We start from the raw sequence: 115,343 nt of genomic DNA, 5'->3' as shown, positions 1-115,343 counted from the left end.
TGTCTCATAGCCCTTGTAGCCCGGCACGACATGCGTCTTCGGCACCTTGACGTCCTTGAGGATCACCGTGCCGGAGAGCGTCGTCTTCTGCCCGAAGCTCGACCAGTCGTCATAGACCGTCAGACCCGGCGCATCGCGGTCGGCAATGGCGTACCATGCGCGGCCCTGGTCATCGAGCGCCACGATCGGAACCTTGTGAGCCAGCAATGCGCCGGACGAATAGAACTTCTGGCCGTTGACGATGACATGATCACCATGATCGGTAAACTTCGTCTCGAAGTCGGCGGCGCGCTTGGAACCGAATTCCGAGAAGGCATTGCCGAAGCGTGTGCCGGCAAGCACTTCGTCAAAGAGCAGCTTCTGCTGCGCCTCATCCGACACTGTGCGGATGGCGGCTACGACGCCGAGATGGTTCTGTGACACCTGGCCGATGGAGGAGTCTGCTTCCGAGATAATTTCGACCACCCTGGCCAGGGTAGCATAGGAGACTTCCGGCCCGCCGAATTTCTTCGGCACGTTGATCGACCAGAGGCCGCTTTGCGAGAAGGCATCGAGTTCGACGGCCGGCCAGATGCGGTTGCGGTCGCGGTCGGCCGCGCCCTTGGCGAATTCGGCGGCGAGCCGCGTCGCCACCTCGATGGCTTCCGCATCCGATCTGATGACATGCGCCGGCGCGGAAGGCTTCGTCACGGCGGGAACAGGTGTGCGGTTTTCCTGAACCGGTTTCACTGCAATATTCATGGACGTTTCCTTTCTCTGGTCAGTTGAGGGTGGATGCGGCAGCCGGCTGGGTCGAACCGCCCAGATAGAAGGCTGCTAGTGCGTCATTCCGGCTGAGTTCGCCGGCAGACGCCGTCAGAACCGTGGCGCCGTTTTCGAGAACGGCGGCGCGGTCTGCATAGTTGAGGGCAATCCTTGAATTCTGCTCGGCGAGCAGAATGGTCAGGCCCTCTTCACGGTTGAGGCGCGCCAGCGCCTCGAAAATGTCGCGCACGACAAGCGGCGCGAGCCCCATCGAAGGCTCGTCCAGCACGAGCAATTTCGGTCGCGACAGAAGCGCCCGGCCGATGGCCGTCATCTGCTGCTCGCCGCCGGAGATCAGTCCGGCCAGCGAATGACGGCGCTCCTTCAGCCGCGGGAAAAGGTGGTAGACAAGGTCGATGCCCGCCGCCACGTCATGCCGGCGCAGCGAACGACCAAGCCCGCCCGTCACCAGATTCTCCTCGACCGTCAGACTGCGGAAGCAATGCCGCCCTTCCAGAACCTGCGCCAACCCATCCCGCACCAGGTCGGCGGGGTTGCGCTCGAAGACGCTGCGGCCGGCAAAACGGATGGCGCCGCCGGTCAGACGTCCGCGCTCGGCGGAAAGCAGATTGGACACGGCTTTCAGCAGCGTCGTCTTGCCCGCTCCATTCGCCCCGACAAGCGCGAAGATTTCGCCGGCGCGAACCTGGAAGCTGACTCCGTTCAGTGCGCGGATCGAATGGTTGTAGACGGCCGCCACATCGGACACGTCAAGCAGGATATCGTGCTCGCTCATGCAAAGAGCCTCCGATCAGGTTTGGAAAAGGCCGGGCGGCGCGAACCGCCCGGCGCAGCGGTTCAGTTCGACAGTTTCTCAGCGTCGCCGGAGGTGCGGATTGTGATGCCCTTTTCCTTGGCATAGGCCTCGGAGGACTTCTCGATGATCGGGCGCAGCAGCTTCCAGTCCGGCGCGATCCAGTCGGAGACGACATTCCACTTCTTGCCGTCCCATTGCTGGAAGGTCACATAGCCATCACCTTCGTGGTTGTCCCAGGTGACGTTGATGGAGTGGAAGAGCCCCTTGGCGCCCAGTTTTTCAACCTTGGCTTCATCGAGTTTCAGATGTTCGAAGCCCCAGCGAACCTCGTCGCCGGTCAGGGTGCGATGACCGAACTTCTCCTGGGCGATGCGGATCGCCTCGACATTCAGGATGCCGTTGACGATGCCGAGATTGTGGTAGACGGACCCGATGCGGTTCTTGTCTTCCAGATTGCCCTTGCCCTTGTCATAGAGCGCCTTGATGATCTCCTGCACGACCGGATAGCTGTTACCGGAGGCCTGCGTGGTGATCGCGGTGTAGCCGACAGCGGCCTCACCGGCGGGGATCACGTCCTCTTCCGAGTTCGACCAGACATTGCCGATGATCTTCGAGGCCGGGAAACCAACCTTCGCCGCCGTCTTGAGCGCCACCGGGTTCATGACGCCCCAGCCGCGCAGTACGACAAAATCGGGTTTGGCGCGACGGATCGTCAGCCATTGCGCCTGCTGTTCGTTGCCCGGATGCGGCACTTCGATCTGCTGCACGGTGAAGCCGTATTTCTGAGCCAGAAGATCATAGATCGGAATGGTTTCGCGGCCATAGGGCGAGCCGTGATAGAGCACGACGATCTTCTTGCCCTTCAGCTTGTCCAGCCCGCCCTCCTTGGAGGCGATGTAGTTCACGATGCCGGACGTCTCGCTATAGGGGTTGAGCAGCAGCGGGAAGACGTAAGGGAAAACGCGACCATCGGTGGAGTCGGTGCGGCCGTGGTTGATGGTGATGAGCGGGGTCTTGTCCGCCGTGATGCGATCGATCATGGCATAGGCGATGCCGACCGAAAGCGGGTTCCAAGCCGCCAAATTCGGATGGCTCTTCTGGCGCTCGTAGCACTCGACGCCGCGCTCGACCTCATATTGCGTCTCGCATTCGTCCCAGGTGAGCTTGACGCCGTTGACGCCGCCATCGCGGGTGTTGATGAGGTTGAGATAGTCGATAAAGCCGCCGAAGAAGCCCGTGCCGCCGGCGGCATAGGGACCGACCCGGTAGCTTTGCAGCGGGAAATACTGTTCGTCGGCGCGCGCCGCGTGCGGTGCGACGGCAAAGGTGATGGCAAGCGCTGCAGCGGTGGCTCCGAGCAGGTTCTTCCAGGCTTTCATAAGACACTCTCCTAGCGTTGACCGGCGCGATGGCGCTCCGGCCCTGTTTGTTTCAGGTTTCGGTTTTGGTTGCGGTTCTTGTTTTATGGCGCGCCGGCAAATCCCAGCCGGACTCGGATTTTGCTCCAGATCCGCGCCGTCAGCGCCGCGAGGCCATCCGGCTCCAGGATGAGGAAGGCGATGATCAGGGCGCCGAGCAGTACGCGCTGGCTCATTTCAAGGACGCCGGAGTCAAAGACATCGCCCAACAGCCACCCGCCGAGGCGGGACAGGATGACAGGCGCCGTGACGATGAGCGCGGCCCCCAGGAATGCCCCGCGGATTGTGGCAAGCCCGCCGATGATCACGATGAAGAGGATCTGGAAGGACCGGTCCAGATTGAACCCGGCCGGCTCAACGGTGCGCAGATAGGCAAAGGCCCAGAGAACGCCGGCAGCCCCGATCAGGAAGGATGACAGGCCGAAGGCGATCAGCTTCGTCGTGAAGACGGGAATGCCGATGACCCGCGCCGCCGTTTCATTATCGCGAACGGCGATAAAATTGCGACCCGTCTGCGAAGTCGCGACGCGCCAGGCCAGCAGTGTCAGAACCGCCACCACCGTCAGCGTGAAATAGTAGCGCCCGACCGGGGTGATGAAATCGAGCCCGAAGGCATGCAGTTTCGGCGCGTCGATGACACCTGAGGAATTGTAGTTGGAGAACCAGCCGAAATTGGTCAGCGCCCATTGGGTGAAAAACTGCGTGGCAAGCGTCGACACCGCCAGATAGAAGCCCTTCAGCCGCAGGCTCGGCAGGCCGAAGACGATGCCGACGGCCGCGGCGATCAGCCCCGACAGGACGATATTGAGCGCGATCGGCAGGCCGCCGATCCGGAGATTGAGGTTGAAGGCCGCAAAGGCACCGATCGCCAGAAATGCCGCGCTGCCGAGAGACACCTGCCCGGCATAGCCGGCCAACAGGTTGAGACCGACGCCGGCAAGGCTCAGCGCCAGAAAGGGCAGCATCAGCGCTTCGAGGAAGTAGGTGCTGCCGAAGAGCGGGATCGCCACGAAAGCCACCACAAGGGTCACCACCAGCCAGCCATGCCGCTCGAACGATATCCTGGCTTCACGGGGAACGGGCGTGGAAACGATATCAGCCACCATGGATCAAACCCTTTCCACCAGCTTCTGACCAAAAAATCCGGACGGACGGACAAGCAGGAAAACCAGCGCGAGCACATAGGCGAACCAGCTTTCGATGCCGCCGCCGAGATATTCGCCGAAATAGACTTCCGCCAGCTTCTCCCCGGCCCCGACCACAAGTCCGCCGACAATGGCGCCGGCAATGGAATCGAAGCCGCCAAGCACAAGAACCGGGAAGGCCTTGAGCACCACGAGCGAGAGCGAGAACTGCACACCGCTGCGCGCACCCCAGAGAAGCCCCGCGACCAGCGCGATCAGACCCGAGGCCGCCCAGACAGTCGCCCATATGCGCGGCAGACGCAGCCCCACGGCAAGGGCCGCGAACTGATCATCCGCAACCGCCCGGAAGGCGAGACCGGTGCGGGTATAGCGGAAGAAGAGCGCCAGCGCGGCGACAAGCAGGCCAGCCACGGCGGCGGCGAAGAGATCGAAGCGCGAGATGAGAACACCGCTTAGCTCCAGAGGCACATCCTGAATCCCGAGATCGAGTTCATGCACCTGTGTGCCCCAGAGAAGCTGCGCCAGCCCCTCGATGATATAGGACAGACCGAGCGTCGCCATGAAGAGCGTGATCGGCGGCTTGTTCACCAGCGGGCGAAGCACGGTGCGTTCCACCGTCACGCCGATCAGGAACATCAGCGCCAGAGTTGCCGCGAAAGCTGCCGGATAGGACCAGCCGCGCTCGACGAGGCTCACGAAGGTCAGCGCCGCGAAGAGCAGCATCGCGCCTTGCGCAAAATTGAGAACGCCTGACGTCTTGTAGATCAGCACAAAGCCGATTGCGACGAGCGAATACATCACGCCCGAGAGCAGCCCGCCTGTCAGCACTTCCAGAAAGAAGAGATAATCGAAGCCCTGCATCACGCAACCTCCGCCGGTTCGTCATGCACCGCGCCGATATAGGCGTCGATGACCGCGGGATCGTTGCGCACCTGGTCCGGGGTCCCGTCGGCGATCTTCACGCCGTGATCGAGAACGGCGATACGGTCGGAGAGGTCCATGACAACGGCCACGTCATGCTCAATGAGGACGATGGTCGTGCCGAAGGTGTCGTTGACGGCACGCACGAAGGCGGCCATGGCCTGCTTTTCCGCCACCGTCATGCCCGCCATTGGCTCATCAAGCAGCAGCAGCTCAGGTTCGGCGACGATGGCGCGCCCGAGTTCGATCCGCTTCTGGATGCCGTAGGGTAGCGAACCGGCAAGACGATCGGCATAGGCTTCGATGTCCAGAAACCGTAGCACCTCAAGCGCCCGTTCGCGGCTTTCCCTCTCCTCGCGCCGCGCCCAGGGCAGGCCGAGCGCCTGTGTGACGAAGGCGGCGCGACGCTTGAAGGCAAGACCGCTGACAATATTTTCCGTCACCGTCAGCCCCTTGAAGAGCGCAAGGTTCTGGAAGGTGCGGGCAACCCGCAATTGCGCAAGGCGCGTGGCAGCAATGGCCCGATAGGCCCGACCTTGCAGGCGAACCGTGCCGTTCGTGGGCTCATAGACGCCGCTGACGATATTGATCAACGAACTCTTTCCTGCCCCGTTCGGGCCGATGATGGAGCGGATTTCGCCGCGACGCACGGAAAGATCGACATTGCGCAAGGCGCTGATGCCACCAAAGGACAACGAAACGTCGTTCAGTTCGAGGATCGCGCCGTTTGCTCCAGATGCCTGTGCCTCCTGCCGCCCGAGGACGGAGGTCAGGGCCGCGCCGATATCGAGATTTTCGCGAAGATCGAGCCCCATCGTGTCATAGGCGAATTTGCGGTCCATGATCATATCCCCGGGTGAAAGAACGTGCTGCGGCAAGCCGCTCCCGTTCCGGCTCCCCCGTCAAAAGGGAGCCAGTCAGGTCGTGGAGAGTTGCGTGACGGGATTACTCGGCGGCGACGCGCGCGCCGGCTTCCTGTGCTTCCAGCTCGCGCACGAGCGGGATGACATGCTTCCCGAAATATTCGACTTCCTCCTGGAAATGCAGGAAGCCGAGAAGGATCAGATCCGCGCCCGAGCGCTTGAGCTCAATGATGCGTTCCGCGACCTGCCGCGGCGTGCCGATCAGGTTCGATCGGAAGCCGTCATTATACTGGACCAGGTCCTCGAAGGTCGATTTCGCCCAGTTCCCCTCGCGCTCCGGCGAGGAGTTGCCGGCGTTTTGGACCTCATGATGGAAGCCCTTGACTGCATCGGGGATCGCGTTGTCGATAATGTCCTTCAGGACCGCCTTGGCCTCCTCTTCCGTTTCGCGAACGATGGCGAAGGCGTTGATGCCGATCTTGGTTTTCCAGCCCTTGCCGAACTGCAACTCCTTGGCGCGGATGTCGTCAACCTGCTTCTGCAGGCCTTCCGGCGTGTTGCCATTGGTGAAATACCAGTCGGACACGCGGGCCGCCATGTCGCGCGCGGCGCGCGACGATCCGCCCTGGAAAACCTGTGGTGTCCCGCCGATCGGCTTCGGCTTCATGGAATATTCGTTGAAGCGATAGAAGTCGCCACGCAGCGTGTAGCTGTCCTCGGTCCAGATGCCGCGAATGGCGCGAATGAACTCCTCGGAGCGGCGGTAGCGTTCGTCGTGGTCGAGCCAGAGTTCGCCGATGGCCGCGAATTCGCCCCGGAACCAGCCGGAGACGATGTTGACGTCGATGCGGCCATTGGTGATGTGGCTGATGGTCGAGACCTGCTTGGCCAGCAGCGCCGGGTTCCACGGACCGGGCAAGACCGCCGCAATCACGCGCAGCTTCTCGGTTGCCGCCAGAAGGGCATGCGAGAAGGCAACCGATTCATGCTGGTTGTCGGCGCCGTAGCCGGCCGTGAAGCGGATCTGGCTCAGCGCGTAGTCGAAGCCGGAGCGCTCGGCGATCTGCGCGAGCTTGCGGTTATACTCCACGTCCCAGCCGGTACGCTGCTCGACAGAGCTGATCACGAGCCCACCGGAGACATTGGGGACCCAATAGGCGAAAGAGAGCGGTTCATTGTTGAGATGCGACATGATCAGTTCCTCCTGGTGAATGGGAATGTTCAACGGCTTGCGGCGGCAGCTTCGGCGGCCGGCCACACCTGCTTGAGCGTGCTGACGGCGGCCCTGACGTCACCATCCCGTGCGGCACCGATCAGCGGGCCGAAATGGCCAACGGCCCGTTCGATACGATCGAGGACAAGCGGGTTCCTTAAAACGCCGTCTTCAAAATCGCGGTCGCTGGCATAGACGCCGGTGGCCAGCGTCTGTGCCTCGAAGAAGGCGAAGAGCGGCCGCAGCTGATGCTCGATGACCAGCGCATGCTTTTCGCCGCCACCGGTGGCAGCCAGCAGGATCGGCTTGCCCGTGAGCGCAGAGGGATCGAGAAGATCGATCAGGTGCTTGAAGAGCCCCGGATAGCTTCCCTTGTAAACCGGAGTCGCGATGACCAGAGCCCTGGCGTTCAAGATGGCATCCAGCGCCACCCGCGCCTTGACGTCGAGATCGTCAATCTTGCGGGCCGTGCCGAGCGAAGCCGCAAAATCGAGAATGTCATAGACCTCCGAGGTCTCGTCGAAACGATCCGCAGCGCTGGAAACGATCTTCTCGACCAGAAGCCTGGTCTTGGACGGGATGCTGGCGCTGCCTGCAAAACCCACGATAGCGGGACCGGACATCAAACTCTCCTGAATTCTTATTTCGTCTATAAACAAGCTAGATAATAGGGGCCGTGTCTGTCCATTCCAAATTCCCCCGCGTCCGGAGGAGGATTTTATCGGCGCAGACGTGCCAGGGAGAGAGAAATTCGGCAGCACGCGTGGCACCAGCCGGGCCGCAAGCCGGCCAGAAAACCGGACGCCCCGAAAAGGCTTTTCTTTTCAAAGGCGCAAAAAGAAAAACCGGCCTGCTTTCGCAGGCCGGCCAAGGATTCGGATTTTCGGGACGCTTACTTCATCAGGGCGTCGAGCGGGATCGGCTCGGAGATTGTCCAGCTATCGACAATGTGCGGCTTGCCCTTGGTGGTTTCGGCGATCAGGTACTTCGCCGTATTCTGGTGGTGCAGTTCGCTGGTGAAGGTTCGCGGCCCGAAGAGGGTCGGCTCGCCCTTCATCTTTTCAAGTTCGGCAACGACCTTGTCTGCATCCGTAGACTTGGCGCGCTCGACAGCCTTGGCCCAGACGTCGATCATGACATAGCCCGGATAGACATATTGCGAGGACGGGTCCTGGCCGGTCTTGGCCTTGTAGGCGGCATTGAACTTCTGCACATCCGGGTTCGGGTCGTCGCCATAGATGGAGCCCTGGACCGGAACGAAGAAGTTCGACAGGTCCGGAACGGCGGAGAGCCAGTAGCTGCCGTCGACGCCCGAGCCATTGAGGATCATCGAGTTGATGCCGGCGGCGCGGATCTGCTTGATAGCCGAAACGGCGCCAGGCATCATCGTGCAGAGCATGATCGCATCCGGCTCCTTCGGCAGCGCCTTGATGCGGGTGATCTGGGCGGCAATCGAGGCGTCGTCGTTCTTGAACGTATCCTTGCCGACGAGCTTGGCACCCTGGGCTTCCAGCTTCGGCATCATCCAGTCGAAGCCATCGCAGATGCCCTTGTTATATTCCGTCCAGGTATCGAGCAGGCGATAGAAGGTCTTGGCGTTCTTCTTCTTGAACGCCCATTCGGCCATGGTGGCGCCCTGAACGGGAGCGAGAACCGAAGCAGAGAAGCTGTGCGGGCCGACGCCCTGGATGCCGGCCTTGACGGATTCGGCGCAGAGGAAGAACGAGATCTTGCCGGCAGCCTCGGCGGCAAGCGCTGCCGGCGAGCCGAAGTCGTAGTCGCAGGACACCACGACGAGGTCAGCGCCCTGATCGAGAACCGAGAGACCAGCCTTCGCGCCTTCGGCACGGTCGGACTTGGTGTCGGCCTTCACGACCTCGATCTTCTTGCCGAGAAGACCTCCGGCCTTGTTGATCTCGTCGATACGGATCATGGCGGCGTCGGCGGCCGGCTGGTCATAGGCCTGCATGAAGCCCGACTGGGCCGTCGCAAAACCCACCACGATCTTGTCATCGGCGGCAAACGCCGGGAACACGGCCGAGACGGCCGTGAAAGCCGCTGCAGTCAGAAGTGTCAGTTTCATTTTCATCGACGTCTCCTTGTTTGGTACCGACGAGATTGTCCCCGGCGGTCATTCACTACGGTTGCGGTTGAGGGTGAGCTCGCGATTGCCGAACAGGCCTGAAGGGCGAAGCACGAGAATGACGATCATGATGATGCCGAGCGCGATCTCCTGGAGCCCTTTGGGCAGCGCCAGCATGGATCCGCCGACGGGCACGCCCGCCTCGAGGAAGCGAAGCCCCTGGATCAGCGCCGACAGGATGACGACGCCGAGCACGCTGCCGGTGAGGCTTCCCATGCCGCCGACGACGAGCATGGACAGCGTCACGAAGGTGAGGCTGAGATAGAAGTTGTCCGGCGTGACAACGCCGATGGAATGGGCGGTGAGTGCACCGCCTGCCCCCATGATGGCGCCGGAGATGACGAAGGCAATGAGCCTCTGCTTCGGGATATCGATACCGGAGGCGGCAGCTGCCGTCGGCTCGTCACGGGCGGCGCGAAGTGCGAGGCCTGCGCGGGAGATCGCATGCAGCCAGGCGATGAAGATCACGATGGCGGCGGCCGTGAAATAGGGCCAGATCGAGCGGACGATCGGAATACCGACGACCGAGGACGTTGCGCCTGTCACGCGATCCCAGTTGGAATAGATCGTGTTGATCATGGCAAGCATGGCAAAGGTGGCGATGGAGGCGGCAATGCCGGAGAGCCGCATCAGGATCCGCCCGAAGATCAGGGCGGCGATGGCGGCAAAGATCGTCGCGAAAATGGCCGCCTGCCAGTATTCCATCTTGGTCTTGAGGATGAAGTCGGGCAGGCCGGGCAGCGACATCTTCTTCATGACCGGGTTGATCGTCAGCCAGGCAGCGACATAGGCGCCGAGGCAGGTGAATCCGATCTGGCCAAAGCTCATGACACCGGAATTGCCGATGAAGACATAGAGCCCGACGACGAGGATGACGCGCACGAAGAGGTCGATGATCACCTGGTTGAAGGGCTTGGAGCCGATCATCATCGTGACGATCGCAATGGCGAGCAGGATCAGCACCAGCAGGATCGGCGTGACGATCGACTTGCCGGCGAGCGAGAAAGGTCCAGGCTTGCGCGCGGCAATGGCCTCAGCGCTCAGGATCGGATCGGTAGCGGGAGTGGAGATGGACATCGGGATCAGACCCTTTCCTTCGTGCCGCGGGCGGCAATGAGACCCTGCGGGCGGAACAGGAGGACGAGGATGACGGCACCGTAGACGAAGGCGTCACGGAAGGGACGCGCATCGACCGGCAGGATGACCTGCATGACGACCGAGGCCGCACCGAGCAGGAAGCCAGCGAGAACCGCGCCGGCCAGACTGCCGAGACCACCGATGACGGTGGAGATGAAGGCCATGAGCATCACGGCGGCACCCATCTGGATGTCGGCCGTTCCGGTCTGGATGCCGAAGATCAGAGCAATGGCACCGGCCAGCGCACCGGAGAGCGCAAACGCCCCCATGATGACGCGGTTGGCGCGCACACCCAGCATCCGGGCCATCGAAAAGTTCTCGGCTGCCGCGCGCATTTCCAGACCGAAGCGGGTACGGCGCAGGAAGATGACGAGACCGAAGAGGATCGCGATGGTGACGATGATGGTGATCAGCTGCAGAAGCGGCAGACGCGCACCGAGGATTTCGACCGGCTGCGACAGGACCGGCAGAAGCGAGATCGATTTCGGCCGGCTCGAATAGAGCATCAACAGGAAATAGCGGATGACGAAGCCGAGCGCGAAGGAGGCGATCATCATCGTCGCCGGATTGGTGTTGCGGAAGCGCCGGAAGACGACGATTTCGCAGAGAACCGAAAGCCCTGCCCCGACCGCCAGAACGAACGGGATCAGCAGGAACCACGGCAGGTTGCCGGCAAAGACGATCGCCATCGCATCCGTCGAGGGCCAGAGCAGCGCGAAGATCGAAAAGGCGATGACATCGCCATGCGCAAAGTTGACAAGCCGCATGACGCCGAAGATCAGCGCGATGCCGAGCGCGCCAAGCGCGTAGAGCGAACCGAGGGAAAGGGCGTCGAAGACGATCTGGAGCATGTCAGTGGTCCTCGTAACCGAAATAGGCGGCCTGCATGGCCTCGCTGTTGCCGAGCTCGCGGGCATCGCCATCGAGCACGACCTGGCCGGAGCGCATGAGGATCATGCGGCCGCCGACCATGACGGCGCGGGTCGAGCTCTGCTCGACGATGAGAAGCGTCAGCTTGCGCTCGGCCTGAAGGGCTATCAGCCGCTCATAGACCTGGTCGGTGATGTTGGGCGCGAGACCGAGCGAGGGTTCGTCGATGGCGATCAGACGCGGGCGCGCCATCAACGCACGGCCGATGACGAGCATCTGCTGCTGGCCGCCGGAGAGAAGACCGGCCTGCTGGTTGCGGCGCTCTTTAAGGATCGGGAAGGTGTTGTAGACCGAGTCCAGATCGGCGGCTGTCTGCCCCTTCCAGCCTGGGGTGCGGGAATGCATGCCCGCGCCGACCATCAGGTTTTCCTCGATGGTGAGCGAGCCGAAGACCTCGCGGCCCTCCGGCACCATGGAGAAGCCGAGGCGGGCGATATCTTCCGGCGTGCGGCCGGTGATCTGGGCTCCGTCGAACTCGACATGGCCGCCGGCGGTGGGCGTGACGCCGGCGATGGCGCGCAGCAGAGAGGACTTGCCCGCTCCGTTCGGACCGGTGATGAAGAGGACTTCGCCCTCTTTCAGGTTGATCGAAACGCCGCGCACGGCCGTCAGTCGGCCATAGCGAACGGAGATGTCGACGAGGTTCAGCAGGGTCATGCCATCACCTCCAGATTGGCGCGCACGGTGTCGGCGGCGGTGCCCATATAGGCGTGGCGCACCTTCTCGCTGTCGCGGATGGCGGCGGGGTCGCCCTCCTCGATGACGGCGCCGGAATCGAGCACGACGATGTGGTCGCAAAGGCCGAGCACGAGACCGACATTGTGTTCGATGATCAGGACGCCGATGCCGAGGCTCTTGGCGACGCGGCGCACGAGATCGGAAAGGTCGGCGGCTTCCGGTGCGCTCATGCCGGCGGCGGGCTCGTCGAGCAGGATATAGGCAGGACGGCCCATCAGCGCGCGGCCGATGGCGACGCGGCGCTCATCCGTATAGGGCAGCGTGCCGGCAAGGCGATTCCCCAGCGGCGCAATGCCGATCCAGTCGAGCATGGCTTCGGCTTCCGCAATCGCGGCGCGGCGGCTCATGCCGAGACCAACCCCGGTGACTTCCAGATTGTCGATGACCGGGAGATCACGGAAAAGCCTGCCCCCCTGGAAGGTGCGGGCAATGCCGCGGCGGCGGACCTGGTGCGGCTTGAGGCCAGTCAATGCCTTGCCGTCCAGCGTGACGGCGCCGGAGGTCGGGGCCTGGAAACCCGTGAGCACGTTGACAAGCGTCGTCTTGCCGGCCCCGTTCGGACCGATCAGACCGCTGATATGGCCGGGCGTGATCTTCAGGTTGACCGAAGACAGGGCCTTGAGACCCGCAAACGCCACGGAAACGTCTTCCGCACTGAGATAACTCATATCCCCTTCTTTCTGTCTTGAAGGGGAAGGCACGCGTCGCCGTGGCCGGATCGTCCGGCAATTCGGTTTCGCGGTGTTCCCCTTTTCGGTTCCGGCTCCGTCTTGTTGCGGGGCTCGGAATGCCAAAATCTCGCCGTTTGACGGCTTCGTCTTGTCGTTTCACGCGACCGATCTTGTCATCGGGCGCGGCGGAACCGGCTTTGGCCGGCGGTTCCCTTCCTTGGGCCGGCCTCCCCGGCCAGCTTGTGTTTACCCCGCCGTCAACCGGCGAGGTATTCCTCGGCGCGCGCTTGGAGGGCGGCATTGTCCGCACGGGCGGCGAGCGCCTGATCGAGCGTCACCGGCGCGAACTTCGCCGGCGTATGCGGCTGCAGCTGTGCGATCAGGTCCATGTCGGCCGAGATGACGACCCCCACCATCATGTAGCCGCCGCCCGAGACGGCGTCGCGATGCAGCACGATCGGCTCGGTGCCGCTCGGCACCTGGATCGAGCCATACGGATAGCAGGCATCGACGATGTTGGACGGGTCGGAGCCCGCGCCGAAGGGCTGTTCGCGCTCGACGAATTCCAGCGGCGCGCCGCCACGGAAACGATAGCCGATACGGTCAGCTTCAGGTGCGACCTTCCAGGTATCCTCGAAGAAGCGCTTGCCGGCGGCCTCGGTAATGCGGTGCCAGTAGAGGCCCGGCAGCATGCGCAGTTCGGCGGGGCTGACCTGCGGACGGCGAAGATTGGCCGGCAGCGACTTGCCGGACGTGCCGGCGCCTGTGCCGATCGGCAACTCGTCGCCGGCCTTCAGGACGCGGCCTTCAAACCCGCCGAGTGCGCCGAGCACATAGGTCGTGCGCGAACCGAGAACGACGGGAACATCAATGCCGCCGGAAATCGCGATATAGGCGCGCGCGCCGCCCTTCAGATAGCCGAAAGAGAGCCGGTCGCCCGTCTTGACGGGGAAGCTTTCCCAGGTCGGGCGTTCTTCGCCATTGACCTTCGGGGGCAGCTCGCCGCCCGTGACGGCGACGACAGCATCCTGCATGAATTCCAGCTCCGGACCCATGAAGGTGGCCTCGAGCAGGGCGGCGCCCGGATCGTTGCCGACCAGCAGGTTGGCGATGCGGGTGGCGAAACGGTCCATGCCGCCGCCTTCCGGAATGCCGAGGTGGTAATAGCCGGGACGGCCGAGGTCCTGAACAGAGGTCGAGAGACCGGGAGAGATGACTTTAACGGCCATTGATCAGCTCCATCAGCTTGGCATTGGTGCCGGACATGTCCTTGTTGAATTCCGTCAGCGAGAAGTCCGCCGCATGCACCGTCGGCTGCCAGGTATTGGCGTCGATGGCCTCCAGCAGCGTGTCGTATTCGTCGCGGCCGACCGACTTGAACTTGACTATGTCGCCGGGCTTGAACAGGCACATCTCGTCCGTCAGGTAGCGGACCTTGCGGGTGGGATCGTAGATCGGAGCCGGCGTCACGCCATACATCTGATAGCCGCCGGCACCGCGCACCGAATAGATCGCGGCAAAGCAGCCCCCGTGACCGATGGTGAGCTTCGGCGTATCCGTGCGCGGGCGCAGGTATTTCGGCGCCTGGATCTGCTTCTGACGCTCGACCATCTGGTAGAGGAATGGCAGACCGGCAACGAAGCCAACCATGGAGACGAACCACGGCTGGCCGGAATAGGCCGCGATGAAATCGTCGATCGTCGCAAAGCCGTTGATGCGGGCGGAATATTCGAGGTCGGTCGAGTTCGGGTCCTGGTGGCGCTCGCGGAAACGCATGCAGGTTTCATGCGTCCACGGGTCCTGGAAATAGACGGGCAGTTCGATGATGCGGGTCTTCAGCACCGAGTCCGACTTGGACGCGGCATCTTCCATCGACTGCAGTTCCTTGAGCAGGTCCTGCGGCTTGATGAGGTCCGGGTTGAAGCGGATCTGGAAGCTGGCATTCGCCGGGCAGATTTCGGTGACGCCCTTGATGTTCGCGGCCTTCACCGCGTTCGTCATCGACAGGCCGATGAAGAAGGAGTCCAGCGACATCGCTTCGGACACTTCGCCGAAGATATGCTCGTCACCCCCGAAGTTGAAACGTATCGACATTCGTTCCCCTTTTTCCGTCAGTCCGCGAGCTTCGCCGCGTTGTCGTTGAGCCAGCCTTCCAGCCAGCGGGTATGCACGTCCCCGGCCTGCACCGACGGATCGGCGGCAAGCGCAAGGAAGAGCGGTTTCGTCGTCTTCATGCCATCGATTTTCAGCTCGCCCAGCGCGCGGACCAGCCGCGTGATCGCCGCCTCGCGCGTTTCGCCATGCACGATCAGCTTGGCCAGCAGCGAGTCATAGAAGGGCGGCACCTGGTAGCCGGGATAGAGCATGCTATCGAAGCGGACGCCCGGGCCGCCGGGAAGACGCAGATCGCCGACCGTTCCGGGGAACGGCGCGAAATCCTTCGACGGGTCTTCGGCGTTGATGCGCACCTCGATGGCGTGGCCGCGCACCGAGACATCCTTCTGCCTGATCCGCAGCGGCTCACCACCGGCGATGCGGAGCATTTCGGAGACCAGATCGATGCCCGTGATCGCTTCCGTGACCGGATGCTCGACCTGAATGCGGGTGTTCATCTCGATGAAATAGAAGCGGTTCGCCTCATCGTCATAGAGATATTCGACCGTGCCGGCGCCGGAATAGCCGACCGCCTTGGCGAGCGCGACCGCCGAGCCGCAAAGCTCTTCGCGCAACTCTTCGGAAAGAGCGCGGGACGGCGCTTCTTCCCAGACCTTCTGGCGGCGGCGTTGCAGCGAGCATTCGCGTTCATAGCAGTGAATGGCATGTTTGCCGTCGGCGAGAACCTGCACCTCGATATGGCGCGCCTTGCCGATGACCTTTTCCATGTAGAGGCCGCCGTCGCCGAAGGCGGCGAGCGCCTCGGCCTCGGCCTGCGGGAAAGCCTGTTCGAATTCGGCGAGGTTGTTGGCGATGCGGATACCGCGACCGCCACCGCCCGCTGCCGCCTTGATCATGACCGGAAAGCCGGTATCGATCAGGATATGGCGCGCAGCCTCAATGCCTTCGACGCGGCCGGTCGAACCCGGAACCACCGGAACACCGGCAGCCGCGGCAGCCGAGCGGGCCGACACCTTGTCGCCCATCAGCCGGATCGCGTCACCCGACGGACCGACGAAAACGAGACCGGCCGCCGTGACGGCATCCGAGAAGGTGGCGTTTTCAGCGAGGAAGCCATAGCCGGGATGAATGCTGTCGCAGCCGGTCGATTTCGCGGCCTCGATGATCGCATCGATATTGAGATAGGACTTCTTGGCGGCGGGAGGGCCGATATTGACGGCCTCGTCAGCCAGAAGCACATGCAAGGAGGTCGCGTCGGCAGCCGAATGCACCGCCACCGTCTTGATGCCGAGGTCCTTCGCCGCCCGGATGACCCGGACCGCAATCTCCCCGCGATTGGCGACCAGCAGTTTCTTGAGCATCAGTCGAGATCCGCCAGCGGTGCGCCGGCCATGACCGGCTCTTCATTGTCGGCCGAGAAGCGGATGTTCGAGCCTGCAACTTCGGACTTCACTTCGTGGAAGGACTTCATCACCTCGATGAGGCCGATGACATCGCCGACTGCGACGCTGTCGCCATCGTTCTTGTAGGCAGGCTGGCCCGGCGACGGGCTGCGATAGAATGTGCCCGGAAGCGGTGAGAGAATCTGTGCCATATCGTGCTCCAGTTCGTCTGATTAGGAAAATGCTATATTGCACCGCACAAAGATCATGCGGCCATGATGCCGGTCAATGCCAGGGCGCGATCGCGTCCTTCACGGCCCGTGCGATATCGATGGCGTTCGGCGTGTCCGAATGCACGCAGATCGTTTCGCAGCGAACCGGGAAAAGCGTTCCGTCTTCCGCCGTGCCCTTGCCTTCGGTGATGGCGCGCACGCAGCGCTCCGCCATCTTGGCCGGATCCTTGGCGTCGTGGACGCGGGTCAGGATCAGCTTTCCTTCAGCATTGTATTCGAGGTCGGCGTAGAACTCGGCGACGAAGGGAATGCCGCGCGCCTGATAGATTTCCTCATGCAGCGTTCCGGTCATGCCGAAGAGCGGCACACCGAAAATTTCCGCAGCATCGCAGACGCCGTGTGCCACGGCTTCCTGTTGCATCGCCATGAAATAGAGGCTGCCATGCGGCTTGATGTGATGGAGTTCCATGCCTTCCGGCTTCATGAAGCCGAGCAGCGCGCCGGTCTGGTAGACGATGGCATTGCGTACCTCGTCACGCGTCATCCGCATCTCGCGGCGACCGAACCCTTGCAAGTCCGGAAGACCCGGATGCGACCCGATCCTGACGCCCGCAGCCTTGGCGCGGAGCACGGTCTGATGCATGTGGTTCGGGTCGGATGCGTGAAAACCGCAGGCGACATTGGCGACGTCGATCAGCGGCATAAGCCCGCTGTCATCGCCCATCTGGTAGAGGCCAAAGCTCTCTCCCATGTCACAGTTCAGTGTGACCGGCATGGTTAGTACCCCTCATTAAGCTGCCGTCTTTGCGGCGTTGCAGCAATGTTTGCGCAGTTAAGGGATCTTGTGAAATAGTCATTTTTTGAATGTAATATCGAAAAAACAGATAATGCTTCCGAGGGGCAAGAAAAATGGCTATCACACTGAAACAGCTTGATTATTTCATTGCAACCGCGGATAGCGGACAGGTGAGTCATGCCGCAGTGGACCTCAACATCTCCCAATCCGCAGTCACCGCAGCGATCAAATCTCTGGAGCTTGAACTAGGCGTTGTGCTGTTCGAGCGCACCCATGCCGGCGTCCGGCTGACGATGGAAGGGGCGCGATTTCTCGATCATGCACGAGTCATCACAGGCGCGGTCGCCGCCGCCGTCCGCTCCCCCTTGCGCGAACGCTCGGGAGAGAATGCCAAACTGAAGCTTGGCATGACCTATACGGTCGTCGGCTACTTCATGTCGCGTTATTACGCGCGCTTCCGCAAGACCTATCCGCATATCGAGGTGGAGTTGGCCGAATTGCCGCGCATGGCGCTCGAGAACCGGCTGGTGGCAGGCGATATCGACATGGCGGTCATGCTGGTCTCGAACCTGCAGAACCGGGAGGAGATCGAGCAGGAACTGCTGATGCGCTCCACCCGCCGCCTCTGGCTGGCAGCCGATCACCCGCTCCTCAACAGGCAGGAGATCACGCTTTCCGACGTCGCGGAGGAGGATTATGTGATGCTGACGGTCGACGAGGCGCGCAAGACGGCCGCCCGCTACTGGACACTGACCGGCTTCACCCCCCGCGTCGTTCTCTCGACCAGTTCCGTCGAGGCGGTCCGCTCGCTCGTCGCCTCCGGCGTCGGCGTTACCATCCTCTCCGACATGGTCTACCGGCCCTGGTCGCTGGAGGGCCAGCGCATTGAAGTGCGGCGATTGAAGGAGGATATCCCCACGATGGACGTGGGTCTCGCCTGGTCGAAATCGCGACCCATCAGTTCGGCCGCAGCCGCCTTCCGCGCCTTCATGTCGGTGACCATGGGCGGTGGTGGCTGATCAGAGAAGGCCGTTCCGCTTCAGGCGATATTCGAGGCTCGCACGGGTCACGCCGAGCTTGCGCGCCGCCGCCGAGACATTACCCCCTGCGTCCCGCAAAGCGTTTTCATAAAGCGAAAGCTCGATGGCCTTCAGTTCCTGAGGGCTTTGCATGGCGGTCGGCCGCACGGAAGTCGATACGGAGAGCGGCGGCCCGCCAGCAATCTCCGCCTCGATCCTGCCCTCCTCCGTCAGATGCATGCCGAGCGCCGGCGTCCGCTCGAAGCCGGTGAAGAGATGCTGGATATCGATCTGCCCGCCCTCGTTCGCGTATACGACGCCACGCTCCACAAGGTTCTGCAACTCGCGAATATTGCCGGGGAACTCATAGGCCAGCAGCGCATCGATGGCGCGGCGGGTGAAGCCAGTCACGTCGCGACGATGGCGGGTGCGGAAGAGCCGCAGGAAATGCTCGGTCAACAGCGGAATATCGTCACGCCGCTCGCGCAAGGGCGGAATGACGATGGGAAAGACGCAGAGCCGGAAATAAAGATCCTGCCGGAACCGCCCTGCCCGGACCTCGCTCGCCAGATCGACATTCGAGGCAGCCACCACGCGCACATCCACCGGGATCGTCCGCGATCCGCCGACCCGCTCGATCTTGCGCTCCTGCACCGCGCGCAGAACCTTGCCCTGCGCCGAATAGGTCAGCGAGGCGATCTCGTCGAGGAACAGGGTGCCGCCGGAGGCGCGTTCGAAATAGCCGGCGCGCGAGGCGGTAGCGCCCGTGAATGCACCCTTCTCGACGCCGAAGAGTTCGGATTCCACCAGATTGTCCGGGATCGCCGCGCAGTTGATCGGCACGAAGGGGCCGGCCGCGCGCGGGCTTATCAAGTGTAGCTGGTTGGAGAACAGCTCCTTGCCGACACCGGACTCACCGATGAACAGCACGGTCGCATCCGTATCGGCGACGCGCTCCAACATATGCCGGGTGCGCAAGAGTGCCGCGGAGACGCCAACGACTTCGCCTTGGGAGGCACCGGCCGGATGCGCGGCCGTATCCGGTTCCGCCCGTGGTGATTTCGGCCGGGCGTTGCGGCTGCGTGGTGCCTTCCACTCCAGCCCGAGATATTCGCGCTCCGGAGCATCCGAACCCCAGGCCTCGGCATTCTGGCCAATGACGGTGCAGTGATCCGCCCCCATCCCGGCGCAGGCGACCTCGCGAAAGATGATCGGCCGGCCGAAGAGGAAGCTCGAATAGCCGGACGGATAACCCGTCTGCATCCAGCAGACAGGCTCGGCCGCAAGTCCATACGCCGCGATATGCTCGCCGGCTTCGGAGGAATCGTGCCAGTCGAATTCGCCGAAATAGGTGCCCTTTTCGACATCATATTCGAAATGCTTCGTGGTCACTTTCACGAAGCCCTCAAGCGTGTGCACGCGCGGACCGGCGGCAAGCGCGTGGGTCAGGTCCTTGGTCGGAAAGCGCGTCTGGATCAGTTCGGCATCGCGCACGCCCTGCATGTAGCCGACCCGCATGAACAGCGCCTTGGCGCTCTCGAAGCCGAAAGCGTCGATGATCTCCTGCCTGAGCCGCCCCAGCACCTTGGATTGCATGAGAACGACGCGCTGGTCATTCAGCCAGATGCGTCCGTCGCCGAGCGAGAAATGGATGGCTTCGGTGAGTTCCTTCAGCGTCGGGGCCGCGCCATCGGCGAGTTCGCGATAGGCGCCGCGCGAGCGCAACGTCTCGAAACCCTTGGAGGCTTCCGCAAGAGAGATAAGCCCTGGCTGCTGCCGCTTCATGTCTCCGCCTCCCAACGAATTCATGATTTGATGAATTGTTTTATATTATAATGAATTTTCCGAAAGGCAAGCACGCCCGGCGACCGGGTCAGACATTGATCGGTATTTAAGCTTTTTCAATTGCTTGCCGAGAGCAGTCGAGCGCGACGTCGATCTGGCACGCTCTTTGCAGTTTCGTTTTTACCGCTTGAGGAGGCGGCAAAGGGAGGGCACATCGCCCGCACATCGTCGGACTTCAAACGCTCAAGCCGCTGAAAAACCAGCGTTTCGAGCAACGGCGGAGCTTTGCCCCTCCTTCTGCTTGAAGAGCAACATGGAGGAGAGAACAGATGAACATGCAGAACCAGAATTTCCTGGATGCCGAACGCTGGCAGGGCCTCGCCTTCTTCGCCGACTGGCAGAAGACGAGCGCCGGCGTGGCGGAAGTCCGCGATCCGGCGACCGGCGCGCTGATTGCCTCCGTCGGCATTGGCGGCCCCGCCGATATTGCCCGCGCCGCAGCGGAGGCGAAGGCCGCGCAGAAGGCTTGGGCGAAAACCACAGGCGTCGAACGCGCCAAAATCCTCAACAAGGCTGCCGACCTGCTGGAAGAAAACGGCGCGGAGCTGATCCCGTGGATCATGCGCGAAAGCGGCTCGATCTATCCGAAGGCCGGGATCGAGATCGAGCATGGCGCGCTCTTCATCCGCCATGCCGCGACGCTCGCGACCCAGCCGACCGGCCTGATGCTGCCGACGATGGACAACCGCGTGAACTATGCCAAGCGCGTGCCGCATGGCGTCGTCGGCGTCATCTCGCCCTTCAACTTCCCGCTGGTTCTCTCTGTCCGCTCGATTGCCGCAGCACTCGCCTTCGGCAACACGGTCGTCCACAAGCCCGACCCGCGCACGCCGATCTCCGGCGGCATCATCATCGCCCGCATTTTCGAGGAAGCCGGCCTGCCGAAGGGCGTGCTCCAGATCGTGCCGGGTGGCGCGGATGCCGGCGAGGCCATGTGCAAGGACCCGAATATCGCCATGATCTCGTTCACCGGCTCGGCCGGCGGCGGTTCGAAGGTCGCTGAAGTGGCAGGCCGTCACTTCAAGAAGGTGCAGCTGGAACTCGGCGGCAAGAACTCGCTGATCGTGCTGGACGATGCCGATCTCGACATCGCCGCTTCCAACTCCGCCTGGGGCGCCTTCCTGCATCAGGGCCAGATCTGCATGGCAACGGGCCTGATCCTCGCGCAGGAGCCGATTGCCGACGCGCTCACCGAAAAGCTGGTTGCCAAGGCGCAGCACCTGCCGGCGGGCGATCCGTCCACCAATCAGGTGGCGCTCGGCCCGATCATCTCGGACGGCCAGGTCGCCAATATCCAGCGTCTCGTCGACGATGCGGTCGCCAAGGGCGCCAAGCTGCTCGCCGGTGGCACGCATGACGGCCGCTTCTATGCCGCGACGGTTCTCGCCGACGTCACGCCGGACATGCTCGCCTTCCATGAAGAGGTCTTCGGCCCCGTCGCCTGCATCGCCACCTTCAAGACCGAGGAAGAGGCGATCGAGCTGACCAACAATAGCGAATACGGCCTCGCCGCCGGCGTCATCTCCGGCAATTCGGCCCGCGCCATGCGCATCGCCGACGAACTGGATGTCGGCATGGTCCATATCAACGACCAGACGGTGAATGGCGGCCCCTTCGCGCCCTTCGGCGGTCCGCGCAAATCCGGCAACGGCACGCGCATCGGCGGCCCCGCCGACATCGAGGAATTCACCACCTGGAAGTGGATCTCGGTGAAGGACGCCGCCACCCCTTATCCGTTCTGACATCGCCTGAGACCCCCGCCGGGCGCGGTTCTTCCGCGTCCGGCATACGCAAAAAGTTCCGGAGGAAAACCCCATGCAGATCAAGGCCGCAGTTGCCCGCGAAACGGGCAAGCCGCTTTCCATCGAAATGATCGATATCGAAGAGCCGCGCGACAATGAAATCCTGGTGAAGGTCGTCGCCACCGGCGTCTGCCACACCGACCTCGTCGTGCGTGACGGCATGCTGCCGACGCCGCTGCCCGTAGTGCTCGGCCACGAGGGCGCGGGCATCGTCGAAAAAGTCGGCTCGGCCGTCTACAAGGTCAAGCCGGGCGACAAGGTCGTCATGACGTTTGCCTCCTGCGGCACCTGCCAGTGCTGCAAGGAAAACACGATCACCTATTGCGAGGAATTCTTCCCGCGCAACTTCTTCGCCACCCGCACCGACGGCTCGACGGCGCTATCCGCCAAGGGCGAGACGATCCACTCCAACTTCTTCGGCCAGTCGTCCTTCGCGACCTACGCAATCTGCAACGAGCTGAACGTCGTCAAGGTGCCGGATACCGCACCGCTTGAACTGCTGGGGCCCCTCGCCTGCGGCGTCCAGACCGGCGCGGGTGCGGTGATGAACGCGCTGCAGGTCAGCCACGGCAAGTCCTTCGCCGTCTTCGGCGCAGGTTCCGTTGGCCTCTCTGCGATCATGGCCGCCAAGGTCGTCGGCGCCACCACAATCATTGCCGTCGATATGAATGACGGGCGCCTGGCGCTCGCGAAGGAACTCGGCGCGACGCACACGATCAACCCGGGCAAGGCCGATGCCGTTACAGAAATCATGAAGATCACCGGGCGCGGTCTCAACTTCGCGCTCGACACGACCGGCATACCGGCCGTTATCCGTTCCGCGGTCATGTCGCTCGCCAACAAGGGCACCTGCGGCATTCTCGGCGCCTCCGGCCCGGATGCCGAATTGCAGCTCAACGAGACGCATTTCATGTCCGGCGGCCGCCGCCTCATGGGCATCATCGAGGGCGAGTCCAATCCGGACACGTTCATTCCGGAACTGGTCGAGCTTTATTCCAAGGGCCTCTTCCCCTTCGACAAGCTCATCACCTTCTACCCCTTCGACGAGATCAACGCCGCCATTCACGATTCCGAAAGTGGCAGGACGATCAAGCCGATCGTCAGAATGTGAGCGCGGAAACAGTCGGACCAGAGGCAACAAAAGCGCCGACCCGATTTCTACCGGGTCGGCGCTAAAGATCCCATCAATACTATATTGCCGGATCGTCTCTCAGCTCCGCGTCTTACGATAGCTGTCCTTCACGGCGATCTTCTCGCCCGCAAAGGTCAGGATATCGCAGCCGTCTACCTCGACCTTCTTGCCTTCAGCGGTCGTGCCGACAAAACGCCACCAGGTGAGCCCCGTATCGCCGCTGATCATCGCCTTGCCGTTGGTCCACTGGCCGTCCGGGAAGACGGCGAAGATGCCGGCATAAGCCGCGCGCACCGCGTCACGACCAATGTGCCTTGCCCCTTCGGCCTCGGAACCGGCGGAAGCATGGAACGCGCAATCATCGGCCGTCAGCTCCATGATCGTCTCAAGATCATGCGCATTCCAGGCGGCCGAGAAGCGGCGCATGACGTCCAGCCGCGTCTGCTCGAGTTCGTTTTCGACCACCTCGATTTCGAGAAAAGAAAACGGCGTCTCGCCGATATTGCTGACATTGTGGGCAACGCCCGTGCGGCGCGAATAGGGAATGCCCTGTTTCAGCTGGGCCTCCGCCTTCTTGCCGTCCGGACCGACGAGGCCCATCTGCCCGTCGGTAAGCGGCACCACGACATAGTCGTGGCCGTGGACATGCCAGCCGGTTTCCGCGCCGGGCGCAAACCGCCATTCGGTCACACGGAAACGGTCGTCATCGATATGGGTGACGGGTTCAGCCTGCTGAGCACTCATTCCAGTCCCTCCTGTGCGACGGCATCGGTGAGCCGCGCGAGCGTGCGATCCATGCGGACCATGATTTCCCTGATATCCTCTTCCGTCACGATCATCGGCGGGCAAAGCGCCAGCTGGTCGCCGATGGCGCGGAAGATGAGGCCTTCCTCGTGACCAATCTTTGCGGCGAGCGCACCGACACGACCCACCTTCTGGAAAGGCCTCCGTGTCGGCTTGTGCGCAACAAGTTCCAGCGCGCCAATGAGGCCCGTGCCGCGCACTTCGCCGACCAGCGGATGATCGGCAAAGGCGCGCAGTCCGGCCTGAAAGATCGGCTCCATGCGCGCCGCATTGCCCATCAGGTCGCGCTCTTCGATGATCGCCAGATTTTCGAGACCGACGGCGGTGGCGACCGGATGGCCGGACGCCGTGAATCCGTGGCCGAAATTGCCGAGCACGGAGGAATGATCGGCGATCGCCTGATAGACCGGATCGCTGACAATCACAGCGGCCAGCGGCATGTAGGACGAGGTGATCTGTTTCGACACCGTCATGATATCCGGCGTGAAGCCGTATTTCTGGCAGCCGAAAGGCGTGCCGAGCCGCCCGAAGCCGCAGATGACCTCGTCCGAGATCAGCAGGATATCGTTCTTGCGGCAGATCTTCTCGACGCCCTCCCAATAGCCAACCGGCGGCGGCATGACGCCACCCGCCGACATCAGCGGCTCGCCGATAAAGGCGGCGATCGTTTCCGCGCCCTCATGCGCAATGACCTCTTCCAGCTCGGCGAGCAGCCGGGCCGTGAAGGCCTCTTCCGTCTCGCCCTCCAGGCCGAAACGATAGAAATGCGGGCAGGTCAGATGCCGCACCGGGATTGCCGGCAGGTCGAAATCGCGATGGTTGACCGGCAGGCCGGTGAGGCTGCCAGAGGCGACCGTGATCCCGTGATAGGCCTTGTTGCGGGCAAGAAAGGTCTTCTTCTGCGGCCGCCCCAGCGCATTGTTCATGAACCAGACCATTTTCACGATCGTGTCATTGGCCTCGGAACCGGAGGAGGTGAAGAACACGCGCGTCAGGTTTTCCGGCGTCATCTCGACCAGCTTTTCGGCAAGCCGGATGGAGGGCTCGTGCGATTTCGAGGTGAAGGTATGGTAATAGGGCAGCTTGAGCATCTGCTTGTAGGCTGCATCCGCCAGACGCTTCTCGGAAAAGCCGACCGCCACCGACCAGAGCCCCGCCAGCCCTTCGATATATTCCTTGCCCTGCTCGTCATAGACGCGAATGCCCTCGCCCCGCGCGATCACCATCGGCCCGGTGATCTCGTGCTGACGCATATTGGTGTTGGGGTGCATGACATTCGCGACATCGGCCGCGGCAAGGGAGTTGGACAGGTTCGTCATCAGGTCTCTCGTTCGTGTCGCCAGGTCGAGCCCATGAAAAGCCGCAGACAGAGAGCGCCAAAGACAATCCGCTGACCGGGTTTCCGTGAACATTTCCTGGCAAACCCGGGTTGCGGTTTTGCAGAAGCTGTTTCGGCCCGGCGCAATCTTCGCTTGCGGAACGAGCCATGTGAAATAGTCATTTCCGGATTGTCATATCGGAAAAACAGATAGGGCCACTGAACCTGGCGGACAATTTGGCCGGCGGAGCACCCGCCGGCCATCGATGGATCAGCCCCAATGGGCGACCGTACGCTTTTCGTAGCTCTCGCGGAACTGCTCGGTCGTCTTCGGCAGCACCTCGCCACTTTCCCAGTCGAGGATCACGGCATAGCGGCGCACCGCATCGAGCGCATCGATCTCGCCGGCCTTGTAGAGACGCGAGACCTCCGCCGGCTCCATCCGCGCCCAGCCCTTGCGGCTGGCGCGCATGTCGGCGCGCAGCGCCTCGGTCGCGGCCGTGTCGATCTCGTATTCGCAGAGATCGGCGTCAATTTCCTTGATTACCACGCCATAGTCGAGCGCGGCGCGGCGGATCGAGACATAGTCGTCGATCACATCGACGAGAACCTTCTGCGGATCGCGCTCCAGCGGATCGCCGAAGCCGCCGCCGCCTGCGGTCGGCCGGGCAAACTGATCGCCTGAGAAGACGGGATAATCCGAGAAGACCGAGCCGAGCCAGGTTTCCTTCTCCTCGCCCGCCCGCTTGATCGTCAGGCCATGCGGCATGGAGGGAAGCCCGCCCTCCACGCCCCAGACGACGGCGCGTTCGCGGTCGCAGATATAGGACATGACCGACTTTTCGGATTCGAGCAGCAGCGAGGTCTTCTGCACACCGACGCCGCCGCGCCATTTGCCCGGACCGGCCGAGTCCTGCAGGATCTGGAACTCGACCGTATGGGTCGGGTTGACGCGCTCGTTGCCCTCGTTCGGCTGCGACATCAGGCCGGTGCCGAAGCAGGCGGTCGTCACATCCGCGCCGTCCTTGCCGTTGCGCCCGCCCCAGCCGCCGGGCAGCCATTCGTAGAACATGAAGATCGGCTTTTCCGGCTTGCGGGCATCCAGTCCGCCGGCCAGCAGATATTCGAGATTGAAGGCGCAGGCGATCGCCCGCTCCGGCATGATCTTGGACCACATCTCGAAGATCGCGTTCATGATCTTCTCAAACGGCATCAGGAAGCCGGTCACTGCAATCGGCCATTCGGCACTGACGACGCTGTTCTTCGGCGCCGTCACCTCGATCATCCGGTAGAAGCCGGAATTGAGCGGCAGGTCGGGGAAGAAGGTCTTGGTGCCTGCGACGACGGCCGAGAAGGTCGCGCCGGGCGCCGAATTGTACATGGAGGCGATGGTCGAGTGACTTCCGGTGAAGTCGTAATGGATCGTATCGCCCTTGATGGTCATCTTGATGCGGATCGGGATCATGCCCTCGCCGGTGGCCGGATCGCGGTCGATATAGTCCACCGTCTCCCAGGTGCCATCGGGCAGTTCGGCAATGCGCTTGCGCGCCGCGCGCTCCACATAGTCCTGCACTTCCCGCATGCCCTGCGTGACCTGATCTCGGCCATATTTGCGCACCAGCCGCAGGATTTCGCGCTCCGCCACCTGCGTTGCCTGCGCCTGCGAATGGATATCGCCGATGATCGAGGCCGGGTCGCGCGTCTGGGCGGCAATCAGGTTCGCAACGTCGGCGCAGAAGCGCCCGCCATGGAAGAGCCGCACCGGCGTAATGCGCATGCCCTCGCGGAACATGTCCCGCGCCGTTACGTCGAAGGAGCCGGGAACCGAACCGCCGAGATCCGACCAGTGGCCGTTCGACTGCGAGAAGCCGATCAAATGATCCTCGTCGAAGATCGGGCGGACAAGACGCACGTCGGAGAAATGCGTGCCGCCGGCATACGGATCGTTGATCGCATAGACATCGCCCGGCAGCATCTCGCCCTCGAAGGCGCGGATCACGTCCTTGCAGGTGAAATGCAGCGTGCCGACATGCACCGCGATATCCTGGTTGCCCTGGGCAACGGAATTCCCGTCGCTATCATGCAGGCCGTTGGAAAAGTCGCGGTTGTAGATCACGAAGGAATAGCAGGTGCGCAGCATCTGCTCGGCCATTTGATCGACCGAGGTGATGAAGGAGTTCTTCAGAACCTCGAAGGTCACGGGGTCGAGGCTGCCGCCGACATTCATCATCTTGTTCATGGGGTTCAGCCTTTCGTGGAAATGAGGATGTTCATATAGGCGTCGACCTTCGCGCTCATGCCGGGCGGCACGACGGTCGTGGAGTCGAACTGTTCGACGATCGCGGGGCCCTCGAAGGCGGCGCCCGCTTCCAGCTTTTCGCGCTCGTAGATCGCCGCGTCATGGGCAACCGCGTCGAACCAGACCTTACGGCGGGAGACAGGCGCAGCCTTGTGGAGCCGCTCCTCGTATTTCGGCATGTCGGCTTTCGGAACCGTGCCGATGGCCTTGATCGCAATGCGGAAAATGGCGACCGGGGCCTCGTCGCGGCGGAAATTGAACTCCCGCTCATGCTCGGCATGGAAGCCTTCGACCAGATCGGAAACGCTTGTGATCTTTGCCGGTGCCGAGACCGAGAGCGAGCGCCACTGGCCGGCATACATCATCTCGACGGAACGCATCAGCGTCATGTCTTCCCGCGCCACGCCCTCATGCGTCAGCCGCTCGACGGCCTGCGCTTCCATCTTCGCGAAGGCCGCTTCCATCTCGTCGGGCGAGACGGTCGAGGCATTGGTCATGAAGCTGTCTGAGAAGTCGTGCTGGACATCCACCAGCAGGCAGCCCAGCGCCGAGGTCACGCCGGGGTTCGGCGGCACGATGACCGTCGGGATCGAGAGTTCCTTCGCGACCGCCGCACCATGCAGGGCACCTGCCCCGCCAAAGGCGACAAGCGCGAAATCGCGCGGGTCATAGCCACGACTGATCGAGAGTAGACGAACGGCATTCGCCATGTTGGAATTGGCGACGGCAACAATGGCTTCTGCCGCCTGATGCAGTTCCATATTGAACGGGGTAGCAACGGTGTCCTGGACGGCCTCAGTCGCGAGCGCCGGGTCGAGCGTGATCTTGCCGCCGGCAAGGCTGGTGCCGAGACGGCCGAGCACGACATTGGCGTCCGTGTTGGTCGCGGTCCTGTTGCCGTTCTTGTAGCAGGCCGGCCCTGGATAGGCGCCGGCCGATTGCGGACCGTTGCGCAGCGACCCGCCCTCGTCGCGCCAGGCAAGCGACCCGCCGCCGGCGCCGATGGTCAGGACTTCGATCGAGGGGAAGCGGATCGGGTAGCCGTATTCGATATACCAGTCCTTGGTGATGCGCGGGTCGCCGTTATAGGCGAGCGAGACGTCGGTGCTGGTGCCGCCCATGTCGAAACCGATGGAATTGGGAAAACCGCAGAGATTGCCGATGAAGCGGCTGGCAATCGCGCCCGCGGCAATGCCGGAGCCCGCGAGGCGCGCCGAGAATTCCTTCACACTCGCCGGCGTCATCACGCCGCCGCCGCTGTGGAGAAGCAGCAGGTCCCGGCTGTAGCCGCCTTCGGCCAGCTTGTCGCCGAGACGAGAGACGTAGTCGACCACGACGGGCGCGCAGACGGAATTCGCCATCGTCGTCGAAAAGCGCTCATGCTCGAAGATTTCCGGCATGACTTCCGAGGAAATGGAAACCGGAACGTCGGGCATGATATCCTTCAGGATATCGCGCATGCGGCGTTCGTTCTCGCCGTTGACATAGGAGTTCATGAAGCAGACCGCGACGGACTTCACCTCGCGCTTCTTTAAGATCTCGGCCACGCGGCGGGCGCCTGCCTCGTCCAGCGGCGTCATCACCTTGCCGTCGGCATCGACGCGCTCCAGAACCGTCAGGCGGTCGCGGCGCGGCACATAGGGCTTGGCGACATCCTTGTAGGTATCCCAGAGATCTTCCTTATTGGAGCGGCGGATTTCCACGACGTCGCGGAAGCCTTCGGTGCAGACCATCGCGGTGCGCGGTATACGCCGGGTGATCAGTGCATTGGTGGCAACCGTCGTGCCGTGCGAGAACATCGTGACCTCGGAGAGGTCGATCTTCGCCTGCTCGATCCCGTTCAGGATTGCCTGCATCGGATCATGCGGCGTGGAAGACGTCTTCTCGATGCGGATCGCGCCGCTCTCCTCGTCCATGATGCAGATGTCAGTGAAGGTTCCTCCGACATCGACGGCGACTCTGGTCTTGCTCATGCTGGGTCCTCAAAATGCGCGTCGAAAGGACGCGAGGGGTCGTTCCGGTTCCCCACGGGGAACCGGTTCAATGTTGAACAACCTTGGATTGCATCAGGCCGTCATCAAATCCGGCGGCTTCGTCCCGCCGGCGGCGTGTCGGGCGCGTTGACTGATTGCCGGCGCGTGTCGGACGGCGAGCAGCCGAAGCGGGTGCGATAGTGCTTGCAGAACTGCGACTGGTCGGCGAAGCCCCATCGATAGGCGATCTCGGCAATCGTGCCCTTCGCCGTCAGCGACATCAGGTCTTCCGCGCAACGGTCCAGCCGGCAGTCGCGGATGAAGCTGTTGATGGACTTGTCGCTATCCTGGAAGAGACCCTGCAGGTAGCGCAGCGAAATCCCGCAGGCATCGGCCACCGCCTGCGGACCCAGATCCGGGTCCTTGAGGTTATCGCGGATATATTGCTCGGCGCGATGCAGGTGGCTGGCGCGGATCGGCGAGACATTGCTGTCCAACACCCGGTCGTCGCTGACGATGGAAAGGCAAAGCATGTCGAGAATATGCTTGCCGGCCAGCTCTCGCGCCGCATCGTTGATTTCCGGCGCGCGCTCGATGGTCAGGCGAACCGTGTCGAGGAAAAGCGCAGCAACCCCTTGCGTGGCGTCAAAGCTCAGGGCGCTGAGGCGATCCGCCGAGCCGATGCGGGAACGGACACTGGCCGAGGGCACTTTCAGCACCCAGAGTGCATTCGTCCGGCCATGCCAGAACTCGTAAGGCGCATCGCCGCGCTCGACCAGGAAGCCGCCTGGCTGGCATTTCACCGTCCGCGACCCTTGCGAGAAGTTGACTTCGCTCAGCGTCGGAATGGTGATCAGCAGGCTCGAATCCCGCTCGTTGAGGAAATGCCGGCGCTGGCGGCGATAGATCAGCCCGTCGCATTGCATGCGCGACACACCGACCAGCCCGAGCGACCATGTTTCCAGCGCGCCCTTGAATTCGCGCCGGTTTCTATATTCGGTGTCCAGCGGAAAATAGGTTTCCGTAACCGCCGCCTGCCAGGCGTCTCCGCCTGACACATTCCCTACAGTATCGACGACATATTTCATTCCTCGACGCTCCCCTGATGACCTTATGGCCTTCGTTTATGGTGGGGAGAATACATGAAAACCGTCGCCGGTATTGGTCAAAAACGCATAATTTATGTGCCTGCGGCGTGCGAGACAGGCTCGCTGGCCCTATCGAGATCGGCGCGGAAGAGGGCGGCGAGGAGGTCGCCCTGGCTGACAACGCCGACCAGGCGATCGGACTGGTTCACGACCGGGATCGTATGCAGCCCCTCGTCCACCATACGCATGACCAGCGCGAAGGCGGACGTCTCCGGTTTTGTCGGCTGGATGCGGCGGTCCATGATGTCGCCGACGAAGCGCGGAACGCGCGCTCGGCTGAGCTTAGCCAGCACGCGGCGACGGAAGCCGAGATGCAGGTTGCCATCGTCCGAAAGAACGGAATTGGAGAGGAAATCGGCCTGCGAAATCATGCCCACGAGCCGGCCATCGAGATCCACCACCGGCAGCGCCTTGACGTGATGGATGGAGAAAAGGCGCCATGCGGCCCGCAGGCGTTCATCGGTGCGCACGGTCAAAACATTGCGCGACATGATCTCGCCCGTCAGCGGGCCATGATGGTGGCGCTCATGCGCGGCGAGCTGCGTGCGACGGAAGAGCGTCGCCATCGTGTCGGGACTGACATCGACGACTTCATCGAATTGCTCAAGCGCCTCCTCGATATCCGCCTCGATCGGATCGGCCTTTTCAGCACCGCCGCCGACAGCCGGGATCTTAAGTGGCAGATGCGGATAGCGATGACCGGTCAGATTGTTATAGGCGAGCGCCAGTGCCAGCAGCAGGACGGAATTGAGCGCCACCGGCGTTAGCACGAACCAGTAGCCGCTCGCATGCACGGCCGAACCGCCGAGTACGGCGGTCAACGCTACCGCGCCACTTGGCGGATGCAGGCAGTTGAGGACCAGCATGGCGGCAATCGCCAGTCCCACGGCAAAGGCGGCGGCAAACAGCGGCTGGGGAATGAAGAGCGCGCAGGTGACGCCGATCAGCGCCGCGACGACATTGCCGCCGAGGATCGACCACGGCTGGGCCAGCGGGCTGGCGGGCGCGGCGAAGAGCAGGACAGCGGACGCGCCCATCGGCGCGACGAGCAACGGGGCGGCGAGACCACTATTGCCGAGCGCCAGCGTGCTCACCAGCCCCGTCAGCGCAATGCCGAGCAGCGCACCGCCGGCGGCTCGGCCGCGCTCGCGCAGGCTGGTCGGGGCGAGCGAGGGATTGAGCCGCTGAAAGATCGACATGAGGGAGAACCGCCGCAATGAAAAAGACGCACCGGATTAGCAGGTTTCAGGTGTTGGCGTGAGGCCTGAACATTCTAAAAACGTCCGGATTGGCGAAAAAATTCGCTTTTGCTCAAATGCAGAGCATTCAACCCCGACCTAAGCGCTGCCCACGGACCGTCCAAGCTGCGCGCGCTGCCTTCTCTGCACAAATGAAAGGCAAGCCACTCCGGGCCGATCCCACTATGCGCCTCAATAAACCTGCACGTCACCCGTCGCCCTGGCAGGCTCCGTCTTGTGATAATCGTCCAGCAGCTTGCGGGCGGCATTGGCGAAGAGGGTCACGTCATTGCCGATGGCAACGAAGGTCGCGCCGAGCTCGACATAGCGTTTTGTGAGCGCCAGATCGCCGATCAGGATGCCGGCAGCCTTCCCCTGTTTGAGAATACGCGCAATCGCGTCCTCGATGACGGCCTGCACCTCCGGATGCCCCGGCTGGCCAAGATGGCCCATGTCGGCGGCGAGATCGGCGGGGCCGATGAAGACGCCGTCGACGCCTTCCGCCGCGGCAATCTCGTCGAGCGCCGCGATGCCTGCGCGGCTTTCCACCTGCAGGAGAAGGCAGACCTCGTCGTTGGCCGTCTGCAGATAATCCGGAATGCTGTTATAGCCCGAAGCGCGGGCGAGGATCGAGCCGACGCCGCGCACGCCTTCCGGCGGATAGCGCATCGCCTTGACCATCGCTTCGGCCATTTCGCGGCTGTCGCACATGGGGATCAGCAGCGTCTGCGCGCCGATGTCCAGCAACTGCTTGATGATCCAGGTCTCGCCGACCGGAGGGCGGATGATCGGATGCGAGGCCGAGCCGGCCATGGCGCGCAGCTGCGTGATCATCATCGGCAGGTCGTTCGGCGCATGCTCGCCATCGATCAGCAGCCAGTCGAAGCCGGTCTTGGACGAGATCTCGACCGCCGTCGGCGAGGTCAGCGCCTGCCAGAACCCGATCTGCGTCCGCCCCTCTTTCAGCGCCTGCTTGAAGGTGTTCTTGGGAGCGGGCATGGACACATTCCTTCTGGTGGAAACATTGCGCGAAAGATCACCGCGACATGCCCGCCTTCTAGGCCTGCCCATTACCTGCGCGCAAGCCGTATTCATCCGGCTTCGACAGTCTCCGCGCAATTTCCGTGATCGCTTCAAAGGCAATCTCGATATCGGCTTCCGTCATCTCGAACGAGCCCGCCTGGAAACGGATGGCGATCGCGCCGTCGACACGAGTCTGCGTCAGATAGATGCGCCCGTCTTCGTTGATAGCGTTGACCAGCGCGATGTTATGCGCGTCGCGATCCGCGCCGCCGGTATGGCGGAAGGAGAAGAGCGACAGGACCGGCTCGGTCACGATCTCGAAGCCCGGCTCCTCGCGCAGCCGCTCGGCGAGCCCTTGTGACCAGCGAACATGATTGCGGATAACGGCGCGCAGTCCCTCGAGGCCGTGGTAGCGCAGCAGGAACCAGAGCTTCAGCGCCCGGAACCGTCTTCCAAGCGGCACCGACCATTCGGAATAGTTTACAATGCCATCTCGGCCATGGGTCTTCAGATATTCCGGCTGGATGGCGAGCGTCTTCACCAGGTCGTCCGGGCTGCGGATGAAATGCGCCGAGCAGTCGAATTGCGCGCCGAGCCACTTATGCGGGTTGAAGACGACGGAATCCGCCTGTTCCACGCCAGCCCAGAGCGGCCGAAACTCCTCGCAGATCATCGCCGAGCCCGCCCAGGCGGCATCGACATGGACATAGAGCCCATGGGCGTGGGCGACGCGCACCACGTCCGCAATGGTGTCGCAGGCGCCCGTGCTCGTGCCGCCAGTGCAGGCGATGACGCCGGCGGGCAGCAAGCCTGCGGCTTTATCGGCAAGGATGGCGGCCTCAAGGGCGTCGACATTCATGGACTTCAAAGGCCCGGACGACGGGATGCGAACGAGGTTCTGCTCGCCGATGCCGGAAACCCAGATGGCGCGGTCGATGGAGGTGTGGACCTGTGTCGAGGCATAGACCCGCACCGCCGGATTGGCGGCGAGACCCGCCTTGTTGCCGTTCCAGGCAAGCGCCCGCTCGCGCATCGTCAGCACGGCGGCAAGCGTCGCGGAAGAGGCGGAATCCTGGATGACGCCCGAAAAACCCTCCGGCAATCCGATAGCCTGGCGCAGCCAGTCGAGCACCTTCGTCTCCAGTTCCGTCGCGGCCGGCGAAGTCTGCCAGAGCATGCATTGCGCTGCCATGGCCGAGACGAGATATTCGGCGATCACCGACACGGGCGCGGCATTGGCCGGGAAATAGGCGAAGAAGCGCGGATGTTGCCAATGCGTCATGCCGGGCATGATGATGTTTTCAAAATCCGCGAAGATCGCCTCCATGCTTTCGCCAGCAAGGGGCGGCTCGGCGGCGATCTGGCGGGCGATGTCGCCGGGTGCGGTGCGGGCGCGGACGGGCTGCTCGTTCAGCCCCGCGCGATACTCCACACCCCAGTCGGCCGCCTTGCGCGACCATTGGGCGAATTCGTCTTTTTGCATGTCGTCCTCCCGCTGCTCTGCCTCGCTTTTTCGTAAAGACGCGTGAGAGACTTGGCGAGGGCGTTTTTCGTAAAATCGGCTGCGTTCACTCGACTGCTTGGGTTCAGGGCTCCAAAGCCTCAGGCTGTTTCTCGGACGCGCCGAGGCGGCCTTCGTAGATCGCAAACACGTCCTCGCGCCGGCACAATTCGGTTCCGGGCGTCAAGGCAGCGGCGGCACCTGCCGCAAGACCGAAGCGGAAGGCGTCTTCAATGGGCGCCCCCTCCTCCAGCTTCCACACCAGTGCGGCGAGAAAGCTGTCGCCGGCGCCCACCGCCGAGCGAACCGGAACATGGATCGCCGGCAGGCGCAGGCTGATCTCGCGACCAACGAGAAGCGCGCCGGAACGGCCGAGCGTCACCGCGACATATTCCGACCAGCCTTCGTCGACGATCTGGCGGGCGGTTTCGGCAATGCCGCGCTCGTCGAGCTTCTTGCCCGCAATGGTTTCCAGCTCGCTCAGGCTTGGTTTGACGAGGAAGAGTTTCGCCTGTTTCAGCGTCGTCAGCAGCGCCTTGCCGGACGTGTCGAGCACGACCTTCACCCCCGCCGAGGCGGCGACAGCCGCCATACGGGCATAGGTGTAATCCGGTGCATTGCGCGGCAACGAACCGCTCAAGACCAGAAAAGCACCCTTGAAATCGCGAACGACATCCATCGCCGCCTCGATTTCCTCCGAGGTGACGGCCGGACCGTCGGGAACGAAGCGATATTCAAGCCCCGTCTCCTCCTCATAGACCATGAAGGCAAGTCGCGTCGGCTCGGCCGTCCGGACCGTCGCAACGTCGATCGCGGTGCCGGCCAGAGCATCCATCAGAAGCGCACCGACCTCGCCGCCAACCATGATCAGAAGCTGCGGATGACCGCCCAGCATGGCAAAGCCGCGCGCGACATTCACCCCGCCCCCGCCGGCATGCCGTCGCTGGTTGTGGGTGCGCACCTTCCGGGTCGGCAGCACGCGCGCAGCGTCGCTGGACACATCGACCGATGGATTGAGCGCCACGGCAAGTATGGTCATATTTTCCCCTCCATGGGCCGGATCGACCGCAACCGTAGGAACCGGCCCCTTTCCCGGCCTTGACTTGCGTCAAGCAGCAACCGGACGAGGGAAACCTTTTCACGGCACAAGCCGGCAAATATGCGACCGGAAGAGGCCTTCGAAATGGCAATCCTCGCCGAGAACCTGCGAGGCGCAACCGTGCGGTCCGAGACGCTTTGCCATATCCGAAAGGTTCAGGACGACGCCGCAGTCGCCGGTGTTCGGCCCTCTGCGTGAAATCAGCCCTCTGACGTCCTGATCGCCACCGTGATCTCCGGCCCGTTCTCGATAGCTTCCGGGCTGTCGAACCAGATGATGCGGCCCGTGGCGCCGGGCAGTTCTGCGGAACCCGGCGACAATCTGGCGCGCAGCTGCAGGGTGGCGCCGGTAAAACGCCAGTCCATGGCGAGAATGCCCTGCTCCGCCTTGACGACCTTGCCCTCGACCGGTTCCCGCGCCGCCAGAAGCGGAACGATGTGCCGTCGCCGGAGCGAGATCAGTTCGCGATGCAGCGCCAGCCGCTCCTTTCCTCTTTGCGAGCCGGGGCGTGACCAGTCGAGCTTGCTGGCGTCAAATGTCGAGGGGGCCAGCGGATCGGGAAGTGCCGTCTCCTTGTCGCCCGGGGCAAGGCTACCGAAATTCTCGGCCTCGCTGCGGCGTCCCTCGCGCACGGCCTCGCCCAGTTCGCCGGTGTAATCGGCAAAAAACATGAAGGGGTTCGTTTCCCCATATTCGTCACCCATGAAGAGAAGCGGGATCTGCGGCGACAGCAGCAAAAGCGCCGTGAGAATTCGCGCCATCGGCGGGTCGATCCGCGTCCACAACCGGTCGCCGAAGGCGCGGTTGCCAACCTGATCGTGGTTCTGCAGGAAATTCATGAAGGCCTGAGGCGGCCAGTGCGCTTCCGCATAATCCGCCTCGCCCACCATTTCGCGGGGGCTGCGTGCCCCCGGCCTGCGCCCCTCCATGGCAAGAGCGAGCCCGCTTTCCGGGTCATCGGCAAAATCCGCGTAATAGCCGCCGGCCTCGCCGGTAACGATCACGTTCAGCGCCTGATGGAAATGGTCGTTCCAGCCGGTATCGTAAAGCAGAGGCCGGGCCGCGTGATAGCTCACCATGCCCCAGCGATGGCGCTGCCCTTCGGCAATCAGATGGATATGGCGGTCCGGAAATCGCCCCCGCGCCTCTCTGACGATCTCGCTCAGCACATGCTCTTCGGAGGCGTCATAGATTTCATGCGTCGCATCGAACCGCAGCCCGTCGAAACGATAGTGCTCCAGCCAATGCAGGGCGTTGTCGATAAAATAGCGGCGCACCGGCTTTCGGGTGAAATCCAGCGCCACTCCCCAGGGTGTCTCACGCTCCGTGAGAAAGAAGCCCGGCGCATAGCGCGGAACATGGTTTCCTTCGGGTCCGAAGTGATTGTAGACCACATCCAGATACAGGGCGATGCCATGCGCGTGGGCCGCATCCACGAAGGCTTTCAGATCATCGGGCGTACCATAGGCCCAATGCGGCGCATAATGGCCAACGCCGTCGTAACCCCAGCCGCGCTCACCCGGGAACTGTCCGACGGGAAGGATTTCGAGGGCATTGATCCCTGTTTCGGCAAGATGCGGCAGCTTTTCGATCGCGGCGGCGAAGGTGCCCTCCTGCGTGAAAGTCCCGATATGGATTTCGCTCACGACAGCTTCTTCCCAGGAAAAGGCGGTCCAGTCTTGCGTCCTCCAAGGATAACCCCGGTGGTTGACCAGAGATGAGGGGCCATCGAGCCCCTGCGGCAGGGCATGCGCGGCGGGATCGATGACCTCCGTCCCGTCCGGCAGGCGGAAACGATAGGACGCTCCTTCGCTCAAGTCCGCAACGTCCGCCTCGAACCATCCCTCCCCCACAGCCGTCATCGGATATCGCGCCCCTTCGACCACAACTTCCGGCGGCCCGACCTCAGGCGCCCATAGGCGAAAGCGAACGCGTCCGTCTTCCAGCCACTGCGGTCCCCAGGCCGATGTCGTCGCGTCCTTGCCCGTCATGCGTCTCTCCTCGTCCTTGATGTCCGGACCGCTGCGATTTCGTTGTCCGGATTTCGTCGGGGGCTCGAACACATGAAGCCACCGGGTGTTCCGACTGAAAATGGCCGGAACCTATTGCCGGCTGCGACGTTGCTGACGCGGCCCTTCCCTTTCCTCCCGAGGCATATTCATGAGCTATTCGTTTTCCGAACTCGATTTTCTGAAACCCGAACTTGGCGCGGAATTCATTGGCGAGGGAACGCATTTCGCGCTCTTTTCCGCCCATGCCGAAGCCGTCGAGCTCTGCCTTTTCTCGCCCGACGGCAAGCAAGAGACGCAGCGGCTGGCGTTGCCGAAGCGCGAGGGCGACATCTGGTCCGGCTTCGTGGCGGGCCTTCAGCCCGGCACGCTCTACGGCTACCGGGTCCACGGACCTTACGATCCCAAGAACGGTCATCGCTTCAACCCGAACAAGCTTCTGCTCGACCCCTATGCCAAGCAGATCGTAGGCGACCTCAGCTGGGACGACAGCCTTTACGGCTACACGATCGGCGCGGACGATGGCGACCTGTCCTTCGATAAGCGCGACAGCGCAGCCTTTATGCCGAAGGGTGTGGTGCAGAACCCCGATTTCGACTGGAGCGGCGACGAGGCGATCCGCCGTCCCTGGACGGATACGATCATCTATGAAGCGCATGTGCGCGGGCTGACCATGCAGCACCCGGACGTGCCGGACGATTTGCGCGGCACCTTCCTCGGCATGTGCAGCGAGCCGATCCTCGACCATCTGACGAAACTCGGCGTCACGGCAATCGAGCTTCTGCCGGTTCAGTATTTCCTCGATGACCGCTATCTGGTCGAAAAGGGCCTGCGCAATTTCTGGGGCTACCAGACGCTCGGCTTCTTCGCGCCGCAATCACGCTATCTCTCCGGCGATCAGATCGCCGAATTCAAGACGATGGTGAAGGCGTTCCACAGCGTCGGCATCGAAGTCATCATGGATGTGGTCTATAACCACACGGCGGAAGGCTCGGAACGCGGGCCGACGCTCAGCTTCCGCGGCATCGACAATCTGAGCTACTATATCCAGTCGCCTGACGAGCTGCGCCACACGTTCGACACGACGGGGACCGGAAACACGCTGAATGTCGCCCACCCGATGGTCATGCGCATGGTGCTCGACAGCCTGCGCTACTGGGTGGGCGTGATGCATGTCGATGGCTTCCGCTTCGACCTCGCCTCGACGCTCGGCAGAGAGGGCCTGCGCTTCGACCGCGAGGGCGGCTTTTTCGACGCCATCCGGCAGGACCCGATCCTTGCTGGCGTCAAGCTGATCGCCGAGCCCTGGGATGTGGGAATGGATGGCTATCAGGTCGGCGGCTTCCCCTTTCCCTTCCGCGAATGGAACGACAAGTTCCGTGACGATGTCCGCCGGTTCTGGCGCAAGGATTCCGGTCTTGTTGCACCGCTCGCCGAGCGTCTCACCGGCTCGCCGGTGCAGTTCGACCATTCCGGCCGCAGCGCGACCACTTCGGTCAATCTGCTGAGCGCGCATGACGGCTTCGTGCTCGCCGATGTCACGGCCTTCAACGACAAGCACAACGAGGCCAATGGCGAGGAAAATCGCGACGGCCATGACGGAAACCAGTCGGACAACATGGGTATCGAAGGCGAGACCGAGGACGAAAACGTGCTCACGGCACGTGCCCGCCGCCGGCGCGCGATGATCGCCACCCTCTTCTTCAGCCAGGGCGTTCCCATGCTGCTCGGCGGCGACGAACTCGGCAACAGCCAGGGCGGGAACAACAATTCCTATTGTCAGGACAACGAGATCGGCTGGATTTCCTGGGAGGGCCGCGAAGACCCGCTTCTCGATTTCTGCCGGGCAGCCATCGCCTTCCGCAAATCGCATCCGCTTCTGCGGCAGGAGCGCTTCCTCAAGGGAGAGCCCGGAGATCCGCCAGCACCTTTCGTAAGCTGGCTGAAGCCGGATGGCTCGGGCATGGACGAGGCGGCATGGGGGAATGGCGAAACGCGCATCGTCATGATGCACCTGAAGGATGCGCCGGGCGAAGACGGCACGGCAGACGAATTGCTTCTCGCGCTGAACGCCGGTGACGCCACGCCCATCCAGCTGCCCGACGGAAATGGCTGGCAGCCGGCTTTCACCTCGGCGGAACAGATGGACATCGATGAAAACCGGATGACCGAAATCCCCGGCCAGAGCGTTCTCGTTTTTTCGCGAAAGGGCTAGCCTCGCATCGGGAACAAGGCCTGTCCCGTCGTGTTCGGGTCCCGCGTCGTTGAGATGCGGGCAGAACAGGCGAAAAGGAAGGCCAGGGCATGACCGATTACCGTCCATCCAAACGCATTATCGTCACGGGCGCCGGCTCCGGCATCGGCCGGGCATCTGCCATGGCCTTTGCCCGGCAGGGTGATACGATCGGCCTGCTCGGCCGCACTGAAGACGAGTTGCGCAAGGTCGCGGAAGAGGTCGAACAGCTGGGCGGCACCGCCGAAATTCTTGTCGCCGACGTATCGGATGCTAAGGCCATGTCTTCGGCGATCCGGCAGTTTTCCGAACGCGACGGGCTGCATGTCATGGTCGTCAACGCCGGGATCAACGGCGTGTGGGCGCCCATCGCCGACCTGAAGCCCGACGAGTGGGACAAGACCATCGCCGTCAATCTGCGCGGCAGCTATCTAAGCATCCATTTCGCCGTGCCCTATCTGAGAAAATCGGCAAAGAGCGCGATCGTCGTCATCTCCTCTATCAACGGGACGCGGACCTTCACCTCGGCCGGCGCCAGCGCCTATGCGGCGACGAAGGCCGCCCAGGTCGCTCTCGTGAAACAGCTCGCCGTGGAACTGGCCGGCGATCGCATCCGCATCAATGCCGTCTGCCCCGGTGCCATCGAGACGTCGATCGAGAACAATACGACGCGTCGAGACACCGAAAGCGTAGAAGTGCCGGTCGAATTTCCCGATGGCGACATTCCGCTGACCGGCGGAAAATCGGGCAAGGCCTCCGAAGTGGCCAGCGTCGTCGCCTTTCTCGCCTCGGACGCCGCGCGTCACGTCACCGGCTCGGTGATTTTTGTCGATGGCGCACAAAGTCTCATCAGATAATTTCGGGGCGTCGTGAACATTTGTCCCGCTTGTTCGTTTTATCGTTGAGCGCACGACGCTCTTGTCGTCAAACGGGAGAAGACCATGGAGCAGAGAAGCAGGGAAGAATACATCCGCGAGCGCGCTTACCAGATCTGGGAAAAGGAAGGCCGTCCCGACGGCCATCATGACCGACACTGGCAGCAGGCAGCCGAGGAATGGAGCACGGCGGAAGCCGCCTATCACCAGGGCGGTTCGGCATCCGGCGATCAGGGTGCCAGCAACGGCGCCGACGAGCTTGCCGCCAAGGTCCGCGATCTCGACAATCCGGCCCCGGCCAACAATGCAAAGCAACCGGAACAGGAAGTCGACCTGCCGAAAATGCGCAAAAGCGCATAATCTTGACTACAAGACCGACCAGAGGCCGGGGCGCGTACGCGCTCCGGCTTTTCTTTTGAGATTTTCGGTTCAAGCGTTGCAATTCTCTGCTACTCACGCAGACATTGCTCATCGCCAGGATTTCTTGAAGGATCCCTCCCCCCTTGAAAGACGCGCTCGCCCACGCCGAACTGATTGCCGTGCTGACGGCCGTGACCAATGACGCGCCGCGTGTCATGACCGTGAGCAAGGGCGAGGCCCTTCCCTCCGGCCCGTTCGAGCTTGAACATCGCAGCCTTCAGGCCGGCCTTCGCGAATGGGTGAACGAACAGACCGGCCACCCGCTCGGCTATCTCGAGCAGCTTTACACCTTCGCCGACCGCGACCGTTCGCCGCAGGACAGGGCGCGGCGCACCATTTCGATCAGCTATCTCGGTCTTGTCCGCGAACAGGCCGCTCCCGGTGCCGGCGCGCCGGGCTGGCACGGCTGGTATGAATATTTTCCCTGGGAAGATCACCGCGAGGGCCGGCCGGACGCGCTGGCACCTATCGCGGAGGCCCTGAATGCCTGGGCGGCGACAGAGCCATCGCGAAGAGATCATCGTCAGAAACGCATCGACCTTTCACTCGGCCTGAATGGCGCGGGCTGGAACGAGGAACTGGCCCTGCAGCGCTACGAACTCATGTACGAAGCGGGATTGGTCACCGAGGCCGGCGCGCAAGGCGTTCCGGGCACCGGCCGGCCGATGTTTGCAGACCATCGCCGCATGCTCGCAACCGCCATCACCCGCCTGCGCGCCAAGATCAAATATCGCCCCGTCGTCTTCGAACTCATGCCGGAAAGCTTCACGCTGTCCCACCTGCAAAGAACCGTCGAAGCCCTGGCGGGGCTGGCGCTGCACAAGCCGAACTTCCGCCGTCTGATCGACCAGCAGGAACTGATAGAAGAGACCGGCGAGATGTCGAGCGAGACCGGCGGCCGTCCCGCCAAGCTCTATCGCTATCGCCGCGCCATTCTCGAAGAGCACGCGCTGTCCAGCGCAAGGCTGCCTCTGTCGCGCAATTGACATATACTCCAAACGAGTATAACCATGCGTCCCACATATACTCAACCTGAGTAAAAGGGATGCGCCATGAATACGATGCCCTCCGTTTCCGCGCTTTACGAGCGCGTCGCCCGCGTGATGCCGAAGGCCGAATGGCTTTCTCATGAGGCGGATGTCGCAGCGATCCTCGAACTAAAGAAGAAGCGCAACGCGGTCATTCTGGCGCATAACTATCAAACGCCGGAAATTTTCCATGGCGTTGCCGATATCGTCGGCGACAGTCTGGCGCTCGCCCGCAAGGCGGCGGAAGTCGATGCGGATGTCATCGTGCTGGCCGGCGTTCACTTCATGGCCGAGACGGCGAAGCTCCTCAACCCGACGAAGACGGTGCTGATCCCCGACATGGGCGCAGGCTGTTCGCTGGCGGATTCGATCACGCCGGAGGATGTCGCACTTCTCCGTCAGGCCCATCCGGGCGTACCGATCATCACCTATGTGAACACCTCGGCCGCCGTCAAAGCGGCCTCGGATATCTGCTGCACCTCGGGCAATGCCAAGAAGGTGGTGGAATCGCTCGGCGTGCCACGCGTCATCATGATCCCGGACGAATATCTCGCCCGCAACGTCGCCCGCGAAACAGATGTCGAGATCATCGCCTGGCATGGCCATTGCGAGGTGCATGAGCTCTTTACCGCACAGGATGTCCGCGACCTGCGCGAGGCCCATCCGGGCGTTGTCGTGCTCGCACATCCGGAGTGCCCGCCGGAGGTGGTTGCGGAGGCTGATTTCGCCGGTTCCACGGCCGTCATGTCCGATTATGTCGGCCAGAAGAAGCCGCCGCGCGTCGTCCTTCTCACCGAATGCTCGATGAGCGACAATGTCGCCGTCGACCATCCGGACGTGGATTTCGTCCGCCCCTGCAATCTCTGCCCGCATATGAAGCGCATCACGCTGGCGAACATCCGCCAGGCGCTGGAGGAAAACCGCCACGAGGTGACTGTGGAGGAAAGCCTCATTGTCCCCGCCCGCCTCGCCGTCGAGAGGATGCTCGCCATATGACAGCCCTCATCGACAGGCTCGCCGGCCGCGTTGTTGTCGTCGGCAGCGGAATTGCCGGGCTGACGGCGGCGCTGAGCCTCGCGCCACGGCCGGTCGTTTTGCTGACGCGGGGAGTGCTTGGAGCGGAAAGCTCGAGCGGCTGGGCGCAGGGCGGCATTGCCGCCGCACTCGGGCCGGACGACAGCACGGACCTGCATCTTGCCGATACGCTCGCCGCGGGCGATGGCCTTTGCGACGCTGAGGCCGCCCGCGCGATCCTCTCCGAAACGGCTCTGGCCTTCAGGACCCTGGAGCGCTTCGGCGTGCGTTTCGACCGGAAGGCCGATGGCGATTTGCAATTCGGTCTGGAAGCCGCCCATTCGCGCAATCGCATCATCCATGCCAATGGCGACGGCACGGGCGCGGCCATCGTTCGTGCCCTCACCGCTGCGGTCAGGGCCTGCGCCTCGATCACGGTTCTGGAAGGCGTCGAGGTCCGGCGCCTGCTGACCGCCGAAGGAGCCATGGCCGGCCTGCTCTGCGTGGGATCTGAAGGAGCATTTGCGCTGCCAACGACGCAGGTCGTTCTGGCGACCGGCGGTCTCGGCGGGATTTATGACGCGAGCACCAATCCGGCCGGCAATTTCGGGCAAGGCGTCATGCTGGCGGCGCGCGCCGGTGCCGAGCTTTGCGACATGGAATTCGTGCAGTTTCACCCGACCGCACTTGCCACTCCGCGGCGTCCGCTGGCGCTGGTCAGCGAAGCCGTGCGCGGCGAAGGCGCGCTGCTGCTCAACGAAAGGGGCGAACGCTTTCTCGCCGACACGCCCGGGGCCGAGCTGGCCCCACGCGACGTCGTCGCCCGCGCCATTGGCCGGGAAATCGCACGTGGCGGCAAGGTCTATCTCGACGCGCGCGATGCTCTGGGCTCCCGCCTCGCGACCCGGTTTCCGCTCATCCACACACTTTGCGCCAAGGCCGGCATCGACCCGGCCCGCGACCTCATCCCCGTTCGACCGGCTGCGCATTATCACATGGGCGGCGTGACGACCGATACGGCCGGACGCAGCACGATCGACGGTCTCTGGGTGATCGGCGAGGCCGCCTGCACTGGTCTCCATGGCGCAAACCGGCTCGCCAGCAATTCCTTGCTGGAAGGCACGGTGATGGGGATCAGGGCCGCGCAGGATATCACCGGTGCGGCATCGGGCACCATCAAGGCGCTGCCGGATATTGCCCCCGGCCCCGCACCCGATCTTCGCCGCGTCCGCGAGATCGCCTCGCGCGATCTTTCCGTCGTCCGCAATCAGGCGGGCCTTGACCGGGCAATTGCCGACCTTCTGCCGCTCGCGAGTGGCAATGGACCGTCATCAGACCCAGCGCTTGTGGCGCTTGCGATCACCGTCTTCGCCCGGCTTCGCGAAGAATCGCGCGGCGCGCATGCCCGCAGCGACTTTCCGGCGCCCCATGCAAAGCCCGAGCGCCGCACCATGACCCTTGCGGACCTCCTCGAAACCGCGCAGGGCCTGAACAACCATCCGCTTGCCGAAAGCGCATAAGGAATCCCCGCCCATGCATCTGCCTCCCCTGCCCCGCGTCATCGTCGAGCCTGCCGTGCGCGCAGCCCTTCTGGAAGATCTCGGTCTTGCCGGCGACATCACCTCCGCCTCCGTCATCCCGGCGGATCATCGCTCCCGCTTCGTCATGGCCGCCCGCAAAACAGGGGTCATCGCCGGGCTGGAGATCGCAAAGCTGGCCTTTGAACTCGTCGATCCGGGCATCAAGACGACGGCGCATGTTTCGGACGGCGCACGGGTCGCCGCCGGCGACGTGATCGCCACCATCGAAGGCCCTTCGCGCGGACTGCTGACCGGCGAGCGCGTCGCGCTCAACTTCCTCGGCCATCTTTCCGGCATCGCCACCGTCACCGCCGGGATTGTCGATGCCGTATCGGGCACGAAAGCCGCCGTCGTGTGCACACGCAAGACCACGCCGGGGTTGCGCGCCTTTGAAAAATACGCCGTCCGCGCCGGCGGCGGCATGAACCATCGCTTCGCGCTCCACGATGCCGTGCTGATCAAGGACAATCATATTGCCATTGCCGGAAGCGTCACGGAGGCGATCCGGCGCGCCAAGGCGCATGTAGGCCACATGGTCAAGATCGAGGTGGAAGTTGACACGCTCGATCAGCTTGCCGAGGCGATGGAGGTCGATGTCGACGCCGTCCTGCTCGACAATATGACGCCGGCGCTGCTGAAAGAGGCCGTTGCGTTTGTCGCCGGCCGCGCCATCACCGAGGCCTCCGGCGGCATCACGCCCGAGACCGCCGCTGCGATCGCCGGGAGCGGGGTCGATCTGCTTTCCATTGGCTGGATCACGCATAGCGCACCCTGCCTCGATATCGGGTTGGATGAGGCCTGAAGAACGCCGACTTAGACTTGAAAATGGGCAAAAAAAGTGGGCCAGCGGAGACCGCGGCCCATTAGGTGTGAAGGTAATTAAACCTCCAGAGGGGAACAGTTGACGCAGCGGCACTGGGAGGAGGCCGCCAAACGCATCAACTGGAAGCATAATGCCTGAAATTTGGACAAAGGCAAACTAATTTTTGTGCAATGCAGCTATGCAGATGCTGCACCGCATGCAAACCTGCAGTCGCATGCAGCCTTCGTTACGTCACGCACGGCCTGGGCGCGGGACGCAGAAAAACTCGGCAACATGCTGAACTTGCGGGTTATGAAGGCTTAAGTTTTGCTGCTTATAAACGTTGACGGGACATTTCTTCCGGCAAGCGGGACGACATATGCAGGCGGACAACAGGGCGGCTGACGCATCGGGCCAGCGCCACTATCAGTTTCTGGGGCTCAACCTCATCCTGCAAGGATCGGTGCTGGCGCCCCGCGCCGAGACCGAACTTCTGGCAAGTCAGGCCATTGCCATGCTGCGCGAGACCGGCGAGGCCGCGCCACTGGTGATCGACATGTGCTGCGGCTCCGGCAATGTCGGGCTTGCCATCGCCGATGCGGTCAGGTCCGTCACGCTGCTGTCGGCCGATCTGACGGAAGACACGGTGGCGACGGCCAAGGCCAATGCCGCGCGTCTCGGCCTCACCAATCGCGCCACCATCTGCCGCGGCGACCTCTTCAACGCGCTCGAAGGTCAGGGCGCGGAAGGCAGGGCGACGATGATCGTCTGCAACCCGCCCTATATTTCGACCGGACGTCTGGAAGGCGAAAGCGCGCATCTGCTGGAAAACGAGCCGCGCGAAGCCTTCGACGGCGGGCCTTACGGCATTTCGATCCAGCAGCGTCTGGTACGCGAAGCGCCCGCTTTCCTCAAACCCGGCGGCCTCCTGCTGTTCGAATTCGGCGCCGGACAGGAGCGGCAGGCGCAATCGCTGCTCACACGCTCGCGCGTCTTCGAATGCCTCGACTTCCCGACCGACGAGGAAGGTCGGCCGCGCGTCGCCGTCGCCCGTCTCAGGGAAAACGCTTCATGAGCGAGGTGCGGCCGCTTTCCGCAGACGATATTGGCGCGGTGACAGCGCTTTATTATCGCATTCTGCGCCATGGCAAGTCAGCCCCGCCGGCAGCGCTCAGCGCCTATTTCCGCGCCTTCTATCTCGACGGACCCTATTGCGACCCGGAAATCCCCGCGCTGGTTCATGTTGCGAACGATGGCCGCGTCAACGGCTTTGTCGGCGTCCATGCCGTGCCCTATCTCCTCGGCGCACGGCCGATCCGCGCAGCCTTCTGCGGCGCGCTCATGTCCGAAGATCATGAAAGCGATCCGCTGGCCGGCGCGCGCCTGCTCAAGGCCTTCATCAGCGGTCCGCAGGACATCTCGCTCAGCGAAACCGCCAATGTCATCTCCGAGACCATGTGGACGAAGCTGCGCGGGCGCACCATTCCGGGCTACAGTTTCGAATGGTTCCGCATCTTCCGGCCGGGACGTTTCGTGACAGCGCTGGCCGGCGAAAAGCTTTCCTTCTTGAAATCCATCGCCCCCCTCGCTCGACTGGTGGACGACAAGCTTTCCGGCTCACCGAGCCTCATGCGCTTCACGCCCGCACCCGCCCCTGGCGGACTCGTTGTGGAAGACGCAACGTTCGAAGCCTTTGCGGACGCGATCCGCAAGCTCAGCGCCGAGAAACTGGCCCGCCCCGATTGGGACAAGGGCTATCTCGACCACGTTCTGGCCAATGCCGTGATCAAACCCACCTTCGGGCAGGCGCATATGGGGCTGGTCAAAACAAAGAGTGGCGAACCCATCGGCGCGTTTCTCTATCACCTGAAGCCGGGCGGCATCGGCCGTGTGCTCCAGGTCATGGCAACGCCGGCTCGTCTCGGCCCGGTCCTGGACCTCATGTTCGCGCATGCGCTGGAGATGGGTGCGGCCGGCCTTCGCGGGCGATCCAGCCCGGAGCTGATCGAGGCCGCAACCGGCCGCCACATGGTCATGGCAACAGTCTCCTCGACTGTCATCCATGCGAAAGACCCCGCTTTGGCCGAGCCATTCCTTTCCGGCGACTGCATGCTCACCGGCCTTGCCGGCGAGCGCTGGAACCGCTTCTTCGGCGGCGATTTTGGATAAAAGACCGGCTTAATCCAGGCGGTCCAGTTCCTCGACCTTTTCGACCAGCAGCGGGCTGGCGTGGAGATAACGCGTCGCAGACCGCTTGGCGGTGATATCGGCGTAGACATACTCGACCGCCTCGCGCTTCAGACCGGCAGCGACCGCCACCTCGCCCGCATCGAGACCATGGTTCAGGCCATAGAGGCAGAGATCCATCTTGTCCCAAGGCAGCGAGAAGTAGAATTCTTCCTGGGTCTGGGCGAGCGAATAGGTGTCCGTCGTCGGCGGGCGCTTTCGGATTTCTTCCGGCACACCGAGATGGGCGGCGAGCTGATAGACCTGCCCCTTGTAGAGATGCGCGATCGGCTTCACATCGGCGGCGCCATCGCCGTTCTTCACGAAGAAGCCCTGGTCGTATTCGAGCCGGTTCGGCGTGCCGAGAACGGCGAAATTCAGCCGGTCGGCGTGGAAATACTCAAGCTGCTTGCGGGTGCGCTGCTTCATGTTGGTGGCAGCGACGATGCCGAGATAGGCGTTGAGCGGCATGCGGTGACGGCTCTGGTTGCCGTCCGGATCGGCGACGACGAGATAGGAAATGTTGAAGCCGCCGCCTTCCGCCGAATTGGAGATCGCGACCTTGGAGGCCCAGCCGGGACCGTATTCCGGCACCAGCGTGCGGATAAATTCGTCGCGGCGGGAATAGCAACCCATGGCGGCAAGCGTCGGGCCGATATCCTCAACCACGCTTTCGATGCCGTAGGTCTCGGCAACAAGGCGGCCGAGGCGGAGGCTTTCGGGATCGGAATCGTGCTCGGGCATGAAAAGCGTGAAGACGTTCTTCGCGCCGACCGCGCGGACGGCCAATGCCGCCGAAACGCTGGAGTCGATGCCGCCGGAAAGGCCCAGAACGAGGCCGCGCTTGCGCATGGCGCGAAGCTGGCTGCGCAGCGCCGCGACGATCTTCTCGACCTCCGCCTCGCAATCGATGTTCAGCGTTTCCGGGCCGAAGGCCTCGGCCTGCTTCAGGGCGGTTGCAGTCTTGCTCATGCGGCGTGCTCCAGTTCTCCGGCCGCCAGACGGCGGCTGACCTTGCCTGTATCGGTGCGCGGCAGCGCGTCCTTGAAGACGATCCGCTTCGGCACCATGAAATCTTCGAGATTGCGGGCGCAGTGGGCGAGAACCTCGCGCTCCGTCAGCGCCGGATTGCTCAGGACCACCATGGCCGTGACGGCTTGGCCGAGAATGGGGTCCGGAATGCCGGCAACGACGGCCTCGGCGACGCCCGGCAGCGCATGCAGCACAGCCTCGACCTCCTTCGGCGCGACCTTCTCGCCGCGCGTCTTGATGATATCGTCCTTGCGCCCGACAAAATAGAGGAAGCCTTCGGCATCGGTGCGGAAAAGGTCGCCCGTGTGCATCTGGATGAGGCCATCGGGGCCTTTCTTCAGCATGGCATTCGTGGCCTGCTCGTTGCGCCAGTAGCCCTGCATGACATGCGGGCCGCGAATGACCAGCTCGCCCTCGACACCGGCCGGAACCGGCGCGCCTTCATCGTCAACGACAAAAGCCTGCGTACCGGGAATGGCGATGCCGACAGAGCCCGGACGGCGATCCAGCTCTTCCGGCGGCAGATAGGTGCAGCGCTTGCACTCGGTCAGACCGTACATCGAAAAAAGCCGGGCGCCGGGGAAGAGGCCACGCAGCTGGGCGATATGTTCGGCAGGCAGCGCGGCGGCCGTGTTGGTCAAATAGCGGACGTCCGGCAAGAAGCCCGGCTGAAGCTCGTTCATCCGCAGGATCATCGCCGCCATGGTCGGCACCAGCGGGAAGCCGGTGACGCGCTCGCGGCGCATGAGGTCAAAGATCGCCTGCGGGAAGGCGAAGGACTTTTCGAGCACCAGCGTGGCGCCGAGACGGAAGGTCATCAGCAGCTGATAGAGCCCGTAATCGAAGGCGAGCGGCAGGACGTTGAGGACGATATCGTCGCTGCGGCCTTCGAGATAGGTGATGATCGAGCGCGATGCCGCCTCGATATTGTCATGCGTCATCATCACGCCCTTGGGCTGGCCCGTGGAGCCGGACGTGTAGATGAGCATGGCGAGATCGGTTTCGACGCTGCCATGGGCCGGCGGGGTGGCCGTGCCTTCGAGGGCGGCCATGAATGAGGCAGCGCCTTCCGGCACGCCATTGCGACCCTCTGTCGAAAGCACCGCAATCTGTCGGCCCGGATGCTCGGCCAGCGCCTCGCGTACCACCGGCATCAGCCGTCCTTGAGTCAAGATCGCCGCCGGCTCGCAATTGCCGATGATATAGGCGAGCTTGTTGCCCTTGGTGGACGCGTTGATCGGGCTGAACGTGCCGCCGGCCTTCAGGATCGCGAAGATCGAGACGGCCGCTTCCCAGCAATTGTCCATGAAGACCAGCACGCGGTCGGAGCGCTTGACGCCTTGTGCAGCAAGCGAAGCTGCAAGAGCATCGGTCAGCCGGTTGAGTTCGGCATAAGTCAGCCGCCGGTCGGCGGTGATCAGAGCCGTCTTGTCCGGAAACGCCTGGGCACTGTCTGTCAGGAAGCGCTCGACCCGCATGGGCTCATCTCCTCAGGCGGCGGCGGCTGCGGATGCGTTGCGGCCGACATAGCCGGCAATGGCATCGATCGTGTCGAGATTGGCCGGGACGATGTCGCTGTCGGCAACGGTGAAACCGAACTGCTCCTCGATGAAGGCGACGAGTTCGAGAACGCCGGTGGAATCGATGATCCCGCCCGCGATCAGCGATTCAGCATCGCCCGGAAGCGCTGCCTCGTCACCGAAAAGGAAGTTTTCGACGATGAAGGACCGGATGGTCTGCTTGATGGATTCGCTCATTTTGTCTCTCCTTATTATTCAGGCGGCTTCGCTGGCGCGCCTGTTCGTTCCCTGGAAAATGTCGAGCCACATCTGCGTCGAGAGGACGCCGATGAAGGCCGTGTCGTCGCGGAAGCTCGGAGCGCTCTGGCCGGCACATTTCTGCACCAGCTTGTCAACCGCAGCGGCATTGAAGAGACCGTCGCCGGCAACACGGCTCGGGTTCAGGACGGCATGAACCTGCTCCTGCGCCACCGCACCTGAGAACGCGCGGCTGTCCGGCGCGCGATAGGGCTGTTTGACGCGATGGGTGATTTCCGCCGGAAGCTTGTCGGCCATGGATTTGCGCAGGAGATATTTCTCCTTCAGACCCTTCAGCTTCATCGACGGCGAAAGCGTCGTGGCGAACTCGACCAGACGATGATCAAGGAAGGGGAAGCGGCCTTCGACCCCATTGCCCATCGCCATGCGGTCGCCCTGGCTGGACAGGATATAGCCCGGCATGAGGAAGCGCGTTTCGAGATACTGCGCCTGATGCAGCGGATGCCAGCGGCTGAAGCGTTCCGGCAATTGCGCGATCATGTCGTCGGCTGCATCATAACCGGCAAGCCGGCTTTTGAGGTCTGCGGAGAAGAACAGCTTGGCCGCAGCCGTGCCACGCAGGCGCGGCCGGTGCGAAAAGAGCGGATCGGACAAGGGTGCGGCATCCGCGCCGAAGAAGGCGGCGAGATACTCGGCGGACTGCTTTTGCAGCCCCGGCAGATAGGGATAGAGCTTGCGGAAGAGATGCGGCCGGAATTTCGAGCCCGGCTGGCGCGCGCAGAAGCGACGTACCTGCGCCTCCTTGAAGAGATCGTAGCCGGCAAAGACCTCGTCCGCCCCCTCGCCCGTCAGCACGACCTTCATCCCCGTCTCGCGGATGAGCGACGATAGGCGATACATCGGCGCGGGCGCGGTGCGGATCAGCGGCTTTTCGGCAAGGCGCACGACATCCGGGAATGCGGCGGCGATATCGGCTTCCGAGCAGTTGATCTCGTGGTGCTTGACGCCGAGATGGCGGGCCATGAGTTTCTGGAAGCTGCTCTCGTCGTGTTCGGCGCTGTCAAAGGTGATGGCGAATGTGTCGAGGCCGCGCGGGGCCATCTCGGCGGCGAGCGCTGCGACAATGGAGGAATCGAGGCCGCCGGAGAGGCAGGAACCGACAGGAACATCGGCACGGAGACGAATGCGGGTCGCGTCTTCCAGCAGATGACGCAGCTGTGCCGCCCTGTCGTCCTCGTTCAGCTCCGGACGCACGTCGACGGCATCCGGGAAATCGAGCGACCAGTAGGTCGAAATCCGACGGCCGGAGGCGTCGGCAATCATGTAGTTGCCGGGCTCCAGCTCGAACACGCCCTCGAAGGCCGTGCGCGGGGCAATCGGCGACCAGAGGGTGAAGACCTGATCGAGCGCCAAGGGATCAAGCGCGGCATGGAAGCCGGGCACGGCCAGGAGCGCCTTTACCTCGGAGGCAAAATAGAGCGTTCCCGCCTTTTCGGTATAAAAGAGCGGACGCACGCCCATGCGGTCACGCGCGATGAACATGCGCTTGGCACGGCCATCCCAAATGGCGAAGGCAAAATCGCCATTGAGGCGGCACAGGCATTCCGGCCCGTAAATTTCATAGAGCTTCAGCAGAACTTCCGTGTCACCACTGGTCCGGAAGCGATATCCACGCGCGACAAGCTCTTCGCGCAGCTCGACATAGTTGAAGATTTCGCCGTTGAAGGCGATGGCAAGTTCACCGTATTCGGACACCATCGGCTGGGCGCTGTCGGCGAGCCCGACGATGGAAAGCCGCACATGCGAGAGGCCGGCGCCGGGCGCGGAACCTTCCGGCGCGATGACGTTCAGGCCGCGGCCATCGGGTCCGCGATGGGCAATGGCGTCGCCCATGGCGGCCAGAAGCCGCTCCGGCTCTGCCACATTGCCCAGATAGCCTGCCAATCCGCACATATACACATCCGCTTTCAAGTCCGGGCACGACTATAGGCCGCAGGCGCTTGAAAGAGCTTAACGCACGCATTGCATTTATGAATTTGGGTGAAAAGACCGTAAATGCCGCTCAAGCCCCGTTCACGTCTGCGCGGCCATACACAACAAAACCGTTCGTAACTCGCGCGCGGGATTTTTCCATCTTGTCATGGCCCGGGACCGTTACGTAATAATTTGACCAGTAGAATCAGCGACTCAGAGGTTTGTATCAGGCGGCGTTAGCGATCTGGGATTCGCGGTTCTGTCAGGTCCAACAGGGGAAACAACATGACGAGTATTCAGGACATCGACAAGCTTCGGCCCGAACTGATGTCTAAGTCCGACGCAGAACTTGAGCGCCAGATCACCGAACTTCAGCTCGCGCTGGAGAAGAAGAAGGCTCTCGAGGAAGAGAAGGAACGCGCGCTTGTGCTGGCGGAAGCCCGCGAACGCATCGACCGTCTCGTCTCCGACATCATGTGGCTGCATGAAAAGAACCTTCTGATCGATGTTGCTGCGGAACTATTCTCGTTCCCGCCGGCACAGAACCGCGATCCGGCGACCGTCAAGTCCGCCTTCGCGGCGACCCGCTTCAAGAAATCCGGGACCTGAGCGACAAGTCTCGCAAGGTCTCCGGCAATCCTCGACTCGTCCCGAGATATCTCGGCGTGATGCGCGAAGCTTTTGTTTGGAAAATTGCGAAGCAGTCGTCCTCTTCAAGGCCCTGAATCGTCCCGAACATAGTCGGCACGGCTGATCCCGTGCCGGCTCAGTTTGTCATAGAATGTCTTTCGCGCGATGCCGAGCTGTTCGATGGTCGCGCGTATATCGCCGTTGTGGCGCTCCAGCGTCTGCCGGATTATATCGGCCTCCAGCCGATCCATCCGGACTGACAGCGTGTCGCCGCTTGTTTCAGCCGGGTCGACCTCCGCCATGGCGGCATCCTCGTCCAGTCCAAGAACAAAGCGCTCTGCCACATGGGCCAGCTCACGCACATTGCCCGGCCAGGCGCGCGCCTGAAGTGAACGCATGTAGGCGTGCGAAATCTGCGGCGGCTCCTTGCGGAAGCGCTGTGCCGCGCGGCCGGCGAAATAGGTAAACAGCAGCGGAATATCATCGCGCCGCTCGCGCAGCGGCGGAATGGAAATGCTCACGACATTAAGCCTGTAGAAAAGGTCTTCGCGGAACTTCGCCTCACGCGACAGGGCAGCCAGGTCTTCCTTGGCCGCTGCGACGACCCGGAAATCGACGGCTCGGATCTCGTTGGTGCCGAGCGGCGTAACGACGCGCCCTTCCAGGACACGCAACAGCTTGACCTGGGTGGAGAGCGGAATGCTCTCGATCTCGTCCAGAAAGAGCGTTCCGCGATCGGCATGCTCGATGCGGCCGATCCGCTTCTTGGCCGCCCCGGTGAACGCCCCGGCTTCATGGCCGAACAGCTCGCTTTCGATCACCGTCTCGGGCAATGCGCCGCAATTGAGCGCGACGAAATTGCCGCGGTTGCGATGGCCCCAGCGGTGCAGCAGATTGGCGACGACTTCCTTGCCCGTACCGGTTTCGCCGGTGACGAGAACGTCGACATCGGTATCCGCGATCTGACGCAGGGTCTGGCGCAGGCGCGCGATGGCCGGCGTGTTTCCCAGCATCGGCATGTCGTCGGACACCTCATCGGCCAGACGACGCAGCCGCCTGTTTTCCAGCACCAATGCCCGCTTCTCCTGCGCCCGTGCAATGCTCCGAGACAGATGATCGGCCGGGAACGGCTTGGCGATGAAGTCATATACCCCGTCATGAATGGCCTGCACCGCCATCGGGATATCGCCATGGCCGGTGATCAGGATGACAGGAAGATCGGGATCGCGCGCTTTGATTTCGGCAAACAGCTGAAGCCCGTCCATTTCGGGCATGCGGATGTCGCTGACCACCACGCCGGGGAAATCCATCGGCAGCGCCGCAAGCGCATCGCGGGCGCGCGCAAACGACTGGACGTCGAAGCCGGCAAGCTCCAGCGTCTGCGACGTCGCCCGCCGCAGATCCTTGTCGTCGTCGACCAGATAGACCGAACTGCCGGTTTCCAATGTCATGCTCCTTTCAACGTTACGGCAAAGCGTGTGCCGGTTTCGTCGCTCTCGACGGTAATGGTCCCGCCGTAATCCGCGAGAATTTCCTTGGTGATGACCAGGCCCAGGCCCAGGCCCTGCTCCTTCGACGTATTGAACGGCGTAAACAGCACGTCGCGGATCTCCGCCGGTATCCCCGGACCGTTGTCAGCGACGGTGACGGTCACCCCCGTAGGAGCGGCTTTTACCGAGACCTCCACGCGAGCTTCCGCCTTGTCCTGAAGCGCCTCAAGCGCGTTCTGGAAGAGGTTGATAAAGACCTGCTCCAGCCGGATACGATTTCCCAGCACATTGAGGTCTTGGTCGGGAAGATCGATGACGATGGCTTCGATCCGTCCTGCAAAGCGCGTCGTGAGGAGGACAACGGCGCCCTCCAGGACGTTGCGCAGCGGAACCGGCTCCGGCGATCCGCGTCCCTTGCGGGCAAAGGCGCGCAACTCATCGGTGATGGTGGCGATGCGCTGCGTGAGATCGACAATCAGTCCGACATTCTCGTTCGCGCTCTCGATCTTCTTGCGTTCCAGAAAGGTGCGCGCGTTTTCGGCATAGGCGCGGATCGTCGCGAGCGGCTGGTTGATCTCGTGTGCCACACCAGCCGCGACCTGCCCGAGAATGGCCAGTCTGTTGGCGGCAACCAGTTCCTGCTGGACGCCTTTCAGCCGCTGCTCGGTGTTGCGGTGTTCGGACACCTCTGCCTGTAGCAGGTCGCGCGCGCGGCTGAGATCCTTCGTGCGCTCGCGCACACGGCGCTCCAGTTCCGTGCGGGCCAAGGCGGCGCGCGCCTGGCCGAAGAGGTTCGTCTGCCGCCGCCACATGACAATGGCCGCCAGCACCGAGAGACCTATATAGAATGCGAAGGAGACGAACAGCGCCCGCCCGATCGAGCCGCCGAGCGTCGGCTGAACCGGGACCAGATAATGCAGAACCCAGTGCGTCGTGGCGACCCCTGTCATAAGTTCGATGAACGAGGCTTCGCCACCCCCGGGCAGCACGACGCCTGTCTGTTTGATATCGCTGACAAGCGGCTTTTCGGCCCGCAACGGCAGCGGCTGAAGCGGCGCGCCGCCAAATTGCAGGCTCTCACGCAAGGAAGCGGCCTTTGCGGCATCAAGCCGGCCCACCGTCATGAAACGCCAGCTCGGCATATTCGTCACCAGAACCACATTTTCGGGCCCCGTGATGAAGGCAGGCCGGCCGCTGTCGCGCCAGTCGTTCTCCAACTGCTCGAATTCCATCTTGACGACGACAACACCCAGCTGCGCATCGCCCAATACCACCCGGTTGGAAATGTAGAGGCCGGGCCGGTTGCTGACACTGCCGAGCGCAAACTGCTCTCCCGTCCCATGCGCCATCGCATCACGGAAATAGGCCCGGAAGGAATAGTCGCTGCCGACAAAGCTGGTCTGTTCCTGCCAGTTGCTCGATGCAATGGCGACACCCTTGCTGTTGGTCACGTAGATGACGGCTGCCTTGGTGCTCGAAACGAGGGCTTCCAGCTTGCGGTTCAGACGGTCGATGTCGCGCGCCGAGCCCGTCGTCAGTGCGTCCGAGACATCGCGATCCTGCGAGAGGACAAGCGGCAGGGCGCGCGGGCGCTCCAGAACGCTGCGCAACAAGGCGGCCTTGAGATTGATCTCCGTCCGACCCTGCGCCAGAAGGTCGGCAACCGCAACCTCGCGCCCATAACGGTTCGCCCCCAGCGCCACGAGCAGGGCGCCGACAAAAAACAGGACGGCGAAGATCGCCCAGTCTCGCCGTACACGGCGTTTCAACCGCGCCATAGGAAAGGGCGGCTCGCCGGTCTGCTGCAATTTTGCCTCGTCGGTCATGCTCCATTCTGTGCATTTTCCTACACAGTCGACAAGTGCATCTGTGTGGAATTCCGCACATCTTGCGCAAACCATCTTCGTGACACAAAAAATTCACATTTCTTTCCAGCTACTTAACTCACCGCCGCAGAACTGGCACGGCGGTTGCAAATAGAGCTTCAGCGGCGGGATAAGGCGCCGTGCGATCAACGTTCCGCCTCGGGAGGCGCATTCATCCGGGCGAGGCAAGTGGAGGCTCACATGCATATTTCAGACGCGGTCACCGAACCGCGCGGCAAGACGCCGCTCTATCGGCAGCTCTATGTTCAGGTTCTGACGGCCATTGCCGCCGGCATCATTCTCGGCCACTTCTACCCGGGCATCGGCGAAAGCATGAAGCCGCTGGGCGATGCCTTCATCAAGCTGGTGAAGATGATCATCGCACCCGTGATCTTTCTGACGGTCGCCACCGGCATTGCCGGCATGGCAGATCTGAAGAAGGTCGGCCGTGTCGCCGGCAAGTCGATGATCTACTTCCTGACCTTCTCGACGCTCGCTCTGATCATCGGCATCGTCGTGGCCAATGTCGTTCATCCCGGCTCCGGCATGAACATCGACCCGGCAACGCTCGACACCAAGGCTGTGGCAACCTACACCGCCAAGGCACATGACGCGACGATCACCGGGTTCCTGATGAACATCATCCCGAACACGATCGTCGGCGCATTTGCCGAAGGCGACATTCTGCAGGTCCTGTTCTTCTCGGTTCTGTTCGGCATTGCGCTGGGCATGGTCGGTGAAAAGGGCAAGCCGGTTCTCGACTTCCTTCAGGCTCTCACCAACCCGATCTTCCGCCTCGTCGCCATCCTGATGAAGGCCGCACCGATCGGCGCATTCGGCGCGATGGCCTTCACCATCGGCAAGTATGGCATCGGTTCGGTCGCCAATCTCGCCATGCTGATCGGCACGTTCTACCTGACGTCCTTCCTCTTCATCTTCGTCGTTCTCGGCGCAGTGGCCTGGTATAACGGCTTCTCGATCCTCTCGCTGATCCGTTACCTCAAGGAAGAACTGCTGCTCGTTCTCGGCACCTCCTCGTCGGAGGCCGCCCTCCCGGGCCTGATGTCCAAGATGGAGCGTGCGGGCTGCGCCCGTCCGGTCGTTGGCCTCGTCATTCCGACCGGCTATTCGTTCAACCTCGACGGCACGAACATCTACATGACGCTGGCAGCTCTCTTCATTGCTCAGGCGACGAACACGCACCTGTCCTTCGGTGAGGAAGTGCTGCTTCTGCTGGTCGCCATGCTGAGCTCCAAGGGTGCGGCCGGCATCACGGGCGCTGGCTTCATCACGCTCGCCGCCACGCTCTCCGTCGTTCCCGCCGTTCCGATCGCCGGCATGGCGCTGATCCTCGGCATCGACCGCTTCATGTCGGAATGCCGCGCCATCACCAACTTCATCGGCAACGCGGTTGCCACCGTCGTCGTCGCACGCTGGGAAGGCGAACTCGACAAGGAAAAGATGGCCGCCGCATTCTCCGGCAAGCCGATCGTCGAAGAGCCCCGCCTCGTTCCGGTCGCTGTCGCCGCCGAATAAGCAAGGCTCAGATTCATCGATCAGAAAGGCCCGCGCGTTCACCGCGCGGGCCTTTTGCATTTGACGCCGGTGGTCCGTCAGGTCCCCGAAACGCGGACGCCATTGTTGTCGAAGAGATGAAGGTCGGCCGGATTGAACGCGAATTTGAGACTCTCGCCACGGCTCAGATTGTGCTGTCCCTGCAAGACCGCGAGCACCGGTTCGCCGGTCGACGCATGGGCGTGAACCACCGTTTCCGAACCCAGCGCTTCAACCATGTCGATCGTCACCGGCACCCCGTTCTCGCCCTCATGCGCGACACGCATATGCTGCGGGCGGAGCCCCACGGAGACATTCTGACCTGCCTGCACCGCATCCGCACGTCTCGGCACGGTCACGATCTCCCCGTCGAAGAGGCGCAGCATGGTCCCCGCCTCGCTCACACCCTCGATCTGGCCGGAAAGAAAATTCATGCTCGGCGCGCCGATGAAGCCGGCCACGAAGCGGTTGGCCGGGCGATTGTAGAGCTCCAGCGGCGAGCCGATCTGCTCCACCCTGCCCTTGCGCAGCACGACAATGCGATCGGCCAGCGTCATCGCCTCGATCTGGTCATGCGTCACATAGATCATCGTCGTCTTCAGGCGCGCATGGAGTGCGGCAAGCTCGGCGCGCATCGAGATGCGCAGTTCCGCATCAAGGTTCGACAGCGGCTCGTCCAGCAGGAAGGCCGTCGGGTTGCGCACGATGGCGCGGCCGATGGCGACGCGCTGCCGCTGGCCGCCGGAAAGCTGACCGGGGCGACGCTCCAGATAATCGCCGATTTCCAGCATGCGGGCGGCTTCCGCGATGCGCGCATCGATCTCGGCCTTCGGCATGCGGGCATTTTCGAGCCCGAAGGCGAGGTTCTGGCGCACGCTCATATGCGGATAGAGTGCATAGGACTGGAACACCATCGCAAGCCCGCGATCAGAGGCCGGGACGTCGTTGACCAGCGCGCCGTCGATGCGGATCTCGCCGCTTGTCGGCTTGTCGAGACCGGCGATCTGGCGCAGCAGCGTCGATTTTCCGCAGCCTGACGGACCGACGAAGACGACGAATTCACCTTCGCGGATATCGAGATCGATGCCATGCAGGACATCGACGGCGCCGAAGGACTTGGTGACTTTTTCGAGCGTGATACGGCCCATGGGGGATTCCTTACTTCAGGCCCGAGGTCGCGATGCCGCGCGCGATGAAGCGCTGCAGAAACACGAAGACGAGGACGACGGGGATCATGGTGACGACGGTCATCGCCAGGATGAAATGCCACTGCACGTTCAACTGGCCGGAATAGACGTTGAGGCCGACCTGCAATGTGTAGAGCGACGAGCGGCTCAGGACGATCAGCGGCCAGAGGAAGTCGTTCCAGCGCCAGACGACGGAGAAGATGGCGAGCACGGCAAGCGCCGGCGCGGACAAGGGCAGCACGATGCGCCAGTAGATCTGCCACTCGGAAGCCTTGTCCATGCGCGCCGCATCGATGAGCTCATCCGGAATCGTCAGCATATACTGGCGCAGCAGGAAGACGCCGGTGGGCGTTGCCACGGTGGGCAGGATGACGCCCCAGAGCGTATCGAGCAGCCCGAGCGACGAGACCACCGAATAGAGCGGCACCATGATGACGGCGAGCGGCACCATCAGCGTTCCGACAATCACGATGAGGACGGCGTTCTGGCCACGGAACTGGTATTTGGAAAGCGCAAAGGCCGCCATGGAATTGACAAGCAGCGTGATCAGCGTTGCCGTCACTGTGACGAAGACCGAGTTCCAGAGATAGCGCAGGAAGTCGAAATGCACGAAGGGTTCGGTATAGTTCGACGTTTCGAAATGCAGCTTCTGGACCGGCTTGCGATCCTTGATGTTGACCTTGATGACGACTTCCGGTTTTGCGGGATCGGCCATCTGCGCGATGACGCCGATGCGGCGAAGCTCGACAAGCCTTGCGGTCTTCCCATCCGGCAGAGTGACGTCATAAAGCGGCAGAGGCTTGCCGCTTCCGGCAACCTTCACCGTCTCGGTGACGTAAGGCAGCAGCGTCGGCGGAAATTCGGACAGGGCAGCCGACGTCTTGAACGACGAGAGCGTCAGCCATGCCGCCGGCGCGAACATGATGAAGAGCCCGCCGATCAGCCACACCCAGGTAAACACATCCGTCCAGTGCCAGCCCTTGCCCGTACCGCTCGCACCACGACGGCGCGTGACAAATTCCACAGCGCGCGACATCAGCGTGCCCCCTTCTTTTCATTCTTCCGCGAGGCGGCCATCTGGGCCAGCGTCAGGACGACGAGAACCGCGCCCATGAGGATCGAAGCCGCCGCCGCGAGGCCCGGATTGCGAAGCTCCGAGGCGAAGCCGGTTTCGTAGATATACTGAACGAGATACATGGTGCTGGTGCCCGGCCCGCCATGGGTGAGCACGAAGGCCTCGTCGAAAATCTGCACGGCCTTGATCAGCGCCAGAACCAGAACGACGATCAGGTTCGGCATCAGAAGCGGCAGCGTGATGCGCCAGAACACGCGCTGGCGGCTCGTGCCATCCATCTGCGCGGCCTCGTAGAGATCCTTCGGGATCGCCTGAAGCCCGGCCAGCAGGATCAGCGTGTAGAAGCCGACATGCGCCCAGATGGACACGCCGATGGAGGCGAAGAAGGCGCTGTTGCGCTCGGTCAGCCAGTCATGTGGCTCGAGCCCCAATCCCTGCATCACGGCATTCAGCACGCCCTGCCGCTGGAAGATCCAGCGCCAGATGAGGCCCGTGACCACCGGTGACAAAAGAACCGGAAAGAAGAAAACGGCGCGCCAGAAGCTGCGCCCGATGATTTCGCGATTGAGGATGAGCGCGGTGATCAGCGCCGCCACGATCATCAGCGAGACCTGGAGCACGACGAAGGCGGCCGTATTGCCGGCTGCGATCCAGAAAACGTCCTGCTTGCAGGAGTTCGGATCGAGATAATTGCCGCAGGCGAAGATCTCGGAATATTGCTGCGCGCCCACAAAGCTGCGGTCGCTGAGAAAAATCGCCGAGCCGCCGGTTAGCGAATAGACGAAATTGATGACAAAGGGCACGAGCACGAAGACGGCGAAGATTGCCATGTTCGGTGCCAGAAAAAACGCGGCCATGCCGCTCTGCCCGGTCTTGCGCTGCAGATAGCGCAGCGGCACATCGATGATGCCCATCACGCGCGCGACCACAGCCATCAAGGCCGTCTGCGACGCTGATAGAAGCCCATTGGCCTTCATGATGTGCCCTCCCTTATTGTCTTTCATGCGCAATTCCGGACGTAAAACCGCATCACACTTTTACTGGAATTGCTTGGTGATCCAGTGCGCGGAGACCTCCTCCCCGCGCACCGGAAATCTCGGCCTTACTTGGCAGCCTTGACCTTCTCGGCGATGTCGCTGTCGATGCGCTTGAACGCCTCTTCAGCGGTCATTTCGCCGGCCATGGCCTGCCCGACGCGGCTGACCAGTGCGCCGTAATAGGTATCCGACCATTTCCAGCCGGGAAGCTTGAGCGCTTCCGGTGCAGTCGTCGTCGTTGCCTTTACAAATGTGTTCAGCGCTTCCTTGGCGAGCTTGTTGTCCGTCTTGAAGTCAAGGCCGCCGGCGACGACTTCCTTGTTCGACGGCAGGAAGAGCGTGCGCTCGGCGAATTCCTTGGCGATCGGGGTAGACGCCAGGAACTCCATGACCTTGGCCACATCCTTCGGGTTCTTCGTGTCCTTCATGGCCACGAGACCGGCGCCGCCGGGCATGCCGGTGCAGGCGGCCGGGCCGCAGGGGCTGCCGATGGCGACCCAGTCGAAATTCGTGCCGATCTTGGTCATGAAGTTCGGAATCTGCCAGGAGCCGGCATAATACATGACGACCTGCGCATTGATGAAATCATCCGCAGCCGGCTTGTAGGTCGTGCCGGAAGCCGAGACCCAGACATCCTTGTCGGAGACGCCATCGGCGTTCCACTTGATGAGCTGGGTCAGGTACTTCTTGGCGGCATCATCGAGCGGGGCCGGCATGCCGTCCTTGCCGATATAGTTCGCGCCATAGGAGATCGCCGGACCGGTGATGCGGTGGCCGGAGCGGTCGATGGCGAAGGCATAGGGGACCTGCTGGCTCTTGGCGACCTTCTCGGACGCCGCAACCCACTCGTCCCACGTGGCCTTCTCACCCGGCAGTGCGACACCGGCCTGATCGAACAGCGTCTTGTTGACGAAGCCGCCGGTCAGCGTGATCTGCGTCATGAAGCCCGGAATGATGTTGGAACCATCGGGACGCATCCAGTCCATCTGGTCGCCATAGTTCTTCTTCCAGAAATCCACGTCCTTCAGATAGGGCGTGAGATCCAGCCAGTATTGCGACAGCGACTTCAGGTTAGTGACGCGGGCAATGTCCGGGCCGTTGCCGGCCGCGAGCTGCACGGGCAACTGTTCCTTGATCGTCGAATAGGCAACCTCGTCAACCGTCACCTTGATATCCGGATTGTCCTTCTGGAATCGGGCGATCAGGTCCTTGAAGACCTGACCTTCGACGCCATCCGAATACCACATGATGCGCACGTCGCCGGCAAAGGCCGCCGTGCTCGACAGCAGTGCGATCCCCGCAGCTGCCAGAATGGAAATGCTTTTCATCATCGTCTCCTCCTTCGATGGACGGGTATCCCGTCAGTTAACCGGGCCGCGGACCCTCCTCCGCCAACCCGGCCTGTCTCACGCGGGGATCAGCCCCCGTGCTTCATGTTGATCGCCTTGCCCTCGACACTCCAGTCGGCGGGGTTCAGCACACGGCCTTCGGCCTCGGTCCGGCCATCTGCATGGCAGAGAACGGTTCCGTATTCCGGGTCCTCGATCGTCAATACGCCGTCAGCCCCTTCGGAGATTGAAAGGCTTGCAAATCGGGCGGCGAATTCCTCTTCCGAGCCCTGATCGCCAAGGCGCACGATCCATGCCGTGCGATGGCCATCAATGCGCAACTCGTTGCCGGCGGTCGGGCCAGTCTCAACGAGTGCGAATGGGTGGCTGCCCTTCAGCATCACCATGCCCTGACCTGAGCGCGCCACGGCAACGTCACCCTTGACGGACGAGGCGTCGAATTCCTGGCGCGGGAACCAGGCATGCGAGAAGCCCGGCTGCTCGGCCGCGCAGTTGAAGGTCAGGACGGCAAGGCCGCGATAGTGATGGAGGCGCGGCAGCGTGCCCGAACCGCCCCAGTAGGACGGGCGGCCATAGCCGGAATGAATGGTTTCGCCCGGATGGTTGATCCAGATCTGCGCATCGGCATTCTCGCCGAGACGAAGCTGGAGCACGGTTTCCTGATAGCCCCATTCGTTCCAGCGGTAATGCGCCGCCGTGCCGATGGCGTAGTGCGCCGTCTTGTAGTGATAGAGCTTGGCGATGCGGTTTTCACCCTGCGCGAAGACCCATTCCTGACCTTCATCCGAGCGCCAGTCGGCGACAGCGGAAAGTTCGGCCGGAATTTCCAGCCCATGATCGCGCAGCGAAATCGCCATCTGCGGCAGCGCGTGAACGCGGCGGCCGTAATTGCCCTTGCCCCAGATGAGGCGGGCAATGCCGGAGAGTTCCAGCGAGCCGGCGGCGCGCAGCGTGTGCTCGTAGGAGCGGCCCTGCGCACCCGTCAGGATGCCATGATGGGCGGAACGAGCAACGACCGCAACGAGACGCACAATGGCCTTGCGGGCGCGGTCGCGCACGTCCTGATCGGGCGCCAGCGCGAAGAGCGCCGTCAGACCCTTCAGATCGATGGGGAAATAGGGGGCAGAGTTGAACTCGGCCATTTCCCACTTTTCGAAATGATCGAGCCAGGCACGGACGCGCTGAAGACCGATGGCCGACTGTTCGGCGCCGAGGCGGCCGGAGCGGACAAACCGATCTTTCGGATGAAGCGCGCCGGCAAGATAGCAAGCCGTGTGAAACAGAAGCGCATGGTTTTCGGAGAAATACCACTGCACGTCATTGCCCGGCTCATCCATCCAGTAGCGATAAGAGAGGATGGCGCGGTCGATCTGCGCAACCACATCCGGGTCGATATGCTGGCCATAGGCGGTGCGGCACCAGAGCAGCGGCACGAGGGCGAAGTCGGCGCAGTCGTGGCAATCCACAATGGTCGGCAGCGTCGCGGCGATCATTGCATCCGTCTTTGCGCCGTAACGGCCGGAGGCCAGACGCGCCAGCGCCATGACATTGTCCGGCTCGCCGAATTCGGAAATCTCATCAAGCGTTTCGGTGATGCGTTCGACAAGGGCCGAACCGGCCTCGCCCTGCCGTTCGGCATGGCAGATTTCCACACCGAACACGCGCGCGGCGGTGAAGCCGTCCGCCGTCAGACTGACATGGAAATGGCGGAAGTCGGAAGGGAGCGACGCAGTTTCGCCCAAAGACAGCCGGGTCTGCCCGGCGGCCAGCGTCAGCACGAGCCGCATCGGCTCCTCGCGCGACATGAAATCGCCTTCGACGGTCACATGGGCTTCAGCCGAAACCGGCAGTGCCGCACCCGTCACCAGCGCCACTTCGCCTGCGCGATAGACCGGCTTTTCGAAATGCATGTCATCGAGCGCAGCTTCGATGGCTGCAGCCGTTGCACCCTTGCCAGGAACCGGCAGAGCCTGCTGAGCGACTGGGCCGGAGACATAATCCATCTGGAAAAAGTAGCGCGCATCGCGCTCGGCGAGATCGTCGAAGAAGACGGAAATCTCGTTGAGGCCGACCTTCAGCGAGACGGTGAAATCCTGCTTAGCTTCCAGGTTTCGGACGTAATCGGCCATGAAGCCGATTTCCGCGCCATTCACGAAGAGAACCGCCCCGCCGCAGGTGCCGAGACGCAGGACCGCTTCGCCGGCGCTGGCCGCTTCGATGGCGGTTGTTGCCCAGGTGCCGACCACGGTCGGGCGGAACCAGAAGCCGGAGAGATCCACGCGCGGCGAGCCGAAGGGCAGCCAGAAGCGTGCGAGGGCAAATTCGCCCGTCACGTCCGGGCGCTTTCCGCGGCGCTCGACACCGAAGGCCGTGCGGCAGGGATATTCATGCGGAATAAAGTTCTTGTGCTTGGTCAGGAAGAAGAAGGGGTCCATCTCCCCCTTCATCGGCTGGTCCGGCACGTCGTAGCGCGCTTCCGCCGTTGCCCCAAGCTGCCAATAGGTGATCGGCGCGCCGGCGGGCAGAGGACGCTTCAGGTGATCGGTCGCAAAAGAGGTCATGTGCGTGTTCATTTCAGCGTAGCCACGGGAACGGGATCGACATCGGTATAGGCCTGGTTTTCACCCGTCATGCCCCAGACAAAGGCATAAGGACCGGTGCCGGCGCCCATGTGGATCGACCAGGCCGGCGAGATCACCACATCGCCATTGGCGACGATCAGGTTACGCGTCTCGTCCGGACGGCCCATCAGATGAATGACCCGGTCGGCCTCGTCGAGGTCGAAATAGCAATAGGCTTCCATGCGCCGCTCATGGAGGTGTGGGGGCATGGTGTTCCAGATGCTTCCGGGTGCGAGATCGGTGATCCCCATCAAAAGGAGGGAGGACGGGGCGACCTCGGGATGGATATACATGCGCAGCCGGCGCTTGTTGGAGCGCGCCTCGTCGCCGAGATCCAGCGCCTTGGCTTCGGCCTGCGTGATCAGACGATGCGGAATGTCGCGGCCAGCGGGCACAGAGTTCATGTAGAAGCGCGCGGGCTTGGCAGGATCGTCGCTCGTCAGCGTCACCTTCTCCGCGCCACGGCCAATATAGAGAACATCGCGGTTGGCGAGCGCGAAGGTCTGGCCGTCCACCGTGATCTTGCCGGCCCCGCCGAGATTGGCGACGCCCATCTCGCGCGCGGTGAAGAAGAGCGGCGTACCGATTTCGGCGCCATCACCGAAGGACAGCGGCTCGGAAGCCGGTGTTGCCGCACCGACGATCATGCGATCGACATGCGTATAGGCAAATTCGATATGGCCGGGGCGGTAAAGCCCCTCGATCAGAAATTCCGCGCGCAGGCGCTCGGTGTCGAAGGTCTTGATGTCACTGGGGGAAACCCCGTAAAGCACGCGCATGGTCATGCTGCGGCCTCCTTCTGGTCTACATGAGAAAGCGCCTCGGTGAGGCAGAGAATGGCCAGCGCCTGACCGTAGCCGGTCGGCTCTATGGGAATATCCTTGTAGAATTGCAGGTCGTGGCCCATGCGCGTACCGTAGGACACGTTTGCGACGGTTCCATTGTCATCGATATTGGCGAGCACGACGGAAAGCGCCTTCAGTCCCGCTTCGCGGCAACCCTTCGGCCCGATACCGAGGCGCGCGGCCTTCATCAGGCCGTAGCCGAAGCCGGCCGTCGCGGAGATTTCCTCGTAGGACGTCGGGTCGTCGAGCAGCGTGTGCCAGGCACCGGACGGCGCCTGCAGCTTCAGCAACGTGTCGATCTGCGCTTCCAGCACGCCGAGCAGGAACGTGCGGATCGGCGCGGGAATATCGGCGATTTCGATCAGGTCGAGAATGCCGACCGTGATCCAGCTATTGCCACGGCCCCAGAGCGCGCGGGCGAAATTGTGCCGGCCATCGAAAGTCCAGCCATGGAACCAGAGGCCTGTCTTCGTGTCCGCCAGATAGCGCGTGTGAAGCAGAAACTGATGGCAGGCCTCATCGACCAGTTCGCGGCGGCCACTCGTCTGGCCATAGGAGGCAAGAAACAGCCCCACCATCACCAGCGTGTCATCCCAGAGCTCGCTGTCATTGATCTTGTCGGAAACGATATGCGGGATACCGCCTTCCGGCGTGCGCGGCATTTCGGAAAGAACGCGATCGGCCCACTTGTCGAGTTCGCCGCGCCAGCGCTCCTCGCCAGTCTCGCGCCACAGAAGCGAAAGGGGGAGCATGGGGGCAGTCGTGTTGATGTTGAGCTTGGGAAGACCGGCTGCAATGCGGCCATCGAACCAGTTCTCGATCAGCGCCTTGAGGCCCGGATCGCGATTGAACATCCAGAGTCGAACAAGGCCATAAAGGCCAATGCCCTGCGGCCATTCCCAGGAATTAAAGCTGATATAGTCGCCTGCCGTGCCATCCAGATTGGGCTCGTTGTAGCGGCCGTCATGGCTGAGCTTGGTCATGCCCTGCACAAGCCGGTCCAGGCGCTCCTTCAGAACGCTAGCCTGAGGCGTCATGTCGATTTCCTCCCGTATCGCGCCATCTCTGGGCGCCGCAAAGGTGCGCCGGATGACTTGAAGAGAAAATTGGCACAACGAAAATTCTTGCGCAATATGAAAGTTTCTTGCAGTCTTGCCGCAGATATAGGTGAGGATACGGCATGAGCAGCGTGGGCAAGAGGGGCAAGCCGAGCCGGAAGGTTCGGCTGGAAGACATCGCGGCGCGCTGCGGCGTGTCGATGAGCACGGCCTCGCGGGCACTGGCCGGGGAGAAGGGCGTGCGGCCCGAAATTCGCGCGCAGGTCATGGAGATGGCGAAGGCGCTGAACTACAGCATCCCCACCTCTGTCAGCGGCCAGAAGATCATTCTGGCCGCGAGCAGCGTCGCGATGATCGACTACGTCCGCAACCAGTTCACCGCGCAGGTCCTGCAGGGCCTGCACCAGCGCGCCGAAACGCTGGGTGTCGAGATCGTCACGCGCCCGGTTTCCGGCGCAAAATGCGACATCGAAAACCTGCGGATCGCGCTGGAAGACGACAGCGTGGCCGGTTTTCTGTTCCTTTCCATCGATGATGAAAACGCGCTGGCGCTCAGCCGCGACTTCGGCAAGCCGGTTGTCCTGATCAATAGCGACGACCCGCTGATGCGGCTTTCCAGCGTTACCCCCTGCAATCGCTCCGGCGCACGGATCGGCGCGGAATATCTGCAATCGCTCGGTCACGAGCGGATTCTTTTTCTCATGCGGCGTGGCCGCCGTACCATCGAACGCCGCTTCGAGGGCTGGCGCGATGCGCTCTTTGCCAAGGGCATCCGCGATTTCGATGATCTGACCGTCGAGGTGGAGGACTGGCTGCCGGAGCTCGCGGCTGCAGCTATTGAACGCCGCATCGCCGAACGTGGCCTCGATTTCACCGCCGTCCTGACCGCCGGCGAAAGCCTCGCGGCAGGCGCGATGATGGGCGTCCAGAAGGCGGGTTTCTCCGTTCCCGGCGACGTGTCCGTCATCGGCATGGACGACCTGCCGCAGGCGGCTTTCTACAATCCGCCGCTCTCCTCCATCCACGTTCCCATGCACGAGATCGGCGCCAGCGCGCTCGATCTTCTGCTCGATGCCGTGAGCGGCAACGCGACGCCGGCACGCCGCATCGAGCTTGCCTGCCACATCGTGGAACGGCATTCCACGGCGCAGGTGCGCAATCATCAATGATGTGAGCCCGCGGCTCAACGCTTCAACCCATAGGCGACCTGATCAAAACGCACCGCCTCGCCGGTCGCGGCCGACTGCTGCGCCGCCATGCCGATCGCCACCGCCCACCAGCCGTCCTCAAGCGTCACTTCAACCTGCTGCTCACCCAGCGCCGCCCGCTGGAAGCGCTGGTGCTGGTAGAAGGTCGAGCCGTTGTGGTCGCCGGCGGCCAGCAGTTGCGGATCGACGGGGATTTCGACCAGACGCGGCCCCTTCGGCTCGCGCGGCGACACGACGACCTGCGGCACCGGCGGTTCGCCGAGATGGTCCGGCCAGAACCGGCCCGGCCCCGGCACATGCGCCTCGATCTTGCCCTTCGGCCCGACAGCGGAAATCTCCTCCTGATAGCGCGCGCCTTCGGCAAACATGCAGAGTTCCAGCATGGCCCGCGCGCCGGAGGCGAAGTCGACAATCACATAGGCATTGTCCCAGATATCTGAGCGCTGACCGTCATAGACCTCGTCCAGATGGTTCACCGACTGGCCGCCCGAGGCCATGACGCGGACGGGATCGGACTTGAGGATGAAGCGCATCAGGTCAAAGAAATGGCAGCATTTCTCGACCAGCGTCCCGCCGGTGTTGCGATTGAAGCGGTTCCAGTCGCCGACCTTTTCGAGGAACGGAAAGCGGTGCTCGCGGATGGTCAGCATCCTGATGCCGCCAGTCGCGGCCTCCGCCTCTTCCGCCAGCCGCGCGACGGGCGGCATGTAGCGATACTCCATTGCCACCCAGATCGGCGCGGGGTAAGCGGCGCGCAATGCCGCCAGACGCGGCGCGTCGGCCGGGTCGGTAAAGAGCGGCTTTTCGCACAGAATGGGTACAGGGCGGATCGACGCGATCTCTTCCAACTGGCCGAGATGCATGTAATTGGGGCTGACGATCAGCAGGCAATTCACGTCCTTGACCGCCAAAACCTCGGCGATCGAATTGACCATGACCGCATCCGGCACCATTCCGGCCGCGATCGCGCGCATGCCGGCATCCGGCTCGAAAATGGCGGCGACACGAGCATTGGGAAGCAGCGCAATATTGCGCAAATGCTCCTGCCCCATCATGCCGCAGCCGATCAATCCGTAATTCAACGTCGTCATGTCATATTCCTATTTCAGGCGCGCCACGTAGCGGGCGATTTGCGGGTCAAACCAAGTATGGGACACTTCCGCCTTGGCGCCGTGCTGGTCCTGGCTGATGCGGAGAATTTGCGGGACAGGTGCGCCGGTCTGCATGGCGAATTCGGCAGGTCGCCATTCGGGAACAGCGCCGAGGCCAATGCGATCTTCGGCCCGCACGATCCAGAGATTGAGCTTCTGCCGATAGTAGAGGTAGAGCGACTCCGAAACGTCCTCGACCTTGAAGCCGGCGCCTATGCCAGCGTCGAGCCAGATCTCCTCCAGCGCGGCAGGCTTGCCGGAAAGACGGCGCAGGCGGCGGATGCGCCAGGCCTCCGATGACGTGCCGAACTCCGGCAGGTCCACCGGCTTTTCCCGGCGCACGACACTCAGAATTTCCGCCGTCGGCAGGCCGCCGCCTTCGATGAGTTCGAGGCGGAACATGGCGTAGACGCTTTGGGGATCACTGACGGCGCGGATGTAATTGCCAGAGCCCTGCCGGCGCTCCAGAAGACCGCGTTTTTCAAGCTCCGCCAAAGCCTTGCGCAACGTGCCTACAGCAATGCCGAGCCCCGCTGCCATGTCGCGCTCCGGCGGCAGGCGCTCGCCGTCGATCAGCCGGTTGGCGGCGATGTCGCGCACCAGAAGCTCGGCGATCTGGACATAGATGGGCAGGCTGCCAGCGGTGGAATTCATGGTTCCCGCGACCTCCCAACCGCTGGAATGAAAAATTGATACACTATTGATCTACATCAAACTTGATGTTAGGCAAGGGAAAAATGCGTATCCGGGAGGAAAAAGTCATGACGGTCGTTCCCGTCACATCCGCCGATCTCGACGCCGCCGAAGTGTCCTGGTTTGCAGCTCTGTGTTCCGATGATTACGAATATCTGGGCGTGCCCGATGGCCGCCTGCGCTCGAGCTTCGAGCATTGCTCGGACATCGTGAAGACCGCCGAAGGCTTGGGCTTCCGCAACATACTCTGCCCCTCTTCCTATCAGGTCGGACAGGACACGCTTTCTTTCGTCGCCGCCTGCGCGCCGATCACCGAGAAGATCAACATGCTGGCCGCCATACGCTGCGGCGAGATGCAGCCGATCATGCTGGCGCGGACCGTCGCCACGCTCGACCATATGCTGAAGGGCCGGCTGACGCTCAACGTTATCTCCTCGGATTTTCCCGGCGAAGTGGCCGACAGCGCGTTCCGCTACCGCCGCAGCCACGAGGTCGTAGAAATCCTGCGTCAGGCATGGACGCGCGACAAGATCGACTTCGAGGGCGAGGTCTACAATTTCAAGAACGTGCCGACCGATCCCGCCCGGCCCTATCAGCAGAATGGCGGCCCGCTTCTCTATTTCGGCGGCTATTCGCCGGACGCGCTGGAGCTTTGCGGCGCGCAATGCGACGTCTATCTCATGTGGCCGGAGACGAAGGAACAGCTCGCCGAGCGCATGAAGGCCGTACACGCCCGCGCCGCAGCCCATGGCCGCACGCTGGACTATGGCCTGCGCGTCCACATGATCGTGCGCGACACCGAGAAAGAAGCCCGCGAATATGCCGAGCACATCGTCTCCAAGCTGGACGACGAATACGGCAAGCTGATCCGCGAGCGGGCGCATGACTCGATTTCGCTGGGCGTTGCCCATCAGGCGCGCGCCCGCGAACTGGCCGACCAGTTCGGCTATATCGAGCCGCATCTGTGGACCGGCATCGGGCGAGCGCGCTCCGGCTGCGGCGCGGCGATCGTCGGCTCGACCGATCAGGTGCTTTCGGAACTGGAGGCCTATCGCAAGATGGGCATCCGCGCCTTCATCCTTTCCGGCTATCCGCACCTTGACGAGGCCGAACATTTCGGCACGAAGGTTCTGCCGCAGCTGAAAACCTGTTCGCTGCCGCATGAATATGGACGCGTGCCCGCCGAGACCCCGGCGACGCCGCTTGGAAACGGAGTTCGCCGCTGATGGAACGCATTGATATTACACCCGATCTCACCTTCAGCCGCCTCGTCTACGGCATGTGGCGGCTGGGCGATGACAAGGACACGTCCGACGTCCACATCCGCGCCAAGCTGGACGCCTGCCTTGCCCAAGGCATCACCACGATGGACCATGCCGACATTTATGGCGGCTACACCGTCGAGGGCCTGTTCGGCCAGGTGTTGAAGACCACGCCGTCGCTGCGCGACCAGATCGAGATCGTCACCAAATGCGACATCGTCGCCCCCGTCGGTCGCCATGCCGCTGCGCGCGTCAAGTATTACGACACGAGTGCGGCGCATATCACGGCTTCACTCGAGACCTCGCTGAAAGAACTCGGCACCGACCATGTCGACCTGCTGCTGATCCACCGCCCGGATCCGTTCATGGACCCGGACGAGACGGGTCCGGCGCTTGATGCCCTCGTAAATTCCGGCAAGGTTCGCGCCGTCGGCGTCTCCAATTTCCGTCCATGGGATTTCTCGCTGCTGCAGTCTTCGATGGAGAACAACCTCTCCGTCAACCAGATCGAGCTGAGCCTGAGCTGCACGGAGCCCTTCACCAATGGCGATCTGGCCTATCTGCAGGAGCGCATGATCGTGCCCATGGCATGGTCGCCGCTTGGTGGCGGCGGTCTGATGGATGGATCGAAGCCTGCGCTCGCCGCAGCGCTCAAGCGCATTGCGGGCGAACAGGGCGTCGATGAGGCGGCCGTAGCGGTTGCGTGGCTGCTCGCTCATCCGGCGCGCATCGCGCCTGTGCTCGGCACCAACACGCTCGCCCGCATCGCGAAAATCGGCGAGGCGGCAAAGGTCGAGATCGACCGGCAGACATGGTTTGAACTCTACACTCTGGCTATCGGAAAAGAGGTGCCCTGATGATGACGGCGGTGGCGGCTGAGCGCATTCCCGAACAGATTTTCGTTCCCGGCGAAAGCGATGCGCGGCAATTGCGCTCTGCACTCGGCGCGTTCACGACCGGTGTTGCCGTCGTGACCGTCATGGGCGCAGACGGGCCGACCGGGATCACGATCAACAGCTTCGCCTCGGTCTCGCTCACGCCACCGCTCGTTCTCTGGTCCATCGACCGCGCCTCTGCCCGCCACGGCCTCTTCACCGGCGCGGAGCACAGCGTCATCCATATTCTGGATGCCGAGCAGGACGATATCATGCGCCGCTTCACCCGCGGCGGCGCAGGGTTCCAGGGCCTCGACTGGTCACTGAATGGTCAGAACGCACCCGTGATCCACAACACGCTCGCCCGCTTCGAATGCACGCGCGCTTCGCTCCATGACGAGGGCGATCATACGATCCTCATTGCCCGCGTTTTGCGCGCGGCACATCGCGAGGGTGAACCGCTCTGCTTCTCACGCGGCGCCTTCGGCCGGTTTGCGCATCACGCGGCTTGAACCTTACAGGAGTTGCAGAGCGTCAACTAGAATGTTAGGCGTCAATCGGTGCGCTTGATCACTAGCTGGCACAAACCACTGGAGCCCTAGCGCTGAAATACGCCACGTCTAGACTTGAGAATCCACCGCGCAGGCCTCTGAAATCAGGACGAAACGTCGTTCGCGACCGTTGTCGAGTGAAAACATGCCGCCGCGACCCGGAATGGCGTCAACCAGCAGGTTGGGAGATTGCCAGGCGGCAAACTGGGCAGCCGAGATGTAGAACGGCGCGCCACCAATTTGACCGAGAAGGACATCGCTGTCCCCGATCATGAATTCGCCCGCCGGATAACACATTGGTGAGGAGCCATCGCAGCATCCACCGGACTGATGAAACAGGATGTCCGGATGGTCGCGGCGGATGTCGGCGATCAAGTCCAATGCCGCTCGCGTGGCTTTTACATGCGAAACAGATGTCGAAACGGCCATTTTATTCTCCTGGAATGCCAAAAGGCCTCCGTTAGGAGGCCTTTCAGTTATCGATAGCGTGGCTCAGAAGAAGCCGAGCGCCTTAGGAGAATACGATACCAGCATATTCTTGGTCTGCTGGTAGTGGTCGAGCATCATCTTGTGGGTCTCGCGACCGATGCCCGACTGCTTGTAGCCGCCGAAGGCCGCATGGGCCGGATAGGCGTGGTAGTTGTTGATCCAGACGCGGCCGGCCTGGATGCCGCGGCCGAAATTGTAGCAGCGGTTGGCATCGCGGCTCCACACGCCGGCGCCGAGGCCGTAAAGCGTATCGTTGGCGATTGCGAGCGCTTCTTCGTCGGTCTTGAAGGTCGTGACCGAGAGAACCGGCCCGAAGATTTCTTCCTGGAAGATGCGCATCTTGTTATGGCCGCGGAACACGGTCGGCTTGACATAGAAGCCTTCAGCCAGGTCGCCGCCGAGCACATTGCGCTCGCCGCCGGTCAGCAGTTCCGCGCCCTCGCCCTTGCCGATTTCGATATAGGAGAGGATCTTTTGAAGCTGTTCGGACGAGGCCTGCGCACCAATCATGGTGGAGAGGTCGAGCGGGTTGCCCTGCACGATCTTGTTGACGCGCGCGATCGCCTTTTCCATGAAGCGGTCGTAGATTGACTCATGGACGACAGCGCGGCTCGGGCACGTGCAGACTTCGCCCTGGTTGAGCGCGAACATCGCGAAACCTTCCAGCGCCTTGTCCAGATAGTCGTCGTCTTCGGCCATGACGTCGGCAAAGAAGATGTTCGGCGACTTGCCGCCGAGTTCGAGCGTCACCGGGATCAGGTTCTGCGAGGCATACTGCATGATCAGCCGGCCCGTCGAGGTCTCGCCGGTGAAGGCGATCTTCGCGATGCGCGGGCTGGAGGCCAGCGGCTTGCCGGCTTCGAGGCCGAAGCCGTTGACGATGTTCAGAACGCCCGGCGGCAGCAGATCGCCGATAATATCGGCAAGCACGAGGATCGAGGCCGGAGTCTGCTCGGCGGGCTTCAGCACCACGCAATTGCCGGCTGCAAGCGCCGGAGCCACCTTCCACGCAGCCATCAGGATCGGGAAGTTCCACGGAATGATCTGGCCGACAACGCCCAGCGGCTCATGAAAGTGATAGGCGATCGTGTCATGATCGACTTCGCCGATCGAGCCTTCCTGCGCGCGGATCGCGGCTGCGAAGTAACGGAAATGGTCGATGGCGAGCGGAATGTCGGCCGCCATGGTTTCGCGCAGCGGCTTGCCGTTATCCCAGGTTTCGGCTTCTGCGAGCGTCTTGAGATTGGCTTCCATGCGGTCGGCAATCTTGTTCAGGATATTGGAGCGCTCGGTGGTCGATGTGCGGCCCCACTTGTCCTTGGCGGCATGCGCGGCATCGAGGGCTGCCTCGACATCCTTTTCGTCGGAACGAGCGACTTCGCAAAGCAAGCCGCCATTGACCGGCGTCGTGTTCTCGAAATAACGGCCGGACACAGGCTCGCGCCATTCGCCGCCGATGAAATTGCCGTAGCGGACCTTGAACGGTGTCTCGATGATCTTCTGATGAAGCATGATTTCCTCCTTTGGGCCGGGCTCACTCCATCCGGCAGACCCCCATATTCACCAAAACCGTTATATCCGTCCAGATATCGCGGTTGGCCTGCCGTCCGGTTCGTCGCACATCTGCGACAAAAGGGCCCGATGATCGTGCAGACGCAGGGCGATCCTCCCGCTCTCCATGCCAGCGGCTTGTCGATTTTTTTGTGGTAACGTTTCCACAATGCAATTGACTCCCGCAGCGACTTCGATAGATTTCATATGAGAACGATACCACATTGGGAGGACATCGATGAAACAGGCGCGGATCAACCGCCTTTTTGGCGTATCTGGAAATTGCTTCGACGTGGCGATCGACCACGGCATGTTCAACGAGAAGACTTTTCTTCCGGGCATTGAGGACATGCGGAAGGCAATCCATGTGATTGCGGAAGCCAAGCCCGATGCGATCCAGTTGCCGCCGGGCACAGCGCCGATCCTGCAGGCCATTCCCGGCAAGGAACGCCCCGCGCTCGTGATGCGCACGGACATCGCCAATGTCTATGGCAATCCCCTGCCCGAGCTTCTCTTCTCAGAAGTCATCGATCGCGCCGTTGAACAGGGCGTCGTGCTGGACGCTGCCTGCGTTGTCGTCAATATCCTCATGCTGCCGAACCAGCCGGAAGTCTATCGCGCCTGCATCCGCAACGTGAATGCGCTGAAGCGCGAATGCGAGATCTACGGCATGCCGCTGATGGTCGAGCCGCTGGTCATGAAGGACAATTCCAACGGGGCCTATATGGTGGACGGGCAGATCGACAAGATCATGCCGCTCGTCCGTCAGGCCGTCGAACTCGGCGCCGACATCATCAAGGCCGACCCGTGCGAGAATGTCGAGGAATACCATCGCGTCATTGAAATCGCGCAGGGCCTTCCGCTCCTCGTGCGCGGCGGCGGGCGTGTCAGCGATGCGGAGCTTCTCGCCCGCACCGAAATGCTGATGAAGCAGGGCGCGCGCGGCATCGTTTATGGCCGCAACGTCATCCAGCATCCGAACCCGAACGGCATGACCAAGGCGCTGATGGCCATCGTCCATGAGGGCGCGGCGGCCGCAGATGCCGCAAAGCATATCGGCTGAAACGGAACGCGAAGGATCACGACCATGACGAAGGTTTTCCGCTTCGGCGTCATCGGCTGCGGGCTGATGGGGCGCGAATTTGCAAGCGCCGCCGCGCGCTGGCTGCATCTCTCCAATCCGGCTGCCCGGCCGGAAATCGTTGCCGTCTGCGACACCAATGCCAGCCTGATGGACTGGTTCGCGGACAACGTGCCGACGGTGAAGCAGCGCACGACCGATTATCGCGAGCTGCTCGCCAATCCGGAGGTCGACGCGATCTATTGCGCCGTGCCGCATGTGCTGCACCAGGAATTCTACATTGCGATCCTCGAAGCAGGCAAACACCTGCTCGGCGAAAAGCCCTTCGGCATGGACCTGATGCAGAACCGGGCGATCATGGCAGCGCTCGCCAAGCGGCCGGACCTTATCGTCCGCTGCTCGTCCGAAATGCCCTTTTTCCCCGGTGCGCAGAAGGTCATCCAGATGGCCAATGCCGGGGCTTTTGGCGACATCATCGAGGTCGAGGCCGGCTTCCTGCATTCCTCCGACCTTGACCGCAAGAAGCCGATCAACTGGAAGCGCATGGAGCATATCAACGGCGACTATGGCTGCATGGGCGATCTCGGCATGCATGTGCTGCATGTGCCGCTGCGCCTCGGCTGGAAGCCGCAGACGGTCCATGCGCAACTGGTCAAGCGGGTAACGGAACGTCCGGATGGCAAGGGCAGCATGGTGCCTTGCACGACATGGGACAATGCGGCCATCAGCACGCGTGTGAAGACCGATACCCAGGATTTCCCGATGCTGCTCAAGACCTATCGCATCGCGCCGGGCGAGTCCAACACCTGGTATATCCGCGTGCTGGGCATGAACAAGAGCGCGTTCTTCTCGACCAAGCAGCCGCGCCAGTGGCAGTGGATGGACTACGAAGGCGGACGTCAGTCGTGGCAGACCGAGGATCTGGGCTATGACTCACTCTTCCCCACGATCACCGGCAAGATCTTCGAATTCGGCTTCATTGATGCGATCCAGCAGATGTGGGCCGCCTTTGTAGACGAACTCGCGGGCAACAAGGCGAACGGCTTCCGTTGCGCAACACCTCAGGAGGCCGCCGCCCATCATGCCGTGCTGACGGCGGCGCTCGTCTCGGGCAGCGAAAACCGCGTCGTCACCGTCAATTATTCCGCCGGAATGCCCGCATGAAGCGCTCGGACATCAATGCAGCGCTGAAGACGGCGCAGGCGATGCTTGATCGATATTCCTGGTCGCTGCCCGCCTGGGGCGGCTGGACGGCAGAAGACTTTGCCGCGGCGCCGCAGGCGGCTGCCTATCTCCGCAGCCGGCAGCTTGGCTGGGACGTCACCGATTTCGGCCTTGGTCGCTTTGCGGAATGCGGCCTGACGCTCTTTTGTCTGCGCAACGGCATCGCCGGCACCGATGGCGAACGCACCTATGCGGAAAAACTGCTCTTTGTCGAAGAAGGCCAGCTTACCCCGACGCATCGCCACAAGGCCAAGATGGAAGACATCATCAACCGCGCGGGCGGCACGCTGGTGATCGAATTCTCGGCCACGGATGCACAAGGCAATCTGAGCGGCGCCGACATCAGCGTACCGGTCGACGGTATCGACCGCGACCTCAAGCAATGGCAGCCGCTGGAACTCAGCCCAGGCGAAAGCGTCACCATCATACCGGGCCTCTACCATCGATTTTACGGCAAACCGGGCGATGGTCCGGTTCTGGTTGGCGAGGTGAGCCAGGTGAATGACGACCGGACGGACAATTTCTTTCTGGAGCCCGTGGGGCGTTTCTCGGAGATCGAGGAAGACGAACCGCCGCTCCGAACTCTCTGGAATGAAGGAGCTGTCTGATGCCGTTTGGGGAGGGAACGAAGACGGCAACTGGGGGAGGCATCGTCTGCGCAGGCAATCTGATCGTCGATCGGGTCCACACCCTGTCCTACTGGCCGGAAGAAGGCAATCTCGCTGAAATCACGCATCAGGACGTGGGCGTCGGCGGCGGTGCCGTCAATGTCGCCTGCGATCTGGCATCGCTCGGTCTGCCTGCCCGCGTCGCACTGGCGGGACTGACCGGCGACGATGCCGATGGCGCCTTCCTCATCGAGCGCGTCGCCGCTTTCGGGGTCAATATCGGCGCCGTCCAACATTTGCCGCAGGCTGCCACAAGCCATACGCATGTGATGAGCCTGCCGGGCCGCAGCCGCACCTTCTTCTATCATGGCGGTGCAAGTGCGCGGCTTCAGGCCGATACGATCGATCCCGGTCTTTTTGCCGCTGCCGGATACAAGCTCTTTTATCTCGGCTACCTGATGCTTCTGCCCGGCCTCGACCGCCTGGATGCCGCAGGCCGCACGGGCGCCAGCCGGCTTCTGGAGCGGGCAAGAGCCGCCGGGCTCGAGACGGCCGTGGATTTCGTCTCCAGCGAAAATCCTGACTTCGCCAGCGAAGTCCGCGCGAGCCTGCCCTGGTGCGATCACGCCATTATCAATGAAGTGGAGGCCGGCCGGGTTGCGGAGCTGACCTTGCGCAAGCGCAACGGCGATCTCGATCTCGACCTCATGCTACGCGCGGCAGAAATCCTCATCGAACATGGCGTTCTGCAGAATGTCGTCATCCATGCGCCGGAGCTTTCGCTTTGGCAGGCCGTGAACGAGGCACCGCTGGTCACCCGTTCGCTTCGCCTGCCTCCAGAGAAAATCGTGAGCCCCGTCGGCGCGGGCGACGCCTTTTGCGCAGCGATCCTGTTCGGCCTGCACGAAGGCTGGAGCCGGGAAAAGACGGCGGCCCTCGCCCATCGCGCCGCCGCTCATTGTCTGACCGGGGCGACCGCGACGGACGGCATACCGCGGATGAACGTTCTGTTGCAGGAGATCGAAGAAACGGTCTGAGATCAACATTTGGGAGGAGTGCTCATGACATCAGGAAAACTAGCCGGCAGGGTCGCTCTTGTGACGGGCGGGGCGAGCGGCATCGGCAAGGCCGTATGCGAACGTTTCGCTGAAGATGGCGCCCGCGTCATCGTGGCGGATCTGCAGGCAGCGCATTGCGATGCCGTGGCCCGCGCCATAGACGGCGGAGCCTTCGGCCTCGCGCTCGATGTCACCCGCCAGGACAGCATTGACGACGTGGTGCGCCGTGCTGTCGAGACGACGGGCGGCATCGATATTCTGGTCAATGCCGCCGGCATATATGACGTGCAGTCCATCCTCGAAGTCACCCGGGATCGCACCTCGCGCGTCTTTCAGGTCAATATAGAAGGCGTCATCTTCATGAGTCAGGCGGTCGCCCGACATATGGTCGAGCGCGGTCAGGGCGGACGCATCATCAACTTTTCCTCACAGGCCGGACGACGGGGCGAAGGCCCGGCAGTCGCCTATTGCGCGTCCAAGGCTGCCGTCATCTCGATCACGCAGAGCATGGCGCTCGATCTGATCCGCCACGGGATCAATGTGAATGCCATTGCGCCCGGCGTTGTCGATACGCCGATGTGGGATGTCGTTGATGCGAAACTCGGCGCGCGGGAGGGCCTGCAGCCCGGCGACGTGAAGAAGCGCGTCGCCGCTGCGGTTCCTGCGGGACGCTTCGGCTATCCATCCGAACAGGCCGCCATGGCGGCATTTCTCGCGGGACCGGATGCGACCTATATTGTGGCGCAATGCTACAATGTGGACGGCGGCAATGTGATGAGCTGAACGGCAAGTCTATCCTGGGGAGGAGACAAATATGACAATGAAGGCAGCGCGGCTTGAGGCCAGCGGCTCGATGGCGCTTCGCATCGTGGAGAAGCCGGTGGCAGGACCGGGCGAAATCCTGGTGAAGGTTCTGGCCGCCGGCATTTGCGGCTCGGACCGGCATATGTTCAAGGGCGAATATCCGACTGCCATTCCCGTGACGCTCGGGCATGAATTCTCGGGCACTGTCGAGGCCGTCGGCGCCGGCGTCACCCGCTTTTCCGGCGGCGAACTCGTCACCGTCGATCCGAACATAGCCTGTGGGACATGCAGCGCCTGCCGCAACGCCCGCCCGAACCTTTGCGAAAGGCTGACGGCGATCGGCGTCACGCGCGATGGCGGCTTCGCCGAATATGCGGTCGTGCCGGAGGCGCAGGCCTTCCTGCTTCCGTCCGGTCTCGATCCCGTTCACGGCGCATTTTCCGAGCCGCTGGCCTGCTGCCTGCATGCCATCGACAAGGCGCGCATCAGGACCGGCGACAGCGTCGCCATTCTGGGTGGCGGCGTCATCGGCCTGCTGATGGTGCAACTGGCCAGACTGGAAGGCGCGGGCCGCATCATCCTCATCACCCGCCAGGCCTCGCGGCGCGAGACGGCGCTGGATCTTGGAGCGACACACGCGCTCGATCCCTCGGCGACCGACACAGTCGCAGAAGTGAAGACTTTGACCGAGGGAGGCGCCGACGTGACCATCGAATGCGCCGGCGTCCCTGAAACCTTCCAGACCGGGCTCAGGATGACCCGGCGCGGAGGCACCCTCGTCCTCTTCGGCGTTGCGCCGGCGGGCATGGAGGTTGCCGTCACGCCCTTCGACCTTCTGGTCAGCGAAGTCGATCTGCGTCCAGCCTATCTCAACCCGTTCACGCATCAACGCGCGGCGGCTCTCGTCTCCAGCGGCGCGCTCGAGCTTGACAGGCTCGTCACACGCACGATCGGGCTCGAGGCGGTCGCCGACGTTGTCGGCAGCGCGCCGGAGCGGGGCGAGATCAAGGTGATCGTCAGGCCCTAACCTTTTCGCCTTCGCCGCAGAAGGCGGGCGATCATCGACTTGCGGTTCCGGTAGGCCACAAGGTCCACGTCGCTGACCAGCCTTGCGCCGCCCTCCTGCCGTTCCAGCGTGATCTTCCGGCTGTGAAAGTCTTCAAGCTCGGCCCTGTGGCCGACACTGAGGATCGTCGCCGCCGGCAGCTCCCGGATCAGCATTTGCATCATCGCGTCCTGAGTCTTCTCATCCAGCGCCGAGGTGGCCTCGTCAAGTACGACGATATCCGGATTGTGCAGAAGAAGACGGGCGAACGACAGCCGCTGCCGCTCGCCGCCGGACAGGATGTGGTCCCAGGGCGCGTCGTCATCCATTTTCTCCTTCAGCTGGCCGAGGCCGACCTTCTCCAGGGCCGTTGCCAGCTGATCCGCCGTCCACCACTCTGCGCCTCTGGGATAGGCGATGGCGCGCCGCAATGTGCCGGAAGGGATATAAGGCCGCTGCGGCAGCATGAAGAGGCGGCTGTCCTCGCGGAAGCTGACCGTGCCGTCGCCCCATGGCCAAAGGCCCGAGATGGCACGAACCAGTGTGCTCTTGCCCGAACCGGATGCACCGGCGACGAGCACCCGTTCCCCCGGTTCGATCTCGACCTCCGTTTCCTTGACGACGGCGCGGCCGTCTCCCAGCGTAACGGAAAGATTGTGGAGGCTGAGAATGGATCCCTGCTTCACCTCGCCGCGCTGGATGCGCCCGATCGTGTCGTTCTCCTCCGCCCTCTCGAGTTCATCGAGAGAGGTCATCAACGAGGCCACACGCCGCGCGCAGGCGTTCCAGTCCGCCAGACGCGGATAATTGTCGACAAGCCAACCGAAGGCGCCCTGTACGATGGTGAAGGCCGAAGCCGCCTGCATGACTTCGCCGAGCGTCATGGTCCCGGCCAGAAATTTCGGCGCGCAGAGCAGAACGGGGACAACACCCGCCACCAGCATCGACGTATGCGAAACGAGCGTGGTTCGCATATATTGGTGCGAGAGGAGCCGCCACTGGCGTCTCACATTGGCAAAGGTCCGGTCGAGATCGTTGCGCTCCTCCTCCTCGCCACCCAGAAGCGCGATGCTTTCGCCATTCTCGCGCACGCGGGTCAGCGTGTAGCGGAATTCGGCTTCCACCTGGTTCTTGACCTCCGAGACCTGCACGAAATTGCGGCCGATGACCGCGATCGATGTCGATGTGATCAGGGCATAAAGCACTGCTGCGATGACCAGAAAGCCGGGAATGGTAATTGTCGATCCCGCAAGCGGGATTGTCAGTGCGCCGCCGATCGACCAGAGCACGACGATAAAGGTCGATGCAGACAGGAAAGCGACGAGAACGCCCGAGACAAAGTCGACCGGCGATTCTGTTGCAATGCGCAGGTCTTCCGAAATGCGCGCTTCCGGGTTCTGATGATCGCCGTCGATCAGATTGAGCTGATAATAGCGTCCATGCGCCAGCCAGCGGGCGGTGAGCAGCTGTGTCAGCCACGATCGCCAGCGGCGCTGGATGAGCATGCGGAAGTAAACCTGCGCGGTGACGAGGCTGACGCTGCCGATGACCAGAGGCGGGAATATCTTCGCCAGAGACGTCACGCTGTCCGAATTGCGCTGTTCGATGGCGTCGAACAATTTGCGGTTCCAGAGATTGAAACCATATTGAAAGCCGAGATTGGCGACGATGAGGAGCAGAAGCCCGAGAGTGCAAATCCAGGCCACTTTCTCTCCCGACAGCCCCCAGAACCCCCGTGCGCTGATCAGAAACCGCTGCAGTAGATAGGCCTTGCGCGCCTTTTCGGCTTCTTCCGGGCTCAAGCGGAGGGATTCATCAAGGTTCGGCGACGCGGCATTTGTATTCAAATTGTCCCCCAATCAAATATGCAGGCTCGGGAAAGTGTGCTGGTCCAGTGGCGCGTTTCTCAAATGCAACGCGCTGCGCTGTTTTCGTGAGCCCGGCTGAAAACGCGGCACTGCATCGGATAGTTCCCGGAAGAGGCCGCGGCAGACGCACATTAAGGCTTGGGCGCAGGGGTTGCCGCGACCGTCCAAAGGCCTTTCGGTACGGATGCTTCCGGGCATGTCTCAGGAATCGAGCTTTGGGAAGTTCATGAAAGCAGTCCAAAGATCAGCCGGTTGGACTGCCTTCAGCGGCGATCGCGGACTGGCGCAGTGGATTGCCGCTCCACGAGCTGGACGGGCAGGCGGATCACGGCATCCGGGGCAGATCCATCCTGCCCTTTCCGTTCGGCGATTGCCGCCTTGATGACGCGGGCCGCCTGTTCGCCGATCTCGCGGATCGGCTGGGCGACTGTTGTCAGGCTGGGAATGACATAAGCAGCCTCAGGCAGATCATCGAAGCCGATGACCGAAACGTCGGCCGGAACCGAGCGGCCGCAATCATGGACGGCATGAATGGCGGCAATGGCGGCAATATCCGTCATGCCGATGATTGCCGTCACCTCGGGATGATCTGCAATGACCGACCTCGCCATCGCATAGGCGGCGGAGAATGAATGCTCTTCCCCAAGCGCGACCGCCACAAGCTCCTGCCCTGCCGCAACGAGCGCTTCCTTGATCGATTGCAGCCGCAACTGGATCGACTGGCTGTGCGCCGGCGCACCAATGGCCGCCACCTGGCGATGACCGAGCGCGGTCAGATGCTGGACCATCAGCCGGGCCCCCGTCTGGTGATCGGCCGTGACAAGATGATCGGCAAACGGGCCCAGATCGCGGTCGATCGCGACAACGGGCACTCCGGCGGCGGAAAACGCGGAAAAATGGGCATTCTCACCGAACGCGCTGGCCACGATGACGCCATCAACACGCTGCGACAGCAACATGGAAACATAACGCGCCTCGCGTTCGACATTCTCGGCCGTGCAGCAGATGAGCGTCTGATAGCCCTTCTGAAAAAGAGCCTGCTCGATCGCCTGCGCAAGAATGCCGAAAAAGGGCACATCGACGGCTGGCAACATCAGCCCGATGACCCGGCTTGGCGCGCCGCGCAGCATGCGGGCATCCTTGCTGGGCGTATAGTTCAACTCGCGAACGGCCTCTTCCACCCGCGCCTGCACATCAGGAGACACATATCCCGACCGGTTGAGCGCACGCGACACGGTCGATACCGAGGTTCCTGCCCTGGCGGCAATGTCCTTGATGCTCGCTTTCAAGTCCCGCCCCCTCGAAACACTGGTCGATACCTGCTCGTATCGCGCCCAAGCGCCGGACATCAAGCGAATAATGGACCACATCGCTCCTGAGCTCACCGGGAAGTTCAAGACAGGAGCAGTGGCCAAAAAATATGCAGGACGGAGAAAAGCAGGTCCATGATATGAGCAGCCTGGCCGAAACTTCGGGACCCATCATCGAGAAAGCACCTTGTCGGCCGAGATTTTCCCATCTGGCACGGTTCGTGCTTTCCTGAAAACAGGTCCAGAGGGGACTGAAAACGATAGCGCCCAAGAATGGCGCTCGAGATAAAGCCGCCGAACAGCGAACGCAGCCCGCGAGAGGCGCGTCGCGTTTGGCGGCTTTTTCATGTCTGCCTAACCGCGATACGACGCGGCGGGCTGTGACGCCCGAGCGTCAGAACAGTTTCTGAGTCTTTCCTTCAAACAACCAGCCTGACGTGCATCAGGCTGGTTTTTTTTATGATGTCGGCAACACGCGAAAGGCGAAATCGCCGGTGCGCCTGTACCTCAGATGTCGTAGCTATGCCCGGCATTCAGCGACGCGATGAATTTCTTCGTGCGTTCCCGCTCGGGCGTCTGGAAAATCCGGTTCGGCGCACCCTGCTCGACAATCACGCCGCCATCGAGAAACAGCACCTGGTCGGCAACGCGCGACGCCAGACGCAGGTCGTGCGTCGCCATGATCATCGTTGTGCCTTCACGGGCGAGCCGGCTCAGGACTTCGACCACTTCTTCCGCCAGTTCCGGGTCGAGCGCCGAGGTCGGTTCGTCGCAGAGCAAGACGCGCGGCGACGGGGCCAGCGCGCGGGCAATCGCCACACGCTGTTGCTGACCGCCAGAAAGCGTCGCCGGCCACGCATCCGCCTTATGCGCCATGCCGACCTTCTGCAGAAGTTCGAGCGCATGGGCGCGCGCCTTTTCCTTCGGCCATTTCAGCACCGTCACAAGGCCTTCCATCACGTTCTCGATGGCCGATTGATGCGGGAAGAGCTGGAAATTCTGGAAGACCATGCCGGTCTGACGGCGCAGGGGCTGGATCGCATCCCAGCCGACTTTTTTGCCGGGCTGGAGTTCGAGCGCCTTGTCGCCGATGCGGATCGTGCCGGCGGTTGGAATTTCCAGCAGGTTGATGCAGCGCAGCAGCGTACTCTTGCCGCCGCCGGAAGGCCCGACAAGCGCCGTCACCGTCCCTTCGGCGAGGGTGACGCTGACATCCTTCAGAACCACATTGTCGCCGAAGCGCTTTTCGATGTGGGACACTTCGATCATGTGCGCGCCTCCAGGAAGCCGCCATAGCGGGCAAAGCGGCGCTCCAGCCGCGTCTGCAAGAGCGAGAGAACCGAGCTCATCGCCAGATAGATCAGCGCTGCTTCAATATAAAGGATCAGCGGCTCATAGGTCGTGGCGACAATCCGCTGCGCGGTCTGGAACAGCTCGGGCACCGTGATGGCGGCAGCGAGCGATGTGTCCTTGACCAACGAAATGAAGGTGTTGGAAAGCGGCGGCACGGCAACGCGCGTTGCCTGCGGCAGGATCGTGCGGCGCATGGCCTGGCTCCAGCTCATGCCGATCGAATAGGCGGCCTCCCACTGGCCGCGCGGCACGGACGATATCGCGGCACGGATGATTTCCGACGTATAGGCCCCGACATTGAGGGTGAAGCCGATCAACGCGGCCGGAAAGGCCGACAGCAGAATCCCGGCGCTCGGAAGCCCGTAGAAAATGACGAAGAGCTGCACCAGCAGCGGCGTTCCGCGGATCACCCAGACATAAAAGCGGGCGACGTCCGACACCGGCCGCGGGCCAAAAAGCCGGGCGATCGCCGTGACGAGACCCAGCGCCAGACCGAGCACAAAGGAGAGCAGCGTCAGCGGCACCGTGAAGATCAGGCCCGCCCAGAGAAGCGGCTGGAGCGAATCCAGCATGAGTTGAAGCCAGGAAGGCAAATCGTATACCCCTGAAAAACGATCCGCCCCGGCATGCCGGAGCGGATCGGATTATAACGATGTCACGGCGTTGACGAAACCGGCCGATTTACTTCGAGACGTCCTCGCCGAAATACTTCTTCGAGATCGCATCGTAGGTGCCATCGGCCTTGATGTCGGCCAGTGCTTTGTTGATGGCGGCCAGAAGCTCCGGCTCGCCCTTGCGGATGATGATGCCGGAATAGTCGGCATTTGCTTCAGTGGCAACCACCTTCACCGGCGCGTCAGGCTTGTGCTTCTTGAAATCCAGGAAGGACAGGCTGTCGTTGATGGTCGCGTCCGCACGACCGGTCAGCACGAGCTGGATCGACTGGTCGAACCCATCGGTGCCCACCAGTTCCGCACCATTGGATTCGGCGAGCTTGCCGAAGTTGCTCGTCAGGGACTGAGCGGCCTTCTTGCCTTTCAGATCGGCAAAGGACTTGATCTTGTCATTGTCCTGCTTGACGATCAGCACAGCCTTGGAAGCGATATAGGGCTCGGAGAAATCGTATTTCTTCTTGCGCGCTTCGGTGATGCCGACCTGGTTGATCACGACATCATAGCGTTTGGCGTCCAGGCCGGCGATCAGACCGTCCCACTTGCCCTCGATGAATTCCGGCTTCACGCCCAGCTTCTTGGCAATCGCTTCGCCGATCTCCACGTCGAATCCGACCAGCTTGCCGGAGGCATCGTGATAGGTGAAGGGCGCATAGGTGCCTTCGGTGCCGATCTTCAGAGTGTCCGCCTTCTTGATCTCGTCGAGATTGGAGCCGGCATAGGCCGCGCCGGCAAGCGCGATCTGGGCAAAGGTTGCGGCAGCGAGGAGCGTGTGAATGAGTTTCATGATTGTATCCGAACTTGTCATTGCGGGACGATTTCCCGATGCGGTGAATATGGCACGGCGCTGAGAGCCGCGATGCGCACAGGACTTCAAATTCCATCACTAACGGCGAAGGTTTTTCGCGGTTCCACCAGCGACGTGGAATATTTGCCTTTGATTTGGGCAAACGATCTCTTTCGATGCTTCGCCGGCGTCGGCCCTCGCCCGATTTCGGTCGGTCCGGAAACAGCCTCGCCGGTCGCGCCGGTCCTAGTATAGTGGGGTTGGCGTACGATAGAGTGCAAGCGGCGCAGGGCGGACGCCCTATAGCGCAGGGAGATTTCCGATTGAAACTGCCGCAGCAAAAGGCTCGTGAGGCAACCGGTGGGAAGCGCCTTCAGGTCGGCTTCGTGCTGGCGCGCTCCTTCACGCTGTCCGCTTTCGCGCTGTTTGTAGATACATTGCGGCTCGCCAGCGACGAGGCGGATAAATCGGGCCGCATCCTGGCCGACTGGAAAGTGCTGGGCAGCACCCGCCATCTCATCACCTCAAGCTGCGGGGTTCAGGTGGCCCCGACCTCCGACTTTGTCGATCCTGCGGAATTCGACTACGTGGCGGTGGTCGGCGGGCTGTTGCGCAACGATCTGGCGGTCGATCACGAGACTCTTGCCTTCCTGAAGAAGACGGCGGCCAGAAGAGTGCCGCTGATCGGCATCTGCACCGGCACGTTCATTCTTGCAGAAGCCGGGCTGATGGGGCAGCACGAGACCTGTGTCAGCTGGCTGCACTATCAGACCTTCCGCGAACGCTTCCCCGATCATCCCGTCCGCGCTGACCGGCTTTACAATCTCGACCGTGAACGCGGCTCCTGCGCGGGCGGCAGCAGCGCTGCGGATCTGGCAGCCTCCATCGTGCGCCGCCATGTCGGACGCGCAGCCGAGCGCAATGCGCTGGAAGTGCTGCAGATCGACAAGGCCCGCACCGCCTTCGACATCCAGCCGCGCCGGCCGCTGGAAATCGAGAGCGGCGACGACCGGCTGCGGGCAGCGCTGATCCTGATGGAAAGCCATGTCGAGAAGAAGATCTCAATCCCGGCCATCGCGAAATCGGTTGGTCTGTCGAGACGCCAGCTGGAGCGGATCTTTATCGAGAATACGAACAACACACCGGCGGCAGTCTACCAGAAGGTCCGGCTGGAGCGCGCCAGGCAGATGGTGCTCAAGACCAGAACACCGCTCGTCGACATCGCCGTCGAGGTAGGCTTCACCAATGCCTCCTATTTCGCCAAGACCTTCAAGAAGGTTTTCGGCCACTCGCCCGGAACCCTGCGCTCCAAGCGCCGGCCCCGGCCTGATGGCGCCCCTTAGGGTGACGACGCCGACATCTCACGGGACCGCCCGGGTCAGGCCAAAGCCTTGATCAATCACCGCCGGACGGCTCCGCTCCAGTCAGGCAGATCTGCCGGGCCTTGCCTCTGGACCATCTCGGCAAATACTTTAAGAAAAGCCGGATGCAGAATTCGCACCGCAAGCAGATCAGGTTCCGGCCGCCGCTCGATGAGGGAAAAATCGAGCGGCGTGCGCTGCTGGAAAGCCTTGCTCAAACCCGGCTCAGGCGGCTGAACCTGATCGTTGCGCCCGCCGGATACGGCAAGACGTCGCTGGCGGCGCAATGGTATGCGCGTCTGGCTGCCGCCGGCACGACGGTCCTTTGGGTCTCGCTCGACCCGGACGACAACGACCAGGCCGGCTTTCTTCTGGCGCTGATCGAAATGCTCGATACCGCCATGCCGGATGGCGCAATGGAAAGCGACCGCGGCTCGCTGTCTGTCGCCACGCTGCTGTCGGTGCTTGTGACGCGACTGGAACGATTGCCGGGGCCGGTCGCGCTATTTCTCGACGATTACCATCTGACCCAGACGGATGCGAATGAAAGCGCACTCGCGCGGCTACTCGCCCGACCCGAGCTTGCCCATGTCAAATTCGTCATCGTGTCGCGCAGTACGCCGCATGTTCCGCGCTCGGCGCTCCGCCTCGCCGACGAATTCCGCCAGATCGGCGTCGCCGAACTCGCCTTTTCCGACCACGAGGCGCAGGCGCTGTTTGGGGGCCGCGAGGCGCGGCTGAACGGTGACGAACTGGCCGAACTCAATCGCCGCGCCGAGGGCTGGGCGGTCGCGCTGCAAATGGTCCGGCTGCTGGTGGACGACGATGCCGCCGACAGCAAGACAATCCTCGAAGCTTTCAACGGGCGCAACGAGGACATGGGCCGCTATCTCGCGGAACAGGCCTTTTCCGGCCTGCCCGAGGCGCTGCGTCGGCTCCTGATGGAAACGGCCTGTCTGCCCGCGATCAGCCGCGATCTCGTCGGCGCCGTTTGCGACTGGGACACGACGACGGCCTTCGCGCTGCTGCGCGACTATGCACTTCCCGTCGCCGTGCTCGACCGTGAGGGTCGCTGGATGCGCTGTCATCCCGTCTTCAACGCCTATCTGCGCGAGGCGGCAGAAGAGGCAGGCAGCGCTTCCCGCGACCGGCTCGTCAGGGCGGCGCGCTGGTTCCAGAAGGAGGGCGACCTGCTCTCTGCGGTCGATCACGCCTTCCTCGCCGGCTCTCCGTCGCTGGCCGCCGAAATCATCGAGGCGGCGGGCGGATGGCAACGGGTCTACATGACGAAGCGCGGCGGACCGGGCCTCTTCCGACGACTTGCGGACATGGCCGATGCCGTCGATCTGCCGCGTTATCCGCTGACCACGCTCGGCCTTGCCGTCGTCAGCGCCAAGACCGGCCAGCTGGATGCGGCCGACCATTACATGGCCCTGGCCCGCAAGACGCCGCACAGTGCCGACGACGCTGTGGCGCAGGCGCTTCGCGTCATCGGCGTTCTTCTGGCGCTTTATGCGGACCGCTGGGTGAGTGCTGCGGAGCTGGCGGCACTGGAAGCCGATCTCACGCGGGAAAGCGTCAGCGCGCTCGTGCATCGCGGCCTGTCTCTCAACATGCTGTCCTACAATTTCCTCATCCGCTCCGATCTCGAGCGTGCTCAGCACTACGGGCGGCTTGCCATGCAGACATTCCGCGACGGCGGGGCGGAATTCGGCGCGATCCACCTTTATCTCCATGTCGGGCAGGCCGCCTATTTCGATGGCGATGTCGCCACGGCGGAAGAATGCTACGATAATCTCATCGACGAGGCCGTGCGCCTCATGGGCCGCGGGAGCGATCTTGACGCCATGGGCGATGTGATGAAGGCCGAGGCACTGACGGCGCGCGGCGACAACGCGGCCGCCGAGGCACGGCTGGCCTGGGCGCTGCCGCATGTGGAGCGCCACGATGCCTGGCACGACCTTCTCGCGGCCGGTTTCACCGCCCAGCAGCGCGTGCTGCGGCTCGACGGCGACACCATCGCCGCCCACGCTGCCATGGACCGTGCGCGCGCCGTCGCCCGCAGGCGCGGTTTCGACCGGCTGACGCGGCTCATCGATTCCGAGCGCGCCAGCCTGCTGATCGCGACCGGCGATATCGAGGAGGCGATCCGCTTCGCCGAGGCTAACGGTCTCGGCGCAAGGCTTGGCGGCGATGGTCCCGCCAACGATTTGTCGCTCCGCCTGCGGGGCAGCGTTCCGGCGCTCCTCTGGACGCGTATCCATATGCAGACCGGCGATCTGGCGCAGGCCCGTGCCCTCTTCTCAAGGCTTCTGACCCAGCAGAAGCAGAAGCCGCATGTCGTGCGCGCCATTGAACTCGACCTTCTGGATATCCGCCTGTCTCTCGCCGAGGGGCGCGTGGCGGAGGCGGCCGCCCGGCTCTCGGACCTTCTGCTGACCCAGCCCCTGACGGATTATCGCGCGCTGGTGTCGCTGGAAGGGAGTGCCTTCTCGCAGAGCCTCACGGCCCTTGCGCGCCAGGCCGATCTGCCGGACCTGATCCGCAAGCGGCTGGAGGCCGTGCTGGCCGACCCCGGGAAGGCCGAGGTAGCTTTGGCGGCGAACGCTTCTCTTCCCAACGCTCTGACGGAGCGCGAGCAGGCGGTGATGCGGCTGGTCAGCCAGGGCTTGGGCAACAAGGAGATCGGCCGCCGGCTGTCGCTGAGCGACAACACCGTGAAATTCCATTTACGTAACATTTTCGCCAAGCTCAACGTCACGACCCGCACCGCAGCTGTCAGCGCCGCGCGCCAGTCCGGCCTGATCGCCTGAAGGAAGGCAACCCTACCCGATCGGGTAGGGTCTGCGACCGTGCCAGCCTACCCATCTGGTCAGCTTCACGACCCGCCCATCCCGCCGCATAGTTCCCCCACAAAAAGAGGGGTAATACATGCTGTCCGGTTCCCGCACCGTCGATCCCGTCACACAGGAGATCATCGAAGGCAAGCTGATGGCGACCGTCGATGAGATGGGTCTTGTCATGGCGCGCACCAGCATGAGCCCGGTCATCTATGAAATCCTCGATTTCGCCTGCGGCCTGCTGACCGCCGATGGCGAGCTGGTCGCGCAGATGAACGGCATCACGCTGTTTACCGGCACATTCGGCTTTCAGGTCCGCTCGCTGATCGACCGCTTCGGCCCGCGTCTCGTCGATGGCGACATTCTTCTTTCCAACGATCCTTACGCCGGCGGCACCCATTCCTGCGACTTCGCCATTGTCAAACCGCTCTTCGTCGACGGGCAGATCATCGCCTATGCGATCAATGTCGCGCATTATCTCGATGTCGGCGGCTCCGTTCCCGGCAGTCTTGCGCCGGACGCGACCTCCGTCTTCCAGGAAGGCCTGCGGCTTGCCGGCGTCCGCGTCGTGCGCGCCGGCGTCTTTGACGACGATATCCTGCATGTCGTCGCCGAAAATGTCCGCATGCCGGACATCGCGCTTGGCGATCTCAATGCGCAGATCGCCACCGTGCGCGTGGCCGACCGGCGCGTCGGCGAGCTCGCCGCTAAATACGGAGCCGAGACCGTTCTCGCCGCCTTCGAGAACCTCCTCGACGCCAGCGAAGCGCAGGCGCGCGCGGCGATCTCCGCACTGCCCGACGGTCGCTACGAGGCGGCGGACATCATCGACGGCGACGGCGTGAATGACGAACCGATCGCAATTGAGGTCACAGTCACCATCGAGGGCGACCGGATGATCGCCGATTTTACGGGCTGCCCGCCCGCCGTGTCCGGCCCGATCAACTGCGCGCGAGGCGCGCTGCAATCGGCCGTCAAGACCATCGTGAAAGCCCTTGTCGGTCCACAGGCCCCTTCCAATGAAGGCTGGTTCCGGCCGCTGACCGTCATCTGTCCGCCCGGCACGATCTTCACCGCAGAAAAGCCCTCGCCGACCGGCTGGTATTACGAAGGCTCGGTGCATGCCTCCGAACTCATGTGGAAGGCGCTGGCGCCGCTGAAGCCGGAGCGCTTTTCCGCCGGCTCCTATTCCAGCCTCTGCGTGGTCTATATCGCCGGCAAGGATGCCCATGGCGAACCCTTCATCCATATCGAGCCGCAGCATGGCGGCTGGGGCGCGACGCCCACGCAGGATGGTGCTGGCGCGATCATCGCGCTCACGGACGGTGACACCTACAATTATTCCATTGAGGTGATCGAGGCGCGCTTCCCGCTGCGGGTCCGCCGCTATGGTTTCAATGTCGAGGGCGGAGTGGGGGCCGGCCGCCGGCGCGGCGGCTACGGCGTGGTGCGCGAATATGAAATCCTCGGTCACGAAACGACCGCCTATGGCAGTTTCGGCCGCACCCGCATCGCCCCCTGGGGCATGGATGGCGGCAGCGAAGGCACGGTCAACGCGCTGGAAATTGCGCGTACCGGAGGCAGCGTCGAGCGCCATGGCCGCGTCGCCCATCTCGATCTCAACTCGGGCGATGTCGTGCGGATCGTCAGCGGCGGCGGCGGCGGCTGGGGCGAACCCGGTTCACGCGAACCGGCGCTGATTGCCGAGGACATTCGCAACGGCTTCCTGACGGAAGCCCGCGCCAAGGAAATTTATGGCAAGACAGGAGACGCCGCATGATCAGGCTCGCAACCGATGTCGGCGGCACCTTTACCGATCTCGTCGGCTATGACGAACGCAACGGCGCGCTCTTCACAGCCAAGAGCCTGACCACGGTTCATGACCAGTCGGAAGGCGTACTCAACGCGATTGCGGCCTCGGAAGCCGCCGATGGTCTCGTCACCCGCAACGTCACCTTCTTCGCCCATGGTGGCACGACCGTCATCAACGCGATCACCGAGCGCAAGGGCGTACGCACGGCGCTCATCACCACCGCCGGCTTCCGCGACGTGCTGGAAATTGGCCGCGGCAACCGGCCGGACCTCTACAATCTGCAATTCCACAGCCCCGAGCCCTTCGTGCCGCGCCGGCTGCGTTTCGAGGTGCGAGAGCGGATGAATGCGGCAGGCGAGATCGCAACCCCGTTCCATGAAGAGGATCTCCGCCCCATCGTCGCGGCCTGCAAGGCCGAGAAGATCGAGGCCGTGGCCATTCTCTTCCTGCATGCCTACGCCAATCCGGAACATGAAGAGCGCTGCGCGCGGCTGATTGCCGAAGCACTCCCCGAGGCGACAGTCTGCGCCAGCCACGAAGTGTCGCGGCAATGGCGCGAATACGAGCGTTCGAACACGGTCGTGCTCAATGCCTATGTACAACCGATCATCCGCCGCTATTTCGAGCGGCTGGAAGCGGCACTGATGCGGCGCGACCTGACCTGCCCCTATTATGCGATGCAGTCGAACGGCGGCATCTCGACCTTCGATCAGGCGACCGCCAGTCCGCTGACGTTGGTCGAATCCGGCCCTGCCGGCGGCGTGGCGGGGGCTGCGCGCATCGGCCAGGCACTGGGCGAGAGCGAGGTCCTGCATCTCGATGTCGGCGGCACGACGGCGAAGTGCTCACTGATCCATGATGGCCGGCCAACCCTGAATGTCGAATACAAGCTCGAACATTCGCGCATCGCGCCCGGCTATCCGGTGCAAGTGCCGGTGGTTGACATCGTGGAGATCGGCTCCGGCGGCGGCTCGATTGCCTGGCTCGACGAGCGCGGCGCGCTGCGCGTCGGTCCGCAAAGCGCCGGCTCCACGCCCGGCCCCGCCTGCTACGGCCGGGGCGGCACGGAACCGACGATCACCGATGCGCTGCTGGCGCTCGGCATTTTCGATTCGGGGAGCTTTGCCGGCGGCTCCATGCAGCTCGACAAGGACAAGGCAGCTGCCGCGATCCGCACGGTGGGCGACAGGCTCGGCATGACGGTCGAGGATGCAGCATTGGCCATCGTCGAAATCGCCCATGCCAGCATGATCAACGCGCTGAAACTCGTGACCGTGCAGCGCGGTCACGATCCCCGAGATGCTGTCTTCGTCATCAGCGGCGGCGCGGGCCCGGCGCTCGCCGCCCGGCTTGGCCGCGAGCTATCGGTCAAGGCGACCGTCGTTCCGCCGCATTCCGGCATTTTCTCTGCCTGGGGCATGCTGGCCGCCGAGCCGCGGGCCGATTTCCGAGCGACCTGGTTTGCCGCCCTTTCTGACCCCGCTCTGCCCGAGGCGCTGCGCCGGTTCGCCGCCCTGGAGCGCCAGGCGGTCACCTATTTCGGCAAGGGCGAGGATGCGCCGATCCGCCTGATCCACCGGCTCGAAGCGCGCTATCGCGGGCAGGAACATGGGGTCGTGGCCGATTTCGAGGCGGGCGATACGGTCGAGACTTTCTCGGCACGGTTCCATGCGGCGCACGAAAAAGCCTACACCTTCCGTCTGCCGTCAGCGGCCATCGAGATCACGACGCTGCATCTGGAAGCCGTTCTCGACGGCCCGGTCATCACGCTGCCGGCGCTTGCTCGTGAAGGTCGTTCGCTTGCAACGGCGCTCAAGGGGAGCCGCAGCGTCTATTTCGGTGCGCAGATCGGCTGGCGCGAATGCCCGGTCTACGAGCGCGACCTGCTGCCGCTCGAAGACGAAATCGCCGGCCCCGCGCTGGTCGAAGAGCCGACGACAACGAGCCTCATCCAGATCGGCCAGAGCATGCGCGTCACGGCGGAAGGCATCATGGTGCTGCGCGACCTGGGCACCACCTCCGGACAGGAGGGCCGCTGACATGGCGATCGCCATCGACATCAGGGGCGTCACACGCATGTTCGGCCCGGTTGCGGGCCTTGGCGGCATCGACCTTTCCATCGGTGCCGGCGAATTCTTCACGCTGCTCGGCTCGTCCGGCTGCGGGAAGAGCACGCTCCTGAAGCTCATCGGCGGCTTCGACCGGCCCACCTCCGGCGACATCGCCTTTGACGGAAGGAGCGTGCTCGACATTCCGGCGAACCGGCGCCCGGTCAACACGGTCTTCCAGAATCTCGCCCTCTTCCCGCACATGACGGTGGCCGAAAATATCGGCTACGGGCTGAAACTGCGTGGCCTGAAAGGGCCGGCGCTTGCGAAAAAGGTCGATGACGCGCTGGAACTGGTTGAACTTGGCGGCTTCGGCCCGCGGCAGATCGGCATGATGTCCGGCGGCCAGCGCCAGCGCGTGGCGCTCGCCCGCGCACTGGTCATGGAGCCGGGCATCCTGCTTCTCGACGAGCCCTTGACCGGCCTTGACGAGCGGCTGCGCCAGCAGATGCGCGACGAATTCGGCCGCCTGCACAAGCGCACCGGCGCGACCTTCATTCTCGTCACCCACAATCAGGACGAGGCGCTGAGCCTTTCCGACCGCATGGCCGTGATGCATCGCGGGCGGATCGAACAGGTCGATGCGCCTGCCCGATTCTTCGAGCGGCCCGCCAATGCCTTCGTCGCCCGCTTCGTCGGGATAGAGACGCTGCTGAAGCCGGAGCGCATCGAGACCGCCGCCGGCGGAGCCTTTGCCTTCGCGCTCGTGGCCGGACAGGCCGTTCCGCTGAGCGGCGCCGTCACCGGCAACACGCGCGATCTGGTTGTGGCCGTCCGGCCTGACAGACTGGGCATCGTCAACTGCGCCGCACCGGGCGCGCTGTCGCTGACGCTTCGAGGTGCGACCTTCCGGGGGCTGTCCACCGATCTGCGCCTCGCCTTTGCCGACGGACAGGAGGTCTCTCTCGCGGTCTCCAGCGACAACCCGGCCGCCCGCCTTCAACCGGGCAGCGCGGTGACGCTCGCCATGTCGGAAGGGGCGGCCATTGCAATTCCAAACTCGGGAATGCCGTCCGCGACGTGAAACCGCGGCGGATAAAAAGGGGAATGAAAAAAATGAAACGACAGCACATATTCAGCCCGCTTTCCAGCAATGCAAGCCGCCGCGACATGCTCAAGCTCATGGGGCTTGGCGGGGCAGCACTTGCCGCCGGCAGTCTCGGCCTGGGAGGCCGAGCGCTTGCCGATGACAGGACGGTCGCCTTCTGGGCGACGGCGACGCTCGACATCGGCGACAAGTGGCAGGAATTTGCCAAGCAAACCGGCATCGCGCCACAATTCACCGACAACGGCAACGATATCGGCCCGGTCCTTGCCCGTCTTGCCGCAGGCAACGCCAACGATCTCTTCGATGTCGGCGGCTTTCAGGGCGGCGCGGAAAAGGAACTGGCCAAGCAGGGCCATATCGTTGCCTGGGACGTCTCCAAGATCCCGAACTATGCCAGCGTCTGGCAGTGGGCCAAGGACATTCCCTATCTCAGGCTCGACGGCAAGCAGATCGGCATTCCGACGGTGGTCAACGCCGACTCCATCATCTACCGCCCCGACAAGCTCGGCAAGGTCGACAGCTATGGCGTGATCTTCGACAAAAAACTCAAAGGCCGCGTCGCGATGGAAGACGCCTGGATCAACAGCGCGATCTTCACCGCCATGTATCTGAAGGAATCCGAGAACAAGCCGATCAAGGATCCCGGCAACCTGTCGGAATCAGAACTCGGCCTCGTGATGGAATTCCTGATCAAGCACAAGAAGGATGGCCAGTTCCGTACGTTCTGGAACGGCTGGGAACAGGGGGTGCAGCTCGTTGCCAACGAGGAAGTCGACGCCATGACCGGCTGGGAGCCGATCGTCTATGAAGGCCGCAAGCGCGGGCTTCAGGTCGAATATGCCGCCCCTGTCGAAGGCTATGAAGGGTGGGGCAACAACACGGTCCTCCTCAAGGGCGCCGTGGATCGCGGCATGTCGGATGCGGCCCATGCCTTCGTCAACGGTCTTCTCGGCGGCTTCTATGGCTGCGAACTGGGCGCGACGCGCGGCTATATGGTGCCGACCGACAAGAATGTCGACTATGCCAAGGCGCATCCGGACGAATACAAGGCCGATGCCGCGGCAAAGCTCGCGGATCATGTGAAGGCGAAGTTCGCCGGCAAGGTCTATTGGCAGAACACGCGGCCGGACAATTTCCAGCTCTACGAAGAATGGTGGCAGAAGCTGCGCAACGCCTGATTGATCACAAGCGGGCGGCGGCCCTCGCCGCCCGCTGACCCGCCCTGCACCGGACGCCTGCCATGCCTTTCAGACGAACGCTCCTCATTGCTCCGCCGCTCGCCGTCGTCGTCGTCCTCGGCGTTGTGCCGCTGGCGCTTGTCGTCATCTGGAGCTTCTGGACCTGGGATCCGGCAACCTACTGGATCAAGCCGGAACTGAGCCTTGCCGGCTACGCGGCCATCATGGATGCAGGGCGCTGGACCGTGATTGTCTCGACGCTCGCCAAATCCTTCGGCGCGGCCATCCTCTGTTCGCTTCTCGCCTATCCGCTGGCCTACGCCGTTCACGTCATGTCGGGGCCGCGCGTGCAGATGCTGCTCCTGGCCCTCATGACAATTCCGTTCTTCACCTCCTACCTGATCCGTTCCTTTTCCTGGCGGCTGGTTCTGGGGCGCACGGGTGCGATCAACGAAATGCTGCAGGCGCTGCATATCACCAGCGCGCCACTCGACTGGCTGCTCTTCAGCAATTTCGCGGTCTTCATCGGCTTCATCGCCTCCTATCTGCCCTTCGCCGTCTTCCCGCTGCTTCTGTCGATGCGGCGCGTACCGCCGGAACTGATGGCGGCGGCGCGCGATCTCGGCGCCGGTTTCTGGCGCGCCTTGTTCACCATCCTCGTGCCGCTGACCTATGCGGGCCTTTTTGCCGGCTTCCTCTTCGTCTTCGTCATGGTGGCGGGCTCATCGACCGAGGTGCAGATGCTGGGCGGGGCAGGCGCCTCCATCGTCTCGGTGATGATCAACGACGTGATGCGGGTCGCCAATTACCCGCTCGCCTTCGCCATTTCGGTGGTCATGCTCGCGACGATCTTCGGCATGGTGCTGGTCGGCAACGGCTTCTTCAAGCTCTCGGGCCTCTTCGGTGAGGATGCGGAATGATGGTCAATGAAGGCGTGATCAACCGGCTGCTTCTCTGGACGCTGGCGATCCTCTCTCTGCTGGTGATCTATGCACCGCCGCTCTATCTGGTGGCGATCTCCTTCAACGCCTCATTACAGCCCGGCCTGCCGGGTCTGTCGGATTTGACGCTGCATTGGTATGCGACGCTGCCGAAGGAAACGGCGCTGATGAATGCGCTGTGGCAGTCGCTGTTCATCGCCTTCGTCACCGCGATCACGGCAACGCTTCTATCGCTCCTGGCGGCGCTCGCCTATTTCGAACTGAAATGGGGGCGAAGCCTTTGGTTCCTGGCCATGGTGCTGCCGATGTTCGTTCCGGGCGTCATCGAGGGGCTGGCGCTCTCGGCGATCTTCACCCATTCGGGCGTCAAGAGTTCGGCCGCAACGGTGATTGCCGGCCATCTGCTCTGGGCCATGCCCTTCGCCTTCATCGTCATCCTCACGAGTTTCGCTGCGGTGAAGCCGGCCTATCTCATGGCCGCCGACGATCTTGGCGCGAGCCGCTGGCGACAGTTCCACGACATAACCCTGCCGCTCATCCGGCCGGGTCTGACAAGCGGCTTCATCTTCGCCTTCCTGCTCTCGCTCAACGAATTCACCCGCGCCTTCTATCTGTCGGGGCGGCAAAACACCCTGCCCGTCGTCCTCTTCGGCAAGATGAATTCGGGCGCATCTCCGGTCATCTATGCCATCTCGGGCGCGATCCTCCTCCTGTCCATCCTCATCGTCGCCAGCGTCGTGCTAATTGCCGGCCGCGCCAGAAAAGCCCAATGAAAAACGCCGCCGGGCGAAGCTGGCGGCGCTTGCAGAAGGATAAGCTCGCTTGCGCTCAACGCACAGCGTAGCGCGCAATAGCAAGATCGGTCGCGTCGATCTCAGGCTTGCGGCCGGAGACGAGGTCGGCGATCACGCGGGCGGAGCCGGAGCTCATCGTCCAGCCGAGCGTTCCGTGGCCGGTATTGAGGAAGAGACCCTGTACCTTCGTCGGCCCGATGACCGGCGTACCGTCCGGCGTCATCGGGCGCAGGCCCGACCAGAAGGCGGCCTTGGAGACATCGCCGCCGGGGAAGAGATCGGTAACGGAATGTTCCAGCGTCAGCCGGCGCGGCTCACCGAGATCATTCGTATAGCCCGAGATTTCCGCCATGCCGCCGACGCGGATGCGATCGCCAAGGCGGGTGATCGCGATCTTGTAGGTCTCGTCCATCACGGTCGATTCCGGCGCGCGCGAGGGGTCGACGATCGGAATGGTCAGCGAATAGCCCTTGACCGGGTAGACCGGCAGGCTGATGCCATGCGGCCGGACCAGAAGCGGCGAGAAGCTTCCGAGCGCCACGACGACCGCATCGGCCTCGAGCCGGCCATGGGCCGTGACAACGCCGCGCACCTTGCCACCCTCCACGTCGATGCTGCGCACGATACTGCCATAGCGGAAGGTCACACCCATCCCGGCAGCCTTGAGGGCGAGCGCATTCGAAAACTTGAAGCAATCGCCCGTCTCGTCCTTCGGCGTCAGCAAGCCGCCGACAATCTTTTCGCGCACATGTTTCAGCGCCGGCTCGGCACGCACACAGCCTTCCGGATCAAGGACTTCGTAAGGGACGCCATCAGCGGCAAGCGCCTTGACGTCTTTGGCGGAGGCCTCGAGCTGCTTCTCGGTGCGGAACAGCTGCAGCGTGCCCTGCATCCGCTCGTCATAGGCGATGCCGGTCTCGGCGCGAAGCGCCGCGAGTGACACGCGGCTGTAATCGGCAAGCCGGAGCATCCGACTCTTGTTGATCGCATAACGGCCCGACGTGCAGTTGGACAGCATCTTGATCATCCAGGAGATCATTGCCGCGTCGATCTTGGGTCGCAGGATGAGCGGCGCGTGTTCCATGAACAGCCACTTCATCGCCTTCATCGGAATGCCGGGTGCGGCCCAGGGCGAGCAATAGCCGAAGGAGACCTCCCCGGCATTGGCATAGCTGGTTTCCAGCGCCGGACCGGGCTGACGGTCGACAACCGTCACCTCATGGCCAGCCTTGGCGAGTTCATAAGCCGAAGTCACGCCGACAATGCCGGCACCGAGAACGATCACTTTCATCTTGTTATCCCCTCTGGAAGGAAATGCGCTTTCATAATGTCAGAAGATTTTGGCGGCCCGGTTCGGGGGTGAACGGCGATGATCAGTCAAGAAGCGGGTAACTTCCGGAATTCGGTAGCGCATAATGCCACCATTCGAACGGGTTTATGACGAAGCCGGCAACGCTCATCAGCCCCGCCAGCAAGAGACGATTGCGCTGAGCTTCTTGCGCGATCCGTACAGCTCCGTGATGGGATTCCGGCAGTGCCGCATCGAAGTCGGTGCCCATATCCAGAACCCGGCCCTCGCGATCGACCAAGGTCAGATCGACGGCGATGCCTCGCGTGTGGTCCGAGCCGATCTTCGGGTCGGCCACGAATTCCGGATCGGGCCGAACGGCCCAAAGCATGTCCTGCACGGCGGCGGGACGGAAGGCGTCGAGGAGCCGCAGACGAAGCTCAGCGGACGCCGCGTGATCCGCTACACGATAAAGCGCCGCCGCCGCATCCCTGTGCAGCCAGACACGGGTGTCCGTGTAGAGAACCCGGCCGGTGAAATTGTTCTCCGTGGCATAGAGAAGATCGACATCGATATTCGGATGACTGACTTCGACAAGCACGCCGGATGCAGCGTCACGGAGCGCGGATGGGATTGCGGCTTGTTGCATCATGTTCACTTCAGGCTTCGCCATGGTCTTCACCGGAAGACATGGCAGCGTATGCTGTGTTCGGCATGGGCAGGCGCCGCGCCGATCATCTGGTTTGCGAGAAGAAAGGAACCCGTGCTCAGAAGCATGGCGCGATGCGTCATGTTGAAATTCTTCATATCTGTTCCCCTGCCTTTTCGGCTGTTGGTACGACCTGAGGATCGTTTACATGGCAATCTGTAAATTGATATCTTTATATCAGTCAATAAAATTAGATTGATTCATACCATATTTCTCCCAGACATCCCACGCCGATGCGCCGCAAGAGGCAATAACATATTGATCTGTCTTGCACCTCTCGGGCTGCCAAAATGTTACATCCAAAACAAGATCGTCTTGTGAGCAGGATCATAACATTGCTACTATCGGCTTGGACTCGGTGGGGGCCGGTCCTGTCACCTGCCTTGGCGCCAGCAATTTTTAAGGATGCACGACGTTATGACAGAGCTCGCTCAGGCAATCGCGTCGGCTGGAAAGTCGCTCACCAAACTCGAGCAGCGCCTCGCCAACTATATCCTGACGCGCCCGGAAGCCGTGGCCATCGAATCGAGCGCCGAGATCGCCAAGAAGCTGAATGTCAGCCCCATGACGGTGAGCCGCTTCTTCAAGAAGCTCGGCTATGAGAGTTCATCCGAAGCCAAAACACAGATCAAGGTCGATCTTTACGGCCCCGGCGCCAGCCGGATCGGCAACCGGTTCGACGATTTCAGTACGACACGCACAACGCGCGACTTCCGCAGCGATCAGCAGGTGGCGCTGGCGGGGATCAACCATGCGCTCAAGCATCGCGAAACCACACGCTGGAAAGAGGTTGTCCAGACGCTCGCCAATGCGGACGGCGTCTTCGCCGTCGGTTTCCAGACCATGCATTATCTGGCGGCGGGGCTTGCCATGCGACTTCGCTATGTACGCAATAATGTCGTGGCGCTGGACGGATCGGACGGCGTCTATGGCGAATTCTTTTCAAGCGATGCGGCCTCGAAAGCCCTTATCATCATCGACACGTTCCGCTATGGCGCAAACGGTCCGCGGCTGGCGAAGGCTGCACAAGAACGCGGGGCGGAGGTCATCGTCTTCTGCGACGAGTTCTGCGAATGGGCTGGCGAGATCACCGACAAGGTCATCATCTTCCCCAGCGAGTCTTATTACTTTCTCGGCATGCCTGTGGGTATCAATTTCGGTCTGAACATTCTCATTCAGGACGTCATCGCCGCCCTTGGCGACCGCGCCAAAGCGCATATCGACCGGGTGTCGGTCTCACAGGACCTGTTCAGCAACTTCATCGAGTAGGAGGAGCGAAGGTGCGATTTCCCGCCGATCGCCCCTGCCCCTGACCTCGAATTGACCTTTACCATCCGTAGCTGAAGGTCGCGCCGCTGCCGTTATCTCCGTCCTGGACAACATCGTCCTGAGTGCCGCGGCCATACTGGAAAATGCCATAGGCGTTATTGTTGCCGTTCTGCCGCAAGGTGGCGGAATGGCCGTTGCCCTGCTGCTGGATGAAGCCGAGATTGCCACGGCCTGCCTGGGCAAGACCGGCCGCATTGCCATTGCCCTGCTGCCGGATGTCGCCATCCTTGATGCCACGGAAGAGCGAATAGACCCGCAGGCCGGTCGAGAAGAGCGCTGCGTCGCGGGAATTGCCGGGCTCGATGTTGAACGAGATCCGACCGCCTGCATAGGCCGGAGCGGAAAAGGCGACGCTCCCGGCAAGAAGAGCGGCAGTCATAAGTTTCAGGGTGTTAAGGCTCATTTTGCTCTCCATATGGCTGCTGTGTTCAGCGATGATGTACCTTCGCATGCTGCTGCTGAACGCAGTTGGAATTGCGCGTTCAGACATCGTTCAGCTGGTGCGCGCCGAGCGACGGCAAAACGCAAAAGAGCGCCCCCGAGGGGACGCTCTCCAGAGAGATGCACGAAAGGAAGAGCGATCAGTCGCCCGGGATCTGCTTCATGCAGCTGAAGCTCTTGCCGCCGATCGTGACATCAAGTTTCGCCTTGTAGACGGCGCCCTGTGAGCCGAGCGAAACCGAACTCAGCGTGGCCGTCTGACCCGGCGCGGCATTGAAATCGCCGCCCTGATTGATCGTGGAGCTTCCGCCGCCGCCGGTCTTCCGGACCTGGAATGTGTAGGAACCGGCGACCGCCTTGTCAGCATGAAGGAGTGCATCGAGCTTGACCATGCCGGAGGACGTGGTTGCGCTGATCTCGCAAAGCTGCGTGCTGTCCGAGGGCTTTGCCGACGTCACGGTCGCAACCGCGCCAACCGGCAGAAGGATAAGGGCAAAGGCGGCCAGCGCAGGTCTGGACAGAAGGAAGTGGGACATGGATCTCTCTCTTTCTTGAGGTCTTCGCGGGAGAGCCTGAAGCGGCTTTCCATGCGGGCAGGACCGGAAACCGAAGGCGGAGGTGTTTCAGGACGTCAAAGACGATCTGAAACACCCGGGGGCATCGCGAGCTTTGCTGGCTCAGGGGCAGGCCTGGACGAAGGCAGCGACATTGCCGTTGCCGCCCTGGCTGACATTGGCTTCGCAGCCGTGTCCGACCTGTACGCCGGCCGCAATGTTGCCGTTGCCGTCCTGAGTCAGGATGGTCGTGTGATTGGAGCCGAACTGGCCGATGCCGGCTGTGTTGCGATTGCCGTTCTGATAGGTAGCGCCATAGTTGTCATGGCCTTCCTGCCCGATGGCCGACAGATTGTGGCGACCATACTGGCGGCCGACGAGCCGGTTGTAGTCACCGTTCTGGTAGGTTCTGATCCGGTTCCAATAGCCCTGCTGCGCGCCACCGGCCGAGTTGCCCCAGCCATACTGTTCGATGCGCACATCGTTGGCCATCGCCGGCGCTGCGACATTCATGCCAACGAGGGCAACGAGTGCGGTTGCAATGAGAGAGGTGCGGAACATGACGTTATCTCCTGAGGCGGTAAAGACCGCGGTTGAACGTCTCCCTTTTAGATCCTCCCGTTCGAACGGAAGCTGAAGGCCTCATTCAGCCACGGTTCATCGCAGACCGCCCAGCCAAACCTTGGATGAAGTCCGCATTACGATGCCGAACGAGGCCGTTATCCAAAGCCCTCGTCAGCGCGCGCCCGCATCATAAGACGCCGCAATCGTCGCCCCATGTCGACAAGCAATATACTGTTTGCGGTTGGCAGCGGTTTTCGTTACTCATCTCCTTGAAGATGCCGGAAAACAGAGGCCAAGACGTGGAAGAGACAGACAAGGTGACACACCGGCGGGGCTACGGCGTATCGACCGTCTATGAAACGCTTCGCAACGAAATCATCGAATTGAAACTCGCGCCGGGTAGCCCGATCGACGAACAGCAACTGTCGGACCGCTTCTCGCTGTCACGCACACCCATTCGGGAGGCGCTAGTGCGCCTGTCAGCCGACGGGCTGATCACGACCCTGACGAACCGCGCAACCATCGTCTCCAATATCGACTTTCTCGGGCTCTCTGAGTTCTTCGACGCGCTGACACTGATGTATCGCGTCACCACGCGGCTCGGCGCGCTGAACCGCACGCCCGATGATATTGGGAAAATCAGGGAGCTGCAGAAAGATTTCGCGCTGGCGGTCGCCGAACGTGACGTTCTCGCGATGATCTCCACCAATCGCGACTTTCATCTCGCCATCGCAACTGCCGGCAAGAACCGATACTATGTCGACCTCTTCACCCGTCTGCTCGACGAAGGCCGCCGCATTCTGCGGCTCTATTATTCCTCCTTCAACGACGTTCTGCCCCGGCAATATGTCGGAGAGCATGAGGATATCATCCAGGCCGTGATCAATCGCGATGCCGAAACGGCCGACCGGCTGGCGTCCGCGCATGCCGATCAGATCGTGCGTCAGATCCGGTCCTATATCGCAAGCGACGGTCGCCAGACGGCGGATCTCAAAATCTGAACCGCGCCCATGCGCATGAATGCGCGGCACTCGCCGATATGAAAAACTCGACCTTCTCTTATTGTATTTTATTTGTCGACAATTCCTTGCCGACCTGCTAGAGACATAAGCACACGCAAGGAACGCGCGGCCGAAGAGCGATCGGCCCGCTCAATCACATGGAGCCGACATGACCGCATCCGTATTCAAGGGCTGCATTCCCGCGCTGATGACGCCCTGCAATCCCGACCGTACGCCCAACTTCGACGCACTGGTACGCAAGGGCCGCGAATTGATCGACCTCGGCATGTCTGCTGTTGTCTATTGCGGGTCCATGGGCGACTGGCCGCTGCTGACGGATGCCGAGCGCCAGGAAGGCGTGAAGCGACTGGCCGAAGCCGGCATCCCGGTGGTCGTCGGCACGGGCGCAGTCAACACCAAAACGGCCGCGGCCCATGCGGCGCATGCCGCGGCGGTTGGCGCAGTCGGCCTGATGGTCATCCCCCGCGTCCTGTCGCGCGGCACCTCGGTCAGCGCGCAGAAGCATCACTTCTCGGCCGTTCTCGAGGCTGCGAACGGACTGCCCTCGGTCATCTACAACAGCCCCTATTACGGCTTCGCCACCCGCGCCGATCTCTTCTTCGAACTGCGCGCCCAGTATTCCAACCTCGTCGGCTTCAAGGAATTCGGCGGCAAGGCCGACATGACCTATGCAGCCGAGCACATCACCTCGGGCGATGACAGCCTGACGCTGATGGTCGGCGTCGACACCGGCGTCTATCACGGCTTCGTCAACTGCGGCGCAGGCGGCGCCATCACCGGCGTCGGCAACGCATTGCCGAAGGAAGTGCTGCATCTGATCGAGCTCTGCGAAAAGGCAGCGGCCGGGGATGCCACCGCACGTGCGGAAGCCCGAGAACTGGAAGAGGCGCTGATGGTGCTCTCCACCTACGACGAAGGCGCAGACCTCGTTCTGCACTACAAATATCTCATGGTGCTGAACGGCGAGCGCGAATACGAGCTCCACTTCAACGAGACCGACGAGCTGAGCGCCTCGCAGCAGCGGCAGATCGAGAACCAGTACAATCTGTTCAAGACCTGGTATCGCAACCGCTACGGCGCTTGAGCATCAGCCGACAAGGCGTGATCATGATCGGCGAGGCGCTCAATCGGGCCCCTCGCCTAAACCAGCTCCCAAATTTTCAATGCACGGACGGCACTCTCCCGCGCGCATGAGACAAAAAACCTTCCGCCCAAGGGGAAAGCCTGGAAACTCCAAAAGGCCTGCTTCCGGCGAGACGCTTTCCTTCTGTGCGCCAGACGAAATCCAGGCCGGCATTCCTTTATGAAAAAATACGCCAGGCGCCGAAGCTAAAGCTCCGAACGCCTTGGAGAAATATTGGTGCACATCGAAACAAACCACGACACATAAGGGTATTTTCATCTCATTAACGCTAACTTTTAAATATTGATTCAATTCTTATCGATTTCGCAAACGGACAAACCGGATACCCCCACCGACGCTTTCGTCGGGATGCGAAGATAGTCTTTCGTAACCATAGAAAACGTCGAAAGCCGGATCGATAAAATTCGATCGATTCCGGATGCGAAAAGTTTGGGCCAGCGGGATTTATTGCTCTCAAAGAAGAGGGCAAACCAATGTTCCGCACCATCGCAGTCATCGCATCCGCAGCCTTGTCACTGAGCTTCCTCACGAATGCCGCCGAGGCCGCGCAGCATCCTAGGGCGGCTTTCCAGCCCGCGGCCTTTGCCGCGACGACCGGCTCGACTTCGGTGCCGATCGGCTGGCATATCTTCTGCAAGGAACATCAGACGGAATGCCACGCGCCGACGCCCGGCATTCAGCAGATGACACTGACAAACGAGACGTGGAAAACGCTGCTCGAGATCGACCAGCTTGTGAACCAGAACATCGCCGGCATCTCGGATGAGGACCATTACCACATCAGCGCCAAGGGCATCGCCAACTGGTGGACCTATCCCGATGACGGCATGGGCAATTGCAACGATTACGCGATCCTGAAGAAGCGGCTTCTCGTCGAAGCCGGATGGCCGAGTTCGGCGCTGTTTCTGACCGTGGTGCTCGATCACCACAACGAGGGTCATCTGGTTCTGATGGCGCGCACGGACCGCGGCGACCTGATCCTGGACAACCTCGAGGACAAGATCCTGCTCTGGTATCAGACCGGCTACACCTATCTGAAGAGGCAGTCCGGCGACGATCCGGACACCTGGATCGCTTTCACCAACGACGTGAAGAACCTCGACAAGGTGGCCGCACTGTCCTCAGCTGCCACTCAGCAGCCGTAACGTTTCCAGTAAAGATCGACGAGCCCGCCACCGTCACGGTCCAGAATGGCGAAATTGCCGGGCACGACGACGAAGAAGCGTTCCGTTTTCAACGCGGTGCCCTGGTCGTTTTCCGACACCTGCCCGCAAGCGACGAAGCCCGGGAGATCGCCGCTTTGCTCGATTTTCTCGGCTTTGACCGCCGCGAACTCCGCTCCCAGCCGATGGGAAAGCGCGGTATCCACCCGCGCCGGCACATCTCTCTGCTCCGGCAGCGGCTCGCCAGGCGCCGCCGCCAAGATCAGAAAGGCGGGCGCAATCGTAAAAAGCTTCATCCTGTCTTCTCCGGCCATGGGACGCACGTGGCCTTTCAGTGACCGTGGCGGCGCGCCGCCAAGTCGGCATTAGCGATTATGCCGCGATCTCACCAACCGCGAAAGGGAGATTTGGTCCCGAAGCGGGAAAGCGGCAAGAAGCACCTCGACGCCCGGCGCGACCAAACGTCCGATAAACGTATCGGATCGCTACCGGCGTCACACGGCAGGAATTCCCAATCCCTGCAGGCGTCCTTAGAAAAGGGCATCCTCGAGCAGATCGTCGTCCGATGCGACGGGAGCCTCGTCCTGATCCTCGGTAACACCGAAAATGTCCGCGTGAATACTTCGCTCCGCCACCATCGTGTAGGTCTTGGCTATTCGTTCGCCAATGGCAACAAGGGCGGGCGTGGAGGCGTAATTCTGCGACCATTGCCCGCTGGCGGCGCTGGCCTCTTCGGTGCAGGCGGCCATGATCTCGCCGATACCGGCCTTGAAGTCGAGGCGGCTGATCGCTCTCGTCACGTTTGCAGCCATGTCCTGGGCGGTCATACGCAAAGCCTGCATGTTGTCTTCCATCGTCCGGGCAGCATCCGCAAGCATGGGCACGGCGGCATCCAGAAGCCCCTCAAGGTTCTCGGTCTCGCCGTCGGTTTGCGCTGCATCAGCCTTGCCCAGGCACGCTGCATGCTCCTGCAGTTTCTTCAGGGTCACGAGAATCTGCCCGGCGTCATCGTCCAGCACCGAGGCAAAGACGCGCAACTCACCGGTCACCACATTGATCGGCCGCCCCTCCTCGCCGAGCCGGCCACAGCGCAGCGTCGTATTGAGCGCCATATATTGGATGTCGCGGCGCACGAGCTGGATAGTCTCGACACTGGTCGTCAGTTCATCGACGAGAACGGCCGTGTTCTGGCTCAGTGCGGCAGCGACACCAGCGGCATGCGCGATGTTGGCAACCATGCCACGCGCCTTCACAAGGTCGTCATGCAGCACAGAGATCGGATTGCCGCGTTCCGGCTGCTGCTGGGACAGGATCATGGTCTCGTAGACCTTCATCAGCGCAGCGACATCGCCGCCAAGGCTGTGAATGGTATCCACCACGCGGCCTGAATCCCGGTGGAAATCGCTGGTTGTCTCGGCCAGCAGCTCCGCTACAAGTCGCGTGATCGTCGCGGTAATCAGATCGCGCTCGTCAGCCGAAATCGCCGCTGCACCCTCACCCTCGAGATACTGCCTGGCGATATCGAAAGCCGACTGGCAGTGCTCGATGCGCTGCCGGGTAATGTCGCCGATCTGCATCGCGGACAGGACCTGCCCGACCTTGGCTTGCGCCTTGCGGGCCAGCTCGGAAACCTTCAGCGCCATGGCCGACAGCGACTGCTTCTGCGCGTCGATTTCCTCACCGTTCTTCAACAGGCGCGCCACGATCTGCGGAAGATCGTCAAGATAGTTCTCGAGCGGCCCTCCGCTCCTCAGGTCCGCGCCATCAATCTGCGACGCCAGCGCGTCTACACGCTCCGAGAGAGACTTGACCTCCTGCGTGGCGAAGTGGATGCGTTCCATGATTTCGGATACGAAATCCGAGAAGTCCGCAACATTCGCGCCGGCGATCTTGGCCGTCATCGCGAATGTCCGCAAGTAGCGCAGCGCCTCGTTCATGGAATCGATATTGCGAGTGAACTGACCACTGATCTGCTTGACGGCGACCAGACTTTGCTGACGCAGCGCATGGTTTTCAGGCACGGCCTTCAAAAGTTCGGCAGTCGTCAGCAGCTTGCGTTTGGCGTCCCTGGCCTCTTCTTCCTTCAAAGAGGCGCCAACCTGATCGAGAAGCTCCACGAGCTTCGAAAGTGTATCGAGAACGGTCACAAGGACCGAGCCGCCATCGAGGAAACGCTCTTCCAGTTGACCTCGCGCACTCTCAAGCCGCTCCAGAAGAGCGTCCGCAGAAAAGCGCTCTTCATCCTGCATAACGAAAGCGGTACCCCAGGTCATTCTGGCCTCATTTAGCTCTTGTTTCGTGGGACACTACAGTGAACCCCACAACATCGGGTTAACATCGCTCGCCCACGAGCCGCCTCAGAGGCACTGGTGTCTCAAACATCCCCAATTCTAGCGAGTACCAGCCCCAGCACGAGCCAAGTATGCACCGGGGCTTAATTTAAATAAATATAATATAAACCTTGAGCTCTTCTATTATGCCGAGTTTTACTCCGCCTAAAGGCTTGTAACGCGTGCTCAGCTGGCGGCGATCGCCCCCGAATAGCGATTTAAAGGGGATAGTTTCTAGTAGGTATACATTAAGGAGCTGTTAGGCATTTCATGGTCTCCTGTTAACCATCAGATTGGGCAAACTTGAAGCGAACTAGATTTCCAGGATGCGGGGGCAGACGGAAATTGAAAATGATCAAGAATAAACAAATCGGAAAGCACTTGCGCAAAATGAATATATTCTTGATCGACGACAGTATATCGATGATCTTCGCGTTCGAGCGCGCGATAAACTCTATTGCAGACTGCGAGATCCATTCTTTCCAGGAGCCCAGCAGAGCTCTTGAGAAGCTCCAAAACATGGCCCCTGATCTTGTGCTCGTCGACTACGAAATGCCCGGCATGAACGGCATCGACGTGATCAAGGCCATTCGCGCAAATCAGCCGACCGCATCGGTGCCGGTCATCATGATCACCTCAACGATCGACAAGCAGATCAAGCTCGCAGCGATCGAGGCCGGCGCCACGGAATTTCTGCATAAGCCTTTCGACGAAACGGAATTGCGCATCCGTGTTCAAAATCTGCTCAACATCCGCGCAGCCCAGCTCGCGCTGGCAGAGCAGGCTGCCGAGCTGCACAGGAAGTACGAAGATGCGATGGCCCGCATCAACCGTCGCGAAGAAGAGATCATCTGGCGCCTGTCCAAGGCCATCGGGATTCGTGACGGCGACACGGGGAGCCATATCGACCGGGTTTCCTACATCGCCGGGATGATCGCCGAGGAAGTCGGCCTCGAACCGGAAACCTGCCGGATGATCTTTCTGGCCAGCCCGCTGCACGATGTCGGCAAGCTCGGCGTCCCCGACAGCATTCTGCTGAAGCCCGGAAAGCTCTCGCCGGACGAATACCGGGCCATGCAGAGGCATACCGAGCTCGGCGCTCAGATTCTCAATGGCAGCACGAGCAAGCTGATCCAGATCGCCGAAACGATTGCTGCCAACCATCACGAGAAATGGGATGGCACCGGCTATCCCAAGGGACTCAAAGAGGACGACATCCCGATTGAGGCGCGCATCGTTGCGATCGCCGACGTGCTCGATGCGCTTTGCTCCGACCGTCCCTACAAGAGCGCCTGGCCGCTCGAAGCCGCCTTTGCGGAAATTCTCAACGCCAGCGGCAAGCATTTCGATCCCGTTTGCGTTGCCGCGTTTTGCCGTCGTTGGCCGGAAATCCGGCAGACATTCTCTTCATCTCAGGAAACGCCCGGCGATACCGCAGGCACGTTCAATGTTGGAAAAATAGCATGAAGACCGACATCGCAACCCTGTCCCTGAACGGACCCCTTACCATCAAGACCATCAGCAGCGCGCGGGACATCCTCCAGGCGTTCATCGGCGAGAAGGCGCAGCGCGGCAAGACGCTCGCCCTCGAGATCGACGACGCGCAGGACTGTGACCTGACGCTGGCACAGCTGATCATCTCCGCGCACAAGACCGTCGCGGCGCACGGCGCGAAGTTGAAGCTTATGAAACCTGCTGCCGGCAACTTTCTGGCAGTGATCGAGCGCGCGGGTCTTTTGACCGGCGACAAGAAACAGGACAGCTTCTGGCTGGAAGGAAAAGCAATATGAGCGCGAACATTTTGACCGTGGACGATTCCGCGAGCATCCGGCTCACCACGCGTCTTGCCCTGACAAGCGCCGGGTACAACGTGACCGAGGCCGTCGATGGCGCCGACGGGCTGGCGAAGATGCGGTCCGGCAGCTTTGATCTGATCGTGACCGACCTGAACATGCCCAACATGGACGGCCTGACGATGATCCGCAGCCTGCGCAAGCTGCCGGCCTATATGGGCACGCCGGTCATCTTCCTGACGACGGAATCCGATGGCGCGCTGAAGCAGCAGGCCAAGGACGCTGGCGCGACCGGCTGGCTGACGAAGCCGTTCGAACCCGACATGCTGGTCAAAATTACCAAGAAGGTTCTCGGCCGATGAATAATCAAGATCCGATTGCAGTCTTCAAGACCGAAGCGCTCGAGCAGCTTGAGCTGATCGAGGCCGGCCTTCTCGACCTGACCCGTGACCTGGAAGACAAGGCGCAGATCGATGCCGTCTTCCGTGGACTTCACACGCTGAAGGGCTCGGGCTCGATGTTCGGCTTTGACCAGCTGGCAGCCTTTACCCATCATTGCGAAACCGCCTTTGACCGTGTTCGCAAGGGCGAGGCACCCGCCACGACCGAACTCGTGAGCGCGGTTCTCGACGCCCAGGGTCACATGCTCGCCCTGCTGCAGACGCCGAACGGCGATCATGAAGCGATGAGCGCCAAGCTGCTCGACAATTTGCACCGCGCCGTGGGCGGCTCCGCCAAGGCAGCGGCCGCCGGTATTGCCGCAGCCGCACCGTCTGCAGCAGAACCCTCTGCACAGGATGCAGGCCTGACGACTTGGGAACTCACGTTCAATCTGCCGCTCAACGCGATGATCAACGGCACGAATCCCCTTGGTCTTCTCAATGAGCTTCGCGAGCTCGGCGAGGCGCGCGTGGAAGCGCTCACCGATGCTGTTCCGCTGCTGGAAGAAATCGATCCGCGCGAACTTCACCTGTCCTGGCGCGTCACGCTGAAGACCGACAAGCCGAAGAGCGATATCGAAGACGTCTTCATTTTCGTCATGGACGAAATGATGATGGATTTGAAGCAGATCGAGGCAGCACCGGTTGCCGTCAAGAAGGCCGCCGCGGCTCAGGCCGATCCGGCGGACGCTGCGAGGCAGGCCCCCAACAGCGCAGCGGATCCTGCAAAGGCGCAGCAGCCTGCCGATGCCAAGTCACAGAAGCAGGCTGATAACGTTCGCGTTCCCGCACTTCGTCTCGACGAGATGATGGACCGCGTCGGCGAACTCGTCATCGCCCAGTCGCGGCTCAGCCAGATGGCTAGCTCGGTGGCCGATCTCGGTCTTCGCTCGGTCTCGGAAGAGATCGAACGCCTGGCCGGCGAATTGCGCGACACGATGATGGTTCTGCGCATGATGCCGGTGGCCAGCCTCTTCAGCCGCTTCCGCCGATTGGTTCACGACCTCGCCCGCGAAACGGGCAAGGACATCGAGCTGATCACCGAAGGGGAAATGACGGAAGTCGACAAGACGGTCATCGACCGCCTCGCCGATCCTCTGGTCCACCTTGTGCGCAACTCCATCGACCATGGCCTGGAAACGCCGGAAGACCGCATCGCTGTCGGCAAGCCGCCGGTCGGCTGCGTCCATCTTTCCGCCCATCAGACCGGTAGCGAAGTCGTCATCACCATCAAGGATGACGGTCGCGGCATCGACCGTGCCCGCGTCCGCGCCAAGGCCGAGGCCAATGGCCTGATCCAGCCGGGCGCGCAGCTCAGCGACCAGGAACTGCTGCAACTGATCTTCCAGCCGGGCTTCTCCACCGCGGAAAAGGTCACGAACCTCTCCGGTCGCGGCGTCGGCATGGACGTCGTCAAGAAGACGATCGAGACCCTGCGCGGCGCCATCGACATCAAGACGACGCCCGGCGAAGGCTCGGAAATCGCACTGCGCATTCCGCTGACGCTTGCGATCATCGACGGTCTTCTCGTGCGCGTCGGCAGCGGGCGGTATGTCCTTCCCCTCTCCGCCGTCGAGGAATGCCTGGAACTGTCACTGGAAGAAGATCTCAAGTCACGCGGTCGCAGCTTCATCTCCCTGCGCGACGACCTCGTGCCGTTCCTCCGGCTGCGGGAACTCTTCCGCACCGGCACCCAGCCCGATCCGTTCCAGAAGGTCGTCGTTGTCTCGACGGGCTCCGAGCGTGTCGGCCTCGTGGTCGACCAGATCATCGGCGACCACCAGACGGTTATCAAGAACATGTCGAAACTTCACGATCACGTCTCCGCCTTTTCGGGCGCGACGATCCTTGGCGACGGCAATGTGGCTCTCATCCTTGATGTGGTCCATCTCATTGCCGCCGGCCAGCACCAGGAGGCGCAATTGCGGGCAGCAGGATGAGCGAAGCAACAATCAAAGCGGATCACCGCGCGATCTGGAAGGGCGCGGACGAAATCTCGGTTCTGACATTTTGCCTGAATGGTGAAACCTTCGCCATAGAAGCAGTCATCGTCCAGGAAATCCTGGATCTTCTTCCCGAGACCAGCGTCCCGGGAAGCCTTCCCTTCGTCGGCAGCGTCATCAATTTCCGTGGCAAGGTCATTCCGCTGGCCGACATTCGCGTCGCCTTCGGAATGGAAGCCGGCAATGTCACCATCGACAGCCGCATCATCGTGACCGAACTCGATCTCGAAGGCCAGACCACGCTGGTCGGCATGCGGACTGACAAGGTCTTCGAAGTCACCAGCCTCTCCGTATCTGCAAGCGAACCTCCGCCGATCGTCGGCATGCGCTGGCGGCCGGACTACATTCATGCCCTCGTCAAGCGCGAAGGCGAATTCATCATACTCCCGAACCTGCAGGCGATTTTCTCCTCCCAGAGAGAGCCTGCGGTCCGTGCCAGCGCCTGAGGGTCCGAAATGCGTTTTACCATTAAACTGAAGCTCGGCATCGTTTTCCTGCTCGTCATCGTTTTGACGAGCGTGATGTCATTTCTTTCGGTCACGAACCTGAGCAGCCTGAACACTGCGCTCAACGAACTGGTGGCGGGGCCGGCTACAAACGTCCGGAGTGCAGGACGTCTTGAGATTGCCATCCTCCAGGCACTCCGATTCAACAAAAACGCCCTTCTGACCAATGATCAGCAGATGACGAACGACTTCGTGGCAAAGGCTCGATTGTCGTTTCCGGAGATCGAAGCGGAACTCAAGACGCTCGCAGGCGTAAAAAATCCGGCGATCAAGGAAAAAGCAGCGCGTTTTGCCTCCGCGTATACAGGCTGGAAGACACAGATGGAGGAGATCAATGTGATCGCCCTCCGCAATACGCAAGCCGACAACGAACGCGCTGCAGCGCTTTCGATGGGTGACTTCGCAAAGCTGACGCAGCAGCTGATGGATATAGCTGAGGACATTAACAAAGCCAGCGACGACGAGATGAAAAAGACTTCGGCGGACACCGACGTTCTGTACGATAACTCTCGCATGACGCTGCTCACCATCGCCGGCGCTGTACTCGTCTTCTCCATCCTGGCAGCCCTCTGGATCTCCTTCACGATCAGCCGTGGCCTCAACAAGGCCAACCAGGCCGTACGCGACGTGGCTGAAGGCGATCTGACAAAGACCGCCGAAGTCTCCGGCAGCGACGAAATCGCCGAAATGCTTGGCCATGTGAACGTCATGATCGAGCGCCTGCGCGGCGTGGTTGGCGATGCGCTCTCCGCATCCGACAACGTCTCGTCCGGCAGCCAGCAGCTCTCTTCCGGTTCGGAACAGCTGTCGCAGGGCGCAACCGAGCAGGCTTCGTCTGCCGAAGAGGCTTCCGCCTCGATGGAAGAAATGGCCGCCAACATCAAGCAGAACGCTGACAACGCCGCCCAGACCGAAAAGATCGCCCGCCAGTCTTCGAAGGATGCAGAAGCCTCCGGCGAAGCCGTCAACAAGGCCGTCAGCGCCATGCGCACGATTGCCGAGAAGATCTCCATCGTTCAGGAAATCGCCCGCCAGACCGACCTGCTTGCCCTCAATGCGGCTGTGGAAGCAGCGCGCGCCGGTGAACATGGCCGTGGTTTCGCGGTCGTGGCGTCCGAAGTCCGCAAGCTCGCAGAGCGCAGCCAGCAGGCCGCTGCCGAAATCTCCGGCCTGTCCGGCGAAACGGTGAAGGTCGCAACCGAAGCCGGCGAGATGCTGTCGAAGCTGGTTCCGGAT

100 protein-coding genes and 2 pseudogenes (1 of these 102 running past the window's edge) are annotated in these 115,343 nt (G+C 62.3%); 43 read left to right on the top strand and 59 right to left on the bottom strand.

The genetic code is table 11. The features are described from left to right. From LQK83_RS08815 to pxpA, 18 genes are all read right to left on the bottom strand, one after another. Positions 1-741, bottom strand: partial view of an SfnB family sulfur acquisition oxidoreductase gene (locus LQK83_RS08815; protein WP_230837029.1) — the 5' portion only. The gene continues 507 nt to the left of window position 1, outside the view; only the first 741 of its 1,248 coding nucleotides appear in the window; the start codon lies at positions 739-741; the stop codon falls past the left edge of the window. A gap of 19 nt (positions 742-760) precedes the next feature. After that, on the bottom strand, positions 761-1,540 hold the full coding sequence (locus LQK83_RS08810; protein ID WP_230837028.1) for an ABC transporter ATP-binding protein: 780 nt from the start codon (positions 1,538-1,540) through the stop codon (positions 761-763). A 62-nt stretch (positions 1,541-1,602) separates the two neighbouring features. Beyond that, positions 1,603-2,940 (bottom strand): ABC transporter substrate-binding protein, encoded by a 1,338-nt coding sequence (locus tag LQK83_RS08805; RefSeq protein ID WP_230837027.1) that lies wholly within the window; start codon positions 2,938-2,940, stop codon positions 1,603-1,605. A gap of 83 nt (positions 2,941-3,023) precedes the next feature. Next, the gene (locus tag LQK83_RS08800) at positions 3,024-4,082 is read right to left on the bottom strand and encodes a branched-chain amino acid ABC transporter permease (protein WP_442966734.1); all 1,059 of its coding nucleotides are present in this window, start codon (positions 4,080-4,082) and stop codon (positions 3,024-3,026) included. A gap of 6 nt (positions 4,083-4,088) precedes the next feature. Further along, positions 4,089-4,985 (bottom strand): branched-chain amino acid ABC transporter permease, encoded by an 897-nt coding sequence (locus LQK83_RS08795; protein ID WP_230837025.1) that lies wholly within the window; start codon positions 4,983-4,985, stop codon positions 4,089-4,091. Next, positions 4,985-5,887 (bottom strand): ABC transporter ATP-binding protein, encoded by a 903-nt coding sequence (locus LQK83_RS08790; protein ID WP_230837024.1) that lies wholly within the window; start codon positions 5,885-5,887, stop codon positions 4,985-4,987. The genes LQK83_RS08795 and LQK83_RS08790 overlap by 1 nt, the downstream gene beginning before the upstream one ends. Before the next feature lie 103 nt (positions 5,888-5,990). After that, complete coding sequence (sfnG, locus tag LQK83_RS08785) at positions 5,991-7,100, bottom strand: dimethylsulfone monooxygenase SfnG (protein WP_230837023.1); 1,110 nt, start codon at positions 7,098-7,100, stop codon at positions 5,991-5,993. Positions 7,101-7,129: 29 nt separating this feature from the next. Next, entirely contained in the window at positions 7,130-7,744 is a 615-nt protein-coding gene (gene msuE, locus LQK83_RS08780; RefSeq protein WP_230837022.1) for an FMN reductase, read from the bottom strand. A 269-nt stretch (positions 7,745-8,013) separates the two neighbouring features. Continuing rightward, on the bottom strand, positions 8,014-9,210 hold the full coding sequence (locus LQK83_RS08775) for an ABC transporter substrate-binding protein (protein WP_230837021.1): 1,197 nt from the start codon (positions 9,208-9,210) through the stop codon (positions 8,014-8,016). A 42-nt stretch (positions 9,211-9,252) separates the two neighbouring features. After that, positions 9,253-10,341, bottom strand: coding sequence for a branched-chain amino acid ABC transporter permease (locus LQK83_RS08770; RefSeq protein ID WP_230837020.1), 1,089 nt, complete (start codon positions 10,339-10,341; stop codon positions 9,253-9,255). 5 nt (positions 10,342-10,346) lie between these two features. Further along, entirely contained in the window at positions 10,347-11,252 is a 906-nt protein-coding gene (locus LQK83_RS08765) for a branched-chain amino acid ABC transporter permease (protein ID WP_230837019.1), read from the bottom strand. 1 nt (position 11,253) lies between these two features. Further along, the gene (locus LQK83_RS08760; RefSeq protein WP_230837018.1) at positions 11,254-11,988 is read right to left on the bottom strand and encodes an ABC transporter ATP-binding protein; all 735 of its coding nucleotides are present in this window, start codon (positions 11,986-11,988) and stop codon (positions 11,254-11,256) included. Continuing rightward, positions 11,985-12,737: an ABC transporter ATP-binding protein gene (locus LQK83_RS08755; protein WP_230837017.1), complete on the bottom strand. Its 753-nt coding sequence runs from the start codon at positions 12,735-12,737 to the stop codon at positions 11,985-11,987. Before LQK83_RS08755 ends, LQK83_RS08760 begins: the two co-directional genes overlap by 4 nt. A 260-nt stretch (positions 12,738-12,997) precedes the next feature. Further along, positions 12,998-13,969: a biotin-dependent carboxyltransferase family protein gene (locus LQK83_RS08750; protein ID WP_230837016.1), complete on the bottom strand. Its 972-nt coding sequence runs from the start codon at positions 13,967-13,969 to the stop codon at positions 12,998-13,000. Then, positions 13,959-14,834 carry a 5-oxoprolinase subunit B family protein gene (locus LQK83_RS08745; RefSeq protein ID WP_230837015.1) on the bottom strand — a complete coding sequence of 292 codons (876 nt, stop codon included), beginning with the start codon at positions 14,832-14,834 and terminating at the stop codon, positions 13,959-13,961. The genes LQK83_RS08750 and LQK83_RS08745 overlap by 11 nt, the downstream gene beginning before the upstream one ends. Positions 14,835-14,851: 17 nt before the next feature. Continuing rightward, positions 14,852-16,216 (bottom strand): acetyl-CoA carboxylase biotin carboxylase subunit, encoded by a 1,365-nt coding sequence (locus LQK83_RS08740; protein WP_442966724.1) that lies wholly within the window; start codon positions 16,214-16,216, stop codon positions 14,852-14,854. Continuing rightward, positions 16,216-16,449 carry an acetyl-CoA carboxylase gene (locus tag LQK83_RS08735; RefSeq protein ID WP_109854377.1) on the bottom strand — a complete coding sequence of 78 codons (234 nt, stop codon included), beginning with the start codon at positions 16,447-16,449 and terminating at the stop codon, positions 16,216-16,218. Before LQK83_RS08735 ends, LQK83_RS08740 begins: the two co-directional genes overlap by 1 nt. 73 nt (positions 16,450-16,522) lie before the next feature. After that, positions 16,523-17,245 (bottom strand): 5-oxoprolinase subunit PxpA, encoded by a 723-nt coding sequence (gene pxpA / locus LQK83_RS08730; RefSeq protein ID WP_230837014.1) that lies wholly within the window; start codon positions 17,243-17,245, stop codon positions 16,523-16,525. A 134-nt stretch (positions 17,246-17,379) separates the two neighbouring features. Between pxpA and LQK83_RS08725 the strand changes: the two genes are divergently transcribed. After that, positions 17,380-18,285, top strand: coding sequence for a LysR family transcriptional regulator (locus LQK83_RS08725; RefSeq protein ID WP_230837013.1), 906 nt, complete (start codon positions 17,380-17,382; stop codon positions 18,283-18,285). On the opposite strand, the gene LQK83_RS08720 is transcribed toward LQK83_RS08725, so the two are convergent. After that, complete coding sequence (locus LQK83_RS08720) at positions 18,286-20,070, bottom strand: sigma-54-dependent Fis family transcriptional regulator (protein WP_230837012.1); 1,785 nt, start codon at positions 20,068-20,070, stop codon at positions 18,286-18,288. A gap of 329 nt (positions 20,071-20,399) precedes the next feature. On the opposite strand from LQK83_RS08720, the gene LQK83_RS08715 reads away from it, so the two are divergent. Both LQK83_RS08715 and LQK83_RS08710 read left to right on the top strand, forming a co-directional pair. Further along, positions 20,400-21,872: a benzaldehyde dehydrogenase gene (locus LQK83_RS08715; protein ID WP_230837011.1), complete on the top strand. Its 1,473-nt coding sequence runs from the start codon at positions 20,400-20,402 to the stop codon at positions 21,870-21,872. Between the two features lie 73 nt (positions 21,873-21,945). Next, entirely contained in the window at positions 21,946-23,043 is a 1,098-nt protein-coding gene (locus tag LQK83_RS08710; protein ID WP_230837010.1) for an NAD(P)-dependent alcohol dehydrogenase, read from the top strand. A gap of 99 nt (positions 23,044-23,142) precedes the next feature. On the opposite strand, the gene LQK83_RS21745 is transcribed toward LQK83_RS08710, so the two are convergent. From LQK83_RS21745 to treZ, 10 genes are all read right to left on the bottom strand, one after another. Continuing rightward, complete coding sequence (locus LQK83_RS21745) at positions 23,143-23,808, bottom strand: nuclear transport factor 2 family protein (RefSeq protein WP_330166270.1); 666 nt, start codon at positions 23,806-23,808, stop codon at positions 23,143-23,145. After that, positions 23,805-25,187: an aspartate aminotransferase family protein gene (locus tag LQK83_RS08695; RefSeq protein ID WP_230837009.1), complete on the bottom strand. Its 1,383-nt coding sequence runs from the start codon at positions 25,185-25,187 to the stop codon at positions 23,805-23,807. The genes LQK83_RS21745 and LQK83_RS08695 overlap by 4 nt, the downstream gene beginning before the upstream one ends. Before the next feature lie 270 nt (positions 25,188-25,457). After that, positions 25,458-27,425, bottom strand: a complete 1,968-nt coding sequence (locus tag LQK83_RS08690) for a hydantoinase B/oxoprolinase family protein (RefSeq protein ID WP_230837008.1) — start codon at positions 27,423-27,425, stop codon at positions 25,458-25,460. A 5-nt stretch (positions 27,426-27,430) separates the two neighbouring features. After that, positions 27,431-29,458, bottom strand: a complete 2,028-nt coding sequence (locus LQK83_RS08685) for a hydantoinase/oxoprolinase family protein (RefSeq protein ID WP_230837007.1) — start codon at positions 29,456-29,458, stop codon at positions 27,431-27,433. 104 nt (positions 29,459-29,562) lie between these two features. Further along, positions 29,563-30,546, bottom strand: a complete 984-nt coding sequence (locus LQK83_RS08680) for a helix-turn-helix domain-containing protein (protein WP_230837006.1) — start codon at positions 30,544-30,546, stop codon at positions 29,563-29,565. A 92-nt stretch (positions 30,547-30,638) separates the two neighbouring features. Further along, positions 30,639-31,805, bottom strand: coding sequence for an HPP family protein (locus tag LQK83_RS08675; RefSeq protein ID WP_230837005.1), 1,167 nt, complete (start codon positions 31,803-31,805; stop codon positions 30,639-30,641). A gap of 231 nt (positions 31,806-32,036) precedes the next feature. Further along, entirely contained in the window at positions 32,037-32,843 is an 807-nt protein-coding gene (gene hpaI, locus LQK83_RS08670; RefSeq protein ID WP_230837004.1) for a 4-hydroxy-2-oxoheptanedioate aldolase, read from the bottom strand. Between the two features lie 58 nt (positions 32,844-32,901). Next, positions 32,902-34,350: a pyridoxal phosphate-dependent decarboxylase family protein gene (locus tag LQK83_RS08665; RefSeq protein WP_230837003.1), complete on the bottom strand. Its 1,449-nt coding sequence runs from the start codon at positions 34,348-34,350 to the stop codon at positions 32,902-32,904. Positions 34,351-34,453: 103 nt separating this feature from the next. Next, positions 34,454-35,407, bottom strand: coding sequence for a 1-phosphofructokinase family hexose kinase (locus LQK83_RS08660; RefSeq protein WP_230837002.1), 954 nt, complete (start codon positions 35,405-35,407; stop codon positions 34,454-34,456). A gap of 260 nt (positions 35,408-35,667) precedes the next feature. Further along, positions 35,668-37,458 (bottom strand): malto-oligosyltrehalose trehalohydrolase, encoded by a 1,791-nt coding sequence (treZ, locus tag LQK83_RS08655; protein WP_230837001.1) that lies wholly within the window; start codon positions 37,456-37,458, stop codon positions 35,668-35,670. Between the two features lie 169 nt (positions 37,459-37,627). On the opposite strand from treZ, the gene glgX reads away from it, so the two are divergent. From glgX to LQK83_RS08610, 9 genes are all read left to right on the top strand, one after another. Next, a complete protein-coding gene (glgX, locus tag LQK83_RS08650; RefSeq protein WP_230837000.1) occupies positions 37,628-39,691 on the top strand; it encodes a glycogen debranching protein GlgX in 2,064 nt (687 codons plus the stop codon). 89 nt (positions 39,692-39,780) lie between these two features. Next, complete coding sequence (locus tag LQK83_RS08645; protein WP_230836999.1) at positions 39,781-40,566, top strand: SDR family oxidoreductase; 786 nt, start codon at positions 39,781-39,783, stop codon at positions 40,564-40,566. Between the two features lie 84 nt (positions 40,567-40,650). After that, a complete protein-coding gene (locus LQK83_RS08640; RefSeq protein ID WP_230836998.1) occupies positions 40,651-40,944 on the top strand; it encodes a DUF2934 domain-containing protein in 294 nt (97 codons plus the stop codon). 143 nt (positions 40,945-41,087) lie between these two features. Beyond that, positions 41,088-41,990 carry an NUDIX hydrolase gene (locus tag LQK83_RS08635; RefSeq protein ID WP_230836997.1) on the top strand — a complete coding sequence of 301 codons (903 nt, stop codon included), beginning with the start codon at positions 41,088-41,090 and terminating at the stop codon, positions 41,988-41,990. A gap of 66 nt (positions 41,991-42,056) precedes the next feature. Beyond that, positions 42,057-43,028, top strand: coding sequence for a quinolinate synthase NadA (gene nadA, locus LQK83_RS08630; RefSeq protein ID WP_230836996.1), 972 nt, complete (start codon positions 42,057-42,059; stop codon positions 43,026-43,028). Next, positions 43,025-44,566 (top strand): L-aspartate oxidase, encoded by a 1,542-nt coding sequence (locus LQK83_RS08625; protein WP_230836995.1) that lies wholly within the window; start codon positions 43,025-43,027, stop codon positions 44,564-44,566. Before nadA ends, LQK83_RS08625 begins: the two co-directional genes overlap by 4 nt. 13 nt (positions 44,567-44,579) lie before the next feature. Beyond that, the gene (gene nadC, locus LQK83_RS08620) at positions 44,580-45,428 is read left to right on the top strand and encodes a carboxylating nicotinate-nucleotide diphosphorylase (protein ID WP_230836994.1); all 849 of its coding nucleotides are present in this window, start codon (positions 44,580-44,582) and stop codon (positions 45,426-45,428) included. A gap of 379 nt (positions 45,429-45,807) precedes the next feature. Beyond that, complete coding sequence (locus tag LQK83_RS08615) at positions 45,808-46,503, top strand: N5-glutamine methyltransferase family protein (RefSeq protein WP_230836993.1); 696 nt, start codon at positions 45,808-45,810, stop codon at positions 46,501-46,503. Beyond that, on the top strand, positions 46,500-47,597 hold the full coding sequence (locus LQK83_RS08610; protein WP_230836992.1) for a hypothetical protein: 1,098 nt from the start codon (positions 46,500-46,502) through the stop codon (positions 47,595-47,597). The genes LQK83_RS08615 and LQK83_RS08610 overlap by 4 nt, the downstream gene beginning before the upstream one ends. Positions 47,598-47,606: 9 nt before the next feature. Here the strand turns inward: LQK83_RS08610 and nadE are convergent, their stop codons facing one another. The 4 genes from nadE to asnB are packed head-to-tail and all read right to left on the bottom strand — an operon-like array spanning position 47,607 to position 52,417. Beyond that, complete coding sequence (gene nadE, locus LQK83_RS08605; protein ID WP_230836991.1) at positions 47,607-48,626, bottom strand: NAD(+) synthase; 1,020 nt, start codon at positions 48,624-48,626, stop codon at positions 47,607-47,609. Beyond that, positions 48,623-50,164 carry a class I adenylate-forming enzyme family protein gene (locus LQK83_RS08600; RefSeq protein ID WP_230836990.1) on the bottom strand — a complete coding sequence of 514 codons (1,542 nt, stop codon included), beginning with the start codon at positions 50,162-50,164 and terminating at the stop codon, positions 48,623-48,625. The genes nadE and LQK83_RS08600 overlap by 4 nt, the downstream gene beginning before the upstream one ends. Before the next feature lie 12 nt (positions 50,165-50,176). After that, the gene (locus tag LQK83_RS08595) at positions 50,177-50,443 is read right to left on the bottom strand and encodes an acyl carrier protein (protein WP_230836989.1); all 267 of its coding nucleotides are present in this window, start codon (positions 50,441-50,443) and stop codon (positions 50,177-50,179) included. 18 nt (positions 50,444-50,461) lie between these two features. Next, on the bottom strand, positions 50,462-52,417 hold the full coding sequence (gene asnB, locus LQK83_RS08590) for an asparagine synthase (glutamine-hydrolyzing) (protein WP_230836988.1): 1,956 nt from the start codon (positions 52,415-52,417) through the stop codon (positions 50,462-50,464). 306 nt (positions 52,418-52,723) lie between these two features. Here asnB and LQK83_RS08585 point away from each other — a divergent pair, with 306 nt between their 5' ends. Beyond that, on the top strand, positions 52,724-53,047 hold the full coding sequence (locus LQK83_RS08585) for a hypothetical protein (protein ID WP_109854425.1): 324 nt from the start codon (positions 52,724-52,726) through the stop codon (positions 53,045-53,047). A 104-nt stretch (positions 53,048-53,151) separates the two neighbouring features. Here the strand turns inward: LQK83_RS08585 and LQK83_RS08580 are convergent, their stop codons facing one another. Further along, positions 53,152-54,513 carry a sigma-54-dependent transcriptional regulator gene (locus LQK83_RS08580; RefSeq protein ID WP_330166276.1) on the bottom strand — a complete coding sequence of 454 codons (1,362 nt, stop codon included), beginning with the start codon at positions 54,511-54,513 and terminating at the stop codon, positions 53,152-53,154. Between the two features lie 2 nt (positions 54,514-54,515). After that, positions 54,516-56,384 carry a sensor histidine kinase gene (locus LQK83_RS08575; protein WP_230836986.1) on the bottom strand — a complete coding sequence of 623 codons (1,869 nt, stop codon included), beginning with the start codon at positions 56,382-56,384 and terminating at the stop codon, positions 54,516-54,518. Between the two features lie 240 nt (positions 56,385-56,624). On the opposite strand from LQK83_RS08575, the gene LQK83_RS08570 reads away from it, so the two are divergent. Then, a complete protein-coding gene (locus LQK83_RS08570; RefSeq protein ID WP_230836985.1) occupies positions 56,625-57,959 on the top strand; it encodes a dicarboxylate/amino acid:cation symporter in 1,335 nt (444 codons plus the stop codon). A 77-nt stretch (positions 57,960-58,036) separates the two neighbouring features. On the opposite strand, the gene LQK83_RS08565 is transcribed toward LQK83_RS08570, so the two are convergent. From LQK83_RS08565 to bglB, 7 genes are all read right to left on the bottom strand, one after another. Beyond that, positions 58,037-59,125, bottom strand: coding sequence for an ABC transporter ATP-binding protein (locus tag LQK83_RS08565; RefSeq protein ID WP_230836984.1), 1,089 nt, complete (start codon positions 59,123-59,125; stop codon positions 58,037-58,039). A 10-nt stretch (positions 59,126-59,135) separates the two neighbouring features. Next, positions 59,136-60,200: a carbohydrate ABC transporter permease gene (locus tag LQK83_RS08560; protein WP_230836983.1), complete on the bottom strand. Its 1,065-nt coding sequence runs from the start codon at positions 60,198-60,200 to the stop codon at positions 59,136-59,138. Then, entirely contained in the window at positions 60,200-61,216 is a 1,017-nt protein-coding gene (locus LQK83_RS08555) for a carbohydrate ABC transporter permease (protein WP_442966733.1), read from the bottom strand. The genes LQK83_RS08560 and LQK83_RS08555 overlap by 1 nt, the downstream gene beginning before the upstream one ends. A 125-nt stretch (positions 61,217-61,341) precedes the next feature. Further along, positions 61,342-62,607, bottom strand: coding sequence for an ABC transporter substrate-binding protein (locus tag LQK83_RS08550; RefSeq protein ID WP_230836982.1), 1,266 nt, complete (start codon positions 62,605-62,607; stop codon positions 61,342-61,344). An 86-nt stretch (positions 62,608-62,693) separates the two neighbouring features. Next, a complete protein-coding gene (locus tag LQK83_RS08545; protein WP_230836981.1) occupies positions 62,694-65,186 on the bottom strand; it encodes a hypothetical protein in 2,493 nt (830 codons plus the stop codon). Between the two features lie 8 nt (positions 65,187-65,194). Further along, a complete protein-coding gene (gene kduI / locus LQK83_RS08540) occupies positions 65,195-66,031 on the bottom strand; it encodes a 5-dehydro-4-deoxy-D-glucuronate isomerase (RefSeq protein WP_230836980.1) in 837 nt (278 codons plus the stop codon). Further along, positions 66,028-67,128 (bottom strand): beta-galactosidase BglB, encoded by a 1,101-nt coding sequence (gene bglB / locus LQK83_RS08535; RefSeq protein ID WP_230836979.1) that lies wholly within the window; start codon positions 67,126-67,128, stop codon positions 66,028-66,030. The genes kduI and bglB overlap by 4 nt, the downstream gene beginning before the upstream one ends. Before the next feature lie 143 nt (positions 67,129-67,271). Here bglB and LQK83_RS08530 point away from each other — a divergent pair, with 143 nt between their 5' ends. Continuing rightward, complete coding sequence (locus LQK83_RS08530; protein ID WP_230836978.1) at positions 67,272-68,318, top strand: LacI family DNA-binding transcriptional regulator; 1,047 nt, start codon at positions 67,272-67,274, stop codon at positions 68,316-68,318. A 14-nt stretch (positions 68,319-68,332) separates the two neighbouring features. Here LQK83_RS08530 and LQK83_RS08525 read toward each other — a convergent pair whose 3' ends face one another. After that, positions 68,333-69,448 carry a Gfo/Idh/MocA family protein gene (locus LQK83_RS08525; protein ID WP_230836977.1) on the bottom strand — a complete coding sequence of 372 codons (1,116 nt, stop codon included), beginning with the start codon at positions 69,446-69,448 and terminating at the stop codon, positions 68,333-68,335. Between the two features lie 9 nt (positions 69,449-69,457). After that, entirely contained in the window at positions 69,458-70,162 is a 705-nt protein-coding gene (locus LQK83_RS08520; RefSeq protein WP_230836976.1) for a GntR family transcriptional regulator, read from the bottom strand. 107 nt (positions 70,163-70,269) lie between these two features. Here LQK83_RS08520 and LQK83_RS08515 point away from each other — a divergent pair, with 107 nt between their 5' ends. Genes LQK83_RS08515 through LQK83_RS08505 form a run of 3 tightly spaced genes read left to right on the top strand, consistent with a single transcriptional unit; the run spans position 70,270 to position 72,850 of the window. Further along, the gene (locus LQK83_RS08515) at positions 70,270-71,427 is read left to right on the top strand and encodes an LLM class flavin-dependent oxidoreductase (RefSeq protein ID WP_230836975.1); all 1,158 of its coding nucleotides are present in this window, start codon (positions 70,270-70,272) and stop codon (positions 71,425-71,427) included. After that, positions 71,427-72,320, top strand: a complete 894-nt coding sequence (locus LQK83_RS08510) for an aldo/keto reductase (RefSeq protein ID WP_230836974.1) — start codon at positions 71,427-71,429, stop codon at positions 72,318-72,320. The genes LQK83_RS08515 and LQK83_RS08510 overlap by 1 nt, the downstream gene beginning before the upstream one ends. A gap of 2 nt (positions 72,321-72,322) precedes the next feature. Beyond that, positions 72,323-72,850: a flavin reductase family protein gene (locus LQK83_RS08505; protein ID WP_230837309.1), complete on the top strand. Its 528-nt coding sequence runs from the start codon at positions 72,323-72,325 to the stop codon at positions 72,848-72,850. A 108-nt stretch (positions 72,851-72,958) separates the two neighbouring features. Here LQK83_RS08505 and LQK83_RS08500 read toward each other — a convergent pair whose 3' ends face one another. Then, on the bottom strand, positions 72,959-73,318 hold the full coding sequence (locus LQK83_RS08500; RefSeq protein ID WP_230836973.1) for a DUF779 domain-containing protein: 360 nt from the start codon (positions 73,316-73,318) through the stop codon (positions 72,959-72,961). 63 nt (positions 73,319-73,381) lie between these two features. Beyond that, the gene (gene adh, locus LQK83_RS08495; protein WP_230836972.1) at positions 73,382-74,890 is read right to left on the bottom strand and encodes an aldehyde dehydrogenase; all 1,509 of its coding nucleotides are present in this window, start codon (positions 74,888-74,890) and stop codon (positions 73,382-73,384) included. Between the two features lie 277 nt (positions 74,891-75,167). Between adh and LQK83_RS08490 the strand changes: the two genes are divergently transcribed. The 6 genes from LQK83_RS08490 to LQK83_RS08465 are packed head-to-tail and all read left to right on the top strand — an operon-like array spanning position 75,168 to position 80,731. Further along, a complete protein-coding gene (locus LQK83_RS08490; RefSeq protein WP_230836971.1) occupies positions 75,168-75,992 on the top strand; it encodes a class I fructose-bisphosphate aldolase in 825 nt (274 codons plus the stop codon). Between the two features lie 24 nt (positions 75,993-76,016). Beyond that, positions 76,017-77,174 carry a Gfo/Idh/MocA family protein gene (locus LQK83_RS08485; protein WP_230836970.1) on the top strand — a complete coding sequence of 386 codons (1,158 nt, stop codon included), beginning with the start codon at positions 76,017-76,019 and terminating at the stop codon, positions 77,172-77,174. After that, the gene (locus LQK83_RS08480; protein ID WP_230836969.1) at positions 77,171-77,842 is read left to right on the top strand and encodes a D-lyxose/D-mannose family sugar isomerase; all 672 of its coding nucleotides are present in this window, start codon (positions 77,171-77,173) and stop codon (positions 77,840-77,842) included. Before LQK83_RS08485 ends, LQK83_RS08480 begins: the two co-directional genes overlap by 4 nt. After that, positions 77,842-78,879, top strand: a complete 1,038-nt coding sequence (locus tag LQK83_RS08475) for a carbohydrate kinase family protein (RefSeq protein ID WP_230836968.1) — start codon at positions 77,842-77,844, stop codon at positions 78,877-78,879. Before LQK83_RS08480 ends, LQK83_RS08475 begins: the two co-directional genes overlap by 1 nt. Before the next feature lie 24 nt (positions 78,880-78,903). After that, positions 78,904-79,683 carry an L-iditol 2-dehydrogenase gene (locus tag LQK83_RS08470; RefSeq protein WP_230836967.1) on the top strand — a complete coding sequence of 260 codons (780 nt, stop codon included), beginning with the start codon at positions 78,904-78,906 and terminating at the stop codon, positions 79,681-79,683. Positions 79,684-79,720: 37 nt separating this feature from the next. Beyond that, entirely contained in the window at positions 79,721-80,731 is a 1,011-nt protein-coding gene (locus LQK83_RS08465; RefSeq protein ID WP_230837308.1) for a zinc-dependent alcohol dehydrogenase family protein, read from the top strand. Here the strand turns inward: LQK83_RS08465 and LQK83_RS08460 are convergent. From LQK83_RS08460 to LQK83_RS08440, 5 genes are all read right to left on the bottom strand, one after another. Continuing rightward, positions 80,728-82,551, bottom strand: a complete 1,824-nt coding sequence (locus LQK83_RS08460) for an ABC transporter ATP-binding protein/permease (RefSeq protein ID WP_442966723.1) — start codon at positions 82,549-82,551, stop codon at positions 80,728-80,730. The genes LQK83_RS08465 and LQK83_RS08460 overlap by 4 nt on opposite strands. A 329-nt stretch (positions 82,552-82,880) precedes the next feature. Continuing rightward, complete coding sequence (locus tag LQK83_RS08455) at positions 82,881-83,906, bottom strand: LacI family DNA-binding transcriptional regulator (protein ID WP_230836965.1); 1,026 nt, start codon at positions 83,904-83,906, stop codon at positions 82,881-82,883. Between the two features lie 528 nt (positions 83,907-84,434). Further along, on the bottom strand, positions 84,435-85,196 hold the full coding sequence (locus LQK83_RS08450; protein ID WP_230836964.1) for an amino acid ABC transporter ATP-binding protein: 762 nt from the start codon (positions 85,194-85,196) through the stop codon (positions 84,435-84,437). Beyond that, complete coding sequence (locus LQK83_RS08445; RefSeq protein ID WP_230836963.1) at positions 85,193-85,873, bottom strand: amino acid ABC transporter permease; 681 nt, start codon at positions 85,871-85,873, stop codon at positions 85,193-85,195. Before LQK83_RS08445 ends, LQK83_RS08450 begins: the two co-directional genes overlap by 4 nt. An 88-nt stretch (positions 85,874-85,961) precedes the next feature. Continuing rightward, positions 85,962-86,738, bottom strand: coding sequence for an amino acid ABC transporter substrate-binding protein (locus LQK83_RS08440; protein WP_230836962.1), 777 nt, complete (start codon positions 86,736-86,738; stop codon positions 85,962-85,964). A 323-nt stretch (positions 86,739-87,061) separates the two neighbouring features. Between LQK83_RS08440 and LQK83_RS08435 the strand changes: the two genes are divergently transcribed. The 8 genes from LQK83_RS08435 (at position 87,062) to LQK83_RS08400 (ending at position 98,800) form a co-directional block, all read left to right on the top strand. After that, complete coding sequence (locus LQK83_RS08435; RefSeq protein ID WP_230836961.1) at positions 87,062-88,081, top strand: GlxA family transcriptional regulator; 1,020 nt, start codon at positions 87,062-87,064, stop codon at positions 88,079-88,081. Between the two features lie 143 nt (positions 88,082-88,224). After that, positions 88,225-90,912: a LuxR C-terminal-related transcriptional regulator gene (locus LQK83_RS08430; protein ID WP_230836960.1), complete on the top strand. Its 2,688-nt coding sequence runs from the start codon at positions 88,225-88,227 to the stop codon at positions 90,910-90,912. 118 nt (positions 90,913-91,030) lie between these two features. Further along, entirely contained in the window at positions 91,031-92,719 is a 1,689-nt protein-coding gene (locus LQK83_RS08425) for a hydantoinase B/oxoprolinase family protein (protein WP_230836959.1), read from the top strand. After that, positions 92,716-94,791 (top strand): hydantoinase/oxoprolinase family protein, encoded by a 2,076-nt coding sequence (locus LQK83_RS08420; RefSeq protein WP_230836958.1) that lies wholly within the window; start codon positions 92,716-92,718, stop codon positions 94,789-94,791. The genes LQK83_RS08425 and LQK83_RS08420 overlap by 4 nt, the downstream gene beginning before the upstream one ends. Position 94,792: 1 nt before the next feature. Beyond that, entirely contained in the window at positions 94,793-95,884 is a 1,092-nt protein-coding gene (locus LQK83_RS08415; protein WP_230836957.1) for an ABC transporter ATP-binding protein, read from the top strand. Positions 95,885-95,916: 32 nt separating this feature from the next. Further along, on the top strand, positions 95,917-97,086 hold the full coding sequence (locus LQK83_RS08410; protein WP_230836956.1) for an ABC transporter substrate-binding protein: 1,170 nt from the start codon (positions 95,917-95,919) through the stop codon (positions 97,084-97,086). A gap of 62 nt (positions 97,087-97,148) precedes the next feature. Then, positions 97,149-98,006 (top strand): ABC transporter permease, encoded by an 858-nt coding sequence (locus tag LQK83_RS08405; protein WP_230836955.1) that lies wholly within the window; start codon positions 97,149-97,151, stop codon positions 98,004-98,006. Continuing rightward, the gene (locus tag LQK83_RS08400) at positions 98,003-98,800 is read left to right on the top strand and encodes an ABC transporter permease (protein WP_230836954.1); all 798 of its coding nucleotides are present in this window, start codon (positions 98,003-98,005) and stop codon (positions 98,798-98,800) included. The genes LQK83_RS08405 and LQK83_RS08400 overlap by 4 nt, the downstream gene beginning before the upstream one ends. A 55-nt stretch (positions 98,801-98,855) precedes the next feature. Here the strand turns inward: LQK83_RS08400 and LQK83_RS08395 are convergent, their stop codons facing one another. The 3 genes from LQK83_RS08395 to LQK83_RS21630 all read right to left on the bottom strand — a co-directional run bounded on the left by LQK83_RS08395 (position 98,856) and on the right by LQK83_RS21630 (position 100,916). After that, positions 98,856-100,112, bottom strand: a complete 1,257-nt coding sequence (locus LQK83_RS08395) for a D-amino acid dehydrogenase (RefSeq protein WP_230836953.1) — start codon at positions 100,110-100,112, stop codon at positions 98,856-98,858. An 82-nt stretch (positions 100,113-100,194) separates the two neighbouring features. Beyond that, complete coding sequence (gene ddpX, locus LQK83_RS08390; protein ID WP_230836952.1) at positions 100,195-100,782, bottom strand: D-alanyl-D-alanine dipeptidase; 588 nt, start codon at positions 100,780-100,782, stop codon at positions 100,195-100,197. 5 nt (positions 100,783-100,787) lie between these two features. Then, complete coding sequence (locus tag LQK83_RS21630) at positions 100,788-100,916, bottom strand: hypothetical protein (RefSeq protein ID WP_269065373.1); 129 nt, start codon at positions 100,914-100,916, stop codon at positions 100,788-100,790. Positions 100,917-101,235: 319 nt separating this feature from the next. Between LQK83_RS21630 and LQK83_RS08385 the strand changes: the two genes are divergently transcribed. After that, positions 101,236-102,087: a MurR/RpiR family transcriptional regulator gene (locus LQK83_RS08385; protein WP_230836951.1), complete on the top strand. Its 852-nt coding sequence runs from the start codon at positions 101,236-101,238 to the stop codon at positions 102,085-102,087. Between the two features lie 58 nt (positions 102,088-102,145). Here LQK83_RS08385 and LQK83_RS08380 read toward each other — a convergent pair whose 3' ends face one another. The 3 genes from LQK83_RS08380 to LQK83_RS08370 all read right to left on the bottom strand — a co-directional run bounded on the left by LQK83_RS08380 (position 102,146) and on the right by LQK83_RS08370 (position 103,703). Further along, positions 102,146-102,550 (bottom strand): curlin, encoded by a 405-nt coding sequence (locus LQK83_RS08380; RefSeq protein ID WP_230836950.1) that lies wholly within the window; start codon positions 102,548-102,550, stop codon positions 102,146-102,148. A gap of 178 nt (positions 102,551-102,728) precedes the next feature. Next, positions 102,729-103,124, bottom strand: coding sequence for a curli-like amyloid fiber formation chaperone CsgH (csgH, locus tag LQK83_RS08375; protein ID WP_230836949.1), 396 nt, complete (start codon positions 103,122-103,124; stop codon positions 102,729-102,731). Between the two features lie 141 nt (positions 103,125-103,265). Continuing rightward, the gene (locus LQK83_RS08370) at positions 103,266-103,703 is read right to left on the bottom strand and encodes a curlin (protein ID WP_230836948.1); all 438 of its coding nucleotides are present in this window, start codon (positions 103,701-103,703) and stop codon (positions 103,266-103,268) included. 278 nt (positions 103,704-103,981) lie between these two features. On the opposite strand from LQK83_RS08370, the gene LQK83_RS08365 reads away from it, so the two are divergent. The 3 genes from LQK83_RS08365 to LQK83_RS08355 all read left to right on the top strand — a co-directional run bounded on the left by LQK83_RS08365 (position 103,982) and on the right by LQK83_RS08355 (position 107,017). Next, a complete protein-coding gene (locus LQK83_RS08365; protein ID WP_230836947.1) occupies positions 103,982-104,707 on the top strand; it encodes a GntR family transcriptional regulator in 726 nt (241 codons plus the stop codon). Between the two features lie 169 nt (positions 104,708-104,876). Further along, entirely contained in the window at positions 104,877-105,812 is a 936-nt protein-coding gene (locus LQK83_RS08360; protein WP_230836946.1) for a dihydrodipicolinate synthase family protein, read from the top strand. A gap of 533 nt (positions 105,813-106,345) precedes the next feature. Beyond that, positions 106,346-107,017, top strand: a complete 672-nt coding sequence (locus LQK83_RS08355) for a transglutaminase-like cysteine peptidase (protein WP_230836945.1) — start codon at positions 106,346-106,348, stop codon at positions 107,015-107,017. Here the strand turns inward: LQK83_RS08355 and LQK83_RS08350 are convergent. Then, the gene (locus LQK83_RS08350; RefSeq protein WP_230836944.1) at positions 107,005-107,349 is read right to left on the bottom strand and encodes a hypothetical protein; all 345 of its coding nucleotides are present in this window, start codon (positions 107,347-107,349) and stop codon (positions 107,005-107,007) included. The two genes, LQK83_RS08355 and LQK83_RS08350, sit on opposite strands and share 13 nt — an antisense overlap. Before the next feature lie 216 nt (positions 107,350-107,565). Beyond that, positions 107,566-109,308, bottom strand: coding sequence for a hypothetical protein (locus tag LQK83_RS08345; protein ID WP_230836943.1), 1,743 nt, complete (start codon positions 109,306-109,308; stop codon positions 107,566-107,568). A gap of 408 nt (positions 109,309-109,716) precedes the next feature. Between LQK83_RS08345 and LQK83_RS08340 the strand changes: the two genes are divergently transcribed. The 7 genes and pseudogenes from LQK83_RS08340 to LQK83_RS21830 all read left to right on the top strand — a co-directional run. Further along, a complete protein-coding gene (locus tag LQK83_RS08340) occupies positions 109,717-110,832 on the top strand; it encodes a response regulator (RefSeq protein ID WP_230837307.1) in 1,116 nt (371 codons plus the stop codon). Beyond that, complete coding sequence (locus LQK83_RS08335) at positions 110,829-111,155, top strand: hypothetical protein (protein ID WP_230836942.1); 327 nt, start codon at positions 110,829-110,831, stop codon at positions 111,153-111,155. Before LQK83_RS08340 ends, LQK83_RS08335 begins: the two co-directional genes overlap by 4 nt. Beyond that, positions 111,152-111,520 carry a response regulator gene (locus LQK83_RS08330; protein WP_230836941.1) on the top strand — a complete coding sequence of 123 codons (369 nt, stop codon included), beginning with the start codon at positions 111,152-111,154 and terminating at the stop codon, positions 111,518-111,520. Before LQK83_RS08335 ends, LQK83_RS08330 begins: the two co-directional genes overlap by 4 nt. Next, positions 111,517-113,538, top strand: a complete 2,022-nt coding sequence (locus LQK83_RS08325; protein WP_230836940.1) for a chemotaxis protein CheA — start codon at positions 111,517-111,519, stop codon at positions 113,536-113,538. The genes LQK83_RS08330 and LQK83_RS08325 overlap by 4 nt, the downstream gene beginning before the upstream one ends. Further along, positions 113,535-114,047: a chemotaxis protein CheW gene (locus tag LQK83_RS08320; RefSeq protein WP_230836939.1), complete on the top strand. Its 513-nt coding sequence runs from the start codon at positions 113,535-113,537 to the stop codon at positions 114,045-114,047. Before LQK83_RS08325 ends, LQK83_RS08320 begins: the two co-directional genes overlap by 4 nt. A 9-nt stretch (positions 114,048-114,056) precedes the next feature. Further along, a pseudogene (locus tag LQK83_RS21835) lies at positions 114,057-114,578 on the top strand (MCP four helix bundle domain-containing protein); the annotation flags it as partial. An 87-nt stretch (positions 114,579-114,665) separates the two neighbouring features. Next, a pseudogene (locus LQK83_RS21830) lies at positions 114,666-115,343 on the top strand (methyl-accepting chemotaxis protein); the annotation flags it as partial.

It is taken from the genome of Rhizobium sp. C1, assembly GCF_021026335.1.
Taxonomy (GTDB): Bacteria; Pseudomonadota; Alphaproteobacteria; order Rhizobiales; family Rhizobiaceae; genus Ensifer_A.
The sequence above is the reverse complement of the archived record's forward strand: the minus strand, read 5'-3'. Positions and strand labels throughout refer to the sequence as shown.

Coding starts and splice junctions, on each gene's coding strand:
- LQK83_RS08810 (WP_230837028.1), bottom strand. CDS start 1,540: ATGAGCGAGCACGATATCCTGCTTGACGTGTCCGATGTGGCGGCCGTC.
- LQK83_RS08805 (WP_230837027.1), bottom strand. CDS start 2,940: ATGAAAGCCTGGAAGAACCTGCTCGGAGCCACCGCTGCAGCGCTTGCC.
- LQK83_RS08795 (WP_230837025.1), bottom strand. CDS start 4,985: ATGCAGGGCTTCGATTATCTCTTCTTTCTGGAAGTGCTGACAGGCGGG.
- LQK83_RS08790 (WP_230837024.1), bottom strand. CDS start 5,887: ATGGACCGCAAATTCGCCTATGACACGATGGGGCTCGATCTTCGCGAA.
- sfnG (WP_230837023.1), bottom strand. CDS start 7,100: ATGTCGCATCTCAACAATGAACCGCTCTCTTTCGCCTATTGGGTCCCC.
- msuE (WP_230837022.1), bottom strand. CDS start 7,744: ATGTCCGGTCCCGCTATCGTGGGTTTTGCAGGCAGCGCCAGCATCCCG.
- LQK83_RS08775 (WP_230837021.1), bottom strand. CDS start 9,210: ATGAAAATGAAACTGACACTTCTGACTGCAGCGGCTTTCACGGCCGTC.
- LQK83_RS08770 (WP_230837020.1), bottom strand. CDS start 10,341: ATGTCCATCTCCACTCCCGCTACCGATCCGATCCTGAGCGCTGAGGCC.
- LQK83_RS08765 (WP_230837019.1), bottom strand. CDS start 11,252: ATGCTCCAGATCGTCTTCGACGCCCTTTCCCTCGGTTCGCTCTACGCG.
- LQK83_RS08760 (WP_230837018.1), bottom strand. CDS start 11,988: ATGACCCTGCTGAACCTCGTCGACATCTCCGTTCGCTATGGCCGACTG.
- LQK83_RS08755 (WP_230837017.1), bottom strand. CDS start 12,737: ATGAGTTATCTCAGTGCGGAAGACGTTTCCGTGGCGTTTGCGGGTCTC.
- LQK83_RS08750 (WP_230837016.1), bottom strand. CDS start 13,969: ATGGCCGTTAAAGTCATCTCTCCCGGTCTCTCGACCTCTGTTCAGGAC.
- LQK83_RS08745 (WP_230837015.1), bottom strand. CDS start 14,834: ATGTCGATACGTTTCAACTTCGGGGGTGACGAGCATATCTTCGGCGAA.
- LQK83_RS08740 (WP_442966724.1), bottom strand. CDS start 16,216: ATGCTCAAGAAACTGCTGGTCGCCAATCGCGGGGAGATTGCGGTCCGG.
- LQK83_RS08735 (WP_109854377.1), bottom strand. CDS start 16,449: ATGGCACAGATTCTCTCACCGCTTCCGGGCACATTCTATCGCAGCCCG.
- pxpA (WP_230837014.1), bottom strand. CDS start 17,245: ATGCCGGTCACACTGAACTGTGACATGGGAGAGAGCTTTGGCCTCTAC.
- LQK83_RS08725 (WP_230837013.1), top strand. CDS start 17,380: ATGGCTATCACACTGAAACAGCTTGATTATTTCATTGCAACCGCGGAT.
- LQK83_RS08720 (WP_230837012.1), bottom strand. CDS start 20,070: ATGAAGCGGCAGCAGCCAGGGCTTATCTCTCTTGCGGAAGCCTCCAAG.
- LQK83_RS08715 (WP_230837011.1), top strand. CDS start 20,400: ATGAACATGCAGAACCAGAATTTCCTGGATGCCGAACGCTGGCAGGGC.
- LQK83_RS08710 (WP_230837010.1), top strand. CDS start 21,946: ATGCAGATCAAGGCCGCAGTTGCCCGCGAAACGGGCAAGCCGCTTTCC.
- LQK83_RS21745 (WP_330166270.1), bottom strand. CDS start 23,808: ATGAGTGCTCAGCAGGCTGAACCCGTCACCCATATCGATGACGACCGT.
- LQK83_RS08695 (WP_230837009.1), bottom strand. CDS start 25,187: ATGACGAACCTGTCCAACTCCCTTGCCGCGGCCGATGTCGCGAATGTC.
- LQK83_RS08690 (WP_230837008.1), bottom strand. CDS start 27,425: ATGAACAAGATGATGAATGTCGGCGGCAGCCTCGACCCCGTGACCTTC.
- LQK83_RS08685 (WP_230837007.1), bottom strand. CDS start 29,458: ATGAGCAAGACCAGAGTCGCCGTCGATGTCGGAGGAACCTTCACTGAC.
- LQK83_RS08680 (WP_230837006.1), bottom strand. CDS start 30,546: ATGAAATATGTCGTCGATACTGTAGGGAATGTGTCAGGCGGAGACGCC.
- LQK83_RS08675 (WP_230837005.1), bottom strand. CDS start 31,805: ATGTCGATCTTTCAGCGGCTCAATCCCTCGCTCGCCCCGACCAGCCTG.
- hpaI (WP_230837004.1), bottom strand. CDS start 32,843: ATGCCCGCTCCCAAGAACACCTTCAAGCAGGCGCTGAAAGAGGGGCGG.
- LQK83_RS08665 (WP_230837003.1), bottom strand. CDS start 34,350: ATGCAAAAAGACGAATTCGCCCAATGGTCGCGCAAGGCGGCCGACTGG.
- LQK83_RS08660 (WP_230837002.1), bottom strand. CDS start 35,407: ATGACCATACTTGCCGTGGCGCTCAATCCATCGGTCGATGTGTCCAGC.
- treZ (WP_230837001.1), bottom strand. CDS start 37,458: ATGACGGGCAAGGACGCGACGACATCGGCCTGGGGACCGCAGTGGCTG.
- glgX (WP_230837000.1), top strand. CDS start 37,628: ATGAGCTATTCGTTTTCCGAACTCGATTTTCTGAAACCCGAACTTGGC.
- LQK83_RS08645 (WP_230836999.1), top strand. CDS start 39,781: ATGACCGATTACCGTCCATCCAAACGCATTATCGTCACGGGCGCCGGC.
- LQK83_RS08640 (WP_230836998.1), top strand. CDS start 40,651: ATGGAGCAGAGAAGCAGGGAAGAATACATCCGCGAGCGCGCTTACCAG.
- nadA (WP_230836996.1), top strand. CDS start 42,057: ATGAATACGATGCCCTCCGTTTCCGCGCTTTACGAGCGCGTCGCCCGC.
- LQK83_RS08625 (WP_230836995.1), top strand. CDS start 43,025: ATGACAGCCCTCATCGACAGGCTCGCCGGCCGCGTTGTTGTCGTCGGC.
- nadC (WP_230836994.1), top strand. CDS start 44,580: ATGCATCTGCCTCCCCTGCCCCGCGTCATCGTCGAGCCTGCCGTGCGC.
- LQK83_RS08615 (WP_230836993.1), top strand. CDS start 45,808: ATGCAGGCGGACAACAGGGCGGCTGACGCATCGGGCCAGCGCCACTAT.
- LQK83_RS08610 (WP_230836992.1), top strand. CDS start 46,500: ATGAGCGAGGTGCGGCCGCTTTCCGCAGACGATATTGGCGCGGTGACA.
- nadE (WP_230836991.1), bottom strand. CDS start 48,626: ATGAGCAAGACTGCAACCGCCCTGAAGCAGGCCGAGGCCTTCGGCCCG.
- LQK83_RS08600 (WP_230836990.1), bottom strand. CDS start 50,164: ATGCGGGTCGAGCGCTTCCTGACAGACAGTGCCCAGGCGTTTCCGGAC.
- LQK83_RS08595 (WP_230836989.1), bottom strand. CDS start 50,443: ATGAGCGAATCCATCAAGCAGACCATCCGGTCCTTCATCGTCGAAAAC.
- asnB (WP_230836988.1), bottom strand. CDS start 52,417: ATGTGCGGATTGGCAGGCTATCTGGGCAATGTGGCAGAGCCGGAGCGG.
- LQK83_RS08585 (WP_109854425.1), top strand. CDS start 52,724: ATGACGAGTATTCAGGACATCGACAAGCTTCGGCCCGAACTGATGTCT.
- LQK83_RS08575 (WP_230836986.1), bottom strand. CDS start 56,384: ATGACCGACGAGGCAAAATTGCAGCAGACCGGCGAGCCGCCCTTTCCT.
- LQK83_RS08570 (WP_230836985.1), top strand. CDS start 56,625: ATGCATATTTCAGACGCGGTCACCGAACCGCGCGGCAAGACGCCGCTC.
- LQK83_RS08565 (WP_230836984.1), bottom strand. CDS start 59,125: ATGGGCCGTATCACGCTCGAAAAAGTCACCAAGTCCTTCGGCGCCGTC.
- LQK83_RS08560 (WP_230836983.1), bottom strand. CDS start 60,200: ATGTCGCGCGCTGTGGAATTTGTCACGCGCCGTCGTGGTGCGAGCGGT.
- LQK83_RS08555 (WP_442966733.1), bottom strand. CDS start 61,216: ATGAAGGCCAATGGGCTTCTATCAGCGTCGCAGACGGCCTTGATGGCT.
- LQK83_RS08550 (WP_230836982.1), bottom strand. CDS start 62,607: ATGATGAAAAGCATTTCCATTCTGGCAGCTGCGGGGATCGCACTGCTG.
- LQK83_RS08545 (WP_230836981.1), bottom strand. CDS start 65,186: ATGACCTCTTTTGCGACCGATCACCTGAAGCGTCCTCTGCCCGCCGGC.
- kduI (WP_230836980.1), bottom strand. CDS start 66,031: ATGACCATGCGCGTGCTTTACGGGGTTTCCCCCAGTGACATCAAGACC.
- bglB (WP_230836979.1), bottom strand. CDS start 67,128: ATGACGCCTCAGGCTAGCGTTCTGAAGGAGCGCCTGGACCGGCTTGTG.
- LQK83_RS08530 (WP_230836978.1), top strand. CDS start 67,272: ATGAGCAGCGTGGGCAAGAGGGGCAAGCCGAGCCGGAAGGTTCGGCTG.
- LQK83_RS08525 (WP_230836977.1), bottom strand. CDS start 69,448: ATGACGACGTTGAATTACGGATTGATCGGCTGCGGCATGATGGGGCAG.
- LQK83_RS08520 (WP_230836976.1), bottom strand. CDS start 70,162: ATGAATTCCACCGCTGGCAGCCTGCCCATCTATGTCCAGATCGCCGAG.
- LQK83_RS08515 (WP_230836975.1), top strand. CDS start 70,270: ATGACGGTCGTTCCCGTCACATCCGCCGATCTCGACGCCGCCGAAGTG.
- LQK83_RS08510 (WP_230836974.1), top strand. CDS start 71,427: ATGGAACGCATTGATATTACACCCGATCTCACCTTCAGCCGCCTCGTC.
- LQK83_RS08505 (WP_230837309.1), top strand. CDS start 72,323: ATGACGGCGGTGGCGGCTGAGCGCATTCCCGAACAGATTTTCGTTCCC.
- LQK83_RS08500 (WP_230836973.1), bottom strand. CDS start 73,318: ATGGCCGTTTCGACATCTGTTTCGCATGTAAAAGCCACGCGAGCGGCA.
- adh (WP_230836972.1), bottom strand. CDS start 74,890: ATGCTTCATCAGAAGATCATCGAGACACCGTTCAAGGTCCGCTACGGC.
- LQK83_RS08490 (WP_230836971.1), top strand. CDS start 75,168: ATGAAACAGGCGCGGATCAACCGCCTTTTTGGCGTATCTGGAAATTGC.
- LQK83_RS08485 (WP_230836970.1), top strand. CDS start 76,017: ATGACGAAGGTTTTCCGCTTCGGCGTCATCGGCTGCGGGCTGATGGGG.
- LQK83_RS08480 (WP_230836969.1), top strand. CDS start 77,171: ATGAAGCGCTCGGACATCAATGCAGCGCTGAAGACGGCGCAGGCGATG.
- LQK83_RS08475 (WP_230836968.1), top strand. CDS start 77,842: ATGCCGTTTGGGGAGGGAACGAAGACGGCAACTGGGGGAGGCATCGTC.
- LQK83_RS08470 (WP_230836967.1), top strand. CDS start 78,904: ATGACATCAGGAAAACTAGCCGGCAGGGTCGCTCTTGTGACGGGCGGG.
- LQK83_RS08465 (WP_230837308.1), top strand. CDS start 79,721: ATGAAGGCAGCGCGGCTTGAGGCCAGCGGCTCGATGGCGCTTCGCATC.
- LQK83_RS08450 (WP_230836964.1), bottom strand. CDS start 85,196: ATGATCGAAGTGTCCCACATCGAAAAGCGCTTCGGCGACAATGTGGTT.
- LQK83_RS08440 (WP_230836962.1), bottom strand. CDS start 86,738: ATGAAACTCATTCACACGCTCCTCGCTGCCGCAACCTTTGCCCAGATC.
- LQK83_RS08430 (WP_230836960.1), top strand. CDS start 88,225: ATGCAGAATTCGCACCGCAAGCAGATCAGGTTCCGGCCGCCGCTCGAT.
- LQK83_RS08425 (WP_230836959.1), top strand. CDS start 91,031: ATGCTGTCCGGTTCCCGCACCGTCGATCCCGTCACACAGGAGATCATC.
- LQK83_RS08420 (WP_230836958.1), top strand. CDS start 92,716: ATGATCAGGCTCGCAACCGATGTCGGCGGCACCTTTACCGATCTCGTC.
- LQK83_RS08415 (WP_230836957.1), top strand. CDS start 94,793: ATGGCGATCGCCATCGACATCAGGGGCGTCACACGCATGTTCGGCCCG.
- LQK83_RS08410 (WP_230836956.1), top strand. CDS start 95,917: ATGAAACGACAGCACATATTCAGCCCGCTTTCCAGCAATGCAAGCCGC.
- LQK83_RS08405 (WP_230836955.1), top strand. CDS start 97,149: ATGCCTTTCAGACGAACGCTCCTCATTGCTCCGCCGCTCGCCGTCGTC.
- LQK83_RS08400 (WP_230836954.1), top strand. CDS start 98,003: ATGATGGTCAATGAAGGCGTGATCAACCGGCTGCTTCTCTGGACGCTG.
- LQK83_RS08395 (WP_230836953.1), bottom strand. CDS start 100,112: ATGAAAGTGATCGTTCTCGGTGCCGGCATTGTCGGCGTGACTTCGGCT.
- ddpX (WP_230836952.1), bottom strand. CDS start 100,782: ATGGCGAAGCCTGAAGTGAACATGATGCAACAAGCCGCAATCCCATCC.
- LQK83_RS21630 (WP_269065373.1), bottom strand. CDS start 100,916: ATGAAGAATTTCAACATGACGCATCGCGCCATGCTTCTGAGCACGGGT.
- LQK83_RS08385 (WP_230836951.1), top strand. CDS start 101,236: ATGACAGAGCTCGCTCAGGCAATCGCGTCGGCTGGAAAGTCGCTCACC.
- LQK83_RS08380 (WP_230836950.1), bottom strand. CDS start 102,550: ATGAGCCTTAACACCCTGAAACTTATGACTGCCGCTCTTCTTGCCGGG.
- csgH (WP_230836949.1), bottom strand. CDS start 103,124: ATGTCCCACTTCCTTCTGTCCAGACCTGCGCTGGCCGCCTTTGCCCTT.
- LQK83_RS08370 (WP_230836948.1), bottom strand. CDS start 103,703: ATGTTCCGCACCTCTCTCATTGCAACCGCACTCGTTGCCCTCGTTGGC.
- LQK83_RS08365 (WP_230836947.1), top strand. CDS start 103,982: ATGCCGGAAAACAGAGGCCAAGACGTGGAAGAGACAGACAAGGTGACA.
- LQK83_RS08360 (WP_230836946.1), top strand. CDS start 104,877: ATGACCGCATCCGTATTCAAGGGCTGCATTCCCGCGCTGATGACGCCC.
- LQK83_RS08355 (WP_230836945.1), top strand. CDS start 106,346: ATGTTCCGCACCATCGCAGTCATCGCATCCGCAGCCTTGTCACTGAGC.
- LQK83_RS08350 (WP_230836944.1), bottom strand. CDS start 107,349: ATGGCCGGAGAAGACAGGATGAAGCTTTTTACGATTGCGCCCGCCTTT.
- LQK83_RS08345 (WP_230836943.1), bottom strand. CDS start 109,308: ATGACCTGGGGTACCGCTTTCGTTATGCAGGATGAAGAGCGCTTTTCT.
- LQK83_RS08340 (WP_230837307.1), top strand. CDS start 109,717: ATGATCAAGAATAAACAAATCGGAAAGCACTTGCGCAAAATGAATATA.
- LQK83_RS08335 (WP_230836942.1), top strand. CDS start 110,829: ATGAAGACCGACATCGCAACCCTGTCCCTGAACGGACCCCTTACCATC.
- LQK83_RS08330 (WP_230836941.1), top strand. CDS start 111,152: ATGAGCGCGAACATTTTGACCGTGGACGATTCCGCGAGCATCCGGCTC.
- LQK83_RS08325 (WP_230836940.1), top strand. CDS start 111,517: ATGAATAATCAAGATCCGATTGCAGTCTTCAAGACCGAAGCGCTCGAG.
- LQK83_RS08320 (WP_230836939.1), top strand. CDS start 113,535: ATGAGCGAAGCAACAATCAAAGCGGATCACCGCGCGATCTGGAAGGGC.